This is a genomic window from Desulfatiglans sp. (assembly GCA_012513605.1).
Lineage (GTDB): Bacteria > Desulfobacterota > DSM-4660 > Desulfatiglandales > HGW-15 > JAAZBV01.
Map to the genome: position 1 here is coordinate 1 of JAAZBV010000017.1, position 113,833 is coordinate 113,833.

Annotated in this window: 100 protein-coding genes, 1 other RNA gene and 1 pseudogene; 74 read left to right on the forward strand and 28 right to left on the reverse strand. The window is 41.8% G+C overall.

The features are described from left to right. The 6 genes from GX654_01880 to GX654_01905 all read left to right on the forward strand — a co-directional run. Window positions 1-1,004 (forward strand): nucleotide sugar dehydrogenase (locus tag GX654_01880; protein ID NLD35596.1); only part of this gene is annotated, 1,004 nt, incomplete at its 5' end. Window positions 1,005-1,154: 150 nt separating this feature from the next. Further along, entirely contained in the window at window positions 1,155-1,751 is a 597-nt protein-coding gene (locus GX654_01885) for an acyltransferase (protein ID NLD35597.1), read from the forward strand. Beyond that, window positions 1,744-2,871 (forward strand): glycosyltransferase family 4 protein, encoded by a 1,128-nt coding sequence (locus GX654_01890; GenBank protein ID NLD35598.1) that lies wholly within the window; start codon window positions 1,744-1,746, stop codon window positions 2,869-2,871. Before GX654_01885 ends, GX654_01890 begins: the two co-directional genes overlap by 8 nt. 36 nt (window positions 2,872-2,907) lie before the next feature. Further along, a complete protein-coding gene (locus GX654_01895; GenBank protein NLD35599.1) occupies window positions 2,908-4,731 on the forward strand; it encodes a hypothetical protein in 1,824 nt (607 codons plus the stop codon). A 65-nt stretch (window positions 4,732-4,796) separates the two neighbouring features. Then, a complete protein-coding gene (locus tag GX654_01900) occupies window positions 4,797-7,724 on the forward strand; it encodes a DUF4091 domain-containing protein (protein ID NLD35600.1) in 2,928 nt (975 codons plus the stop codon). A 29-nt stretch (window positions 7,725-7,753) separates the two neighbouring features. After that, the gene (locus tag GX654_01905) at window positions 7,754-8,698 is read left to right on the forward strand and encodes a radical SAM protein (protein ID NLD35601.1); all 945 of its coding nucleotides are present in this window, start codon (window positions 7,754-7,756) and stop codon (window positions 8,696-8,698) included. A 7-nt stretch (window positions 8,699-8,705) separates the two neighbouring features. Here GX654_01905 and GX654_01910 read toward each other — a convergent pair whose 3' ends face one another. Continuing rightward, a complete protein-coding gene (locus tag GX654_01910) occupies window positions 8,706-9,665 on the reverse strand; it encodes a phosphotransferase (protein NLD35602.1) in 960 nt (319 codons plus the stop codon). Window positions 9,666-9,953: 288 nt separating this feature from the next. Here GX654_01910 and GX654_01915 point away from each other — a divergent pair, with 288 nt between their 5' ends. The 27 genes and pseudogenes from GX654_01915 (at window position 9,954) to GX654_02045 (ending at window position 40,604) form a co-directional block, all read left to right on the forward strand. Next, window positions 9,954-11,543, forward strand: coding sequence for a hypothetical protein (locus GX654_01915; GenBank protein ID NLD35603.1), 1,590 nt, complete (start codon window positions 9,954-9,956; stop codon window positions 11,541-11,543). A 155-nt stretch (window positions 11,544-11,698) separates the two neighbouring features. Next, entirely contained in the window at window positions 11,699-12,832 is a 1,134-nt protein-coding gene (gene wecB, locus GX654_01920; protein NLD35604.1) for a UDP-N-acetylglucosamine 2-epimerase (non-hydrolyzing), read from the forward strand. Then, the gene (locus GX654_01925) at window positions 12,822-13,844 is read left to right on the forward strand and encodes a flippase-like domain-containing protein (GenBank protein ID NLD35605.1); all 1,023 of its coding nucleotides are present in this window, start codon (window positions 12,822-12,824) and stop codon (window positions 13,842-13,844) included. Before wecB ends, GX654_01925 begins: the two co-directional genes overlap by 11 nt. A 10-nt stretch (window positions 13,845-13,854) precedes the next feature. Then, on the forward strand, window positions 13,855-14,604 hold the full coding sequence (locus tag GX654_01930; GenBank protein ID NLD35606.1) for a glycosyltransferase: 750 nt from the start codon (window positions 13,855-13,857) through the stop codon (window positions 14,602-14,604). A gap of 398 nt (window positions 14,605-15,002) precedes the next feature. Continuing rightward, window positions 15,003-16,877, forward strand: coding sequence for a hypothetical protein (locus GX654_01935; GenBank protein NLD35607.1), 1,875 nt, complete (start codon window positions 15,003-15,005; stop codon window positions 16,875-16,877). A gap of 37 nt (window positions 16,878-16,914) precedes the next feature. Beyond that, window positions 16,915-17,694, forward strand: coding sequence for a polyprenol monophosphomannose synthase (locus tag GX654_01940; GenBank protein ID NLD35608.1), 780 nt, complete (start codon window positions 16,915-16,917; stop codon window positions 17,692-17,694). 2 nt (window positions 17,695-17,696) lie between these two features. Next, entirely contained in the window at window positions 17,697-18,575 is an 879-nt protein-coding gene (locus GX654_01945) for a glycosyltransferase (protein ID NLD35609.1), read from the forward strand. A 67-nt stretch (window positions 18,576-18,642) separates the two neighbouring features. After that, a complete protein-coding gene (locus GX654_01950; GenBank protein NLD35610.1) occupies window positions 18,643-19,653 on the forward strand; it encodes a radical SAM protein in 1,011 nt (336 codons plus the stop codon). A 1-nt stretch (window position 19,654) separates the two neighbouring features. After that, window positions 19,655-20,638, forward strand: coding sequence for an NAD(P)-dependent oxidoreductase (locus GX654_01955; GenBank protein NLD35611.1), 984 nt, complete (start codon window positions 19,655-19,657; stop codon window positions 20,636-20,638). Further along, window positions 20,635-21,471, forward strand: a complete 837-nt coding sequence (locus GX654_01960; GenBank protein ID NLD35612.1) for a class I SAM-dependent methyltransferase — start codon at window positions 20,635-20,637, stop codon at window positions 21,469-21,471. Before GX654_01955 ends, GX654_01960 begins: the two co-directional genes overlap by 4 nt. Window positions 21,472-21,510: 39 nt before the next feature. Beyond that, window positions 21,511-22,416, forward strand: a complete 906-nt coding sequence (locus tag GX654_01965; GenBank protein ID NLD35613.1) for a glycosyltransferase — start codon at window positions 21,511-21,513, stop codon at window positions 22,414-22,416. A gap of 8 nt (window positions 22,417-22,424) precedes the next feature. Next, on the forward strand, window positions 22,425-23,297 hold the full coding sequence (locus GX654_01970) for a polyprenyl synthetase family protein (GenBank protein NLD35614.1): 873 nt from the start codon (window positions 22,425-22,427) through the stop codon (window positions 23,295-23,297). 25 nt (window positions 23,298-23,322) lie between these two features. Next, window positions 23,323-24,372, forward strand: coding sequence for a UbiA family prenyltransferase (locus GX654_01975; protein NLD35615.1), 1,050 nt, complete (start codon window positions 23,323-23,325; stop codon window positions 24,370-24,372). Window positions 24,373-24,462: 90 nt separating this feature from the next. After that, entirely contained in the window at window positions 24,463-25,515 is a 1,053-nt protein-coding gene (locus tag GX654_01980; GenBank protein ID NLD35616.1) for a hypothetical protein, read from the forward strand. A 150-nt stretch (window positions 25,516-25,665) separates the two neighbouring features. Beyond that, window positions 25,666-26,679, forward strand: a complete 1,014-nt coding sequence (locus GX654_01985) for an NAD(P)-binding protein (GenBank protein NLD35617.1) — start codon at window positions 25,666-25,668, stop codon at window positions 26,677-26,679. Then, window positions 26,679-28,049 (forward strand): NAD(P)-binding protein, encoded by a 1,371-nt coding sequence (locus tag GX654_01990; GenBank protein ID NLD35618.1) that lies wholly within the window; start codon window positions 26,679-26,681, stop codon window positions 28,047-28,049. The genes GX654_01985 and GX654_01990 overlap by 1 nt, the downstream gene beginning before the upstream one ends. 36 nt (window positions 28,050-28,085) lie before the next feature. After that, window positions 28,086-29,309: an NAD(P)/FAD-dependent oxidoreductase gene (locus GX654_01995; GenBank protein ID NLD35619.1), complete on the forward strand. Its 1,224-nt coding sequence runs from the start codon at window positions 28,086-28,088 to the stop codon at window positions 29,307-29,309. 10 nt (window positions 29,310-29,319) lie between these two features. Continuing rightward, window positions 29,320-31,815, forward strand: coding sequence for a hypothetical protein (locus GX654_02000; protein NLD35620.1), 2,496 nt, complete (start codon window positions 29,320-29,322; stop codon window positions 31,813-31,815). A 27-nt stretch (window positions 31,816-31,842) separates the two neighbouring features. After that, window positions 31,843-33,315, forward strand: coding sequence for a B12-binding domain-containing radical SAM protein (locus GX654_02005; GenBank protein ID NLD35621.1), 1,473 nt, complete (start codon window positions 31,843-31,845; stop codon window positions 33,313-33,315). 390 nt (window positions 33,316-33,705) lie between these two features. Beyond that, window positions 33,706-34,671 (forward strand): hypothetical protein, encoded by a 966-nt coding sequence (locus tag GX654_02010; GenBank protein ID NLD35622.1) that lies wholly within the window; start codon window positions 33,706-33,708, stop codon window positions 34,669-34,671. A 55-nt stretch (window positions 34,672-34,726) separates the two neighbouring features. Next, window positions 34,727-36,274 carry a lipopolysaccharide biosynthesis protein gene (locus GX654_02015; protein ID NLD35623.1) on the forward strand — a complete coding sequence of 516 codons (1,548 nt, stop codon included), beginning with the start codon at window positions 34,727-34,729 and terminating at the stop codon, window positions 36,272-36,274. Beyond that, a complete protein-coding gene (idi, locus tag GX654_02020; GenBank protein NLD35624.1) occupies window positions 36,252-36,824 on the forward strand; it encodes an isopentenyl-diphosphate Delta-isomerase in 573 nt (190 codons plus the stop codon). Before GX654_02015 ends, idi begins: the two co-directional genes overlap by 23 nt. A gap of 9 nt (window positions 36,825-36,833) precedes the next feature. Next, window positions 36,834-38,699 carry a 1-deoxy-D-xylulose-5-phosphate synthase gene (locus GX654_02025; protein ID NLD35625.1) on the forward strand — a complete coding sequence of 622 codons (1,866 nt, stop codon included), beginning with the start codon at window positions 36,834-36,836 and terminating at the stop codon, window positions 38,697-38,699. Window positions 38,700-39,068: 369 nt separating this feature from the next. Beyond that, window positions 39,069-39,425 carry a hypothetical protein gene (locus GX654_02030; GenBank protein ID NLD35626.1) on the forward strand — a complete coding sequence of 119 codons (357 nt, stop codon included), beginning with the start codon at window positions 39,069-39,071 and terminating at the stop codon, window positions 39,423-39,425. Then, window positions 39,343-39,906 carry a hypothetical protein gene (locus GX654_02035; protein ID NLD35627.1) on the forward strand — a complete coding sequence of 188 codons (564 nt, stop codon included), beginning with the start codon at window positions 39,343-39,345 and terminating at the stop codon, window positions 39,904-39,906. Before GX654_02030 ends, GX654_02035 begins: the two co-directional genes overlap by 83 nt. 261 nt (window positions 39,907-40,167) lie before the next feature. Further along, on the forward strand, window positions 40,168-40,380 hold the full coding sequence (locus GX654_02040) for a type II toxin-antitoxin system HicB family antitoxin (GenBank protein NLD35628.1): 213 nt from the start codon (window positions 40,168-40,170) through the stop codon (window positions 40,378-40,380). After that, window positions 40,380-40,604 (forward strand): annotated as a pseudogene (locus GX654_02045) (addiction module toxin, HicA family). The gene GX654_02040 and the pseudogene GX654_02045 overlap by 1 nt, the downstream one beginning before the upstream one ends. Window positions 40,605-40,685: 81 nt before the next feature. Here GX654_02045 and GX654_02050 read toward each other — a convergent pair. Next, the gene (locus GX654_02050) at window positions 40,686-41,726 is read right to left on the reverse strand and encodes an aldo/keto reductase (GenBank protein ID NLD35629.1); all 1,041 of its coding nucleotides are present in this window, start codon (window positions 41,724-41,726) and stop codon (window positions 40,686-40,688) included. 337 nt (window positions 41,727-42,063) lie between these two features. Between GX654_02050 and GX654_02055 the strand changes: the two genes are divergently transcribed. Continuing rightward, the gene (locus GX654_02055) at window positions 42,064-42,927 is read left to right on the forward strand and encodes an HDOD domain-containing protein (protein NLD35630.1); all 864 of its coding nucleotides are present in this window, start codon (window positions 42,064-42,066) and stop codon (window positions 42,925-42,927) included. A 10-nt stretch (window positions 42,928-42,937) separates the two neighbouring features. Continuing rightward, window positions 42,938-45,043 (forward strand): response regulator, encoded by a 2,106-nt coding sequence (locus GX654_02060; protein NLD35631.1) that lies wholly within the window; start codon window positions 42,938-42,940, stop codon window positions 45,041-45,043. Between the two features lie 11 nt (window positions 45,044-45,054). Here the strand turns inward: GX654_02060 and GX654_02065 are convergent, their stop codons facing one another. After that, window positions 45,055-45,858: an IclR family transcriptional regulator gene (locus tag GX654_02065; GenBank protein ID NLD35632.1), complete on the reverse strand. Its 804-nt coding sequence runs from the start codon at window positions 45,856-45,858 to the stop codon at window positions 45,055-45,057. A gap of 238 nt (window positions 45,859-46,096) precedes the next feature. Between GX654_02065 and GX654_02070 the strand changes: the two genes are divergently transcribed. Beyond that, on the forward strand, window positions 46,097-47,965 hold the full coding sequence (locus GX654_02070) for an aldehyde ferredoxin oxidoreductase family protein (protein NLD35633.1): 1,869 nt from the start codon (window positions 46,097-46,099) through the stop codon (window positions 47,963-47,965). A gap of 103 nt (window positions 47,966-48,068) precedes the next feature. Here the strand turns inward: GX654_02070 and GX654_02075 are convergent, their stop codons facing one another. The 4 genes from GX654_02075 to smc form a co-directional block, all read right to left on the reverse strand. Next, window positions 48,069-49,100, reverse strand: a complete 1,032-nt coding sequence (locus GX654_02075; protein NLD35634.1) for a hypothetical protein — start codon at window positions 49,098-49,100, stop codon at window positions 48,069-48,071. A 240-nt stretch (window positions 49,101-49,340) separates the two neighbouring features. Then, window positions 49,341-50,315: a signal recognition particle-docking protein FtsY gene (ftsY, locus tag GX654_02080; protein ID NLD35635.1), complete on the reverse strand. Its 975-nt coding sequence runs from the start codon at window positions 50,313-50,315 to the stop codon at window positions 49,341-49,343. A 141-nt stretch (window positions 50,316-50,456) separates the two neighbouring features. Beyond that, complete coding sequence (locus GX654_02085; GenBank protein NLD35636.1) at window positions 50,457-50,933, reverse strand: universal stress protein; 477 nt, start codon at window positions 50,931-50,933, stop codon at window positions 50,457-50,459. A 16-nt stretch (window positions 50,934-50,949) separates the two neighbouring features. Beyond that, window positions 50,950-54,507 carry a chromosome segregation protein SMC gene (gene smc, locus GX654_02090; protein ID NLD35637.1) on the reverse strand — a complete coding sequence of 1,186 codons (3,558 nt, stop codon included), beginning with the start codon at window positions 54,505-54,507 and terminating at the stop codon, window positions 50,950-50,952. Between the two features lie 269 nt (window positions 54,508-54,776). Here smc and GX654_02095 point away from each other — a divergent pair, with 269 nt between their 5' ends. The 5 genes from GX654_02095 (at window position 54,777) to GX654_02115 (ending at window position 62,641) form a co-directional block, all read left to right on the forward strand. Next, on the forward strand, window positions 54,777-56,558 hold the full coding sequence (locus GX654_02095) for a LysM peptidoglycan-binding domain-containing protein (GenBank protein ID NLD35638.1): 1,782 nt from the start codon (window positions 54,777-54,779) through the stop codon (window positions 56,556-56,558). Further along, window positions 56,533-58,263 carry a sigma-54-dependent Fis family transcriptional regulator gene (locus GX654_02100; protein NLD35639.1) on the forward strand — a complete coding sequence of 577 codons (1,731 nt, stop codon included), beginning with the start codon at window positions 56,533-56,535 and terminating at the stop codon, window positions 58,261-58,263. Before GX654_02095 ends, GX654_02100 begins: the two co-directional genes overlap by 26 nt. A gap of 354 nt (window positions 58,264-58,617) precedes the next feature. Next, window positions 58,618-60,720, forward strand: a complete 2,103-nt coding sequence (locus tag GX654_02105; protein NLD35640.1) for a response regulator — start codon at window positions 58,618-58,620, stop codon at window positions 60,718-60,720. A gap of 59 nt (window positions 60,721-60,779) precedes the next feature. Further along, entirely contained in the window at window positions 60,780-62,156 is a 1,377-nt protein-coding gene (locus GX654_02110) for an HDOD domain-containing protein (GenBank protein NLD35641.1), read from the forward strand. Window positions 62,157-62,188: 32 nt separating this feature from the next. Beyond that, window positions 62,189-62,641 carry a ferritin family protein gene (locus GX654_02115; GenBank protein ID NLD35642.1) on the forward strand — a complete coding sequence of 151 codons (453 nt, stop codon included), beginning with the start codon at window positions 62,189-62,191 and terminating at the stop codon, window positions 62,639-62,641. Window positions 62,642-62,888: 247 nt separating this feature from the next. Here GX654_02115 and GX654_02120 read toward each other — a convergent pair whose 3' ends face one another. Both GX654_02120 and GX654_02125 read right to left on the reverse strand, forming a co-directional pair. Further along, a complete protein-coding gene (locus GX654_02120; GenBank protein ID NLD35643.1) occupies window positions 62,889-63,287 on the reverse strand; it encodes a type II toxin-antitoxin system VapC family toxin in 399 nt (132 codons plus the stop codon). After that, entirely contained in the window at window positions 63,287-63,532 is a 246-nt protein-coding gene (locus GX654_02125; GenBank protein NLD35644.1) for a CopG family transcriptional regulator, read from the reverse strand. The genes GX654_02120 and GX654_02125 overlap by 1 nt, the downstream gene beginning before the upstream one ends. 523 nt (window positions 63,533-64,055) lie before the next feature. Between GX654_02125 and GX654_02130 the strand changes: the two genes are divergently transcribed. The 5 genes from GX654_02130 (at window position 64,056) to GX654_02150 (ending at window position 67,346) form a co-directional block, all read left to right on the forward strand. Next, complete coding sequence (locus GX654_02130) at window positions 64,056-65,672, forward strand: ATP-binding cassette domain-containing protein (protein ID NLD35645.1); 1,617 nt, start codon at window positions 64,056-64,058, stop codon at window positions 65,670-65,672. Between the two features lie 94 nt (window positions 65,673-65,766). Beyond that, window positions 65,767-66,009 carry a crotonobetainyl-CoA--carnitine CoA-transferase gene (locus GX654_02135; GenBank protein NLD35646.1) on the forward strand — a complete coding sequence of 81 codons (243 nt, stop codon included), beginning with the start codon at window positions 65,767-65,769 and terminating at the stop codon, window positions 66,007-66,009. Then, on the forward strand, window positions 65,996-66,352 hold the full coding sequence (locus GX654_02140; protein ID NLD35647.1) for a type II toxin-antitoxin system PemK/MazF family toxin: 357 nt from the start codon (window positions 65,996-65,998) through the stop codon (window positions 66,350-66,352). The genes GX654_02135 and GX654_02140 overlap by 14 nt, the downstream gene beginning before the upstream one ends. A 314-nt stretch (window positions 66,353-66,666) precedes the next feature. Then, window positions 66,667-66,945 carry a hypothetical protein gene (locus GX654_02145; GenBank protein NLD35648.1) on the forward strand — a complete coding sequence of 93 codons (279 nt, stop codon included), beginning with the start codon at window positions 66,667-66,669 and terminating at the stop codon, window positions 66,943-66,945. After that, entirely contained in the window at window positions 66,942-67,346 is a 405-nt protein-coding gene (locus GX654_02150) for a putative toxin-antitoxin system toxin component, PIN family (protein NLD35649.1), read from the forward strand. The genes GX654_02145 and GX654_02150 overlap by 4 nt, the downstream gene beginning before the upstream one ends. 37 nt (window positions 67,347-67,383) lie before the next feature. Here GX654_02150 and lepB read toward each other — a convergent pair whose 3' ends face one another. Next, entirely contained in the window at window positions 67,384-68,082 is a 699-nt protein-coding gene (gene lepB, locus GX654_02155) for a signal peptidase I (protein ID NLD35650.1), read from the reverse strand. Window positions 68,083-68,237: 155 nt separating this feature from the next. Between lepB and GX654_02160 the strand changes: the two genes are divergently transcribed. Continuing rightward, window positions 68,238-68,699, forward strand: a complete 462-nt coding sequence (locus GX654_02160) for a metallophosphoesterase family protein (GenBank protein NLD35651.1) — start codon at window positions 68,238-68,240, stop codon at window positions 68,697-68,699. 6 nt (window positions 68,700-68,705) lie between these two features. Here the strand turns inward: GX654_02160 and map are convergent, their stop codons facing one another. Beyond that, complete coding sequence (map, locus tag GX654_02165) at window positions 68,706-69,509, reverse strand: type I methionyl aminopeptidase (protein NLD35652.1); 804 nt, start codon at window positions 69,507-69,509, stop codon at window positions 68,706-68,708. A 264-nt stretch (window positions 69,510-69,773) separates the two neighbouring features. Between map and GX654_02170 the strand changes: the two genes are divergently transcribed. Continuing rightward, window positions 69,774-70,949, forward strand: a complete 1,176-nt coding sequence (locus tag GX654_02170) for a cyclic nucleotide-binding domain-containing protein (protein NLD35653.1) — start codon at window positions 69,774-69,776, stop codon at window positions 70,947-70,949. Here GX654_02170 and GX654_02175 read toward each other — a convergent pair. Continuing rightward, a complete protein-coding gene (locus GX654_02175; protein ID NLD35654.1) occupies window positions 70,946-71,326 on the reverse strand; it encodes a pyridoxamine 5'-phosphate oxidase family protein in 381 nt (126 codons plus the stop codon). The two genes, GX654_02170 and GX654_02175, sit on opposite strands and share 4 nt — an antisense overlap. 202 nt (window positions 71,327-71,528) lie before the next feature. Between GX654_02175 and selB the strand changes: the two genes are divergently transcribed. The 3 genes from selB to GX654_02190 are packed head-to-tail and all read left to right on the forward strand — an operon-like array spanning window position 71,529 to window position 74,758. Then, window positions 71,529-73,436 carry a selenocysteine-specific translation elongation factor gene (gene selB, locus GX654_02180; protein ID NLD35655.1) on the forward strand — a complete coding sequence of 636 codons (1,908 nt, stop codon included), beginning with the start codon at window positions 71,529-71,531 and terminating at the stop codon, window positions 73,434-73,436. Further along, window positions 73,433-74,500, forward strand: coding sequence for an XdhC family protein (locus GX654_02185; protein ID NLD35656.1), 1,068 nt, complete (start codon window positions 73,433-73,435; stop codon window positions 74,498-74,500). The genes selB and GX654_02185 overlap by 4 nt, the downstream gene beginning before the upstream one ends. 12 nt (window positions 74,501-74,512) lie before the next feature. Further along, on the forward strand, window positions 74,513-74,758 hold the full coding sequence (locus tag GX654_02190; protein NLD35657.1) for a cytoplasmic protein: 246 nt from the start codon (window positions 74,513-74,515) through the stop codon (window positions 74,756-74,758). A 12-nt stretch (window positions 74,759-74,770) separates the two neighbouring features. Here the strand turns inward: GX654_02190 and GX654_02195 are convergent, their stop codons facing one another. Next, on the reverse strand, window positions 74,771-75,151 hold the full coding sequence (locus tag GX654_02195; protein NLD35658.1) for a hypothetical protein: 381 nt from the start codon (window positions 75,149-75,151) through the stop codon (window positions 74,771-74,773). 439 nt (window positions 75,152-75,590) lie between these two features. Between GX654_02195 and GX654_02200 the strand changes: the two genes are divergently transcribed. Together GX654_02200 and GX654_02205 are read left to right on the forward strand one after the other, a co-directional pair. Continuing rightward, window positions 75,591-76,604: an HDOD domain-containing protein gene (locus tag GX654_02200; GenBank protein ID NLD35659.1), complete on the forward strand. Its 1,014-nt coding sequence runs from the start codon at window positions 75,591-75,593 to the stop codon at window positions 76,602-76,604. An 88-nt stretch (window positions 76,605-76,692) separates the two neighbouring features. After that, entirely contained in the window at window positions 76,693-78,336 is a 1,644-nt protein-coding gene (locus GX654_02205; protein ID NLD35660.1) for a response regulator, read from the forward strand. Window positions 78,337-78,341: 5 nt separating this feature from the next. On the opposite strand, the gene GX654_02210 is transcribed toward GX654_02205, so the two are convergent. Further along, window positions 78,342-79,304 carry a hypothetical protein gene (locus GX654_02210; protein NLD35661.1) on the reverse strand — a complete coding sequence of 321 codons (963 nt, stop codon included), beginning with the start codon at window positions 79,302-79,304 and terminating at the stop codon, window positions 78,342-78,344. Window positions 79,305-79,518: 214 nt separating this feature from the next. Here GX654_02210 and GX654_02215 point away from each other — a divergent pair, with 214 nt between their 5' ends. From GX654_02215 to GX654_02280, 14 genes are all read left to right on the forward strand, one after another. Then, the gene (locus GX654_02215) at window positions 79,519-81,213 is read left to right on the forward strand and encodes a glutamine--tRNA ligase/YqeY domain fusion protein (GenBank protein ID NLD35662.1); all 1,695 of its coding nucleotides are present in this window, start codon (window positions 79,519-79,521) and stop codon (window positions 81,211-81,213) included. Window positions 81,214-81,231: 18 nt separating this feature from the next. After that, on the forward strand, window positions 81,232-81,666 hold the full coding sequence (locus GX654_02220; protein ID NLD35663.1) for a VanZ family protein: 435 nt from the start codon (window positions 81,232-81,234) through the stop codon (window positions 81,664-81,666). A gap of 12 nt (window positions 81,667-81,678) precedes the next feature. Continuing rightward, window positions 81,679-83,001, forward strand: coding sequence for a YihY/virulence factor BrkB family protein (locus tag GX654_02225; protein NLD35664.1), 1,323 nt, complete (start codon window positions 81,679-81,681; stop codon window positions 82,999-83,001). 188 nt (window positions 83,002-83,189) lie between these two features. Then, window positions 83,190-84,149, forward strand: a complete 960-nt coding sequence (locus GX654_02230) for a hypothetical protein (GenBank protein ID NLD35665.1) — start codon at window positions 83,190-83,192, stop codon at window positions 84,147-84,149. A 69-nt stretch (window positions 84,150-84,218) separates the two neighbouring features. After that, window positions 84,219-85,970, forward strand: coding sequence for a PAS domain S-box protein (locus GX654_02235; GenBank protein NLD35666.1), 1,752 nt, complete (start codon window positions 84,219-84,221; stop codon window positions 85,968-85,970). 205 nt (window positions 85,971-86,175) lie between these two features. Beyond that, window positions 86,176-86,994: an outer membrane beta-barrel protein gene (locus GX654_02240; GenBank protein NLD35667.1), complete on the forward strand. Its 819-nt coding sequence runs from the start codon at window positions 86,176-86,178 to the stop codon at window positions 86,992-86,994. A 138-nt stretch (window positions 86,995-87,132) separates the two neighbouring features. After that, entirely contained in the window at window positions 87,133-88,440 is a 1,308-nt protein-coding gene (locus GX654_02245) for a hypothetical protein (GenBank protein ID NLD35668.1), read from the forward strand. Between the two features lie 212 nt (window positions 88,441-88,652). Next, complete coding sequence (locus GX654_02250) at window positions 88,653-88,946, forward strand: hypothetical protein (protein ID NLD35669.1); 294 nt, start codon at window positions 88,653-88,655, stop codon at window positions 88,944-88,946. Window positions 88,947-89,054: 108 nt separating this feature from the next. Next, on the forward strand, window positions 89,055-90,017 hold the full coding sequence (locus GX654_02255) for an ExsB family transcriptional regulator (GenBank protein NLD35670.1): 963 nt from the start codon (window positions 89,055-89,057) through the stop codon (window positions 90,015-90,017). 214 nt (window positions 90,018-90,231) lie between these two features. Beyond that, the gene (locus GX654_02260) at window positions 90,232-90,510 is read left to right on the forward strand and encodes an integration host factor subunit beta (protein NLD35671.1); all 279 of its coding nucleotides are present in this window, start codon (window positions 90,232-90,234) and stop codon (window positions 90,508-90,510) included. A 94-nt stretch (window positions 90,511-90,604) separates the two neighbouring features. Continuing rightward, window positions 90,605-90,702: signal recognition particle sRNA small type (ffs, locus tag GX654_02265), an RNA gene on the forward strand. A 113-nt stretch (window positions 90,703-90,815) separates the two neighbouring features. Further along, window positions 90,816-91,532, forward strand: coding sequence for a peptidoglycan editing factor PgeF (gene pgeF, locus GX654_02270; protein NLD35672.1), 717 nt, complete (start codon window positions 90,816-90,818; stop codon window positions 91,530-91,532). Window positions 91,533-91,575: 43 nt separating this feature from the next. Next, window positions 91,576-92,160 carry a hypothetical protein gene (locus tag GX654_02275; GenBank protein NLD35673.1) on the forward strand — a complete coding sequence of 195 codons (585 nt, stop codon included), beginning with the start codon at window positions 91,576-91,578 and terminating at the stop codon, window positions 92,158-92,160. Between the two features lie 166 nt (window positions 92,161-92,326). After that, window positions 92,327-93,169, forward strand: coding sequence for a hypothetical protein (locus GX654_02280; protein ID NLD35674.1), 843 nt, complete (start codon window positions 92,327-92,329; stop codon window positions 93,167-93,169). A gap of 54 nt (window positions 93,170-93,223) precedes the next feature. Here the strand turns inward: GX654_02280 and GX654_02285 are convergent, their stop codons facing one another. The 10 genes from GX654_02285 to GX654_02330 all read right to left on the reverse strand — a co-directional run bounded on the left by GX654_02285 (window position 93,224) and on the right by GX654_02330 (window position 101,638). Continuing rightward, window positions 93,224-93,373 (reverse strand): hypothetical protein, encoded by a 150-nt coding sequence (locus GX654_02285; GenBank protein ID NLD35675.1) that lies wholly within the window; start codon window positions 93,371-93,373, stop codon window positions 93,224-93,226. Further along, window positions 93,370-93,645: a hypothetical protein gene (locus tag GX654_02290; protein NLD35676.1), complete on the reverse strand. Its 276-nt coding sequence runs from the start codon at window positions 93,643-93,645 to the stop codon at window positions 93,370-93,372. Before GX654_02290 ends, GX654_02285 begins: the two co-directional genes overlap by 4 nt. 133 nt (window positions 93,646-93,778) lie before the next feature. Next, the gene (locus GX654_02295) at window positions 93,779-95,095 is read right to left on the reverse strand and encodes a PKD domain-containing protein (GenBank protein NLD35677.1); all 1,317 of its coding nucleotides are present in this window, start codon (window positions 95,093-95,095) and stop codon (window positions 93,779-93,781) included. A gap of 129 nt (window positions 95,096-95,224) precedes the next feature. Continuing rightward, window positions 95,225-96,748 carry a uroporphyrinogen-III C-methyltransferase gene (cobA, locus tag GX654_02300; GenBank protein NLD35678.1) on the reverse strand — a complete coding sequence of 508 codons (1,524 nt, stop codon included), beginning with the start codon at window positions 96,746-96,748 and terminating at the stop codon, window positions 95,225-95,227. A 33-nt stretch (window positions 96,749-96,781) separates the two neighbouring features. Next, window positions 96,782-97,714, reverse strand: a complete 933-nt coding sequence (gene hemC / locus GX654_02305; GenBank protein ID NLD35679.1) for a hydroxymethylbilane synthase — start codon at window positions 97,712-97,714, stop codon at window positions 96,782-96,784. Further along, a complete protein-coding gene (gene ispD / locus GX654_02310; GenBank protein NLD35680.1) occupies window positions 97,707-98,399 on the reverse strand; it encodes a 2-C-methyl-D-erythritol 4-phosphate cytidylyltransferase in 693 nt (230 codons plus the stop codon). The genes hemC and ispD overlap by 8 nt, the downstream gene beginning before the upstream one ends. A gap of 101 nt (window positions 98,400-98,500) precedes the next feature. Next, a complete protein-coding gene (locus tag GX654_02315; GenBank protein NLD35681.1) occupies window positions 98,501-98,848 on the reverse strand; it encodes a transcription termination factor Rho in 348 nt (115 codons plus the stop codon). A 122-nt stretch (window positions 98,849-98,970) separates the two neighbouring features. Further along, window positions 98,971-99,699 (reverse strand): uracil-DNA glycosylase, encoded by a 729-nt coding sequence (locus GX654_02320; GenBank protein NLD35682.1) that lies wholly within the window; start codon window positions 99,697-99,699, stop codon window positions 98,971-98,973. After that, window positions 99,683-100,894 (reverse strand): bifunctional phosphopantothenoylcysteine decarboxylase/phosphopantothenate--cysteine ligase CoaBC, encoded by a 1,212-nt coding sequence (gene coaBC / locus GX654_02325; protein ID NLD35683.1) that lies wholly within the window; start codon window positions 100,892-100,894, stop codon window positions 99,683-99,685. The genes GX654_02320 and coaBC overlap by 17 nt, the downstream gene beginning before the upstream one ends. A gap of 6 nt (window positions 100,895-100,900) precedes the next feature. Then, window positions 100,901-101,638, reverse strand: coding sequence for a hypothetical protein (locus tag GX654_02330; protein ID NLD35684.1), 738 nt, complete (start codon window positions 101,636-101,638; stop codon window positions 100,901-100,903). Window positions 101,639-101,839: 201 nt separating this feature from the next. Here GX654_02330 and purD point away from each other — a divergent pair, with 201 nt between their 5' ends. Then, window positions 101,840-103,132 carry a phosphoribosylamine--glycine ligase gene (purD, locus tag GX654_02335; protein NLD35685.1) on the forward strand — a complete coding sequence of 431 codons (1,293 nt, stop codon included), beginning with the start codon at window positions 101,840-101,842 and terminating at the stop codon, window positions 103,130-103,132. Window positions 103,133-103,272: 140 nt separating this feature from the next. Here purD and GX654_02340 read toward each other — a convergent pair whose 3' ends face one another. After that, window positions 103,273-104,592 (reverse strand): radical SAM protein, encoded by a 1,320-nt coding sequence (locus GX654_02340; GenBank protein ID NLD35686.1) that lies wholly within the window; start codon window positions 104,590-104,592, stop codon window positions 103,273-103,275. 217 nt (window positions 104,593-104,809) lie between these two features. Here GX654_02340 and GX654_02345 point away from each other — a divergent pair, with 217 nt between their 5' ends. Further along, on the forward strand, window positions 104,810-106,249 hold the full coding sequence (locus GX654_02345) for a GHKL domain-containing protein (protein NLD35687.1): 1,440 nt from the start codon (window positions 104,810-104,812) through the stop codon (window positions 106,247-106,249). A 21-nt stretch (window positions 106,250-106,270) separates the two neighbouring features. After that, window positions 106,271-107,635, forward strand: a complete 1,365-nt coding sequence (locus GX654_02350; protein ID NLD35688.1) for a sigma-54-dependent Fis family transcriptional regulator — start codon at window positions 106,271-106,273, stop codon at window positions 107,633-107,635. A gap of 301 nt (window positions 107,636-107,936) precedes the next feature. Here GX654_02350 and GX654_02355 read toward each other — a convergent pair whose 3' ends face one another. The 3 genes from GX654_02355 to rnc all read right to left on the reverse strand — a co-directional run bounded on the left by GX654_02355 (window position 107,937) and on the right by rnc (window position 110,686). Beyond that, window positions 107,937-108,830 (reverse strand): GTPase Era, encoded by an 894-nt coding sequence (locus GX654_02355; GenBank protein ID NLD35689.1) that lies wholly within the window; start codon window positions 108,828-108,830, stop codon window positions 107,937-107,939. Window positions 108,831-108,974: 144 nt separating this feature from the next. Beyond that, window positions 108,975-110,012, reverse strand: a complete 1,038-nt coding sequence (locus GX654_02360) for a radical SAM protein (protein ID NLD35690.1) — start codon at window positions 110,010-110,012, stop codon at window positions 108,975-108,977. After that, entirely contained in the window at window positions 109,985-110,686 is a 702-nt protein-coding gene (gene rnc, locus GX654_02365; protein NLD35691.1) for a ribonuclease III, read from the reverse strand. Before rnc ends, GX654_02360 begins: the two co-directional genes overlap by 28 nt. A 151-nt stretch (window positions 110,687-110,837) precedes the next feature. Between rnc and pyrR the strand changes: the two genes are divergently transcribed. The 4 genes from pyrR to GX654_02385 all read left to right on the forward strand — a co-directional run. After that, window positions 110,838-111,407: a bifunctional pyr operon transcriptional regulator/uracil phosphoribosyltransferase PyrR gene (gene pyrR, locus GX654_02370; protein ID NLD35692.1), complete on the forward strand. Its 570-nt coding sequence runs from the start codon at window positions 110,838-110,840 to the stop codon at window positions 111,405-111,407. Next, complete coding sequence (locus GX654_02375; protein NLD35693.1) at window positions 111,407-111,808, forward strand: YjbQ family protein; 402 nt, start codon at window positions 111,407-111,409, stop codon at window positions 111,806-111,808. Before pyrR ends, GX654_02375 begins: the two co-directional genes overlap by 1 nt. 197 nt (window positions 111,809-112,005) lie before the next feature. Continuing rightward, the gene (locus tag GX654_02380; protein ID NLD35694.1) at window positions 112,006-112,566 is read left to right on the forward strand and encodes a MarR family EPS-associated transcriptional regulator; all 561 of its coding nucleotides are present in this window, start codon (window positions 112,006-112,008) and stop codon (window positions 112,564-112,566) included. Between the two features lie 337 nt (window positions 112,567-112,903). Then, window positions 112,904-113,833, forward strand: a 930-nt coding sequence (locus GX654_02385; protein NLD35695.1) for a hypothetical protein, incomplete at its 3' end; no start/stop codon positions are given.

Sequence of the window (113,833 nt, forward strand, 5' to 3'; positions counted from 1 at the left end):
AAATCGGCAAGGCCCTGAAAAACAAACCCGGCTTTCACACGATTGTTATTCGCTCGACAGTTCTCCCCGGCACTGTTGAAAACAAGATAGAACCGGTTATTGAACAGTTCTCAGAAAAAAAATCAGGTATTGATTTCGGATTATGTTTTCAGCCTGAATTTTTGAGGGAAGCATCATCTATAAAAGATTATTACAATCCTCCGTTCACGATAATAGGTGGCAATTCGCAAGCCTCAATTTTGATCCTGGAAGGATTGTTTAAAGAGTTGCCTGCGGAGATAATCATCACAAGTATTCCAAAGGCTGAAATGGTAAAATACTGCTGTAATATTTTCCATGCCCTTAAAATTACATTCGCCAATGAGATTGGTAGAATCTGTCAGTCCCTTGGCGTAGATTCAAGGGATGTGATGCAGATTGTATGCAAAGACACTCAACTGAATATCTCTCCTGTTTATCTAAGACCCGGGTTTGCCTATGGCGGGTCTTGTCTTCCCAAAGACCTGAAGGGTCTAATGTACCATGCGAGAATGAACGATGTGGAAGTGCCTGTATTATCCAATATCTCAACCAGCAATGCTGTACATATTGAACATGCTGTAAATATGGTAACTGAAACAGGTGAAAAAACTATCGGAATGGTTGGGCTCAGTTTTAAACAGGGAACAGATGATCTGCGTGAGAGCCCTCTTGTGACGCTGGCTGAAAAGTTTATTGGAAAAGGCTTTGACCTGAAAATATATGATCCGCATGTCAACCTTTCCCGCCTGATCGGGGCAAATAGAACTTACATTGAACATGCGATTCCGCATATAGCCTCACTTATGACAAATGAACACGAAAAAATAATAGAAGGCTCCAGGATTATTATCATTGCTCAAAATGACAGGATATTTATTGAAGCCCTTTATTCGCTGTGCAAAAAAGATCATATTATCCTGGATTTGACCGGCAGCGTGGACCCTTCAAAAATCAAAGGCACTTATCGTGGGATTTGCTGGTAAAGTACATTTTATCCTGCTTTTACCTTGAAAAATGGGGGTTTTATTAATATTGGAGAGTGAGAAATCAACAAGCCTCTGCAATCATTTTCCCATAGGTTTGAGAAAATGGTTACTGTGATCCCCGACCTTAATCAAAATTAAAAAAAGTAGATGAAAAAAAATCTTAAACAAGTTGCGGATTCTCTGTTTCTGTGCGGAATAATCCCCCTGTTTTTACTACACCGGCTTTGTTCTATTGTCGGAAACCGAGATGCATCGTTCTGGGCATTTTCACAATTCTTAAGCCTTTTTCCCGGGCGTGCGGGAAGCTACATCAGAAAAACCTTTTATCGTCTCTCCATGGCACATTGCGCCAGGGATTGCGCCATCCTGTTTGGTACCATATTTTCTCATGCGGATACTGAGATTGCTTCAGGTGTATATATCGGGCCGCAGTGTAATATAGGAAAATGCATAATCGAGGCCCACTGCACAATCGGCAGCGGTGTTCATATTATGAGCGGTAGAAAACAACACAATTTTAATGATTTGACCACCCCGATTCAGGAACAGGGCGGTGTTTTTGAAAAGGTTACCATCGGGGAGAACACATGGATCGGCAACTGCGCCCTTATTATGGCGGACATCGGCAAACAATGTATAGTGGGGGCCGGTTCTGTTGTAACAAAGGCCATGCCCGACTATTCGATTATTGCCGGTAATCCCGCCAGGGTGGTTAGATCACGACTGGAGTTAACAGATGAATAAAATCAAGGTACTGCAATTTATTGCCCCAAGCGGATTTTACGGCGCGGAGATGTGGGTCTTAGCCCTTGCCAAACATCTTGACAGAGAGCGTGTGGATTGCAGTCTGGCTGTTACAAGTGAATCTGCTGATCAGAGCATGGAATTATACAAACGGTTCTGTGCCCTGAAATTACCAGCATATAAGATACCCATGTCGGGCCGTTTTGACATACGTGCTGTTTTTCGACTTAGAAATCTGATAAAAAAGGAAGGTTTCAGTGTTCTTCATACACACGGTTATAAATCCGATATCCTGGGCCTCATGGCTTCAAGACTGGCCGGTATCAAAATTGTTTCGACACCCCATGGCTTTGAAAATGCGCCGGATTTAAAATTGAAACTGTTTATTAAAATGGGCTGTTATGCCCTTAAAAAGGTGGATAAAGTTGCACCATTGTCTGATGAGCTTTTCAGAGATGTTCAACAACTGGGGATATCTAATAAAAAAATACAGTTGATTATAAATGGTGTTGATCTTGATGAGATTGAGATTGAAAGGGACAAAGAAAACCCCCTTGTATCCACTGATAAAGGTGAAAAGATAATCGGGTATATCGGCCAGGTAGCGCATAGAAAAAATCTTGGTGATATGATTAATGCCTTTGATATTCTTTATAGAAAAAATAAGAATGTCAGACTCCAAATCATAGGGGATGGAGCTAAGAGGAAAGAATTGGAAGGACTGGCAGCAAAACTGGATTCAGCATCAAAGATTGAATTTCTGGGTTACAGGAAAGACCGGTTAAAGTTATTAAAAGAGATGGATATTTTTTCAATGACCTCTTCACTTGAGGGAATCCCCAGGTGTATGATGGAGGCAATGGGCATGGGCATACCTGTGGCTGCTTTTAATATCCAGGGGGTTGATAAGCTGATCATACATGAAAAAACAGGTCTTATGGCAGAATTCGGCAATGCGGAACAATTGTCAAAATGCTGGGAACAATTGCTGTTTGACAGCCAGTTCGCCAAAATGATAGCTCAGAATGGAAGAAGACATATTCTTGAAAATTTTTCTGCAAAAAGAATGGCTGAGGAGTATACAGGTTTATTTCAGGAATTAATCAGCAGTAAACAGTAATTTATACATAGTATTTGAAAATGTATGGAGGGCATAATGGCTGGAATTTTTGGTGTATATAAAAAAGACAAAGGGGTAGATCTGGATGTAACTATTGAGGCCATGATCCGATCTATGGACTCTAAAAATAAACTGAAGGTAGATAAATATAGAGATGATGAGCTGGGTATAGGTATTGGCAGGGTAAGTCTTGGGATTTTTAATCAAGTAGACCAGCCTGTTAAGGAAGAGGAAGAGAATTATTTGCTGATTTTTCACGGGGAGTTATATGGCGATACGACGGCATCTAATACCCCACAATATATATTAAAAAAATATATTAAAGAAGGGGACAGATGTTTTGCTGATTTATGCGGCATATTTCACCTTGCAATATATGATAAAAAACTGGGAAAACTCAAACTGGTTATAGATAAATTCGGGCTTCAGCCCCTTTATTACTCGATAGTATCCGGCAGCCTTATCTTTGGCGGTGAAGTTAAGGCCCTGTTAGAAGATAAAAGGGTTAACCGAACCCCGGACTATCGGGCATTTGCGGATTTTCTCCGTTATGGGCATATACTGGGGGAAAAAACACTTTTTACTAATATCAAAACTCTTGCTTCTGGATCTGTCTTGACATTTGATTTATCAACCGGGGATTCTACAATAAATAAATACTGGGATCTGAGAAATTGCTTTGTTGAGGGTGGTAACTATGATTATAAGGCATCAGTTGACAAGGTTGTCTCGCTGCTTATTAAATCCATCAGAGATCGTTTATCCAATAAGGAATCCATAGGGTTATCGCTTTCAGGAGGGCTTGATTCGAGGGGAATCCTGGCAGGATGTGGAGAGGATGCACATGGCATAAGAACTTATACGCTCGGCCTGGCAGGATGTGGCGATGAGAAGCTTGCTCAGATGATGTCTCAACTTTCCGGTACTAATCATGAGTTTATTGAACTGGGGCAAGAGTATGGTCAGAATTTTGAAAAAATGGCAAAGGATATGATTTTTTTAAGCGACGGGATGTACCATCCTCATGAATCAACCGAAATGGCTGCACTGGAATACTTTAAAAGGGCTGGTTTTAAAATTTTGCTTAGAGGGCATGGCGGTGAAACAGCCAAGGCTGCTTTGGCCTATCCTGTCATGGTTGCACCCGAAGTCTATACATTCACAGGCAAAAAGGATATCCTGAATTTTATTTTCAACAACACAAATCTGGTAATAAGAGATATAGATTCATCAAAGCTTTTTAAAGACACCTTTTATGAAATTATGAAAGAATCTCCTCGAAAATCACTTGAAGAATCCTGTGGTGTTATAAGTGATATTTTGGCACCGGCAGATGTATGTATCTATTATTACATAAACGAATATATAAGACGCCAGGTGATTGCCTCCCTTGAAATCTTCAGGACTCAGGTAGAAATCAGGCTGCCATATATTGATGAAACCTACATGCATGCACTTCTGAAGCTTCCAGTAAAATTAAGAAACAGTGGTGAAATTCATTTTGAGCTTATTAAAAGGTGCATGCCTGGACTCATAAAGATCCCTAACTCCAATACAGGGGCTCCACTTGATGCCGGGCGAATTAGGCTGTATTTTACAGATAAATTTCATTCAATAATGAAAAAGTTAAGTATAACAGGATTCCGGCACTATACCGAATTTCAAAAATGGCACAGAGAAGGGTTCAGGAAGAGCAGTCATGAAATTATTTTCAGTGATAAGACGGCTGCCAGGGGATTATATAATATGGACTATTTAGAGTTTGTCTTTAACCAGCATGTCAAAGGTGAGAAAAACTACGGGCATATACTTGGCACGATTGTAGGGATTGAATTATGGTACAGAACCTTTGTAGATTAATACCTGTAAAGTAATTGCCATACCTTAAAAAAATAAGTGTACTGTTAATTATATTGCTGCCGGTAATGATAATTAATTACACAGGTGAAAAAAACGTAACAGACGCAGTTTGCCAGGCATCTCAGAGTAATGGAGGCGCAAACTGGCCGCCGGCAGGTAATGCAGTCAGGTGTTCCATAAATAGGGATACCTGGATTTCATCTATTAATAATGAAAAAGATGGCAGCAATGGTGGTGCAGAAAGACTTAAACTTAAAGGTCAGCAGGAATACACAATAATTGATATTGATCCTTCTCCTCTAATGGGTAAAATAGTAACAGGCGCGTTACTCCATTTCCGATCAGCTACCCCTGTGAAGGCGCCTGTCTCAAGACTGGGTGTGTCCACTCTGGCCAGTAAATGGATTGAAGGGGCATCAGAAAATTATAAAACTGAAAAAGGCAGCTCCTGTTTCAATTACAGCGAGTACAATACTGATTACTGGGCCTATTCAGGCAGTTCATTTATGGACGTTGTTTTTGGAAGAGGCAATACTATCTGGAAATTTGCCGATTGTACTTCTCCTGACAGTAATGGCTGGCAAGCCTGTGCGGTTGATCCCGATGTCATTGCTGCACGTTTATCAGGTATAAGTTATGGTTTCGGCCTGTATGATGAAGTTGGCAGCACATGGTCTCAAAATAAAGGTGAGTTCAGGTTTAATTTTTTCCCGAACCGGTTTATTTACAGCAGAGAATCCGGGAAGAGTGCTCCATGGATGAAAATATGGATTAATGGTGAAGATATAGTACCGCCCGAAGAGATTACCTTTATAGAAGTTGATATAAATGATTTTCCGGCCGGACAGGCCCTTGTCAGATGGCAAACTCCTGAAGACCATGGCGGGGGCAAAACAATGGGATTTCATATCAGTTATATAGCGGATGGAGACGAAAGACATGTCCCCCGCTATTTGATCCCGGTGGCTGGAAAACCCAATGAAATCGTTCAAATGCATATTCAGGATATTCCATTTAAACCGGGTGAAATTATAGATCTAATAATAAAACCGGTTGATAGCGCCGGTAATGTTGGGAAAGCATTTAGAAAGAAAATACAATTGTCTCAGGGGCAGCAGATGCCTGAAATTGAGGCATCGGATATTCTTCCATTTTCCCCAAACAGGGTATTGCCTGTTGCAGGGGGTCTGAAAATTTCTGTCGTGGATCTTCTGGATAAAATAGACCCGGTAAGAGGTGAAATGATCCCTTCTCAGTATGATGGCTACAAGGGAGGCAATCATCTTTATTCAGCGAAAGAAAAACTGATAAGATTACATGCTGCGAAAAATGAAACTGTACACTTTCAGCTGAATCTTGAGGGCAGATCAAGTAATGTAAGCATAAGTTATAACTTTAATAATAATCCGGAATTCAGGCCTAAAATATTTCAATTCGCATATGTGGAAACCGGCAAGGGAAAAAAAACCGGTTTTCTGCCAGATCCCCTGGTTCCGCTGGATGGGAGTTTCTCCATCCCATCAAACACTGGTAATACAAGAATAAGTAATCAGACAAATCATTCGCTAATCTGCGAAGTATATGTACCTCATGAAGTAATGCCAGGGAAAAAACAGGGAGAGCTTGTTATTGTTTCAGGACATGAAAAAATAAAAATTAGTGTAGATTTAACAGTATGGAATTTTACACTACCTGACAAACTCTCATTTGTTCCGGAAATGAATGCTTATGGAACCAGGCCGCTCTATAATGACTTGAATTATTATCGTCTTGCACATGAGCACAGGACATGCCTTAACTGGCTCCCATATGGGTGGGATGGGAAACCATCTTTTGCACCGGAATGGAGTGGCGGAGATTTTATCTGGGAATTATGGGATAAAAAGGTCGCGCCACTTCTGGACGGCTCCGCTTTCGCTGATATGCCACGAAAAGGCGAACCTGTTGATGTATTCTATCTGCCGCTAAGTGAAAATTGGCCGGTTAATATCTTTGATCATTATAAACCATCCTATTGGGCTGATGAGGCATTCTCTGATGAATACAAAAAAAAATTGGGCAGGGCATTTAATAAATTTGCATTGCATTGTAATGCAAAGGGGTGGAACAGCACTGCATTCCAATTTTATCTTAACAATAAGATATATCATAGAAAAAATTTCCCCAGGAGTTCAGCCCCATGGATTTTTGATGAACCAGTGAATACACAGGATTTTTGGGCGCTCAGGTGGTATGGGCTTATCTGGAGGGATGCTGTAGTGCCTGTTATGGGAGAAACCATGATGTGGTACAGAGCAGATGTGTCATATACCCAATACGGACGCGATATTTTAAGAGGTATTACAGATATTGAATATATCGGCAATAATAATTACCAGAAAACACGCATGAAGGATGATGAAAGAGTTTTGTGGGGTATATCCGGATTCTCTGAATACGGGACCTCAAACATGATCGATGCTTCTAATATTCAGTCCGTAATGTGGTGCATATCTGCCTGGTCCAGGGGTGCTAAAGGAGTCCTTCCATGGCAGACTCTTGGGAGCAGGGATTCATGGAAAACCGCAGAACAGACGGCCCTGTTTTATCCTTCAAATCAGGGGCCGGTTCCATCAGTGCGTTTAAAGGCCTTCAGCCGTGGACAGCAGGATGTTGAATATCTTGCTCTCTTAAGTAGAGCTATTGAATTGCCCAGGTATGCGGTTGCCGGATGGCTGGCAAATACAATCGACCTGACCGAGGTTGTAGAAAAACAGCATGAAGGTGATGCAGGTACTGCCATGTTCAATAAAGTTACCCCTGTTGAATTATGGGAATTAAGGTACAGGACAGGGAAAATGTTATCGGGTAAAAATTTGCCCTATAAAAAATCGATATCAGAGCGGAATAATAAAATTAGTAAAGATACTGCTTTGCCTGAAATAGGGTATGTAACAGTTGCCCCCACAGTTGAAAGCCACAAGCCGAGTTGTGATAATTTTAAACATAACTAATTTTTGTATTTCTGGAAAGGGAGAAGCATATGTCACTATATAAGACACTGAATAAAAGAATGATCCAGATTCAGGAAAGATTTTTCAGGAATAGCCGGGTTATAGGTTCACCGTTTCATCTGGTCCTGGAACCAGGTAATTTTTGCAACCTGAAATGTCCTCTTTGTCCAACTCCTGTAAGAGAAAAGGCTATCCCAAAAGGCATGCTGACCTTTGAAAATGCAAAAAAAATAATTGATCAGTTTCCCGCACTCCTGCATCTGAATTTATCATTATGGGGAGAGCCCCTGTTAAACAGGGAGGTGTTTAAGATTATAGGCTATGCTCACTCAAAAAATATTGAGGTGCTTATGCAGTCTAATCTAAATATACTGGATAAAGAAATGGCACAAAGCCTAATTGATTCAGGGCTGGATATATTGCAGATCTCTCTTGATGGCGCTTCCCAGGAAGGATATGAAAAATACAGGGTTGGGGGGGACTTTAATAGAGTAATAGAGAATATTAAATTGATAAGGGATCTGCAGAAGGCCCAGAGCAATTTCAATACAAAGATAACGTGGAAAATGGTTGTACATAAATATAATGAACATGAAAAGGAGAAAGCAAAAGAACTCGCGGAGAATCTGGGAGTAGACTTTATGATTGTAGAAATATATACCCCTCCCCAATTGCAGGGTGAGTGGAAACCAGTCAATGAGTTAGACAATAACTTTAAAACCCATACCGATATTGTAAATAAATGTTACTCACTCTGGCAGGTTGCAACTGTTAACTTTAATGGTGATGTATTTCCCTGCTGCAGCGAGTTCTCGACCAGGGATGTTATTGGTAATGTGCTGAATGAGCCATTTAAATCCATATGGAATAATGGCAAGTTCAGGGAATTAAGAAAGGCAAACAAAGGGAATACAAATTGTAATGCATGTCATCTTGATAAAGAGACCAACTGGTATAAGCTCTGGATGAGTTAGCATAATATTATTTTAACGGTGAAAACAGAATTTTATAGGGTGTGGAGATTTCCCTTGAAATCCTCATAAGTGAGTTATTTGTTATTCTGCGCAACTCTAATTTTGTAATTATTGAACCATAAAGGAATTGCCGGTTATGATATTCGGAAATTAAATGGATGATTGCCATAAGCGCCCGTATAGATCTGAAAAAAGGCATGTCAAGCGTTTCCTGTTCGATGCCATAGGCCTTGAGGAAAACACTAAGTGCCTCTGTAAATATTTTTTTTCGTCTTTTACCGGTTTGAGACATTGCCCAGATGTGCTCATAAAATCTGCCGACATCCTCCAGTGAAATGCCTATACGTGTATCACCAAAATCAACTATATGAATTGTCATGTCTTCATTGACAAGCATATTGTAAATATTAAAATCACCATGTATGCGACAGATTTTAATGCACGTATTATTTGCAGACTGAAATGCTGTAAGTTCTTTACTGAAATGTTCATCGAGCCGTGAAAGAAAATCTTCATCAAGAATTTTATTCTGTCTAACGAAATTGATTTTTTCTTTAAACATATTCAGCAGATTATATCCGGCATCTTGAGCATGATCCGGGTAATCTGTGGAATCATGATACATCTTAAGCCACTGTCCCAGTTCTTCCACTCGTGATATTAAAAGATCAGGGTCTTGTTTTTTACCACGCAAGAGCCCAATAAGGGAAGTGCCATTGCTTAATTTGTTATACAGGGTTTGGGCATTTGGGATATACCTTGTAACTAACTGATTTAAGGCGGCATCAAATTTGATAAATTCAAGGGGTTTTACATGCTCTGTCTGTATGCCCATTCTCTTGCATCGTTCTATCTCCATAGCCTCTTTGTTTAAGTTAAGTTCGCTGGAAGTTTTAGTAAGATAATTACCTTCCACCATTGTTGTGCTGCGTGGATTCTGAACAATTTTATTTATTTGTCTACTCATGGGATCTCAGAATAAAAATATTTATAAAAAAAGAAAATGTATTCTCAATTTTGTTATTTACTATTGGATTATGTAATACACCATTTATTAATAACATTACATATATTAATATTAAAAAGAATATAAAAATAATAATAATGATTCTCAATTTTGCCATTTATTTATTGTCTAAAATTATATTTATTAATAACATTACATAATTTAATATCAAAGAAATTTTTTGAATAATAAATTTGCTGATTAGGTAAGTTACTAAATATTTAATGTAAAAAATTTAAAGGATCCACAATGATCAGATCAAAGCGCAGCATGTATATGATCCTCCTGATAATATTATTGATAGGAGTATCATCAAGGTTTATCAATATTGGCACCCAGGGAATTCATGTTGACGAAACATGGGTTGCGCCTACTTTAAATTTTCATTTTAATGAAGACAGTATTTATCCGAAACTTTTTACCTATCCTCAATATTTAGAACTGGATCATTCAAAACAGGAGCTTATTAGAAAGGTATATGAGTTGCATCCATTAGTCCAGGTTGCGATTATCAGGGCTGTATCTGATGCTCATCCACCTTTATTTTTCTTTTTAAATTATTACTGGAGTGAATGGTTTGGATATGAACTCGAAACAATAAGAACACCTGCGTCAATCTATTTTATACTTACTGTTGTATTATTGTTTTATATTTTTAGAAAACAGGAAATAGAATATGACAAAACCATTCTATCTATAGCCATGGTTGTATTGTCGCCTATATATCTGTTTTTTTCAAATTTTGCCCGCCCATACACCCTGTTATATTTTTTGGTATTATTGTCATGTTATCTTTGCTACCTGATAATAATTAGTGATTTTAGCAGGAAATATATTGTCTATTATATTATTGCTGCAACAGCCTGTTTATACACTCATTATTATGCCACTTTGATAATCGCATCTCAGATTGTTTACCTGTTTTGGGAAGCCATTTTAATTCATAAACAGAACAAAAAGATATTGAAAATATTTATGATCGGTTCAGTTATTTTTATGCTTTTTTTGCCATGGGCAATCATTATGGTAATGCAGATAAAGTTAAGGTCTTCCGGAATGGAGGATGCACAGGCCCTTCCCTATATTAATTTAACAACATTGACACATTTATTCCTCTCATTTGGTCTGGGATACTCCAATTCCACATTATATTCTTCTGTAAATATAATTGTAACTGTCTTTCAGGTTGGACTATTTTGCATAGGGATCTCCTATCTGTGGCATAATAGAAAAGTTGCTGTAATGAGATTCTGGCTGTTTTTTATGGTTTGCCCGCTGATATTTATCGTTTTATTGAACATGTGGAAGCCAATTTTTGCGCCAAGATACTGCGCAATTATCCTGGTCCCATATCTTGTTATAACCGCATTTGGCTTGTGTAATTTAAGGGGTAAAATATTGAAGTATATAATATCGTTTACATTTAGCTGTGTGGGCCTCTTCTTTATCTATCACGGCCTTTCATACGGAAATACCAGGGGGCCAGGGGCATCTGAAGACTGGAAACAACCAGCAGTACTTATAAAAAATATTCAAAATTTTCCAACTACATATGTCTATCCTGTACCCTACCTTGATGCCCTTTATTATCATATACCTGACAAAAACAGGATTAAAGGCCTGACAGATGACTTGTGCCTTAAAGGGCCTCAAAATGATGACTTTCTTTTAGTTGTAATGAAACACTCTGACAAAATGGAAAAAACAGATACAAGAGATATTATTCCATTTCTGCAGAGAGAAGATTCCTATAACTCAACCCTGATAGGCCATTTTGCCCGGATCTATATATACAGAGTGGAGAGGCGTTCAATAAATGAAGGTGTTGGAGAGAGATAACTAATAAGATTCACTGGCTTTTGGATAATCTTTTTCCTCCTGTTATTCGATACAGCAGGCTTTTCATGGAGCCATTATACTGGGTACTATTCATATAATGGGTACGCCAGCTAGGGTAATACACCAGTTTTTTTGCGAGATTAAAGGATTTTATTATGGATATTGAAAAGAAAAAATTATTATTCATTATAGGAACTCGACCGGAAGCAATTAAGCAGATACCAATATTAAAAAGATTTGCGAAAGATGTGTCTCGTTTTGAGTGTATCCCTCTTATTACAGCACAACATAGAGAAATGCTGGATCAGGTTTTAAGGATTTTCAATGTAAAGCCAAAGTATGATCTTGATCTCATGAAGGCTGATCAGACACTGTCGCACATAACTGTTGAGGCCTTGAGCGGGATAGAAAAAATAATAAAAAAAGAGTTACCAGATATGATTTTTGTTCAGGGTGATACAACTTCAACCTTTGTTGGTGCTCTAGCAGGTTTTTATCATAAGGTACCAGTAGCACATGTAGAAGCCGGACTTAGGACACATGATAAAACCCAGCCCTATCCTGAGGAAATGAACCGTGTACTCACTTCCCATCTGGTTGATCTCCATTTTGCTCCAACCGAAGAGGCTATGAATAATCTCTTGAATGAAGCTGTTCCCAGTAATCGGATATGGGTAACCGGTAATAGTGTTATTGATGCTTTACTGTCAATCGCAAATAGACCTTTTCATTTCAAGAATGAACTCCTAAGCTCAATGGCAGATACCAATAAACGATTCATACTGGTAACAGCCCATCGAAGAGAAAATCATGGGGAACCAATGAAGAGGATTTGCTATTCACTCATAGATATAGTTGAATCATTTCCTGATGTTGAAGTTATATATCCTGTGCATTTAAGTCCTCAAGTACAAAAGGTTGTGAATGAAATCATGCACCATGAGAGAATCCATCTCATTCCTCCACTTGATTATGAAGCTTTCATTCAAGTTATGAAAATGTCCTACATGATTCTCTCAGACTCAGGTGGAGTCCAGGAAGAAGCCCCTTCTTTAGGTAAGCCGGTGCTAGTACTAAGAGAAACAACCGAGCGACCAGAAGCAGTGACTGCCGGAACGGTAGAACTGGTGGGGACAAGCATGGAAAAAATAATTAGCAGAACCTCAGAATTACTTAAAAATAAAGCCTCTTACGATAAGATGTCAAAGGCTATCAATCCTTATGGCGACGGCGAAACAAGCAATAGAATATATAATTTAGTTTGCGAATATTTTGAAAATGGACTCTAAAAAACATAATATTTGGTTGAAATCCCTTTTAGGTGTGCTGCTAAGTGTCTTCTTTTTATATATCGCTCTTCGAAAGGTAGATTGGGGGGAGGTATGGGTAGTTTTGCAGGAAGTTTCTATTTTATGGGTACTCCCTGCCTTTTTTATTACAATTATTGTTTGTCTTGTAAGGGCCTTAAGGTGGTTTTATCTGTTTAGCCCTGTCCAGCGAATGAGATATTCAAATTTATTCTCTGTTATTATGATTGGGTTTCTTGCTAACAATGTTTTGCCTGCAAGACTGGGGGATCTTGCAATGGCCCACTATATAGGGGAAAAGGAGGGAGTCAGCAAAAGCCTAGCTTTTGGTACCATATTACTAGATAGGATTATGGATGTAACCACACTGTTATTTTTACTGATTGTTGCCCTTGTGTTTCAACCTTTTCCAGGTTGGGTTAACCGTATTGCATACCTGGGGGCTTTATTTTTATTATTAATCCTTGTTATGATTTTTGCGCTTATTTTTTATACTGATCAGGCAACCCATGCTATCAATTTTATTCTCAAACCGATTCCCCGTGTAATAAGCTTACGATTCATAGATATCCTTTCGAGGTTAGTAATAGGCTTCAGTTCCTTAAAAGATATCAGAATTGTGATTAAGGTATTTCTGATTTCCATTTTAATATGGATACTGCTCGGAGTTGGTGTGTACTTTCTATTTAAGGGCTTCCATTTTAATATATCTTTCTGGGCCTGTTTTTTTGTACTTGCGGTTGTTAATCTTGGACTCATTATTCCGTCTTCTCCTGGTTTTTTAGGAACATTTCAGTTTTTTTGTATTTCTGCACTTATGCTTTTTGGTATTTCGAAAACAAATTCATTGGGATTTTCAATTATTTATCATTTAAGTCAGTATGTACCTACAACTATCTTGGGTTTTGTCTATCTAGCGAGACTACAGGTTCAGTTGGGTAATCTTTTCATGATTATTAAAAAAGAACATTCCAAAACCAACACAGATATGTAAGGAGGCAACCATGCTTTATGTATTACTTCCAGCCTATAACGAAGAAAAATCAATGCAAAGTCTTCTGGAAAGGTTTAAGAAACTGTTTGCTGAAAACAAAATTCATTACTTAATAGTGGTTGTTGATGATGGGAGTACAGATCGGACCGCAGAAACAGTAAATGGGTTTAATAATGAGATAAACATATCACTTGTTCCTCATCCATATAATATGGGATTAGGTGCCGCTATGAGAACTGGTTTTGATTATATTGCTGGGCTATCGAAACCAGGTGATCTTATATTGACAATGGACGCAGATGATACCCACAATCCATCAATCGTTGGAGATATGATACAAAAGATTCAAAAAGGTAAAGATATCATTATAGCTTCACGATATGAGCATGGAGGAGAAGAGATAGGACTGGCACTTCATCGTAAAATATTAAGTCTTGGCGCCAGCTTCCTGTTAAAAATATTTTTTCCGATCGAGGGCGTAAAGGATTACACATGTGGTTTTAGGCTCTACAGTGCGGATATAATAAAAAAGGCAGTTGATAAGTATAAGGAAAATTTTATTACCCACAACAGCTTTGTTTGTATGGCTGAAATATTAATTAAACTCTCCTATTTGGGTGTTAAGGTTGATGAAGTCCCTCTGATACTCCGTTATGATTTAAAACAGGGTCAAAGCAAAATGAAGAAGATACGCACTATTTTCAGATATATTCATTTTATCTTTCGAGAAAAATTTAAAAGTGACAAAAATAATCAATAAATTTCGTATAGAGAATTGCCGGTAAAAAAGTATATGATGATTAAATAAAAAAGAGGCAGCATGTTGATTTTGCTTGACATATCAATAAGTTGGCAAGTCGCAGTTTGTAACTGCATGATATTACAAGGAAATCTCAACAGGTGGCGTGTCAATAAATATCGTGAATTTGCAGAGAGTGCAGGTCTCAGGATAAAGAGTCTCACCCCGACCGGCCATCTTGACAGTACTAAAGTTGAAATAATATATCCTGAAATCGCTAAAGAATTTAGAGAGATTTCCCCCTGCGAACTGTCATGGCTTGGTTTTCGGATAAACATGGAACATACCTGGTTGGCTCAAAACCCTGTCCTTTTTGAGTCCTTACCATAAATTTATTAGAGCTTCTTTAAGGGAAATAAATGATAGGAGGATATATACATAACAGTTTTGACTCTGAATATGGGAATGCTATAAATAAATTCCTTTTACTGAAGTCCTTTAACAAAATTCCTGTATGGGGTAATGGATTTTTTTTCTTTGATGAACCATTTAAAAACTTTCCGACAGAATCTTTATACACGGATGAATTAGCTATTATAACCCAGGATCTCCTGGTTAAGAAGAATGTGAATGGGGAATATGATTATTTTGATCTGGAAAGGGAATTCAAAAAGGCCTTTATAAACAAAGGTCCGGGAGCCCTGAATGATGTGGAGTCCGATTTCCGTATGGCCATTGCAGAGAGGACAGATAATATAAAGTCATTATTCCTTGTATCACACAGGGCCGGTGCAGGAAGAATCTATTATCACAGGATGAAATACGGTATTCTTTTTTGTTCTGATCTGCGGGTCTTATTAAAATTAATTGGATTTGACGTGAATACGATGGGTATCTATTCCATATTAAAATATGGAGCGATACCAGAGCCCGTTTCAATAAGCAACAATATCTCAGTTGTCCCTCCTGGACATTATTTAAAATACAACATAGGTACTGGCAGTTGTTCAACCTTTCCTTTCTTTCAATTTGAATTTCTTGAAGATCATAGCGTTATTTCTGAAAAAGGCCAGGATGAGGTTCTTCTAAGGCCTGTAAAAGATACTCTGATGAGATCATGCAGGTTTCTTGAGAGGCTTAGCCCATCCATATTATTAAGTGGAGGAGTGGATTCCAGCCTGTACGCCTTTTATCTTGATGAAGTTGGTGAAAAATCTCTGCCCGCATTTTACTGCTCCTTTGAGAATCATGATCCTGAATTGAAGTATTCAAAGGTTGTATCCGAACGCCTTGAAACGAATCTTCAGATCGCAGTAATGGAGGATAAAGAAGCCTTAAATACAGTTGAAGATGTTGTGAGGCTTACGGATCACCCTTTTACAGACTTTTCAAGCCTGCCGGTAACCTTTCTTTTAAAATATATCAGGGAAAGTAAAGGAGCGACTGATTGTATTATAGAATGTAATGGCGGTGATGATTGTTTCGGTTTTCCTGCCCTTGGTCTGGAGCAGAAATATCTAGTCAAACATTATTTGCCCGGGTTCATGAAAAAATTGATAGTAGGTTTAACGAAGGAATATCCCTACTGGAAATGGGAAGGCATGGAAGGTTTAATGGCCAGGGTTTCTGCAGTTGCAGATGTTCATGAATTAAGCCGTTTTAATTATTTTCTGGTACAGTCGCCTGTGAATTATCTTGAGTTTAAGGATCCGGGTGGCTGGAATAAAAAGCTGTCTGAGGCAATGGAACAGGTCTTTGCAGGGATAGCAAAAGGTCCTGGTTGTATGAGTTATGAGGCCAAAACGACTGTAAGGCAACTGATTCACATAAACAGCAGACTGTGGTCGGCAAAGGCATTATCTGTGGGTGAAGTCCTTGGGCTGAAAATAATCTACCCATATATCTGGCTGGATATTCTGAAGGAGCAGGGTAAACTGCCATGGAAAGCCAAGATAAAAAACGGTATAGTCAAATGGCCTTTGAAAAAGCTGCTTGAAGAATATATGCCTTCGGATTTTATATACAGGGGGAAAAGCGGGTTTGTTCCTCCATTTGTAAAATGGTTAACAAGAAAAGAATTCAACGCCATGGCCCATGATATCCTGACAGCCCATGACAGCCATGTAAAAGAGATTGTATCCGCTGAGACACTTACCCAGCTGTTATTAGATGCTAAAAACATGAAGAAGCTGAGATATCCGGTTTTAAATTTTCTCTGGGGCGCCATATTCACTGAGGCATGGATAAGATACTATAAAAACATTATACCGTTTTTTAAAAATGATATTGGATAAGACAACGCAATGACCAACTATTCCGGAGGTGTTTATTATGCATAAATGTATTGTAATGCCCACCTATAATGAAGCAAAAAATATTATGCAAATTATAAATGATATTTTAAGGCTCCATCCTGATTTCAACATAGTAATTGTTGATGACAATTCGCCTGACGGGACCGGGGTGATAGCGGATGAACTGGCGGCTAATGATAAGCGTATTTATGTACATCACAGGCCAGCAAAGGAAGGTCTGGGCAGGGCATATATTGACGGGTTCAAGGTAGCACTTGAAAGGGGCGCAGACCTCATATTTGAGATGGATGCCGATTTTTCACATAACCCGAAATATCTCCAGGCCTTTTTAGATGCGTCAGACAACATGGACCTGGTTATTGGCAGCAGGTATCTGAATGGAGTGAGGGTTGAAGGTTGGAGATTCCGCAGGTTGCTGCTTAGTAAACTTGCTAATATTTTTGTTTCATATATCATGGTCCGGCCTGTCTGGGATTTCACAGCCGGGTTCAGATGCTATAGAAGAAAGGTGCTTGAGACAATACCTCTAGATAATGTTAAATCAGACGGTTATGCCTTTCAGATAGAGATGACCTACCTCACCTTCAAGTATGGTTTCAGAGTCGGTGAGATACCTATTCTATTCAAGGAGAGGGAGCATGGATATTCAAAGATATCCAGGAATGTTGTATGGGAGGCCTTCTGGCTGACATTCAGGTGCCGTGCTTCAGTACGAGAAATATTGTCACACCTCACTTATCTGTGTAAGGATTATCGCGAGTTTGTGAAATCTGACAAACAATATATTAAGGAATGACCATGAATATCTCTGTCGGCATTATGGCCTATAATGAAGAGGCAAACATCGGGAGACTTCTGAAAGCGGTTATGACCCAGGAAGTCAAGGATGGCAACATCAATGAGATCTTTGTGGTGTCATCCGGAAGCATGGACAGGACAGATGATATTGTTCGCGAGTATGAAAGTATGGACAACAGGATAAAACTGATTGTCCAGAAAAAAAGAGAGGGAAAGGCGTCGGCAATAAACCTTTTTCTTGAAAAAGCAACCGGAGATATAATAATTCTTGAGAGCGGCGATACCCTGCCGGTGGAGGGGACCTTCCGGAACATGGTTGAACCTTTTCGTGATTTATCTGTTGGAATGACAGGAGCGCACCCTGTGCCTGTTAACAGTAAGGAAACATTTGTAGGGTATGTTGTCAATCTTATGTGGTCGCTTCATCACAGGATAGCCCTGGAGACACCCAAACTTGGTGAACTGGTTGCCTTCAGAAACATTGTAAGAAGTATACCAAATGACACAGCAGTGGATGAGGCCAGCATAGAGGCAATAGTAACCCAGGCCGGTTACAGGCTTCATTATGCTGGAGATGCCATTGTAAGGAACAAAGGACCTGAAAACATAAGGGATTTTATAAAACAGAGAAGACGCATTGCTGCCGGGCACAAACACCTTGCAATGGAAACCCGGCATGAAGTAAGCACATCCAGTCCGGTCAAGATATTAAGGTACCTTTTTAAGGGGCACTCTCATAATCCCGGAGAAATCCTGTGGACGTTAGGTGCTGTCTCTCTTGAAGCAATCGGGCGTCTTCTGGGATACTATGATTTTTACGTAAAGAAAAAAAATCCCTTTGTATGGGATATTGCCGAATCAACAAAAAGGCTGGATTGACATGTTCAAGGTTATTAAAAAGATCCCCTCTTATTTCATGTTCAGATACATGGGATGGCCCAGGCCTCTGCCAATGAACCTGACCTTCAGCCTGAGTTATAGGTGCAATTCACGCTGTAAAACATGTAACGTATATAAGAAGGACTCCTATGAGCTTACCCCGGATGAGTGGAAGAAAGTATTTAAAAGTCTTGGAAAGGCCCCATTCTGGGTTACTATAAGCGGTGGAGAGCCTTTTCTCAGGGATGATCTCCTGGAGATTGTTCGGGCACTTTACGATAATTGCCGACCCGCCATAATAAATATTCCCACAAACGGTATTTTACATAACCGTATCCCTGACAGGGTAAAAGAAATAGCGTCATACTGCAAGGGCTCTCAGATTATAATAAACCTTTCTCTTGATGACATCGAAGAGAGGCACGATGCAATACGAGGAGTACCCGGAAATTTTGAAAAAGCTTTGAAGTCATTTAACGGCCTTAAGAAGATACATCTTGATAATCTTGCACTGGGTATTCATACCGTAATATCTCAATTCAATGTCTCAAGAATTCCTGAGATATATGATTATCTCATAAAATTAAATCCGGATTCATACATAACAGAGATCGCCGAAGAGCGTGTGGAGCTGGGTACAATAGGCTGCGCCATAACTCCGACTCTGGAAGATTATTCCGTTGCAGTTGAGTTTCTGAGATCCCGATTAAAAAAAGGTTCTTTCAGCAGTGTGGGAAGGCTTACTCGATCATTCAGGTTGGAATATTATTCGATGGTTCAGAGGATCATGAAAGAGAAAAGGCAGATAATCCCATGTTTCAGCGGTTTTGCTTCTGCTCAGGTTGCGCCTGATGGGGATGTATGGCCATGCTGTATTAAGGCAGAACCCATGGGGAACCTGCGGGAGCATGACTTTGATTTTAAAAAGATATGGCTATCAGAAAAGGCCAACAACCTGAGAAAGTCAATAAAAAATGGAGAATGCTTTTGTCCTCTGGCCAATGCGAGTTACACAAATATGCTCCATGACCCTAAAACCCTTGTAAAAGCCAGCTGGAATTTCATAACTCTGAAATAAAATGGCTGAAAAATATATTCTTATAACTGGAGCCACTGGCTTCATAGGATCATATGTTGCAAACAACCTTCTGGCTGATAAAAGATATCAGATAGTGGCTGTTGTTCGTGGGCATGGGGATTATAAAAACGCGAAAGAACTTGAGAAAAAGGGTGCCATACTGGCTGAAGGAAGTTTTTGTGACAGGGCTTTTATAGAACATGTCTTTGAGAAATATTCTTTTGATTATGTGATTCATCTGGCAGCTTTGAGGGGAGCAGGTACAGCAACGAAACAGGATTTTTATGATGTTAATGTTAAGGGAACAGAGATACTTCTTGAGGCATCTCTTCAGCACAAAGTAAAAAAATTTATTTTTTGTAGTTCTGTAGGAGTCTTTGGCACTATCCCTGAGAAGGTACCGGCAAACCTCGGAAACCCCCTTAACGGAGATAATGAATACCATTATTCAAAGATAATTGCGGAAAAGGCAGTTCTGCGATACATAGATATGGGTCTCAATGCCTTTATTGTAAGACCGACAATAACCTACGGACAGGGTGATAATGGTTTCCCCTCCACTCTGGTACACCTGGTCAGAAGAAAATTAATTTGTCTAACTTATAAAGATGTAATGATTCATCTGCTGGATGTTGAAAGTTTTGCTGGAATTTTAAAAAAACTAATCGAATCGGAGGATATCGTTAAAAGGATTTTCATTATAGCTGACAAAGATCCTGTATCATTGAGGGAGCTGGCAAATCAGATATACCTTCATTATAATAATAGACCTTATCCTTTCTATTTGAAGCTTCCTGATGTAGTTTTTAGGGTAATGATAAATATTTTTCGGATAATTAAAAGTGAAAAGTGGGTCACAAGACTGCTGCTGATTTCAAAAAACTGGCATTATGATATATCACAAACTGTTGACGAACTCGGATATGTCCCGGTTAAAACGGAAGATTCATTTATCAGACATATGTGCGGTGAACATAAAGAATGATTTCTATTGAACAAAACTGGAAGCGTTATTTTATTGATCACAATGAAGGCATGGGTACAACCTATGAGCGTTTCATCCTTCACAGATATTTTCAAATGCTGAGCGAACGGTTTGATATAAAGAGTATTCTTGAGGTGCCTTCATTCGGAATGACAGGAGTATCCGGTATTAACAGCATGTGGTGGGCGGCAAAAGGCGTTCAGGTAACTGTAATGGATGATGATGAGGTGAGGGCAGGACTGATCTCCGAGGTATGGAGGGGGCTTGATCTTCCGTTCCGGATGCTGTGTCAGAAAGGTTTTTCATCCCTGCCATTTGATGACAACAGCTTTGACATGGCCTGGAATTTTGCAGCCCTTCGGTTTCAATCCGGCGTGCCTGCCATGTTAAGAGAAATGGCAAGGGTTTCAAAAAAAGCAGTCTTTATCTGTATACCGAACAGGTGGAATATCTTCAACCTGTTCCGGAAATCGGATAAGACAGGTCAATCGCGTAGTAAACAACCTGATGACAGCGCTCAGGGAATCAGAGAGGTTATGGAACAACAGAACTGGCAACTGGCGGAAGAGGGTTATCTGGATGTGCCTCCCTGGCCCGACATAGCAATGGCCAAGGAAGATATGCTCAGAAAAATGGGTATGGGTTTTATTGCCGACAGGATGCAGAAGAGAGATAATCCCGGAATATGCATACTTGATTGGTTAAATGGTAAAGATCCGCAAATGGAGGAGAGGGTTTTAAAATATGACCTCCTGGAGAACCTGCCCGACCCAATAAAAAAATTCTGGGCGCATCATCAATATTTTCTTTTTATACCTGGAAATGAAAACTAAAACGGGTTCACTGGGATTAATACACTTGGATAATAATATATGATATCTGTAATTATTCCTTCCTACAATTCTGAAAGCACTATTTCAAAATGCCTTGATGCCCTTAAAAATCAGGAATACAGGGGGGAATATGAAATTATCCTGGTTGACAGTTCAAGGGACAGGACACCTGAGATCGTGAACTCCAAATATCCTGACATTCAGTTTATTCATCTGGATAAAAAGACTGATCCGGGGACGGCCAGGAATATCGGAATAGAAAAATCAAAGGGAGATCTGATTGCATTTATAGATTCAGACTGTGTGGCTGCTCCTGACTGGCTTAACCGGATTGCTGCTGCTCATACCTCTGAGTACAAGGTGGTTGGTGGATCTGTTAGAAATGGCAACCGAGAAAACGATATGGTGGCGTGGGCCGGATACCTGGCAGAGTTCCGGGAGTTTCTGCCTGGTAAACCCAAAATGGAGGTTAGTCATATACCCACATGTAATATATCTTACAAGAAAGAAATATTTGATAAATACGGGTTGTTTGAAGGTGAATATTATCCCCAGGAAGATTTAATTTTTAATTACAAAATTTGTAAAAACGGTGAGAAAATACTCTTAGACAGCTCAATTACGGTATACCATAATCACAGGTCAGTCATGAAAAGTTTTTTAGATCATCAAATGAAGATCGGAAAAATCACGTCAAGAGTATTAAAAGAGGTTGATCTGGAAGGATCATTTATTGTTAGAACTCCATTGATTGCAGCAGCATTTATTCCTGTTTTACCATTTATTAAGTTTTTTAGAACTATAATGATCTTTCTTAAATATGAGCCGAAGGTTATAACCAGAAGACCTGTTGCTGTTATAGTATTCGCAGTTGGTCTTTTCTTCTGGATAATTGGATTTGCCAGTGGTGTCATGTACAATAAATCAATATCAACAGGAAAGTGAGGTGCGATATGAATGATCTTCAGGAGCAAATTGTTGGTGCAAAAAAAATCATCGATTCAAAGCTTGCCGAGTTTATGGAAAACAATGAACCATTGCTTAATGTATTGCAGGAGTCAGTAAACTACAGTCTTTTTTCTGGAGGGAAGAGGGTCAGGCCTTTGTTCTGTTTCCTTGTGGGGGAACTGTTTGGAGTGCCAAAAGAAAAGTTGATAACCACAGCATGCGCCCTTGAAATGATTCACACATCATCTCTTATTATGGATGACCTGCCGCATATGGATGATGGAAAGGTGAGAAGGGGTAAACCTGCAAATCATATGGTTTTTGGCCAGGATGTATCCGCCCTTGCGAGTATAGGATTACTTACAAGAGCTTATGAGATTGTCCTTAATGATCCGGAGTTGCCAGATGATAAAAAAACAAAAGTAGTCAGTAGACTGGCTCGCACAGTAGGGATCAATGGCCTTGTAGGAGGTCAGTTTGTTGATTTGAAGTTCTCCAATGAAGAGACTGATGCTGCTACACTTGATTATATACATACTTATAAAACAGCATCACTGTTTGCCTCCTCAGGTGTTACAGCGGCGATTATAGGTGATGCGAATGATGCAGAGATTTCCGCACTGGAGACCTATGCGAAAAATCTTGGTTTTGCATTCCAGATTCTCGATGATCTTCTGGATGTAGAAGGTAACTCGGAGGATGTGGGTAAATCGCTTAATAACGATAAAGGTGGGTTTGTTACAGTTTATGGGGTGGAAAAATCCAAGCATTTAGTTCAGGAATATACTGACAAGGCTCTAACTGCTATAGAGATATTTAAAGGGAAAAATGAAAAGTTGATTGTTCTTGCTCATATGCTGTTAAAACGTAAAGCTTGATATTCATGGAACGTGGATAATGAATATGTTGATATCATTCATTGTAAAATATCTCGGCTGGAGGAACTGGGCTGTCCTTCTATATAATTCGGCGATAGAAAATGTGTTTCTTATAATGTATGTCGCCCTTTATTTCAGGTTTTCCTCTCCATGGTTTTTATTTGAATTTTTTTTCTTTTTTCTGTTCAGTATGTGTTCCACAACCTATGGATACCTTATAAATGATCTCTCTGATAGAGAGATAGATTCCCAACAGGGAAAACAGAATACATTTCGGCATGATTCAACGGGCAGGGCAGTTCAAATAGTTGCGCTATTTTTTATCCTGAGCGTAATTTTTGCGATCCCATTTTTTAAGAAAAGCCTTTTTCTGTTACTATGGGCTAGCTGGTTTCTTGTCACGACTTTTTATTCCTTGAAGCCTATACGATTAAAAGAAAGGGGTAAGGTCGGCCTGATCTTTACAGTGTTAGGTCAAAGGGTCCTTCCGGCCCTGATAGTTTTTTCTGCATTCGGTTATTGGGATTTAATAACGGTTCCAATCCTTACCCTTTATATACTTTTTAGAGGTCTTTCTTCTGATCTGAATCATCAATATCAGGACTTTTATAATGACATCAGAACGGGAACAACAACCTTTGCAGTACAGGCAGGAATTGATAAAGTCAGGAGACTTCTACGGATTTCTCTTGAAATTGAAAAGGGAATGCTGTTGATCTGCCTGCTAACGATGATGTTGAAAATTAATAAAATAGTGCCGAAAAGTATTTTATTCGCTCTACCTGTTTTGTTAATTTATATTGCTCTTTATGCTAGTTCTTTTTTTCTAGTTCATAAAAGCACATTCGAACAATTGAATCCATTTACCTGTAACCGTAAAAGCATATTTCATTTACTCCATCATACCTTCCCTTCGGTTGGGCTTCCGGTATATCTGGGTATCCTGGTGGCTTTTCAGAATCCATTTTATATATTGATAACCTTGTTTTTTATTGTCTACAGAAGGCTCTATTCATTGGAGCTTATTCTTAATACTTTTCCTTTTACTGTTATTAAAAAGATACTTGTTAAATAATACCTTGATGAGCTGTCAACAACATGAAAAGACATTGAAAATGTATTTTGAGTTTCTATGAAACACATGTTTATTAAATTGGCTTTATGCATGATTACTCTATTTTATCTAACATCAGGTTATGCCACAGAAAAATATGAGCCGCCGGATGGAAGAGTTCTTCATGGCCTTGGGCAGTATATTCCTCAATACTATGCTGATGCTGAAAACTGGCAATATGTTACCGAGTATCAGGTGACAGTCGGGCATATCCCGGTTATATATTCAGCATATGCTATGCTTGATCCTGAAAGCGCTGAGATGGATACCACAAATTTTCATAACATAGCAAACAATCACGGGCAACCTTATCTTCTGAATATAGGCGTTGCATTGCAAAGCGCCCAGGCATGGCTTTCAGGCTCCGTATCAATTCCTGCCTCTACTATCTTAAACGGCAGTTGGGATAATAGAATTAAAAATCTAGCTCAACAGATCAAAAACCTTGATAAACCGACATATCTGAGGCCTGGCTTTGAATTCGGCACCGGAAACAGTGGAGCTCATTCTGATCCTTCACTCACTCCCGCTCAATTTATTGCAATATGGAAACACATTTATAATATTTTCCAGAAGGAAAAGGTAACGAATATTGCCTGGGTATGGAATACAGTAAATCCGTGGATGTTCAATTATATGGAATGGTATCCTGGGGATAAATATGTTGACTGGTGGGGGATAAACTTTTTTACCTCTGAACAGATCACATTATCGGACCCTTTCATAAAAAATGCTTCACTTCATGAGAAACCCGTTATGATATGTGAATCATCTCCCATTCATAACAATGGTGCGACAAATTCAAACAATTGGAATCTATGGTATGCCCCATTTTTTAGCAAGATTGCATCTTATCCGAATATCAAGGCTTTTATTTACATAAGCGATCCATGGGACAGAAAGGGATGGTGGGAAGACTGGGCTGACAGCAGGATTAATTCCTATTCAACCAATTCGATCATAAGAAGAAATTATAAACTGGAGATGGATAAGTCTAAATACATTCATATGGAGGAATACCAAAAAAATCCTTCTATCATTCCAGATGTAAAAAAAAGTAGTAATACAAATCTAACATCAATCGTTCCTCTACTGCTGGAATAAAAAAGAGCGCTGAGGCGTTAACAAACCGATAGCTGTAATGGGATATTAACGTTGGCTTGATATACAGACAGGTCTTAAAGTAAACAGTAATAATAACACTTTTCATCGAAGCAGAGACATTTATGTAAGATAAAATATAGGCTAAGTTACATGAATAAAAAAATAACTGTATTTGGGGCTGGTATCTCAGGTCTTGTTGCAGCGATTAATTTAGGCAGGGCAGGATTTGAAGTAACAGTAATTGATAAAAGAGATAATATTGGTGGTTCTACGAAGTGGCATCCATCTGTTCACCAACAGAATTTCAACTTGGATGCAACTTCAAAGTATATTAATGTTGACCTTTCCAAATGTTTTCAACCAGTAAAAAAACACACCTTTTACTTCTATGGAAGAAAAATAAACGTAGAAGATCCTGGGAACAGCTACGTTTGTGAGAAGGGATCACGAGCTACTTCTATAGAAAATTATCTTTATCAGGAAGCTAAAAAGAATAGGGTTGAATTTAATTTTGGTGAGGACTTTGACTTGAAAAAAATTTCGTACTCAAGGGATTCAGTAATTAAACCATGTATTGTGGCGACTGGACTGGAGATAGACGCATATAGGTTATTAAATATTAAACATAGCCTTGTGCAGGGATTCAGAGCTGTCGAACAATCAAGTGATGGTGATGACGGTCGTGCTGTTTCCTTTTTTGGTAATTATACAAACCATGATTTTGCATATGTAGCTTCCTATGGAGACCTTATTTTCTCTCTGCTGTTTTCAAGAAAGGGAATGAGCAGGGAATATATTGATATTTACAAAAAACATTTATTAAAGAGTGAGGGTATTTCTTTTAAAGAATGGGAGTTTTCAAGCGGTTGCATACCATTGGAGGTTAATCTTGTGAAAAATGGTCTGGTGTTTGCAGGGACGATAAGTGGGATGATGGATCCCTTTTTTTTAAATGGCATATCTGGTGCACTTATTTCAGGAAAACTTGCGGCTGAGGTTTTTATAAATCGCAAACATGCTTATATGGAGTTTAATCGATTTACTAAAAATTTTCGCATCAGACGGTTGATGAAACTGAGTTCGACTAAGCTTCCTTTTAAAATATTATCCTTTCCAGTGATTGTCCGACTAAGCAATTTTTTTCAATGGGTTGGAGTACTATAATGAACGAATTCCCCGTTATAATAATAGGAGGAGGTATAGGAGGTATAACAACCGCAGCATATTTAAGTCAATCCGGTATATCATTCATTTTACTGGAACAGAATAATACTCTGGGAGGAAGATGTTCAACAAGAACAATAAATGGTAATAGTTATGAAATTGGCGCATTATATGTAGGTGGCCGGGTTTTCGATCATCTTCGGAATACTTTTAATGTCGATTGCAAAACAATTTTAATTCGAGGTGCAATAAAGATTGGTAACCGATTTATTTGTTTTCCTTTTGGTGTGAGGACGGTGTTTGATATTATAAAATGTGGAGTCCCTTTTTACAGTCTTGTAAAATTTCTCTCTCGAACCAAGATACTAAAATCACCTTCAACTTTCCTGAACCTCTCATCTATAGGGGAAGTTATTGATAGCCTGACTGACGAGTCTAGAATGCGTACATTTCTTTTTTCTCTTTTTGGTGTTTCAGGTGTAAGCCCTTATAGGATTTCTTCTCAAAGTCTGGCGAAGAATAGTATAATCGGAAGTTACAAAGGTCTTAATCCCGAATATCTGCTGGGTGGAAATGGGGATATTACATCTCTTCTCGCAAAAATAGCAGAGAAAAATGGACAAATTATTCATAATGTCAAAGTTAATAAAATACTGTTAAAGAATGGAGCAGTTTTTGGTGTGCAGACCGAAAATGAAATATACAAAAGCCAGATTGTTGTAAGCAATTCGGGAATTCGTAATACGGTTCTAGAACTAACGGAGCGAAGTGATTGGCCTGAGTCTTTCTATTCTCAAATCTGTGATCTGAAATCAAGCTTGATGGTTGTCAACATTTTCCTTACTTTTTCACGAAAGATAGAGTTGCCAATAGGTGTGAGTATATTTTTAATGCCTTATAATTCAGTTAAAGAATTTGAATTACTTGAGAATGGGCAATTCCCCGAGAAATCCATGTTTATACTTCATGTTCCATCAAACCTTAATAGAGATAATGTTAATAAAAATAATGACCATAGGGCTACACTGCAATTTTACTATCCTAGAGGTAACGTAGAGAAAGATGTTTTGAAAAAACAGGTAGACAAGATATTAAATGAAGGTTTGGATGATTTATTTTATGGACTTTCAAAGGCTATAAAAGAATATTATGTTTATGATCCGCTGCTATATAAAGAGAAATTTGGTTTTTTTCCATATGTTTTTGGAGTAACTCCAGACTTACATTCTGATCGAATATCCATCAAAACTCCCATTAAAAATCTATATTGCGTTGGTGATTCGGTTGAGCCTGAAGGGCCTTGCGTTCCACAGGCTTTTGAATCAGGTTTGCGAACTGCCCATGATATCTTAAATCAAATTGAGTCCTGATGATGGCAAAAAAGTAAAATTGTTTATAGGAAAAAAATGAGTGCAGAAAATCAATATGATGTAATAATTGTAGGAGCTGGGATATCAGGGCTGTCGGCAGGGTGTGCTTTTAATAGGCGTAAAAATATTAAAATAGCATGTATTGAAAAAAAGGGTATAGGATCTAACAATCCATCTCCTCTTACATTTTTTGATGTAATAAAAGAGCATAATTTATTGGACTGCATTAAAGGCGGTTATCTGAGCTTTGGTTTTCATAATCATAAGGGAAGTTCTATACGTTTCCTTTTTGAAGATCAACGGTTAGTTGTTCTTGATTATCAAAAGGCATGCATTAAATTGTATAATAAAATTAAGACATGCCATCCTGATTTTTCAGTCATCAATAATGAAGTAATAGACGTCTGGAATGAAGAAAAAGGTGTCTGTATTAAGTTGAAGGATGAAGAAGTTTTTCATGCTAAAATATTGATAGATTGCTCAGGAAAAGAAAAGCTAATAAACAGGTTGTTCGCCAGTGAGAAGTCTGAATTATATAGCCATGTGTACGGAGCAATATTTTCTGGTTTAGAGGGCTTTGAGGATAACTCAGCCTATTACTTATGGCCGGTAAAAGATTTCGGCACAGGTGGAGGCTGGTTTTATCCATTAAATGAAGGGAGAGCAAGTTTTGGATATGCTGCAATTGCTGACACTCCTAATATTGATTATGAATCTCTCAAGGAGGGGTTTAATAATGCGTTACAGGAATTTCGACCATATAATGATTACCTGAGAAAAGGAATAATTGAGAATGTAGAGAGTGGAAGTATCCCGGTTTTGTATGCTGAAAGACTTGTGTATCCCAATATACTGATTTCGGGAGACGCAGGTGGAATGGCTACAAATTGGACATGTATGGGTATTGAGCCCTCACTCCAATACGGTCGTTTAGCAGGGGAATTTGCTCTGAAAGCCTTGATAGATGGTGACTCTCAAATTATACAAGAATACCAAACTATATGGGAAAAAGAGAATAAAGCTACCTATGATTCCTTTGCAAAGTTAGCATCAACGTTCTGGAATGCAGACTATAACGTTTGGGAGTGGATAATAAAGAACGATCTTGCTTATCTTACTCCTGATCAAATGCTTAGGCGGATGAGGAAAAATGACAATATAATTAAAAAACATCAGATTTTATTCAGAGCCTTACATAATAAAATAAAAAACTTATTTAATAAAAAATCAACCCTTCCAGAGCAGATTACTATCCAATAAAGTATTTTTGATGTCAGGTAAATATATAATAAATCTTCCATTGATTTCCGAATGTTCAATAGGAAGTAAAGCCGAAAACCTGAATTTTTTACTGAGCCAGGGTTTCAGAGTTCCATTGACTTTTAGCATAACAGAGGGGGCTTATGAGCTTTTTCTTGATATGAATAATCTCCGAAATGAATTAAACAAAATAATTCAAAGCGAAAAATCAACCCCTGCTGAGAAAAGCAATTATATTATTCTGTCTTTCCAAAAGGCAGCTATTCCTTCTGAATTAACTGATGAGATTCTAAAGGAAAATATTTTTAATAATAGAGATTATAAATGGGCCGTACGTTCATCATCAAATTTGGAAGATCTTGCAGGATCTTCTTTTGCTGGACTTTATGACAGTTATCTCAATGTGTCTGGATTGGACAATGTCCTAATATCTATAAAAAAATGCTGGGCTTCATTATGGAATGAGCGGGCCATTATCTATCGAGAGAAAAATAAACTTGACCATAAAAAAGGTAAGATGGCAGTGATACTTCAGGAGATGGTCAAATCAGAGTATTCAGGGGTGATATTTACAAGGCATCCTACCAGTGAAAACAAGGATGAACTCCTCATAGAGTATTGTGAAGGTCTTGGAGAAGATCTTGTCTCCGGAAAGGTGACTCCCTATTCATGTGATTTTTCCAGGTCAACTCAAAGTATCAGGCATATTAATGAGCCGGAAACAAAGATTTTAAGTGATGAAGATATTAAAAAATTATCTGGTATAGCGCTGGAAGTTGAAACCTGCTCCGGTGGTCCTCAGGATATAGAGTGGGCTTTTAACGGCGATGAATATTTTTTGCTGCAGGCAAGACCCATAACTCAGCCTGTATTTGGCGGTAAAAATGAAATTGATAATCTCTGGACTCGAGCGAATATCGGGGAAGTGCTTCCTGATGTAATTACACCATTAACATGGGATATATTTAGATGTACTTTATTTAATAACCCTTCGTCAGTTATCAAGCCATCTGCAGATAATTATTCGTTATTTAACAATGTAATACGGCTGATTAATGGAAGAGGTTATCTTAAACTTAAATTCTTTCTGGATTCATTTTGTTACCTTCCTTATGTAACACCTGAGGTTATGAAACATGTATTGGGAGTGGATGTTGTTTCTCAGACATCGTCCTATAAACGGCCCAATGGTATTGCAGTAAAACTCGCACAACTATTATTTTTTTTGGACATATTCAAAATAGTTCCCAGAATTTCAATCTTACTTAAGAGGTTACCTGATGTTCCATCCAGTGAAACAGGAAATCTTGAAAAAATTATCCAGTGGAATGCCAAATGTTTTTATCTGCATATTAAGTGCACAGCCTATTCCATAGGCGCATTTGCCATGCTGTCTCATTATCTTTACAAGTGGATACCATCTGAGGCCCAGGCCATGATCACTCTGATCCTCACTGGAAATGAAAGCCTGCAAACAGCAGAACAGGGAATGACTATCTGGGAAATATGCAACTTTATAAGAAACAGACCCGCACTTCTGGATATCATTAATAAGGAATCTGATTGGATAAGGTTGTCCGATGAGGTTGTTAAAGTCGATGGCGGGGCTGAGTGCCTTGGCATGCTTTATGAGTTTTTACAGAAAAATGGAGCCCGGGCAGCCGAAGAATTTGAACTTGCTGTTCCGAGATGGAAAGAGGCTCCGGGCTTTATTCTAGATGTAATGAGGTCATATCTTGCCATCCCTGTCAGGGAGTCTAATGCTGAAGATATTTTTGCCAGAAGGAGAAACAGAGATAAAGCGGTGAATAATATCAGCCGGTCTTTATCAAGAATTCAGAGAATCATATTTAAAAAATTGTTGTCTTCATACGCTGACTTCTGCACCTTGCGTGAAAACATCAAATATCAGCTTATGGAAGGCTATTTCATAATAAGAATGAATATTCTCGATATTGGAGCTCAAATGGTATTAGGGAATATACTCGATAATAAAAATGATATTTTTTTTATGAGATTATCTGAAATAAAAGGCATTTTAAAAAATGAGAAATTTTATTGCAATCCAAAGGATCTGATTTCAGAAAGGAAAGCTCAGCATAAAATATGGAAAAGTCAGCATACCCCTGATTTGATTTTGCAGGATGGTATGCCTCTTCAAACTATAAACGACAGCAATTCTTTACTGAAAGGTATTGGATGCAGTCCGGGAATAGTTGAAGGTTATGCAAGAGTATTAAAAAATATCTCCGAAATGAGAGACCTGAAGCATGGAGAGATACTTGTCACGTCTCACACAGACCCAGGATGGACTCCTCTTTTTCTGAGCTGCAAAGGTTTGGTTACAGAAACAGGCGGATTTCTTTCTCATGGTGCGACAGTTGCGCGTGAGTATGGACTTCCCGCTGTTGTTAGTGTCCCATCAGCCACTGAAAAAATACAAACGGGCCATTATTTAATTGTTGATGGAAATAGAGGCCTTGTGACCATCACTAGTATGAAATAAATTATGTTAATAATGGAGGAAACTTAAATGAAGATCACTCTGATATCACTTGAACCTGAACTCTTTTCGTATGGTTTACGCATCCTGTCATCATGCCTTCGTGAAAAAGGACATGAAACACGAATGGTCTTTATGCTGCCCCCCAAATTTCAGACACAAAAAGAAAAATATAAAACTGAATATGACAGGATGGCTATCAGCCATTTGTCAGGTTTGTGTTCCGATTCAGGGCTTATTGGTATTTCTCTTATGACTAATCAGTTTACTCGGGCAATTCAGCTTACCAGAGCTTTAAAGGAAAGCGGAATAAAGGTGCCCATTATATGGGGAGGGGTACAGCCAACTGTCGAGCCTGAAGAATGTATAAAATTCGCCGATATTGTATGTCTGGGTGAGGGTGAAGGCGCTTTGACTGAACTAGTGGACTGCATGGATCGCGGTGAACCTTATCTTGATATAAAAAATCTCTGGATCAACTCCGGGGATCTGATTATACGTAACCAGTTGAGGCCCTTAATTAAAGATCTTGATGCAGTGCCTTTCCCTGATTATAGCTGTAAAGATCATTTTATTATCGAGGGCCATGATATGAAAGAGCTGACAGCGGAATATATGCTGTCATTTCAGGGTGAGCGTTTCAAAGGTGATGGTAAATCCATACCATATATGTTTATGACCAGCAGAGGCTGTCCCTTTTCATGCACCTACTGTTGTAACAGTGCATATAAACGGCTTTATCCGGGGCAGAGTCTTTTGCGCTGGAGAGGCAATCAGAATATAATAGATGAACTTAAAATGATACAAAAAGAGCTAGCCCCTATTTCTTATCTCTATATGGTTGATGATAATTTTACGGCACGATCTGAAGATAAACTAATGTCGTTCTGTGAATTGTATAAAAAAGAGATTGGTGTGCCTTTTTTCGCTCAGGTGAGTCCTCTTGAAATTAATGAGGAAAAGATGGAAATTCTTTTTGCTGCCGGTTGCGCCCATGTGACTATGGGTGTAGAGACCGCCAATCCACGGATTGCCGAGATATATAACCGTTCAAGGGAACACAAGGTTTTACCAAAAGCCATTGACCTGCTTGAAAAATATCGGCACAGAATGAACCCCCCGCCGACTTATCAGTTTATAATTGATAATCCATACGAAACAGTTGATGAGATGGCAGAGACTTTAAGACTCGCGGCCAGTTTTCCAAGGCCGTGGTATAATCCGATATATTCACTTATGCTATTTCCTGGTGTCCCTCTTTATGATATGGCCTTAAATGACGGTATTATAAAAGATAAACAGAATCAGATTTATACCAGAAACTGGCTTTCTCAGAGCAGTCCTTTTTTCCAGATCTGGATAAGATTGTACCATGCGAACTTTTCCCCTTTTATATTGAGAGTCCTGTTGATGCCCTGGATTGTGAAGCTGATGAATAGTAACATTATCTCTGCTGTCCTGAAAACCCCGGTTTTCCGATGGGTATGGGACAAGCGTGCCTGATTTTTACTTTGCAGCTATTAATTATTTTTCAGGTCCTGTATAAAATTGAAAATACTGTTTTTCCCAAGTGACATTGGTGGGGGCTTTGGCCATATCAGCAGATGCCTGGCGCTTGCCCATGAGGCTGTAAGAAGAGGGAACACTTGTGCTTTTGTCCTGAATACATATAAGTATGAAAAAATCATAAAACGGCAATTTCTTACTTTTTCTCCTCGGAACAGGTTATACACTGCTCAAATAAAGGCTTTTCTTGGCAGGATTATTTCCGGCTATTACCGTCAAACTCCTCCTCTTTTTACGGAGATATCAGGTCTTTCCTACCAGGTAGTACGGGATGGTTTCTCCAGTGAAGTGTATATAACAAAAAATATTTCTCGCTATCTGGGAATTGTGAAGACATTTAAACCAGATGTTATTATTGGTGATTTAAATCTGTTAGCCGGAATGCTGGCTGAAAAAGCCGGTATTCCTTTATTTCAGATCATTAGGTACGCATTTCATCCGAAAACCGCAAACCTGCTGTGGTGGAAAAATAAACCTGAAGGGATGGTCTCTCCCGATGTACTTACCATATTCAATCCTTTAATGTCGAAAATGGGTCTTAATTCTATATCCAGGGCAGAAGATCTGCTGCGGGGAAATTATTATATTATCCCAAGCATACCAGAGATCGAGCCCATACCGGAAGATTCGAATACGAAATTTGTGGGTGAACTGACTGTTTCAAAAAAAAATATAGAAACACCATCGTGGTTTCATGAGTTGAAAGATGACCTGCCTCTTGTCTACATCACAGTGGGCGGCGGGGCTGGCCCTGTGGGGAATAATAAATTTTTTCAGACGGTCGCGGATGCCTTTTCAGGCAAACCTGTCCAGGTTGTGGTTTCAACCAGCACTAAATTCAACCTGAAAGAGCTTCCCGGATCAACAGGAAATGTAAGGTTTTTCAACTGGGTTCCGGGTAAACTCTTAATATCCAAAGCCGATCTTGTAATCTTTCACGGCGGATATGGAACAATGATGGAGATTGTTTCCTGCGGTAAACCGTCAATTACAATTCCATTCCAGACCGAGCAGGAGGGAAATGGCAGAAGGCTTGAGTATTTGGAAGTTGGCCGTGTAATCAAGTTAAGTAAGGAAAAACCAAGGCGAATAGATTTTAACCGGGCGCATGGGGCGTATAATTTATTTATTCAGGAGAGCTATGATCTTACTCCGGAAGAACTGTATGCGGAGGCGGAAAAAATGCTAGGTGATGATAAATACGGAAATAACGCGAAGGCATTACAATCTAAAATAGCCATGTATGACGGCAGAAGACAGGCTATGGATTTAATAGAAGATAAGCTGCTCTGAGTAATGTTATGTCGGAAATAATAATGTTAAAATCATTCTATTCTCACAAGGGTTAATGAAAAATACAGTTTTTTCAATAAAAAATACCGGTGCAAATGACTCCTTGGCAAGACAGGCTATAGCTGGAAGTTTTTGGGTTATTGGCCTCAGAGTAGGGGTTCAAATCATGTATTTTGCCCGCCTGGTTATTTTAGGAAGACTGCTTTCACCTGTTGATTTTGGGCTGATGGGAATCGCTTTAATGATAATCATCATTTCCGATGCTATTTCTCAGCCAGGGTTTCAACACGCATTGATACAGAGCAAGGAAGATGTGTATAAATATCTGGATACGGCATGGTCATTGATGATAATAAGGGGTGCTTTTCTGCTTGCAGTGTTAACAGCATCTTCAACCTGGGCTGCTTCTTTTTTTAACACTGAGCAGATAAAGATTATACTTCCTGTAATGGCGATCGCGCTGTTCATGTCTTCCATTTCAAATTCATCTGTTTTTTTATTCCTGAAAAAGATGGACTATAAAAAACAGGTTTTTTATGAAAGCAGCGGCACGATCATTGAGTTTATCGTTGCAGTTACATATGCGATAATTAATCCAAGTGTATGGGCTTTGGTTTTTGGTTATTTTGCCGGATCGCTCACCCGTTTGATAACAAGTTTTGTATTGGATAACTACAGACCGCGATTCTCAATACAATGGGAAAAGGCGAAAAAGTTAATGGGGTTTGGAAGGTGGATTACAGGCTCCAGCATATTGATACTTATAAGTGGATTTTTAGATAATTTTTTTGTGGCCAAGCTGCTTGGAGATGCAAGCCTCGGATATTACCGTATGGCTTTTCAGATATCAAACCTTCCCGCTACTGAAATTAACTATGTGGCCAATCGTGTTGCCCTCCCGACCTATGCCAAAATACAGGACGACAACATATTGTTAAAGAAAACGTTTATGAGTTTATTGCGGATAATTACCCTGATTACCTTTCCATTTTCTGTGTTTATTATTTTTCTCGGGCATGATTTTGTAATGCTTCTTCTAGGTGAAAAATGGCTCCCAATGGTTTTTCCTATGCAGATTCTTGGTATGGCTGGTTTGGTGAAGTCATTGACATCAACAGGAACACCGTTATTCACCGGTACCGCGTATCCCAAGTATGAAATGATCACGCAGGGTATACGGTGTTTAATTTTTTTGATAACTATATACGTTTTTACCTTTCATTACAATATGACAGGCACAGCTGTTTCAGTTTTAATAAGTGTGATCGCTATGGTTTTTCCCTGGTTGTTTTTTTCCGGGAAGATAATAAAGGCAGGTCTGTTTGATTATCTAAGACAACTGGCCGCTCCTTTAATCGGGGCACTGGCAATGGCAGCTTTTTTCTATTTTCTGCCTTTGAATATTTTTAGAACAGAGACAGTTACTTTATTATCCTATTTAGTCTTTATTGTGGCTTTGATCACCGGTTCAGCGGTGTATCTGGCTATTGTCTGGGTTATGAACAAGACCTTCTCTATGTGCAACAATATAGATGATGTAAAGCTGTTATACAGTTTTTTCCGGGGGCGGGTGGAGAGCCCTGACAGTTCCTTTGAAAAATAAATTAATAATCGTTGACCAGACTGATCAGATTATCGGTTATGAATCAAAAGAGGATTGCCATAAAGGTGAAGGTATATTGCACAGGGCATTCTCCATTTTTATCTTTAACGACTGTAAGGAACTGCTTGTTCAGAGGCGGAGCTTCTTAAAGCCTCTATGGCCGCTTTACTGGTCCAACAGCGTTTGCAGTCATCCGTGTAAGGGTGAAGACTGTGAGGCAGCAGCTCACAGGCGCCTGACTGAAGAGTTGGGGATTTCAACCACGCTGAATTTTCTTTATAAATTTCAATACCAAGCCAGGTACGATGAAACCGGTTCTGAAAATGAACTCTGTTCGGTCTTTATTGGAAAGGCCAATGGGGTCGTTCGTAATGATATCAGTGAAATTGCAGATTGGAAGTACATCAATCCTGATGACCTTGACAGGGAAATAAATTCTAACTCTGAAAATTTCACTCCATGGTTCAGGATGGAATGGGCTCGAATCAGAAAAGACTTTAAAGAGGAAATCAACAGCCTGCTTAAGACAAAAATATTTAATGGGCAATGAGGGGATAGCATGGAAGTTAACAAAAACCTTGCACTGCTGGACAAAATCAGCGGCGTGGAAGATCTGAAGAAATTAAGAATAAAAGAGCTTCCATTATTGGCCGGGGAGATTCGGCAGTTCATGCTTGATAATGTTTGTAAGACAGGCGGTCATCTCGGGGCCTCTCTCGGCGCAGTAGAATTGACCGTTGCCCTGCATTATTTTTTTAGGAGCCCCACAGATAAGATAATCTGGGATGTGGGGCATCAATGTTACGCCCACAAGATTCTTACAGGAAGAAAGGATGCATTTGTTACGCTGAGGCAGTTTAAGGGATTGAGCGGGTTCCCGAATATCCATGAAAGTAAACATGATGCGTATGGTACTGGGCACGCCTCTACATCACTTTCCGCCGCGTTGGGTATTGCCAAGGCCAGGGACCTGAAAAATGAAGACTTTAATGTTATTGCCGTTATCGGAGATGGGGCTCTGACAGGCGGCAATGCCCTGGAGGCATTGAATCAGGCAGGTTATTTAAACACAAGGGTCATCATCATCCTGAATGACAACCGTATGTCCATATCAAAAAATGTGGGGGCCTTTTCAGAATACACTCACAGGATTGAAAAGACGGAAGTTTACCAGAATGTCAAGAATACACTTGGGAAATTGATTAAACAGGGAGATGCTTTAAGAGATGAACTGATTGATCTGAAATCACATATAAAGGAGGTGGGTGCACCAGGTCTTCTTTTTGAGAAACTCGGTCTTAATTATATTGGTCCTGTGGACGGACATAAAATAGACGAAATTTTGGAATCTTTTCAGAAGGCAAAGGAATATGACGGGCCCTCCCTGATTCATCTCAGGACGATAAAAGGCAAAGGTTATTCTTTCGCAGAACAGGATGTGTCCAAGTTCCACGGAATATCTCCATTCAATTTATGTAATGGAGAAAAGTTGGGCTCTCCCAGAAACCCTTCTTTTACAAATGTCTTTGCAGACTCGTTAATAGAGTTCGCGATGGAGGATAATTCCATAGTCGGTATAACAGCTGCCATGGCTGATGGAACGGGCCTGTCACGATTTCAGAAGTTCTTTCTAGACAGGTTCTTTGACGTTGGGATAGCTGAGCAGCATGCTGTTGTTTTTGCGGCAGGGCTTGCCAGTCAGGGCTTTAAGCCTGTATGCGCTATTTATTCCACTTTTCTTCAGAGGGCGTATGACGCGATAGTGCATGATGTCTGCCTACAGGACCTGCCGGTTGTATTTGCTATTGATCGGGCCGGCTTGGTTGGCGATGACGGCCCGACTCATCATGGATGTTTTGATCTTTCTTATCTGAGGCATATCCCGAATCTTATTGTAATGGCCCCGAAAGATGAGGAGGAATTAAGACATATGCTTTTCACCGCCATAAAAATAGGTAAACCTGTAGCCATTAGATATCCAAGGGGGGATGGCTATGGCGCGGAAAAACGAGAGTTGAGAGTGCTGGAAATTGGTAAAAGTGAAGTGGTTAAAATGGGAGATATGCTGACTATTGTAGCAATAGGGACAATTTATCAGGAAGCCTTGCAGGCATCTAAAATGCTGGAAAAAAAAGGTGTCAGCACAACACTTATAAATGCCAGGTTTGTTAAGCCTATTGATGATGTGATCTTGGAATGCATAGCGAAAACAGGAAAAGCCATCATTGTTGAAGAAAATGCTGTAAAAGGTGGATTTGGCAGCGCTGTTAATGAATTATGCATGGAAGAAAAAATAAATGCTGATATCAGGTTTGTGGGAATTCCTGACAGATTTATTGAGCATGGTCCGCAAAAATTGCTTAGAAAAATATGTGGACTTGATTCTGATACCATTGTGAATATTGGATCAGATATGTTTAATTAACATAGAAATCCATAGCCAGGTTATGTTATTAATGATGGAAATAGGGAAGGGGGCACTGTTAGATTGTAAGGTTGCCTGAGGCTGGGAGAGGAGGAATGAAGACAGGCTGTAGACTATAGACCATAGGCTTGTAGGGAAAGAAAAAAGCTGAAAGCTGAAAGCTTTTTTTATGAGGTAAAAAATGTGTTTTCTTTTAAATCAAAAAATATTTTATCTATTACTGTTATTTTTTTGTCTCTTTTTCGGATGCTCGGATAATATCTCTCCTGAGCAAAAGGCCCTTAACCTTGTTATAAATTCTCATATCGTAAGCAAAGATTTTCCTGTCGACCGTGTATTAAGGATTTTATCAGAGAAAAGGGTGATGATGTGAAACCTATCGGCTGGCGTGTAGAAAAGATAGCAGACAATAGATACCTTGTAAGTTACAAATACAATCTTCACAGTTTTAAAGAAGGCGTGGGTGAGAGGGGATTCTTTTTTGAGGTTGATCTTGCTGACAACTCTGTAATAGACAAAACTATTGAATACACTGAAAAGATGCCCCCCTTAACAAAGGCATACTCGAATGAAAAAAATATTCAAAGACATTACAGGGCAAACCTACTTCCCTGGCACTGGTCAGCCGTAAAGTCCTACGAAAATGAAACACAGGATTATCAGGTATATTCTTGCTTTAAACTTTGCCTTTTCAAGTATGCTGTTTTTATGCTGCAACCCCGGTAAGCCTGCAAAAGAGCATATCCTTTTTGATTTTGAATCTGATCAGCAGCTTGATGAGGTAAACTGGCAATGTCATACACTCATGAGTATCAGCAACAGTCATGTAACTCATGGCAAGTCATCGCTCATGCTTGAGATGTACCCATCACCTTATCCGGGTTTTAAACCAAGGCTTAAGGCCAAAAACTGGAGTAAATATAAGGCAATCTGTTTTGATGTGTATAACCCTGACGAAACAGGAAGAAGTATTATTGTAAGGATAGATGACACAATAGATAACACGGAATATAAGGACAGATATAATCAGAGGTTTATATTAAAAAAGGGTATGAATCATATCAGGATAGATATGGAATCCCTGATTACATCAGGGACAGGGCGCAGGATGAATACCTCAATAATAGACAAGTTTTTGATTTTTACAGTGAGCCCTGTTAAAAAGATAGTGCTTTTTATTGATTATATAAGGCTGTCAGCCGAGTAGCAGCCTCAAAGATTTAGCTGAATGCTGAAAGCTCAAAGAAGAATACAGAAGACAGAAGAATAAGAAGACTGTAGCAATTTAGGCTTTAGGCTGTTAGGGGAAAGCAATATTTAAGCTCAAGGCTCAAAGCTCGAAGCTGGAAGATAGTGCATACGGCATGCCGCTTAGCGGACCCATCCAAAATAGTTCAAAATAATATCATTGTTGCTAAGTAATATTTTTTGTTTTAAGATTAATTTACTTAACAATGTGAGGTGAGGAATGAAAAGACATTATCCCATTATAATTGAACAGGATAAAGATGGCGTATTTATTGTTGAATGCCCTTTATTTAAAGGTTGCAGAAGCTATGGGTATAATATTGATGAGGCGATTGAAAATATTAAAGAGGCAATTGATGCCTGTATTGAAGATGAAGGTTTTGTCGATCAATCAACTTTTATTGGAATACGCGATATCGAGTTGGCAATCTGATGACCAAGTACCCGGCAATATCTTTTTAAGAGCTTATTCAAAAGGTGAATAAACTTGGTTTAAAAAAAATCAGGCAAAAGGGATCTCATATCAGATTTGAACACCAGGATGGGCGGAAAGTTACGATTCCTGATCACGGTAATAAAGATGTCCCCAATGGGTTGCTTCTGAAAATAATTCGATACGATCTGGAAATGGGACTCGATGATTTTTTCCAAAAGTAATGATTCATTTGGAATATTGTCGCTCCAGGAAAGTCAATTGTCGCGGCCTTCGTGGTCAAGGTTGCGGGGGATGGTCGCTAATTAATACATCCCATCACCAAGTTTGTTTCTCTCATAATCTGCCCATTTTACAAGCTCCTTCATCATAAAGGGTATGGGCAGGTTATATGGGCACCTTATGAGGCAGTCATTGCACTGTATGCAGTTCTTTGCCCTTTCAAGGGTATCTTCAAAATCAGGACTGTTAAGTATCTTATTCCCGTGTATCTTTACCATGTTTTTGATGCTGAGTATCTTGTATATGGGGATGTCAACAGTACATGGCTCGCAGTACAGGCACCTGTGGCAGAACCTGCCTGTAAACTCCCTGTTCTGGGTTATTATGCGCTGCTTATCCTCATCGGTAAAACTATAGCCCCCCAGTAAAATCTCCCAATTTTTATCCACCTCTTCTTTGCTTTCCATGCCTGTTATCACAATCAACCCCGGAAATGAGAACGCCCACCTCAGTGCCAGTTCAGGTATTCCTGTAACCCCACCCGCAAGGGGCTTCATGATAAATATACCTCTCTTTTTCTCCATTGCCTTTGGTATGACTGATTTATAGGCTATAGGCTCCACTATATTAAACCCCGCCATTATCGTCTCAAACAGGTTATCATCGATAATCCTATCCATTACCTCCACATTGTAGCTCGATATCCCTGTATGCCCTATTACCCCCTCTTCTTTTGCTTTTAAAAGCCCGTTAAGGGCACCATCCTTTGCTGTAACGCGCCTGTAATCCTCGTTGCTTCCAACAGAGTGGCAGTGATAAAAATCTATATGGCTGACCTTAAGCTCCATCATGCTTTTTTCTATATCTTTTCTGATACCGTCGGCTGTGCGGTTAACAGACTTGCTGGATAGAATCACCCTTTTACCGGCCTGTTCTATGGCCTTGCCTATCCTTGATTCGCTTACTGTATAATTTCTGGCGGTATCAATGAAATCTATACCCTTTTCGATTGCATAAGATACAACCTCAATAGCCTCATTTTCAGTTATGCGCTGAAGTGGAATACCCCCAAGGCCGAGCCGTGAGACCTCAATACCGGTGTCGCTGATTAACATCCTGTGCATAGTCTTTCCTTTCAGTTTTAAGCAGCCTTATATCTCTTATATGACATTAATAAAGACAATATAATAAGGGTAGCCTAATTTGTCACCTTACATCTTTGAATCTAAAAAATACAATGCTTGACACAATATCCTTTGCTTTTATTTTGACGATAATCCCCTGTCAGGCCAAAAAAATGACACATGTTTTTCCCCTCCATTTAAAAAAGGAGGCAATACAACGATATAGAAGAGGCAATTATCTTCTTTAGAAACAATATTGTGGCATGCTTCATGCAAAATGGCTTTGAGGATCATATTGATAGACTCGGAAAATATATCTTTTAGAGGTGGATCTATAATGAAGGTTGATCAAAAAATACAGGATCTTATTCGGGACAGAAACACGCAGGTGCCGACACTGCCTGTGATTGTGGAAAAAATCCTCTCAATGGCCAAAGAGGAAAACACCTCAGCAAGAATACTCGCGGAGTTAATAAGCAAAGACCCTGCAATCGCTAACAAGATTTTGAGGCTCTCCAATTCCGCATATTATGGGATGATGAAGGAGATAGATTCCATTCCAAGGGCAATCACCATTATAGGGTTTAATGAGGTGGTAAGCCTTACAATAGGGATGAGTGTTATTTCAACATTCAGCAATAAAGATGCCGGTAAAAATTTCAACATGAAGGGCCTGTGGATCCATTCACTCGGGTGTGGATTTGCCTCCCGCAATATTGCCAAAAAACTGGGTATTTTACAGTCCGAGCAGATATTCATAAGCGGGCTGCTGCATGATATGGGTAAGATTGTTTTTGCCATTTATTTCCCGGATGAATATGCCGCCGCGGTCTCCCATGCAAAGGAGAATGAGATAGATCTGTACAGGGCAGAAAGTCTTATCCTGGGTATCAATCATGCCACCCTTACCGGCATGCTGATGGAGCAGTGGAATTTTCCGGAAATGATCCATGTGCCTGCAAGGGACCATCATTCAGTAGAGGATTCCCCTTCAAAATATCAAAGGCTAGCCCTGGTTGTGGCCTTTTCTGATTATCTGAGCCAGCGGGCAGAGTTTGGTGATAACTGGACAACAAAGGCGCCTGCAATTACTCGAATAAGGGAAGAGCTTGGCATATCAAGAGATGAAGCAGACGAAATGGTTAAAAGTTTAAAGGAACAGAGAGACGAAATTGAGGCCTTTTTTGAGGTTATGAAATAGAAGGATGGAAATGGTGGAAGCGGAGCAGGAAGGTAAGAGTCTCAGTATTTTAAGGGAGCAGGTTAAAGCCATTCAGGAGAGGTACGAAAACAGAATCTCAGACCTCTCGGTTATTCATGAATTGGGCAGGGTAATAATAAATGTGCACGACTTTAAGAGGCTCTGTGAAGAGCTTCTTACGATAATTATCCGGAACACGGTTGCAGAGAACTGCTCAGTAATGTTTCAGGATAGAAAACGTGAGGGGCTGTACCTCATATGCGCCTCAGACCATAACAGGCAGAAATATGTTATTGATCCAAGAATGGTCTTTTCAAAGGAAAGGGTAATATATTCGCCTGATGCTGACAGGGGCGCAGCCGGAAAGGCATTAATGGATAACAACCCGGTGTTGATAGAAAATGCGGAAGGTTCAGGGCTGTTTTCATCTGGCCCTGAAACACAGGTGAAGATCAAAAGCCTTTTATCAGTGCCATTTTCGATTGAAGACAGGATCAGGGGGGTAATCAACCTGAGCCATTCAGAGCCAGGCATCTTTTCACAGGATCATGTAAACCTCTTCAGGGTTATTGCAGATTTTGTCGGGGTATCACTCTATTCTTCACTCAATTATCATAAACTTAAAAACAGTGAGGAGAACTTCAGGTCATTAATCGAGCATTCAAATAATGGCATCGCAATATTGCAGAATGATCTCCATGTCTATGCAAACCCGAAATACAAGGACTTGACCGGGTATTCCTCTGCTGAACTGAGCGGGCTTTCAATTGATAAACTTATGGATTTTTCATATCAGCAGGCAGATCTCAGGATGCTGTTGAATCACCTCAGGGTAAATACAGGCAATGAGCTGTTCAATGCACGCCTAATCAAGCAAAACGGGGAGTTACTTGATGTAGAGATAAGCGCATCCTCCGTGCTCTATTACGGGAGAATGACCCTTGTCGTTTCCGTGCTCGATATCTCAGACAGGAAGATACTTGAAAGACAGCTTATACATGCCCAGAAGATGCAGTCAATGGGCACCCTTGCCGGGGGTATTGCCCATAACTTCAATAATCTCCTCATGGGTATACAGGGGAATGCATCCATTGCACTCCTTGATGTGAAGGAGGAGAGCCCCACACATAAGAATCTTCTCAATATAGAGAAGCTTGTAAAAAACGGGGCCAACCTCACGAGCCAGCTTTTAGGTTATGCAAGGGAAGGCAAATTTGAGATAAAACCCATAAACCTGAACCTTGTTGTAAAGGAGACCTCTGAAACCTTTGGTGCCACCAGAAAGGATATACAGATCATACTTGACCTTGAACCAAAAATCGCAGGTGTAAAGGCGGATCAGGGGCAGATAGAGCAGACGCTCTTGAATCTCTTTATAAATGCCTCTGATGCAATGCCTCACGGCGGGACACTTACCATCAGGAGCTCAAATGTTACTGACAGGGATATAGGTGATAAGCCCTACAAGGCAAAAAAGGGCAAATATATTCTTTTATCAGTCAGGGATACAGGCATCGGTATTGCCCCAGGGGTAATAGACAGGGTTTTTGAACCCTTTTTTACTACAAAGGGGCTGGCAAAAGGGACAGGCTTAGGGCTTGCTTCTGCCTATGGCATAATTAAGGGGCACGGCGGGTACATAGATGTATCATCCGTACAGGGCAGGGAGACCACCTTCAGCATCTATCTGCCATCAACCGGGGAATATTTTATAAATGAAGATGCAACATCTGATCAGCTCTTTACCGGGGCCGGTACAATATTACTGGTTGATGATGAGGAGATCATTACCTATACTGGTGAGCAGATGCTTAAGAAACTTGGGTACAATGTGATTGTTGCTGAAAACGGTAAAAAGGCCATAGATATCTTTAGTAAAGAACATAAGAATATCAGCCTTGTTCTGCTTGATATGATTATGCCCGGGATGGGAGGCATGGAAACCTTTGACAGGCTTAAAGAGGTAGACAGTAATGTAAGGGTGCTCCTCTCAAGCGGTTACAGCCTTGACGGCCAGGCAAGGGAGATCATGGACAGGGGCTGTAACGGCTTTATACAGAAACCTTTTACACTTAATAATATCTCGCAGAAGGTAAGAGAGATAATCGGTGATTAAGAGTGTTAAGGCTAACCTTTCGTATCCTTGAGGTAATCATCAATATTTGCCCCGAGCTGTTTTGAGAGGTCCTGGGCTGCTTTAGCCACCAGCGGGCCGTATTCCTTTATCTCTTCGGTTGAAAACAGACCCAGCACCAGAAGATAACCGATCGGTTTTTTGCTGATGTCAATAACAGGTGCAGCAGCAGCATTAAGCCCCGGTGTTATCTCACCTATATCGGTTGCATAACCTGTTTCCCTGGCCAGCGCAAGCTCCTTCATCAACCGCTCTCTATCAAAATTTTCCGGGGCACCATGGAAATAGAGTTTCTCCTTTTTCAGGAGTTCATTCAGCTCATCCTCTGGTAAAAAAGCCGCTATGGCCTTTCCATGTGCGCCAAATGAGAGAGGGACATGTTTGCCCACACGGGTTGTTACAATTATCTTTTTGTCACTTTCATAGCGTGATACAACAACTACCGTATCACCATCTATAATTCCAAGCGCTGCGGTGCCGTTTACCTTGTCAGAGAGGTCTTTTATTATCGGGTCTGCAAATGCAATCACATTTATGCCATCAAGCACCTTCCTTGAAAGGGCAATAAGGCCTGTACCAAGGGAATAGCCCTTTTTCCGGCCCCTGCTCTGCACGAGGTTGAACCTCTGAAGTGTGTGGAGAATGCCAAATGCCTTGCTCTTATGAATCCCCACCTCTTCGCATATCTCGGTTAAACCCATGTGGGATGATTTTGAACCTGCAAGGCACAAAAGTACGCGTATAGCCTGGTCAACTGCAGGTACTATATATTTATTATCACTATCCTTATTTTCCATAATTGTTTCACATCCAGAACTATTGTTTTTGCGCTTTATTTAGATTAAATCAGGAGGGATGTCAAGGTATAATATCCCTGCACACAAAAATCGTTTCTGATCTCCTGCCCCCTTAATAGGATTGACAGATGAACCATGTTCCATTAGAATTTCCGATATGTTATTTTTAATAAATGGGCATATATAGATTTCAAATTTGAGATTTGAAATCTCAAATTTATTCATGAGGAGGTATTGGATGGGTGGAGCTTATACAGGCAGGATCTTATTTGTTGATCTTTTATCAGGAAAACAACGGGTTGAGGAGTTATCAGAGGAGTATGTAAAAACATATATCGGAGGGTATGGGATCGGTGCAAAGATATTATATGAACTGGTCAGGCCTGACGCCGACCCCCTTGGCCCTGATAATGCCATAGGCTTTATGTCAGGGCTTCTGAATGGAACAGGCGCACTTTTCGGTGGCCGTTATACTGTAGTATGCAAGTCACCGGTTACAAATGGGTGGAACGATGCCAACTCCGGCGGTTTTTTCGGGCCTGAGCTGAAAAAGGCTGGTTATGACGGGTTAATAGTAACAGGCGCCTCGCAAAAACCGGTATATATCTATATTAATGACGGTAAGGCGGAGATACGTGATGCATCGAATCTCTGGGGAAAAGACACTGTTCAAACCCTTGAAGGGCTCATAGAGGAGACTGGTGAAAAGAAACTCAGGGCAGCAATAATAGGTCAGGCAGGTGAGATGCTTTCGCTCATGTCATGCGTTATTAATGAAAAACACCGTGCAGCAGGCAGGGGCGGATGCGGGGCTGTTATGGGCTCAAAAAGGCTTAAGGCTATTGCTGTAAAAGGGACTGGGAAATTCAGTGTGGCAAAACCTGATGAATTTAAAGCCATATCTTCCGAAATATTACAGTCTATGAAGGATGGCCCGATGGCCGGCATGATCCAGGGGTTTGGGGCCTTTGGTACAGGGGGCGGAACAGGCGGAAACATCCTTAAGGGCGATACCCCTGTTAAGAACTGGGGCGGGGCAGGTGAAACAGATATGGGGCCATCTGAAGCGGAAAAACTCGCTACGCTGGCCTATGACGACAGGTATAATACTGGTAAATATGCCTGCGCAAACTGCCCGTTAGGTTGTGGCGCGCATTACAGCGTAAAGGATGGTAAATGGCCTGTACCGGATACAGACAGGCCTGAGTATGAGACCCTCGGGGCCTTTGGCGCCATGATGCTTAACAGCAATGCCGAATCTGTAATCAAATGCAATGATATCTGCAATAAATATGGCCTTGATACCATCTCTGCCGGGGCAACCATTGCCTGGGCAATGGAGTGTTATGAAAATGGCATTATCACAAAAGCTGAAACAGGGGATATTGCCCTCACCTGGGGCAATGCAGATGCCATTGTTGAAATGACCCAGGCCATTGCAGACCAGAAAGGTTTTGGCAGGATACTTGCTCTTGGTTCAGAGGCGGCTGCAAAAAAACTGGGAAAAGGGTTTGAGTATCTCCAGAATGCAAGGGGCATAGAGCTCCCCATGCATGACCCAAGGTTTGCACCCGGTTTTGCAAGGACATACAGGTATGACCCTACACCAGGTCGTCATGTGAAGGGTGGGTCAGGGATCATAGAGATGAATATGCCGCCTGATCTCAGGTACAATGTAAAAGATAAAGGCCAGATGGATGCCGGGAATACCTTTGAGACAGAGGTACAGAATTCTGCCGGTCTCTGTGCATTTAGCAATTTTGCTGCGCCACCCGGTGCTATGGCAAGATATATAGCTGCTGCAACAGGCTGGGATTTTAATGAAAAGGATCTTCTTGATACAGGAAAGAGGATATTCAATCTGAGGCATGCCTTTAATCTCAAGGCCGGTCAGGACCCGACAGAGGATATACTTACAAAAAGGGCAACAGGTGAACCTCCTTTAACCGAAGGTCCGCTAAAGGGCATCACAATTGACATCAAAAAACAGATAAGTCAGTTTTGCGATGTAATAGGATGGGATAAGGAGACACTTAAGCCTACAAGGGAATCCCTTGAAGAAATCGGAGGGCTTGAAAAGGTGATAGAGGATCTTTACGGCAAGTAAGCAACCTGCATGGGCTGCAAAAAATATAGAGGCCACGGGTTAAGCGCGGCCTCTATATTTTTATTCATCTGAAAACCAAAAAAAGCTGATTTTGATACCTTTATTAATCCCATCTATAGGTGGCAGTAAATGATACCTGCTCAGGGTTGCTGTTTATTCCCTTCCCATTAATGTTATTACTGTTGTTGTAGAAGTTTGCCCTTATCCCGTATGACCACCTGAGGCTCGGGGAAAAGGAGGCACTAAAAGTGGCCATGCCCCCATTTGACTGGCTGTCATAACGATACATGAACATGGTATATAATTTCAGGTTATGCCAGTAGGAACCTGCAAAAATATTCCCTGAATGGTAATTATGGCTTTTATAATCATTTTCCAGAGCATCATAATTATCTGAGCCTGTCATGTAGTTGTATCCTATACCCCAGTTTATTCCAACAGGCGAGGCAGGCAGATTAATCAGGTTTTTACCTTTGTAGGAAATCCCTGTCTGCCAACTGTAATCAGTGGCTTTATGTGACCCGGATACTTCATATGACGGCTGGCTGTCAAACCTGTAGGATGATTCTATGTTAACTGAAGGTGCCATACCCTGATGTAAAATGCTCAGGAAGGGCAGGTGATAGGATAATCTCGCTGCTACATTGCCATTCCTGGTATTGTACCTATACATATCCTGTTCAAGGGCAGAGAGTGTCAACGGGCCAAGATTATCATCTGTAGTTGCCGAAGGATAAATAGCATCCCCATACCATGCATAAAGATCAATGCTGGTATTATTAAAAGGGCCCCTGACCCTTATGCCATAATCAGGAATTTCATCACTGAAATTGATGGTCTCCAGATTATAAAGGTAAGCGCCTGTTTGTTGATGCTGCTCCCTGGCATTTAATATTGTAACTGTTTGTTCTTTATTAGCTGGTGTCTCTGATGCCTTTTCAACTACAGTTGCCGTGGTGTTTGCAGGCCCGTTTTCATCTTTGTCATCATATCCGAACCACTGGGCAACATGTTTGGCCCATTGTACCGGTTTTGAGGCCCATTTTGGCAGGTCATAGGCGCTGCTTGTCCCTGAAAAAGAAAACAGGGCTATAATAACAAGCAGTTTCATGAAAAATAAATTTGTCTTTTTCATGCCTTCCTCCAGAAAAGCCTTTTAGATCCATTAACTGTAAATCATAGAAAATGCCTCTTTTCCCCTTACTGTCTGACTGTACATCTATGATTCTCCGGCATCAAAAGATAGACCGGATATGTCTTTAGTAACTTAATAGAAGCATCTCTTATTTTATGAGTTGATACCCCCTTGCAAAACAGTATAAAGATAGATCTTTTTTAAGGTAAATACAAGAAATTTTTATGTAAATTCTACAGTCTATTCTGAAAAAATTGCCTCGGCAAAATCCTTTGCATTAAATGGCCTTAAATCATCCATTTTTTCACCAACACCAATATATTTTATTGGTATGCCAAGCTGTCTGGAAATGCCCACTACAATCCCCCCCTTGGCTGTGCCATCCAGTTTTGTCAGGATTATTCCGTTAAGGCCAAGGGTCTTGTGGAATATCTCTGCCTGTGAGATGGCATTCTGCCCGGTTGTGGCATCCAAAACAAGCCAGACCTGGTGGGGCGCACCGGGAAGCTTTTTACCTGCCACCCTGTAGATCTTGCCCAGCTCCTCCATCAGGTTTACCTTTGTATGCAGCCTTCCGGCCGTATCTATCAGCAGGATATCGATCTGCCTGCTTACAGCAGCGCTCACCGCATCATAAACCACTGCAGATGGGTCTGCCCCTTCATTCTGCCTTATTACATCCGCTCCAACCCTTTCACCCCAGATGGCGAGTTGTTCAGCCGCAGCAGCCCTGAAGGTGTCTCCTGCTGCAAGCATCACCTTTTTACCCTCATTTGTATAAAGCGCTGCCACCTTGCCGATTGTGGTGGTTTTACCCACACCGTTCACGCCAATCATCATGATAACCAGGGGTTCACCCTGTTTTGGCTCTTTTTCCTCCGGTTCAGCTATGGTAAGGAACTCTATTATCTTTTCTTTAAGTGCGGCCTTTAGCTGTGATGGGTTATCAAGGTTCTTCCTCTCCACCCCTTCTCTTATAAGCTCAATAAGCTCCTTTGATGCCTCTACCCCGAGGTCAGAAGTGAAAAGTATCTCTTCAAGCTCGTCAAGGAGTTCTGCATCTATCTCTTTTTTACCGAGAAAAAGCCGGTCAAGCCTGCCTGTAAACCCATCCCTTGTCTTTTTAAGCCCCTGTTTCAGGCGACTGAAAAAGCCCGTTTTTTCTTCAACAGGCTCTATAACTGTTTCAACCTTTTTTTTTCCGAATCCGAACATCCCTATTTCTCTTTCTGTATTGTAATAATTCTGACTGGTCATTTATATGACCCTGTGCGCTTTTATTGCACAGGGTAAGCAAATAGCATACTTTCTGTAGATGTGTACAGGTAAAACAGTTGCAGGGTATAGATGGAGATTTCAGGGTTCCGGTATTGTGAGAACCGGAATGGTTGAAAGCCTGACCACCTTTTCAGCGACTGAACCGAAAATAAACCTTCGCCACCCTGTCCAGCCATGTGTTGCCATAACTATGAGGTCAACATCTTCTTTTTCAGCGGTCTTTACTATTTGATCAGGGGCATTCCCCTCCTTTATCAATATCTTTACCTTTATCTCTTTGGGTATCTGCTTTTTTATATGTTCTTCCAGATTATTTTTTGCGATCTCCTTCATCTCCTCATAGTATTCCCTTGCATCAAACCCGGCAGGAGCAAGTGTGGAACCTCCATGGAAAACAGGGGGCACAACATGTATCAAGATAAGCTCTGCCGGGAGGGTCTCTGCTATTATAGCAGCAGCAGAAATCCCTTCATATGACGGTTCGCTAAGATCGGTGGTGCAGAGGATTTTTTTAGCCGGGAATAGAATCTTTTTAGGTCTCTTATTTTTTGTCAAAATAATCCCTCCCTTGTTAATTGTTTATGTTCCCGTTAAGGTTAACCGCAACCATCTTTGAAACGCCTGCGTTTTCCATGGTGACACCGAAAAGGCTGTCCACGATTTCCATGGAGCGGCGGTTATGGGTTATCATGAGCACCTGGGAGTACTTTCTTATCTCCTTTAAAAGGTCATTGAACCTGTCAACATTGGCCTCATCAAGGGGTGCATCCACCTCATCCAGGAGGCAGAACGGGCTTGGTTTGATGAGATAAATTGCAAAGAGCAGCGCCATTGCTACCAGTGCCTTTTCACCGCCTGAAAGCAGACCCATGTGGCTTACCTTTTTCCCGGGAGGCCGTACCTCTACCAGGACGCCGCTCTCAAGCGGGTTGGCCTCATCGGTCAGGGTCATCCATGCCTGTCCGCCGTTAAAGAGGATGGGAAATACATTTTTAAGCTGCTCGTTGATCTCTGCAAATGTGGTGGTAAACCTTTCAAGGCAGGTCCTGTTGATCTTTCTGATGGCCTGCATGATAGATTCAATAGAGGTAACGAGGTCCTCTTTCTGCTTCAGGATAAATTCGTAACGTTCACTCTGTGCCTCATGTTCCTGTATGGCCATAAGGTTTACCTCGCCTAGCTTCTCACGCTGCTCCTTCTGGTGGTCAAGCAGTTCCCTGACTGTCTGCTCATTATAGTCTTCATCAAGGTAGTCCATGTAGATTTCGGAAAGGTTAAGATTTGCCTTTTCCCTTGCCTGCTCCACCAGGTTTTCCATCCTTACATCTATCTTTGACTGCTCCATTCTTGTGATGCTTATTTTTTCTTTAAGGAGATCCAGCTCTTCCCTGATGCCTTCAAGCCTCTTTTCATTCTCGCGCATGTCAACATGAAATAGGTTTCTCTCCTGCTGGGCATTATCCACCATTTCTTTGGCATCCCTGAGCTTTTCATAGTATTTACTGATATTCTCCCTTAATACATCTTCCCTTTCAATAAATGACCTCTGTTTTGCCTGGCACTCCTTTATATCCTCTGCGATCTTGTCCAGCCTGTTCTGCGCCTCTTCATGGTAATTGTCGATCCTTTCGATCTCCCGGTTAAGCCCTTTTCCCTCTTCCACAGAGACTCTGAATTTCATCTTTGCCGCTTCGAGCTCTTCGCGGATCTCATCAAACTCCCGTTCGCATTCATCAAGCTCCCTCTTCTTCTGTAAAAGGAACTCCTCTTCCCTCTGTCTTTTCTCCCCGCACTGGATCAGTTCATTTTTATTCCTGTCGATGGCCTCGGTATGCTTTGCCTCTTCATGAAGCCTCTCTTCCAGCTCCTTGGCAAGCCTTTCTGAAAGACGTTCAAACTGATCAAGTTTATTGCTGAGCTGAAAAATCACCTTGTCCAGTTCATTGAGCTGATCCTGGCATTTGGATTTTTCTTCCCTGAGCCTTGAAAGGGCTACCTTAAGCTCTTCCTGCTGAAGCTGTATACCTTCAAGGCGCTCCTTTGCCTCTGAAACCTTTTTAGCGAGCTCCGTCACCTTTTCCTCAAGCTCGGTGATCTCCCTTTTCCTGGCCAGGAGCCCATGCGCACCGAGCTTGCCGCCGCTTATTATCCCGTGCCGGTCTACAAGGTCTCCATCCGGTGTAACAAGGGTGGTATTTCTGCCATTGCTTCTCCATGCGTCAACCGCCTGATCAAGGTTTTCTGCAAGGGCGATATCCCCCATGAGCATGTTTACAACAGGTTTGTATTTATCAGTGACATTTACCACATCCTTTAAAAGAGGGTACCCGTTGTGGCCATGCCCGTTTCCGTTTCCATTTATATCACTCACAGAGATGAAACTGCCGCGACCCCTTGCTTTATCCTTGAGGTACCTTACCGCCTCTTTGCCATCCTCCTGGTTCTCCACCAGTATGTACTGGAGCCTGTCAGAGAGAACCGCCTCTACTGCCTGTTCATATCTTGAATCAACCTTTATAACATCCGCAACAAGACCTAATACACGGCCCTCATTTTTGGCTGAAAGGTCATTTGCCTTCATGATGGTCCTGACGCCCACCTGATAACCTTCATAATTTTCATTCAGGGACTTAAGGCCGGCCAGCCTCGTCTTTACTGTGTTATATTCGTTTTCTATGGTCTTGAGTTCATTCTCTGATGACTTTCTAATGGCATCAAGCTCGTTAGTGCGCTCTTCCCTTTCACGTATGTCATTACCTATGTCGTTCAGCTTCCGGGATAGTTCTTCTCTTAATTCTCCCTTTTTTGTGGAGGTCTCCATTAGGGTCTGGATATTGGCATCCAGTTCATTTTTCTCGCCTTCAATCCTTGCCTTTCTGTCGGTAATCTCAAGTATTCTTTTGTTCAGGTAGTCAAGCTCCTTGCTTAAGCCCGCCTCTTTTGAGACGCCGGTATTAACCCTTGTGCGTGTTACCTCATACTCTTCCTTGATCTCTGTCAAAAGCTCTTTGCGGCCCTTCATCCTTCCTTCAATAACGCTGATCTCCTCCTGACATGTGCGCGCATCCTCTCTCAGCCTTATAATCTTTTCCTGGAGCAGCGCTTTTTCTTCACCAAGGGTGACAAGCCTTCTTCTGATATCCTCGATCTCCCTGTTATGGCGCTCTTCAAGCCCTGCCTGCATCTCCTTTTCTTTTGACATGGATTCAAGGGCAGATTCCTTTTTCGCAAATTCTTCCTTAAGGGAGAGGTATGTATTGTTGAGCCCTGAAATGACCTGGTCTTTGTCATCCAGCTCAAGGTTCATGCTCTCTATTCTGCCCTGCAAAACAGAGATGGTGGTCGTTAAAGTAACCTCATTTTCAATGAGGCTGTCCGCAGATTTCCTGTTTTCGCCAGAGGCATTTATAAGGTCATTGTACATATTTGCATTAAGCACAAGTTCAAGCCTGCGTATTTCAGAGCCTATCTCCTTGTACCTGATCGCCTTTCCGGCCTGCCTCTTTAATGACCTCATCTGGGTCTGGACCTCGGAAAGTATGTCCTCAACCCTGTTAAGGTTTTCCCTTGTAAGCTCAAGCTTTCTGCGGGCCTCTGCCTCCTTCTTTTTGAACCTTGTAATACCGGCTGCCTCTTCAATCATGAGCCTTGTTTCTTCCGGTTTCTGTTCAACTATAGAGCCTATGCGGCCCTGGCTGATTATAGAGTAGCTTTTGTTTCCGAGACCGGTGTCCATGAATATCTCCTGGACATCCTTGAGTCTGCACGGGACATTATTGAGCATGTATTCGCTTTCACCGGAGCGGTACAGGCGCCTTGTAACGGAGACCTCTTCCTCACCGGCAAATTCTCCTGGCAGCGACCCGTTCCCGTTTTCAAAGACAAGAGAGACCTCTGCCATTCCCAGGGGTTTGAACTCACCTGCACCGCTGAAGATAACATCCTCCATGCTGCGGCCACGCAGCTGCCTGGCGCTCTGTTCACCCATTGCCCACCTGATTGCATCGGCAATATTGCTTTTCCCGCAGCCGTTCGGCCCGACAACCGCACTTATACCAGCCGGAAAGGGTATATCAACCTTATCCTTGAATGACTTAAAACCCATGATAGAGAGCCTTTTTATTCTCATCAGGACCTCCTTAAAATTTTTTAGAGATATGGCTTGAAAATGAGGATGAAATTAGCATCTGGAATCAGGATTGTAAAGGGGAAAATACAATATAATGTGATGGGTCTGAATTTTCTGCCAACATATAGTATAATTTACACCCTAAATGAGAAAAACATTGACATACTTCAAATGAACTAAATAGAATGAAATAGTCGAAATAAATTTCTGTTTTGACTATATTATTTAAGTATGTAAACTGCCAGAAAAATCCCCTGGAGATCAAATTGATGAATAGAAAATCTGGAAAATGCCCTCTGATATCTTTTTTTGCGGTAACACTCTTTTTTGTTTTTTTCCCTTTTACCCTTGTTTCTGCTGAGGGTGAAAACGAGGAGACATATTCCATTGATCTGGTGCAAACCGCTGAGGTATCAAAGGAAATCGTTGATCTGGATGATAAAAAGGTGCTTACTGAGACCTATGTGGCAAAGGATGGAGACCATATCTGGCAGATACTGAGGAGCAGAGAGGTCTTTAATAAAAACAAGCTTGGAGATATCCTCTATGCCCTTAAAAAGCTTAATAAATCCCTAGATAATATGGATATGATCCACCCTGGCCAGAAGATAGTTATACCCCTGATCATCACACCTGTCGCAGGTAGAAAACCGCCTGTAAACAGCGAAGGTATAGAAACTATCTCAATTACTGATCTGGAAAACCCGGACCTTTATACTGTTATGCCTGGTGACAGCATTATCAGGATACTGGATAAAAAATACTCCATGCCTGAAAGCGAGTTTTATAATGAATACCTTGATCAGCTTAAAAAGCTCAACCCCAGTCTGACAGATCTGAATACCATATATCCGGGCCAGAAGGTCAGGCTGCCAATATATTCACCAAAGATCGTCAGGGGAAAGATCAGGGAAGGTGCCCCAAAAAAGGAGGAAGATAAAGAGGGCATAAATATGCAGAATAAAGAAATGGGGTATCACCTGGGCAGGATCTTCACCCTTATTGGGGAGGAGTGGCTTAATCAGGGAAAACACTATATCCCGATTAGAACAGGCGGCCAGATAGATCTGAACACAGAGACCTATCCGATAATCAGCCTCAGGAATGGGGATAAGATTATTGTGGATATATATTCGACACTCCCTGAAAAGATGGCCGAACTCATAACATCAAACTGGGAAAGCTATCGGATAATCCATATAGCCGACACAGATGATCTGGGAAAGGCATTGGATAAGGCAATAGCGGCAAGCAATTTTTCAAAGGTATATGGAAAGGATGAGAGCCTGGTGTTTGAGGATGGCTTCAGGCTTGAAATAACTGCGGACTGGATAATAAGGACTGTGCCAGAGGCCTCAGATGAAAAAATCAGTATAATATGCCTGAACCTTGGTGATAAAGGTCAAAAAAATATACCTGCCTCCCTTAACAGGTATCTTGAGGGGCATGGCATAAGGATTATCAACTACCCGGAGAAAGAGGCAGGCGAAGAAGAGACTCTCCCTGAAAAAAGTCCGGTTAGCCTTGGTAACAGCCTAAACAGGGTTATTGAAAAGATACTTGAACTGGCTGAACAACCCTTTTCAGGAAAGAGGGATATCCCTATCTATAGTGAAGAAGGGTCTGATTTTAACCTGACTATAAAGGCTGACTATATTTTTAACAGAAAGGGTAGAGAGCATATTATAGATATGAACGGCCTTGAAGAGGATGTTATTAAACTTTTAAAAGAGGGCGGTTTTTCTGTTCTCTCCCTTGCAGGTGAGACAGAGCTGTTAAAGGTCACAGGCAGGGTGCTTGGTTTTCTTGGTGAAGAATGGAGTGATACAGAACAGGGTTTTTATGCCCTGCCAAAAGAGGGGCAGGGTAATGTTAGGCTTATTATCCCGGGGGTCATCTACAGGGATATAAAGGGCAGAGTGAACCTGTTTACCTTTATCAGGCCGATTCGGGAGATTTCAGGGCTTCTGGCCGGAAATGTTGACAGCATCTTTATTTTTAGCAGGCCTGAAGAGGCGGGGGAAAATGAGCGCAAAGATACTGGTAATTGATGACGAAGAGAGCATAAGATTCACATTCAGGGCACACCTTACCCAGGAGGGTCATGAGGTGTTTACCTCGAATGATTATGCATCTGCCATTGAGGTCATAGAAAAAAACAACCTTGACCTGATCTTTGCAGATCTTATTCTGAAAGGTCATACTGGTATTGAGATCCTTGGAAAGGTAAAGGAGCTGGGGCTAACCTGCCCTGTGATCATGATGACAGGCAACCCCAGTATTGAGACAACAACAGAGGCGGTCAGGCTTGGGGCCTTTGATTATCTGTTAAAACCCATACACAAAGAGCCCCTTCTGCGTGCTACAAAGATAGCCCTGAGCCACAAGAACCTCTCTGACATGAAAAGGTCTGTAGAGGAGGAAAACGAGAGGATCAGAAACAACCTTGAGGCCATATTCAGGAGCGTCAATGACGGTATAATAACATTCACAAGTGACATGAAGGTGATTGATGCAAATGATGCGGTAGAAAAGATCTGCAAAATGGAACCAAAGGGGCTTATGGGGAAGAATATCTCACGGATGGAGACCCATTGCAGCAAGGCCTGCCAGAATATCCTTTCAGGGACCATAAAAAACCAGTCTACGATCCGTGAATCGCGCATAGAGTGCAGGCAGGCGGAACAGATCCATCAGGTGGTCTCCATAACCAGCTCGCCACTTATCAGCAGGAATGGTGAATCGATCGGCGCTGTAATGGTTATAAGGGATGAGACCAGGCTTAATGACCTTGAAAATGAACTGAGGGTACGGCACCAGTTTCATAATATAATAGGCAAAAGCAGCAGGATGCAGGAGATATACAGGCTCTTAATGGACCTTTCCCTTACAGATACCACGGTGCTAATTACAGGTGAAAGCGGCACAGGAAAGGAGCTTATTGCAAAGGCCCTCCATTACAGCGGGCCAAGGGCCTTTAAGCCCATGATCACTGTAAACTGCTCTGCCCTGGCAGAAACCTTGCTTGAAAGCGAGCTGTTCGGCCATGTAAAGGGGGCATTTACAGGCGCACTAAAGCACAAGGTGGGGAGGTTTCAGGCTGCTGATCATGGTACCATATTCCTGGATGAAATAGGCGATATCGCCCCAACTGTACAATTAAAGCTCCTGAGGGTAATTCAGGAAAAGGAGCTTGAACGGGTGGGTGATTCGCAGTCCATAAAGGTGGATGTAAGGATAATAACCAGCACCAATCAGCCACTTAAACAGAAGGTGGAAAGGGGTGAATTCAGGGAAGACCTCTATTACAGGCTCAAGGTTGTTGAGATAGTCCTTCCGCCTTTAAGGGAAAGACCAGAGGATATAGAGCTGCTGGTGATACACTTCTGCGGTCTCTTTAACACAAAATTCGGCAAAGGGATCGATGGTGTTACAGATGATGTCCTGGATGCCTTCATGCAATATGGATGGCCCGGAAACATCAGGGAGCTTGAACATGCAGTAGAACACGCTTTTGTGCTGTGTCACGGCAATACAATCACCATAGACCATATACCCCCTGAAATCAGAGAGCCTTATGGTTCAACAAAAGGCAGGGCAGTCAGTTACAACAAGGGAAGTTACAATTCCGGTAACCACCATAATATTATGGATGCCCTGAAAAAGGCAGAAGGGAACAGGGCAAAAGCAGCGAGGCTATTAGGCATAAGCAGGCAGACCCTCTATAGAAAAATGAGGGAAAAGGATATCCATTGACTTCTGTAACATGTAACAGTGTCATGTTACATATGTAACATAAATGATACATATGTTACATATTTTTACCTGAATTCTACATGATCTTTTCATGCTTATCCGGTTGTTTTCAATCCATGAGTTATCTGTTTTAAATAAATCTCTCAATATTACAGGCACTTTCCGTGATACACCTTTTTGAGACCCAAATATCCTGTCTAATCCATAAGATATCTTCATAGCTGGCACAGGAATTGAAGTTAACAGGAAAGATATTTTTATATTCTGATTTTATGGTGGGTGCTGTATCTCTTTTGAAGATCCACCTCATAGACCGTTGTTCTTATTGATTTTGATTTTATTTCTGAGGTTGAGATGGTTTCGGGAGGCGTTTTAACTAAGGAGTGGTTAAAGGATCATTTAGCAATTGAAGAGGCTGTATCAAAGATATCAAGGATCTTTCTCTCGTCGGACAGTGTTGAGCTTAAAGATGTCCTTACTGTTATCGGTAATGCATGTTCAGTAAGCAGGACAGGTATTTTCTGCTTCAGTGATAATTCAGACGAAATCGATGAGATTCATGAATGGTGCAGCGCATCCTTACCCTCTGGACATGAAAAGGAAGCGGATCAGCGCTTCTACAGGTGGCTCGTTGGCAGGTTAAGGCACGATAACATAGTAATGGTGCCTGATACAGCGATACTCATGGATGGAATGGAGTCCGAGGGTAGTATACTGAGCTCAAGAGGTACCAGGGCCATTCTCGCTATACCTGTTGATTCGCCAACTGACTCCTTTTTAGGTGTAATCTATTTTGAAGAGCTGGAAAAGCCGAGGGAATGGCTGGGTGAAGAGGTCCAGACCTTCCGCGTAATATCCGGCATGATCAGTAACTACTGGGAGAGGAGAAATGTCCTTGAGGCTCTGGCAAAGAGTGAGAAGAGGTATAAGGAGCTGTATGAGGAATCAAAAAAGGCGGAAGAGCTCTACAGGTCCCTTATTAACTCGTCTGCGGATGCAATTGTCATATCAGATCTAACAGGTAAAATAAACTATGTCAGCCCCTCATTTACCCACCTATTCGGCTGGGACCTTTATGAAATAAACAGTGGGGATATTCGATTTATTCCGGTGGATGAAAAACCTGACTATGACCGGATGATATCAGGCATAATAGATTCAGGCATTCCATGCCAGGACATGGAGACAAGGAGATATACAAAAGATAAGCGCATGCTCAATGTAAGCCTGAGCGCTTCAAGATATGATGACCACGAGGGAAAGCCTGCTGGGATCCTGTATCTATTGCGTGATATAAGCGAGCGAAAGCATCTGGAGGCACAGCTTATCCAGGCACAGAAGATGGAGGCCATAGGCACACTTGCGGGTGGCATTGCCCATGATTTCAATAACAGCCTCCAGGCAATATTTGCATGTACCGAGATCCTTTTACTGGGGAAAAAGGCGGGGGACCCTGATCATTCAAAACTTGTCACCATTGAAAAGGCGATACAGAGGGCAAGTAAGCTTACCAAGAGGCTTTTAATATTTGGTCGCAAGATGGATAACGAGACAATGCCCATCAACCTCAATAACGAGATAGATCAGATATCCCAGATACTCAAACGCACCATACCCAAAATGATCAGTATAAAGTTTGATCTTAATGATAAAATCGGCATGATAAACGCTGACCCGAATCAGCTTGAGCAGGTTATGATGAACCTGAGCATAAATGCCCGTGATGCCATGCCAGAAGGGGGCGAACTTACCTTCAGGACAGAGATCGCTGTCATAGAAGATGGGACAGCAGCAAAGTGCACAGGGCTGCCTGAAGGGGACTATGTGCTGCTCACCATATCAGATACCGGCACAGGCATGGAAAGCTCCACCATTGAACACATATTTGAGCCTTTTTTTACCACAAAAAAGGTGGGGGAGGGTACTGGTCTTGGGCTTTCGATGGTATATGGCATAGTTAAAAGCCATGGCGGCCATATCTCATGTAAAAGCGCCCCGGGCAAGGGTACCTCCTTTATGATTTACCTTCCTGTTATAAAGAAGAGCATGGATCTGGACAGGGTTGTAGAGGTAGAACCAATACAAAGGGGGGCAAATGAGAATATCCTCTTTGTAGATGATGATGAGACAACAAGAGAGGCTGTTGGGGAGCTTCTGAAGCAGTCAGGTTACAGTGTGTTTACCGCATCCGGCTGTGAAGAGGCAATAAAGATATATTCGGAGAACATGGAGAAGATCGATCTTGTCATATCAGACCTCATCATGCCCGGTATGGGAGGCAAAAAAATGGTTGAAACCATACTTGCAATAAACCCGCTCGCAAAAATTATTATTGCAAGCGGTTATAATGTGCAGGAGTCTGCGGTGTGTGCAAGGGAATGGGGCGCAAAGGATTTTCTAAGCAAGCCCTATGAGATAAACAGGATGTTGAAGACACTTAAGAATGTGCTTAATTAGATTTTTATATAGAGGTTTGTCTGAATGCAATAAAAAAGGCAGCATGGAGTAAGGGACATATGTCAAACGTTAGCAGATACCCTGCCTACCCGGTACCAGCCGGTGAATACAGGGTAAGTTTGAAAAAGAATGAGATACTGAATGCATACCTGGGCACCTGTGTCGGGCTTTCCCTGTGCGACAGAAAGAGAGGCGTTGGAGGGTTGATACATATCCTTTTGCCTGAGCCTGGCGGAAGCGACTACCTGGGAAGGCCGGTAAGCTATGCAGTCACAGGGCTCCCTATCTTTATCAAGGAGTTGCACAGGCTTGGCTCTGAAGTTTCAATGCTTGAGGCAACAATCGCAGGCGGCGCCCTTGTGGGAGAAATTTCACAGGCAGATGTGGAGCTTGATATAGGGGGAAGGACAGTAGAGATAACAGAAATGATCCTGCGTAATGCAGGGATAAGTGTAATAAAGAGGGAAACCGGCGGCTTTTTCAGCTGTCGTTTAAGCCTTAACCTGGATACCATGGAAAGCGCTATCCATCCTATTCATAACAGACCTGAAACAGGAGAATCAGAGATAATAAGGCCTGATATGAAGATGATCCGTGATTCAATAGAAAAAATACACTCTATCCCCCAGGTGATATTCAAGATATTAAGAATGGTGCGTGAGGGGAGATACAGCTTTAAGGAACTTGCCTCTGAGGTGAAACAGGATCAGGTAATTTCTGCAAAATTATTAAAGCTCTGTAATTCTGCTTTTTTTGGCAGGAGGATAATTGCTGACTCCATAGACAGGGTGCTGGTGATGCTTGGTGAAAAGCAGCTTATACAGACAATAATGTCAGCTGCATTTGAAGACTTTTTTTCCGGGAATATACGCGGATATTCCCAGTGCAAGGGGGGGCTCTTTAATCATGCCATTGGTACAGCCATGATCTGTGAAAACCTTGCAAAAAAGAGTGAGTGTGTTGCCCCTGATATCGCATACACCGCGGGCCTTTTGCATGATATAGGGAAGGTGGTGCTTGACCAGCATATGGGCAGGGCCTATCCCTTTTTCTACAGCAAGACCCAGCTTGAAAATGAAGAGCTTATTATGGCGGAAAGGGAGATATTCGGTATTACCCACGATGAGGCCGGGGCAATGCTTGCCCAAAAGTGGTCCCTGCCTGAAAACCTTATTGATGCAATAAAAAATCATCATAACCCTGATAAATCCGAAAAAGACAGGGTGCTTTCAAGTGTTGTATACCTTGCTGATCTCATCATGTCCAGGTTCCTTGTGGGTCAGGAGCTGGAAAGGCTTGATGCCGAACATGTTAAAAAGAGCCTCTGTAATATTGGCCTAAAAAGGATAAAGTTCCCCAGCATAATAGAGACCATTCCCCCGCATATCTTTCAGATGCCCTTTGAAAGAGAGGCACAGAGCCGGTATGTGAATTAGAAAGGGCGTATTTTCATATCAAGGAGAAAATCATGTTCAGTCTGGGTGAAATAATTGATCTTGCCATTCAGGTGGAAAAGAACGGCGAAAAGACATATCGCAAGGCGCAGAAAGAGGTGAAGGACAGAAATCTCGCATCTGTATTGGAGTGGCTTGCGGATGATGAAAAGGCCCATGAAAAGTGGTTCCATGACCTTAAAAAAGGGATTAATGAAAAGATCGAAGACGTTAGACTGGAAGAGATGGGTAAAAAGATACTCGCGAGCGTCTTAGGTGAACAGTCCTTCTCCATGGCTGATGCAGACTTTTCCAGGATCAAAGATGTGAACGCCCTCCTTGAACTCTCCCTTGAATTTGAAAAGGATACCATACTTTTTTATGAGATGATAAAGGCCTTTGTTGATGATGAAAAGGTCTCCGCAGGTCTTGATAAGATCATCCGTGAAGAAAATGCCCATGTCAAAAAGCTTGAAGAGATGATTTGATTTATTTTCCGGAGGTTGAATAATCTTAACCCATCATAATGACAAGGGGCTGAAAAAAGGGGATGGGGGATGACAAGGGGATGTCCATAAAAAAGTAAATAACTCCTGGGATGTAGTAATATTAAAGCTGTTGAATGTGAAACAAGTATTAAATTTAATAATGGTCATCATTTTTTAGGGAAGAAGTAGCAGAGCGTCAAATCAAAATGTTCCCACGGTGACTGTGGGAACAATAGAAACACAGTGCTTATATCCAGTTCTCAATGTTCAAACCTTTTACCCTTTTGAACTCTTTAACATTATTGGTAACAAGTGTAAGATTATGAGTAAGGGAAATGGATGCTATCAACATATCCATAGGCCCAATGGGGGTACCTTTCTTTTGTAGGGTAGCCCTTATCTCTGCATAGTTTCTGCAGCATCTCTCATCAAACGGTATCTGTTCAAAATGTCGGGTAAAGGCCTCTACGATTGCCAGGTTTTTATTTTTTGTTTTACTTTTTTCTGCACCGAAAAAGAGTTCAGCGACGGTTATTGAGCTTAGTTTGATATCTGTCGGAGAAAGGCTTTTCATTCTGGTAATAATATTTTCTGATGATCGATTGAGAAAGTAGATACATATGTTTGTATCAAGAAGATATGCCATTACCCTATCTCCTCTCTTTCTTCAAAGGTATCATAACCTTCTCGGATCTCTTTTATTATTTCATCCGGACCTCTGTCATCCTGCCAGCTACCTGCAAGATCAAAAAAATCTTCAGGCCACTGATCTTTAAGGGCTGTTTGAATGACGTCTGAAATCCACTTTGATTTGGATTTTCCAGATGCCTTTACAGCCTTCTCAAGCCTTTCGGATAACTTATTTTCTATATAAACAGCTAGCTGTGTCATTTTAAATACCTCCCCCAAAATAATGACACATATACTTGCACATATATATATTATTGTCAATTACAGATAGGTATAAATATCTTGTAAAAAATGGAGATGGTATGATTGTTAAGGTGACAATCGCGAGTGTGCCACCATGACTTTTGAAGGGAAACAGCTATCAAATTTAAAAATGGTCATCATTTTTAGAAGAAGACGCAGAGCGTCAAATCAAAATGTTTCCACGGTGACCATGGGAACAAGTTTTCGCTTTGAAATTGCGATAATATGAGTTGACTCGCTCATCTTATCGCGATTATTTGAGCGGATCATCGACAAGAAAGAGATAGATTTTATAGGCACTTTAGACCGGAAGCCTGTAATGACAGTAGAGGTAAAAACCGGTGACACAAAGCTTTTACCAGCCATTAATACATAAAATAGGTTGCAGCAGGCGTTAAAATCCTGTATATACCCGTTTCCTTTTGCACCCCGTGGGCATACTCCGGGGTGTTTTTTTATTTTTATTTGGGAGTAGTTAAGAATGATAAATGTAACAAACATCAGCCTTTCTTATGGGAAGAGGGTGCTGTTCAAGGAAGTAAATATTAAATTTGCGCCGGGTAACTGTTATGGCCTGATCGGCGCCAATGGTGCTGGGAAATCCACCTTTTTAAAGATCCTTTCCGGAGAGATTGAGCAGGATAAGGGAGAGGTAACAATCGGGCCAAATGAGAGGATTTCAGTGTTAAACCAGGACCAGTTTGCATTTGATAATGAGACCGTCATCAACACAGTAATAATGGGGCATAAAAGGCTTTTTACTGTAATGGCAGAGCGTGAAAGGTTGTACGCAAAACCGGAGCTGACAGATGAGGAGGGCATCCTCTGCGGTGAGCTTGAATGTGAATTTGCTGAGATGAACGGCTATGAGGCAGAGGCAGAGGCGGCAGTGCTCTTAAAGGGCTTAGGCATACCGGAAGTATTTCTTGATAAAAAAATGAAGGAGCTTATGGGTGGCGACAAGGTGCGTGTGCTGCTCGCACAGGCACTCTATGGTAATCCGGATGTGCTGCTCCTGGATGAGCCTACGAACCACCTGGACCTCAAGTCCATTGCCTGGCTTGAGGAGTTCCTGTGCCGGTTCCAGAATACTGTTATTGTTATATCCCATGACCGCCATTTTTTAAACCAGGTCTGCACACACATTGCGGATATAGACTTCGGGGCAATCAAGGTATACACAGGAAATTACGATTTCTGGTATGAGTCAAGCCAGCTTCTGCTTAAACAAAAACAGAACGAGAATAAAAAGGCCATTGAAAAGGCAGAGGACTTAAAGGAGTTTATCCGAAGGTTCAGCGCCAATGCCTCCAAGTCAAAGCAGGCCACTGCCAGGAAGAAGATCCTTGATTCGCTCACAATAGAAAATCTGCCTGTCTCATCAAGAAAATATCCCTACATCAATTTTAAACCCGAACGCCCATGTGGCAATATTATCCTTGAGATAAAGGGGCTTTCAAAGGAGATAGACGGGGAGCTGGTTTTAAACAATCTTAATCTAACTGTTAACAGAGGGGATAAGATTGCCTTTGTGGGTGCCAATAACCATGTCAAGACAACCCTTTTCCGAATACTTGCGGGTGAAATAAAACCGGACAGCGGCAGCTTTAGCTGGGGGGTTACTATCAAGACAGAATATTTTCCAATGGAAAACAGCGCCTACTTTGATAATGATTTGAACCTTGTTGACTGGCTCTGCCAGTTTCCACCATGTGACTGTGAAAGTTTTGCAAGGGGCTTTTTGGGAAGGATGCTCTTTTCCGGGGATGAACCGCTAAAGAAGACAAAGGTACTCTCAGGGGGTGAGAAGGTGCGCTGCATGCTTTCAAAGGTTATGCTCGGCGGGGCTAATGTGCTTATCCTGGATGAACCTACAAACCACCTTGATCTTGAATCACTTACAGCTCTTAACAATGGTCTCTCTGCCTTTCCGGAGGTGCTTTTGTTTTCATCGCGTGACCGACAGCTTGTCTCCACAGTTGCAAACAGGATCGTTGAGATCACCCCTGACGGGATTATTGATAACACAATGGGGTTTGAGGAATACCTTGAAAATAAGAGGGCTCTGGGAATGGATGTTCAACTGGCCGCAGCATGATGCAGATTTTTCATTTTATGACCCAGGAATACAGGTCTTGATATTAGGGGTAAATATTGGTATAAATATTTACCCTAATAACAGGAGGTAAAAAATGCCTACTCAAACAAAGCTGCAAATTGACAGTGAAGATTATGAATTCATAAAGGGGACTCATAAACAACTTAATTATAAAAGTCTTAGTGAATATATCCGGCAGGCTGTTAAAGAAAAAATAAAGGCAGATCAAAAAAGACTCAGGGAAATCAAAAGGGAAAAGGCAATGGAAGCAATAGGTGAAGGTGCCTATGAGAATCTTTTCGATTCGCTTGATGGAGAAGACTTTGAAAACAGGTGAAATATACTGGGTTAATCTTGATCCCGCATTGGGGGATGAGATAAAGAAAAGAAGGCCTGTAGTTGTCTTGAATCCGGGTCATAGTAAAAATCTCAAACTCGCTATAGTTGTCCCCATCACCGGATGGAATCGTTCATGGGATAATAATCCATTCTTTGCAGCCCTTGAACCAACCCCTGTTAATGGTTTGCAAAAGAGGTCAGCGATAGATTGTTTTCAGATAAGGGCCATAAGCCACAACCGATTTTCAGAGAGGATTGGTGAAATATCGGTTGATGATATCGGGCGGATAAAAAAGGCTGTTGCCCTTATTCTTGACATTGATCCTGAAGATTGTATTTAGAGACATAGAAAACCAAAAATACCATTCACCACGGAGAGCACAGAGGACACGGAGTGGTTTTTATATTATTTCCAGTGATCTTCATGTTCATAGTGGTTAAGCCTTTTCGTTTTAAACGATGTATTGGTATGTTCCAAGTCCCCTGGTAAACAGTGTAATTAACCCGGCCTTTGCAGGCCTTAACCTGAAGTAAAAACGGGTGTTCCTCAGATCGTTAGAATCACGATAATATGAACATCATAATAAACAGGTTTACATGATCTCCTTATTTAGATATTATAAGGCCATTATAAAATGAATTACAGGAGATTATTATGAACTATATAGCAGTTAAAGATCTCAAGAACTCCAAGTCTCTTAGGGAAAAACTTGAAAAGGAGAGGGAATTAATCCTGACAAAAGATGGTCAGCCATTTGCCCTTATGGTAGGCATAACAGCCGACAGCCTGGAGGATTCTCTAAGAGAAATTAGAAGGGCAATGTTTTCAAAGGCCATTACGAGCGGAAGAAAAAAGGCTATGAAGACAAAAATTGGGGATGAAGAAATAAATGCCCTTATCGCTGAAAGCAGAAAAAACCGAGTGAAAAGATGAAAATTGCTCTTGACACTAATGTACTTATATCTGGAATGCTTAACCCCTTCGGCCCACCAGGCAAGATAGTTGATTTTCTAAAGACGGATATATTACAGCTTGTTGTCGATGACAGAATTATTGCAGAATATATTGATGTTTTAAATAGGGATTATTTTTTAAAATACTTCAGTGAGTCTGATAGAGAAGATATAATAGATTATCTCTCAAAAAATTCATATTATTCCTCAAGTAATGTGGTTATAAAGGATATGCCTGATGAAGGTGATATGCCATTTATTGAAATGGCAATTACTGAAGGTGTGCCGCTTATAACAGGAAATATAAAACATTTTCCAGTACAGTTAAGAAAGGGGTGTATTGTTATTTCCCCTGCACAATTTCTGGAAAAGTACTTTTAAGCTATAAATACAGATCGTTTAATAACCCGAACTGCGTTTAAGGCAGACGTTCAAAAAACCTTTCAAACCTTGGTTTGTACATGTTGTTTATATCCAGGGATATGACTATTGCTGTTGCCCTGCCCACTATCAGCTTTCTGTCTACAAACCCGAAATAGCGTGAGTCTGCGCTGTTGTATCTGTTATCACCCATCATGAAATATTTTCCTTCAGGCACGGTCTTAGTCTCAAAGGAGCTCAGCACCTCCGGGTGAGACAGTATCAGCACTGGGTGTATCCTGTTATTCAGATCTTCAATTATTGTAGCTTCTTTGTATTGGTCTTTCACAAGGAAATTATAAAAATCTGTCTCTTCAGGGTATCTATAGCTAAGGGGTTTCCCGTTTATGTAAAGCTTTGAATCCTGCATGGAGATGGTGTCACCAGGTACTCCTACCACCCTTTTTACAAGTCTCTTACCATCTTCAGGTGAATAAAAGACAACAATCTCTCCTCGCTCAGGGTTCCCCCATTCTGCCAGGTGAGTGGTGGTATATGGCACCTTAAGGTCATATGCAAGTTTGTTTACAAAAATCCTGTCACCCTCAATGATTGTGGGCTTCATTGACCCGGTCGGTACCGTGTTCCAGTCTGCAAGGGAGGATTTTATAGATGTGGCAATCAGGATTGCAACCAGCAGTGAAAATATCCATCCATTTAAAAAGGTAACAACAGCCGCAGGCAGTTTGAATTTCATTGTCAAGTTCCTCTTTTTTTTAAATTTAAAGCGGGATAATAACATTTTGCCCCATCAGGTCAAGAGAACAATGTTCTATTTTATTGCATTGACTGTATTCCCCTGTAATGCTTGAATGCCGCTTTTAAAAATAAAACATGTGTAAGGTGTATTAAATGTCTTTAATAATAGGTGTCATCTCAGATACCCACGGGCTGTTAAGAGCGGAGGCTCTTAGGATACTCAATGGATGCAATGCGATCATACATGCAGGTGATGTGGGCTCGCAGGAGGTGCTTTTAGCCCTTAAAAAAATTGCACCCATCCATGTGGTAAGGGGAAATGTTGATCATGGCTCATGGGCAGAAACAATGCCGGTCACGGATATTGCGGTTATAGGGGAGAGATATTTCTACCTTGCTCATAACCGTGACAGCATAGACATTGACCCTGCTGCAGCATGTGTTGATGCGGTTATCTTTGGCCACACTCATACGCCGGAGCTTTATAAAAGGGGTAATGTAATATACATGAACCCAGGGAGCACTGGCCCGAGAAGATTCACAAAACCTGTTTCAATGGGCAGGATTATTATAAATGACAGGGGTATCTACCCTGAATTGATAAACCTTGACTAGCTGTTTTTATATCTTAAATACAGCATTATCAGGCATGGCCCATCCTTCACCAGCCGGACCGCATGTGAGCACAAAAGGGCCATTTTCAGTTACAGCCACTGTATGTTCAAAATGGGCGCTTGGCTTTCCATCCTTTGCGATGATGGTCCAGTGGTCCTTTAATACCTTTATCTCCTTTTTACCCATATTCACCATGGGTTCAATCGCAAGGGTTGCCCCTTTCTTTAATGTAAATGAGCGCTCTTTTCTGACTAAATAATTGGGTATCTGTGGATCTTCCCACATCTCACGGCCTATGCCATGCCCCACAAGCTCCCTTACAATAGAATAACCTTCTGACTCAATCTTTTTCTGTATCACATCAGCAATGGTATTCCAGTTCACACACGGTTTTATCATGGATATTGCCATGCGAAGAGAATCCTCAGTCACCTTAAGCAGTGCCATTTTTGAATCGGGTACATCTCCCACAGGTATCGTAACGGCAGAATCAGCGCAAAAACCATTGTATTTTACCCCTATGTCGATGCTCACAATATCGCCTGACCTGATTTTCCGGCCTGATGGTATGCCGTGAACCACCTCTTCATTTACTGATATGCATGCGCAGGCGGGAAAAGGCACCTTACCTGGCACACCCTTGAAAAGGGGCAGGGCGCCAAGCTCTGAGATCCTTTTTTCCACGGCTTTATCTATCTCTCCTGTGGTAACGCCATCTCTGACAACAATTTTTGCTGTCTGATGCACATCCCATAAGATCAACCCTGCATCACGCATCTTCATGATCTCATTTGATGTCTTGATAATCATCTCTGCCTTTCCCCTGCCGGTTTAATATATGGGTCGTGTCAAATTTCCGGCCCTCAAATGCAGCCTTTTAAATACAGAAATATGGGAATTATGGCAATAACATATATCCCTGACGCTCTTTTGTCTGTTGAGGGTAAAATTTAAAATAATAAGCAATCGTAATATCAATTACTTAGGATAACTTTTATAATCCAGGGTACAGGGCACCCTTTTTGCATAAAATTATATACACTCAAAACTATTATAAAAAAGAGGGATATACATATGAATAACAGGATAGCTCTATCAGGCAGCCTGAACTTTGTCACACTACCTGAGATATTCCAGATCCTTGGCAGCAATAATTCCACAGGGGTATTGAAACTTACTTCAAAATATACCCCTCATCCGGGTATCATCCATTTTTCAAAGGGTAACCCCATAAATGCGGTATATGGCTCATTAAAGGGGCCAAAGGCACTGTACGGCATGTTCGGATGGCAGGAGGGTGAGTATCTATTTTATGAAGAGGATGTCAGCCCTCTTGAGGTCACCATAACAAAGGGCAGGATGGACATAGTCCTTGAGGCATTAAAGCTGCTTGATAATGAAAAGATTAAAAAGGTTGGCCACAGCAGCAGCCTTGCCATACATGCTGGAGACAAACCTGACAGCTCCGGCATGCCGGTACTTAAAGGCCCCCTTACCGATTACCTCTATGTTGAGAGGGAGGATTTTTATAAAAAGGGCCAGCCCATTGTCAGAGAAGGAAAGCATGGTAAATGGATATGGACAGTATATGAAGGTGTTGTAAGGGTGACAAGGGATACCCCTAAAGGCCCGCTTTTGCTTGCCAGGCTTGGCGAAGGCTGTTTTATCGGCACTATCAGGGCATTACTTTATGGCGATTACGAAAGGAATGCCTCTGTTACTGCTGAGGCTGATCTCAGACTCTGCCTGCTTGATGTTGAACCCTTTTACAACGAATATTCAAAGCTATCGCCGGAATTCAGGCGTCTTCTCTTAAGCCTTGATCAGAGGCTGCGTAAACTGAACATCAGGGCAATAGAGATTTTTTCAGAAGAAAAAGATGATAAAGAGATGCTTAAGCTGGTATCAACCGGCAAGGTCTTTGAGGCAGGTGACGGGCTGTACAGGATAACAGAAGGCACGGCAGTTGTAGATATTAAGAACCCGGAAGGCAGGGATATCATGTTCAGTCTTGAGGCAAACGATGTAATCGGCAATATCCCCTTTGTTGATTTCGGGCATGAACCCAATTCCGCCATAATAATACCATCAAAGGGGCTTAAAACAGAAAAGATGGACCCCATTGAGATACAAAAGGAATATGATAAGCTTTCAAGGACATTTAAAAACCTGATCTATAATATCTGCAATTATATCAGGAACACCACAGGATATGTGGCCAGGCTCCAGGTGAAAAATCAGGGTTCTTAATTACCCTCTCCAATCAGCGGCAGCTCCTTATCCACCCTGAAAAATACAATAAACCTTGATTTATCATCATCAGTGCCTGAGTGGTGTTTCCTGCTCCTGATAGCGTTAATGAGTTGGCTGTCCTTTTCCTCCCTCAGTTTTGTGAGGTAGAGTCTTTTCCCCTTATGCCCCTCACCCTCTTCCTTAAACAGATAGGCAGCGCTGGCATTTTGCTCAATATTGTAATGGGTAAGTTTGTCTGTCATGATAAAGGCAATTTCACCATTATCCATAAAATGGGGTTTTGAATATATTGCCATGTTAACCTTACCCTTGCTGTCAGCAGTCGCAATAACCCCGGTGCCCTTTACCCCCTCAAAATATGCCTTTAATTCCATATCATACTCCTTTTTTGTTTTAGTTATTATTCTCTCTATTCAGACTGTTTTAATATTTTACAATTATAGGCACTTTTTATTATTGTGCAAATCTACCTTAATACTGTTTGAGATTGACAGGATCGTTAAAAACAGTTTATCAATGAAGGCAGGCAATGAACGGGCCTGATATCTGAATGCTTTTATCCTGAAAGGTAATTAAATGAAGCAGGTAATACTTGGAACTGCCGGCCATATTGATCACGGAAAGACCTCCCTTATCAGGGCCATTACAAATATTGATACAGACCGCCTCAAGGAGGAGAAGGCCAGGGGGATAACAATAGAGCTGGGGTTTGCCCATCTCATGCTTCCCAGCGGGCAGCTCCTGGGCATTGTTGATGTGCCGGGGCATGAAAGGTTTGTAAAACACATGGTGGCAGGCGCCACAGGGGTTGATCTTGTTGCAATGGTAATAGCCGCTGACGAGGGTATAATGCCCCAGACAAAGGAACACCTTGAGATATGCCAGCTCCTTTCTGTTAAGCACGGTCTTGTAGTCCTTACAAAGCGCGACATGGTTGATGATGAGTGGGCAGGGCTAGTAAGGGAGGATGTTACACAGTATCTGAAGGGCACCTTTCTTGAAAATGCCCCCATACTGGAGGTCTCCTCAGTTACAGGTCTTGGTATAGAGTCGCTTATTCAGACGATCGACAGGATGGTCGCCGGGATACCTGAGAGAAACAGCGGCAATTTTTTCAGGCTCCCAGTTGACCGTGTCTTTACCATGAAGGGTTTCGGCACGGTTGTAACCGGCACCACAGCATCAGGGAGTATCAGTGTGGGTGATGAGGTGACCATCTATCCACAGGAGCTAACCAGCAGGATACGCGGCATACAGGTGCACAATAAAGATGCAGAAAATGTGAGTGCAGGATTAAGGACCGCCATTAATATACAGGGCATGGAAAAGGCGCAGATAGAGAGGGGCAATATCCTTGCTGCAAAGGATACCCTGAAGCCCACATTTATGATCGATGTGGAGCTCGATCTTTTGGCATCATCACCCAGGCCACTCAAAAACAGGGCAAAGGCGCGCTTTCATGCGGGCACAGCGGAGATTATCTCAACGGTCATACTGCTTGACAGGGATGTATTAAACCAGGGTGAGAGATGTTTTGCCCAGATCAGGCTTGATGAACCTGTTACTGTTCTGAGGGGTGACAGGTATATTATAAGGAGCTATTCGCCTGTAAGGACAATAGGCGGAGGCAGGGTCCTTAACCCTCTTCCCCTTAAAAAGAAGCGGTTTTCAGAGGGGGTGCTTGCTGATCTTGAACTCTTAAACAGCGGCGATCCCCTTGTTCAGATAGAGCAGTTTGTGAAAATGGGCCGCTATACAGGCAAGGATGCAAAGGAGATCCAGTTCCTGGCAAATCTCGGGAAAAAAAAGGTGGATGAGGCGCTAAAGGTATTATCTGCCCAGAAAAGGATCATCCAGTATAGTAAAGAAAGCGGTCTTTTTATACATGAAGAGTTTCTCGGGGATGCGACAAAGGATTTTCTGACCATACTGTCTGAATACCATGAGCGTAACCCACTCAAGGCAGGCATATTAAAAGAGGAGTTGAGGTCAAGGACAGAAGGTACAACCAATCCCAGGCTTTTTAATTTTATTGTTGCCCAGCAGAGCGGGCTTGGCGCTGTTGTTATAGAGAATGAGCTTCTTCGCCTGAATGATCACAGGGTGACACTGGCAAACGACCAGAAGGAGATCAGGGAACGCATAGAGGGTATCTATCTCAGGGCAAAATTGCAGCCTCCATACTTCAAGGAGGTCAACAGCGAATTCCCGGGTGCAAAGGGCTCTGACATACTCGGGATACTCCTGAAGGAAGGTATCCTTATAAAGGTTAAGGAAGATCTCTATTTTCACAAAAAGGCTATTGATGAGCTTAAGGAAAGGCTTATCGCATTCTTAAAGAAAAACAACGAGATAAACCCCACCCAGTTTAAGGATATGACCGGTACATCAAGGAAGTACAGCATACCGCTGATAGAATATTTTGACCATGAACAGTTGACCGTACGTGTTGGCGATAACAGGATTTTAAGAAAGAAGATATGAGAGATATATATAATAAATTATCGGAACTGATTGAAAAAAACACCCTTTGCGTGCTTGCAACAATAGTGACACAGTCAGGCTCTTCACCAAGGGGGCCGGGTACAAAGATGCTCATGCTCAAGGACGGCTCATTTGTGGGCACCATCGGAGGAGGCAAGCTGGAGAAAGCGGTGCTTGACGCAGGTGAAGGGGTCTTTGCATCCCTTACCCCTGTCATGCTGCTTTACAGGATGCAGGGAGAGGATGTGGATGCAAATGAGATGATATGTGGCGGCAATGCAAGGATTTTTGTTGAGCCGGTATTCCCTGGGAGCCCGGATTATCAAAATATTATCAGGGAGATCCATGAACTAAACAAAAGGGGCGGTTCAGCCCTGACAGCCACTGTCCTTGATCCGGGCATGTGGAAAAAAGGCCTTGCACCCAGGATGTTTATGAAGGCTGATGGTAAAAAGGCAGGCTCTTTAAACAGCATAGATGGGGCAGAAGAGATTATACAGTTAAATATGAAGGAGATGATAGCAAAGAGGGTTCCTCAGGTGATGGGTTTTAAGGGCAATGATGGCAGCACTATAGATGTGCTGATTGAACCTGTTATTTCTGAACCAGTTCTCTATATCTTTGGCGGTGGGCATGTATCAAAACAGATAGGCCCGATAGCAGATCTTGTGGGGTTTTCCGTGGTGGTAATAGATGACCGTGAAGAGTTTTCAATGGCTCAAAACTTCCCATATGCAAAGGAGGTTATCACCTGCCCGTTTGAAAATGTAATGGAGAGGCTGCCGATAAACGAATCATCCTATCTTGTTATTGTAACCCGCGGCCATTCCCATGATAAGACTGTTCTTGAACAGGCCCTTTCAACCCCGGCAAAATATATTGGCATGATAGGGAGCAAAAGAAAGGTGAAAATCACATTTGATAATCTTTTTGCTGAAGGCTTTACACGTGAAGAAATTGACAGGGTATATTCTCCAATAGGTGAAGAGATAGGGGCTGAGACCCCTGAAGAGATAGCGGTAAGCGTAGTGGCTCAGCTTATCAAGGTAAGGGCTGCAGGGTAGAAGGATACCATGATGAAGATGCACAGCCATGATTTTATTGAATCATACGACGGGTTGGTGGGGTACGGCTATGACCGCAAAACCAATGAGAATACCCTTGCCTGTTACATGCAGAAATTTTCAGATGATGAGCTTATCGGGCTTGTTACTTGCAGGATGACAGATGATGAAATGGAGGCCCTTTTTGACCTTGTCTCAGGGCTTCTTGCAAAACACTTAAGCAAAGAAGAATACCACAGGCTATTTTTGAAGGAATAAACTCACCCTGTTTTAATCCATTGCAAGACCCCTGATCTTTGCCTCTTCCGCCTCCTCGACTATCTCAAATTCTACAAGAGAGTGACCCCTTAAAAAGCGACCCTCCTGTGGTGTGATGCCCTTTATCACTGTTACAAGTTCCTGGTATGGATATAGATCATCTGTTGAGTAGTATTTCATATTGTATTTATTGTTGATCTTTATGTAGGAGAGAAACCTTGATCTTCCCCTGACCAGGATAGACATTGAGTTCCTGTTTACCTGCCATATCCTGAATTGATATATCAGCCCCACCCTTACCGGGACCTCTACACAATAGTACTGATCAAGCTCCCTGTTAAAATCCAGGATAGATATTTCAAAAGGATTGTTTTTCAGTGCATGTTCGTACATATTGCCCCCCTTTTGACTTTATAACAAATTGAAGATATTGGTATTAAATTAGATATAATTATATATAAATAATAATATTAGTCAAATATTTTTTAGCTTATAAAAAATAAAATATATAATTAAATCTAAATATTAATAACTTTTTATATATGTTCATATTTATCCAAAAACGGTTTGCGCAGCCACATGGTGAAGAGCTGTCTGGGGTTGGTTGCAAGGTCCAGGGCTCAAGGCGCAAGGAGGAAAATTTACCGCCATTTTTATGACATCAGGCCATTTTATTGGACTTAAAAACAGCCCGGTTTTATTGGGAATCCTGTAATACAGGCATGTTAAAGCCCATTATACCTTTGGCACAATTCCTGCTAAGTATTTGTATGATGTATTGTTTATCAAGACCTTTTTTGATCTAACAGAAAGGGTACAGTCGGAGAAAGATATGAAGGTTGAATGTTCATCATGCAAGGTGCAGTTTAATTTACCTGATGAAAGACTGCCAAAGGGGAAAAAGATTGCCTTTCCCTGTCCGAGATGCAAGGGGATTATTGAACTGGATCTGAGTGCCCCGGATGAATCAGGCTCCGCCGGAACAGATGCCAGTCAGCAGGACTTTCTGAAGGGTGAGGCACTTAAGAAGAAGATATTGCGAAGTGTGAAAGATCTTCCCCCAATGCCCCAGACTGTTATCAAGGCAAGGGAGATCATGGCAGACCCCAACTCTGACTTTAAGTCACTGGCCAGGATATTTGAGACTGACCAGGCAATTGCTACAAAGGTGCTTAAACTTGCCAATTCACCCTATTACGGGCTTGGCGGCAGGGTATCCTCTATCCAGCATGCCTCTGTTGTCCTTGGCCAAAAGACCCTCGGGGAGTTGATTACCATGGGCGGCACCGCAAGTCTTTTATCTAAAAGCCTGGAGGGGTACGGCCTTGATGCAGGGGCCTTATGGAAGCATTCACTTGCAGTTGCCTTTGGCGCCAAGATGCTAGCTGAGCTTAAACAGCCCGCGCTCGCAAATGATGCATTTACCGCAGGCCTGATACATGATGCAGGCAAGCTTATACTGGATAAATATATTGCCGAGCGGTGGCAGCTTATTGAGGCCTTTATGGGGGAAGAGGGGGCTACATTTCTTGATGCGGAAAAATCCATACTTGAACTGGATCACTCAGAGGCAGCCTTTGAGGTATGCGGGGCATGGAACATCCCAAAGGCACTCACGATTGCAATAAGATATCATCACAATCCGACAAAATCACATGATAATATGCTCGCCTATATCATTCATGTTGCAGATGCAATAGCAATGATGACAGGCCTGGGTATTGGCATTGACAGCACCTTTTATGTTATGGATGAAAAGGCCCTTGGATTTGTAGGCATTAACGAAGCTGATATTAACAGGATAATGGCGCAGATTATTGAATCGGTTAAAAAGATATCGGAATAAACCTTAATTGTGTTTTGTTACACACATGGATATGAGCAAATGAGAGATGCACTGCAAATGGCTTTAATCAGGTTACAGGGATATTTTTATGGGTAAGATTAACGAACAGCATCTTCTTGATGAAATCCGATATGATATAGAGCATAAGGATATTATAAAGGCCAGACTTGTTCTTGCTGAGCTTGACAGTGTCGGGCTGGAAACACAGAAAAAGGCTCTATTTGAGGTCAGCCGCGCAGAAGATCAATTATGCATACCCCTGCTTGCCGGTGTTATTGGCAATAATATGGCCATTGTGGATACCTTTCCCCAGATAAAGGAGACAATGGTCTCAAAGATACTGGACAACCCTGATGTGCTTCTGGAGCTACTGTCCGGCAGGGGAGACACTATATCCAGGATGATACTTATTGAGACAGCCGGCGAGATCCAGCTTAATAATGCAGCCGAGATTCTCCTCAATATACTTCAACAGGAGAATGATCCGATTCTAATAAGCGCTGCTGTTACATCCTTAGGCATGCTCGGGGAACCTTTGGCAGTGGAGGCCATAAGCGAGTTTCTTTACTCTAACTCAAGGGATCTTGTTATCTGTTCCGTAAATGCATTGGGGCAGATCGGAAACGGGGCCGCAGTAAACAAGCTTTATGACAGGCTTGGCGGGGAGACCGATCTTGACATGCTTATACTTGATACGATAGCAGGGCTGCAGATCAATGAGGCGTATGAAAGGCTTAATGATATATTGAGCTCGGAGTTTGTCCACCTGAGAACCGCTGCAAAGAAAAAGCTCGTTGAGATAGGCTCCATGAGCGTAAGGTATATGATTAAAAACCTTTCCCAGAAGGATAAGGACATTATAATCCATTCACTTAATGTGCTTGGAGACCTTGGGGACAGTTCAGCCATACCACCGATCAGGAAGCTTCTTTTTTCTCATCCTGATGACCCTAATGTTCGGTTTGCCGCTTACGAGGCGCTGGGCAGGCTTCCGCTTGATAAGGGTGCCTTTACTCTTGCTTCAGGCCTTGAGGACAAGGTGGATAATGTAAGGTCAGCAGCAGCAAGGGCCATAGAACGTAACTACAATACCGTACTCTCGGGCGGTATTAAAAATATGATCAGGTCAGGTGATGTGCATGCGCTCAATATCATAACGACGATAATTGATGCACAGTGTGAAAATATCTTCATAGACCTCATAGAGGACGATGCCTTTAAAAACCCTGCAATACAGTATCTGATAAAAAAGGCACACCCTGATGTAAAGGCCGGTTTCTACAGGCTTCTAAAGGATTCAGGGTATGATGAGCTGGCAGAGAAGATCGCCTCTGAAAAGGAAAAGAGGGCCAAGGGCAAGCTCAAGGTGTTTGCTGTGGATGATTCAAGAATGGTCCTTAATATATACAGATCTGTGCTCCATAACCTGGGGTGCGATTCGCTCCTGTTTGAGTTCCCGGCAAGGGCAATAGAATCAGTGAAAAAGGAAAAACCGGATATCATCCTGACAGACCTTAATATGCCTGATATATCGGGTGTTGAGCTCACTAAAGAGATACGAAAAATCTTCAGCAGGGAGCGTATGCCTATAGTAATGGTTACAACCCAGGATGAAAGCAAGGATTATGAAGAGGCATACAAGGCTGGTATAAATGATATATTGAGAAAGCCCTTCACTGAAACCATGGTCAAAGATATCCTTAAAAAGATGACAGGGTACGTGAAGCAGTAATCTTCTCAACTTACCGGCCTTACCGGGACATACTGGATCTTGAACTGAACAGGGGTAACCTTTTTAAGTCCGATCCTTGTCAGGTAGGTATAGGAACCCTTCAGGTCAAGGGTTATTTTTGATTCTTGCGCCTCATTGTGATATTCAAAATCCTTGAAAACGCGGTGTGTGCGATACCCCCTTACTGCCCTTTTTTTTACCATTTTAGGGTAGATCATGGCAACCTTGATCTCTGTCCCTGGTTTGGGCTCAATAGGCAGGTGTATGCTGAAATTGCCAAATCCTGCCATCTCCTGCATCTTTAAGGTCTTGTATATTGTATGCCACTTTTCTTCGGACATGGGCGTTAAAAAGGCCTCTGATATCCTCACATAATCCTCAAGGTAAAAGATGCCAAAGGGCTTATCCTCTGAAATGCTGCGTATGTAGACATCCGTTTTTTTAAACGATGGCCTTAGTTCCTCGGGGATTATCTCATTCATGAAGTTCCCGTCTATAACAATACCGCTTGGCCTTGCCATATCCATGAGGCGAGATGCCAGGTTTAAAAGATGCCCGGAGTAATCTATGATCTCATCACCAGCGTATAGGCAGCAGGCAGTGCCCCTTGCAATTCCGAATCCTATATTTTCAGGGGTTTTGAAATTGATCATGGGGTCACCTGCGCATATCTCGGGGAACTCTACCAGGCACTGGAGACAGCTGTTTATAACATAATTGGCCCTTTCCTTTAAGTTTGCCTCTGAATAAGGAAAGGTCATTAAAACACCGTCACCCTTTGTCTTGAAAAATCCGGCATCCTTAAAGTAGTCATCTATGAGCCTCATATAAAATCTTTTGATGAACATGCCGATATCGGTGGATTCATGGTGTTTGCTGAAGGAGGAAAAACCGCGCACATCCGCTACAACAGTGATTACGAATTCGGATCTTCCCTGTGCCTCTGCCAGCAGGTCTCTTAAGGCCATCTATGCCCCCCTGGTTGATCTATAGATTAATATCTTTCTGTCATTTTTATTTGAACAGGTCAAACTTTTTCATAATGATTCTTTTTATCGGGCCAGGGTCAAGTTGAGGCTTGATTTAAATCAGCCTATTGTGTCATTATTAGATTTCAATCAGAAATAAAACCTTTTTTGATGGGCGCTGATTAAAATAATAATTTGCAATTAGGAGTAAATCATGTCTGAAGAAATATTAAAGACGCCTACAAATTTTATAAGGGAGGCGATAAAGGAAGATACTGAGAGTAACAGGTTTAATGGACGCGTCCACACACGCTTTCCTCCTGAGCCGAACGGGTTTCTTCATATAGGGCACGCAAAGGGCATATGTATCAGCTACGGCCTGGCAGAGGAATTCGGTGGCAAGTACAACCTAAGGTTTGACGATACCAACCCTGTTAAGGAAGAGGAGAGATATGTTGAGAGCCAGATGACAGACATACACTGGCTTGGTTTTGACTGGGGCGATAACCTCTTTTATGCATCCAATTATTTTGATCAGCTTTACGAATGGGCCGTAAAACTTATTAAAGAGGGCAAGGCATATGTTGATGATCTCTCACCTGAAGAGATACGCAAATACAGGGGTACACTTACTGAGCCCGGTAAAAACAGCCCTTATAGAGACCGCACGGTTGAAGAAAACCTTGATCTTTTTACACGAATGAGAAACGGGGAGTTCAAGGAGGGTGAACGGGTGCTCAGGGCAAAGATAGATATGGCATCAGGCAATATCAATCTCCGTGACCCTGTAATGTACAGGATACTCTATTCAACCCATCACCGCACAGGCGACAAGTGGTGCATATACCCCATGTATGACTGGACACATGGCCAGTCCGATTCAATAGAGGGGATTACCCACTCCATATGCGACCTTAATTACGAAGATCACAGGCCTCTTTATGACTGGTTCCTTGACCAGCTATCGATTTACCACCCGCGTCAGATCGAATATGCCAGGCTTAATCTGACTTATACGGTTCTGAGTAAACGGTGGCTATTACAGCTAGTTAATGAGGGCTATGTAAGCGGGTGGGATGATCCCAGGATGCCAACCCTTTCGGGTTTGAGGCGAAGGGGTTACACAGCGCAGTCCATAAAGAATTTCTGCGAGCGGATAGGTGTGGCCAAGAGGGAGAGCATGATAGATATTGCCCTTCTTGAACACTGCATAAGGGAAGAACTTAATAAAAAGGCCCCCAGGGTGATGGGTGTTTTGCGTCCGTTAAAGGTTATAATTGATAATTATCCTGAAGATAAAACAGAGGAACTTGAGGCGGTCAATAACCCTGAAGATCCATCAATGGGTACAAGGAAGGTACCCTTTTCAAAGGTGCTCTATATTGAAAAAGAGGATTTTATGGAAGAACCTCCGAAAAAATATTTCAGGCTTGCTCCTGGACGGGAGGTAAGGCTGCGTTATGCCTATTTTATAACCTGCACCGGTGTTGTAAAAGACCCTGATACAGGGGAGGTCATTGAACTTCACTGCACCTATGACCCTGCTACAAAGGGAGGGGATGCCCCTGATGGAAGAAAGGTAAAGGCCACAATCCACTGGGTCTCTGCTGCACATGCTATAGAGGCAAGAGTAAGGCTCTATGACCACCTTTTTTCAAAAGAAAACCCAATGGATGTCCCTGAAGGTCATGATTTCAAGGAGTTTCTGAATCCGGCCAGCCTTGAGGAGCTTGCTCCGTGCAGGCTTGAACCCAGTCTTAAGGATGCTGAGGCAGGCGCAGGCTTTCAGTTTGAGAGGCTCGGCTATTTCTGTGTTGATAAGGATTCCACACCTGAAAGGGTACTCTTTAACCGGACAGTCACCCTCAAGGATACCTGGGAAAAGGTTCAGAAGTCACAGAACATATGATCGGATATTGATAATAACATGGGAAATAATAAAAGAGATAGAAGTACAGGTACATATGAGGCTATATCAGAAGAGAGGGTGTTGAGATACAGTAATCTGTGGCGTGCAATAGCATATCTCATTATCATCTCTATTATAGTCCTTTCACTTATCCCGAACCCGGATGAGGTTACCCCCTTTTCCGCATCTGATAAGGTGCTGCATACAATAGCATATGCAGTATGCATGTTTTGGTTCGGGCTCTGTTACGGGCGTGACAAGCTTTATATTATAGGCTTAATCCTTATCGTACTCGGGATTGTGATCGAGATTATACAGGGGCAGACAGGTTACAGGGATATGAGCCTTTATGATATATTCGCCAATATTGCAGGGGTATTAATCGGGTTTTTGCTCTCTTTTTCAAGGCTTTCATGGACGCTTCATTATTTTGAAAAACTGCTTTTTCGATAAGGAGCAATGAATATGGGGTTTGCAGCTGTTATCAGGTTTTTGAAGGAGGATCTCTGGAGTTTACGGCCAAAGGATATCTCTTCCACAAAATTTTTTATTATCAGAACCTTAAAAATCATAGTGCTTGCCTATAAAGGGTTTAATGAGGACAGGTGCAGCTTAAGGGCAAAGGCCCTCACCTTTTATTCCATGATGTCTGTTGTCCCGCTACTTGCCCTTGCATTCGGTATCTCCAAGGGGTTTGGTATGCAGGAGGTGCTTGAAAAAGAGATCATTGAAAAAATGAAGGGGCAGGAGGAGGTTCTTAAATTCATCATAGGGTTTGCAGACAGGATGCTTGAGCAGGTAAAGGGTGGCATTATCGCTGGCATAGGTATTTTGTTTTTGTTGTATACTGTATTCAATCTCTTAAAAAACATAGAGGAATCATTCAATGATATATGGGGGGTGCCCCATTCAAGGTCATTCAGCCGCAGGCTCAGTGATTATCTCTCTGTCCTTTTTATAGCTCCAATCCTCTTTATCGTGAGCAGCAGCACTACAGTATTTATCAAGACTCAGGTAACTCTCATTACTGAAAAGATCACCCTGCTGGGGTCTATAAGCCCCCTGATCTTTTTTTCATTTAAAATAGTGCCCTTTTTTGTAATATGGCTCCTCCTTACATTTCTCTATAGCTATATGCCCAATACAAGGGTGAGGTATAAATCAGGGGTGATTGGCGGGGTTGCAGCAGGTACCATGTATGGATTCTGGCAGGTTATTTATATTTCTATGCAGATAGGGGCTGCAAAGTACGGGGCGATCTATGGCAGTTTTGCTGTTATACCACTCTTCATGATATGGCTCCAGGTAAGCTGGCTTATCGTGCTTTTTGGCGCGGAGATTGCCTTTGCTCACCAGAATGTAGATAAATATGAGATGGAGGCCATATCTGAGAATGTGAGCATTGCATTAAAAATGGTGCTGGCTATACGAATCGCCGGGATGTGTGTCCAGAATTTTGTAAAAGGTGAGAGCCCCTTATCAGGAAAACAGATATCCGATGCACTTGAGCTCCCTGTAAGGCTTACAAACAGGCTGCTGTCCGATCTGGTAGAGTGTAATGTGCTTTCCGAAACAAAGGGTAAGGATGAAAAGCTGACCTATTATCAGCCTGCAAGGGACGTAGGGGGGCTTACAATCCATGATGTAATTGCGGCACTTGAAAGGCTTGGGGATAACAGCATCATCTATGCTGATTCTGATGAGCTGGAAAAGATTAAGGAGTATTACGCTGAGCTTGACAGTATCACCGCAAAGTCCGGAGCAAACATATTGCTTAAGGATATATGATATTTTTCAGGGTGCCCTGCTGTTAGATGGTGTTATGGCGGAAGCAGTCCACAATAAAATACTACTGCATAATCCCGGACAATTATGTTGACACAGAATGCTATCCTTAATAAATTAAGTTATCATTAAGCTAAACCATTTAAAATAATCTTTTTATGTGCAGCCATTATTAATAAGAGATAAAACCAATGTTCAAAAAAATAATTGTACTTTGTCTTTTTATAGTTTTTTGCATCCCTGCCCATTCAAAATCCGATGAAACCTGTGATCGCGCCTGTCTTGAAAAATGGGTGGACAGATACCTTGTTGCCATGCGGGATCAGGATACAAATCCTGATATGTTCGCGCCTGATCTGAAATTTACAGAAGACGGGGTGCGGTTGCCATTTGGAAATGAAGGGCTCTGGTACAGCATGAGCGGTATCGGCAATTATAAATTCTATGTGCCTGATGTGGAGGCTCAGCAGGTGGCTTTCTTGGGTACTGTGCGTGAAAAGGGTGTGCGAGGAGGCGACGAATCTTTATCAGCCATTGCCCTGCGTCTTAAGATAAGCAATAACCGCATCACTGAAATAGAGCAGATCGTGGTCAGGCCGGACAGCGTTAATAGCAGTAATAATGACTTTCCGCCAACAGGCCCGGCTGTTGAGGCAATGGGGGCGCCACACCCGATTTTTAAAGAAACCATACCGGAAGATAAACGCATGAGCAGGAAAGAGCTTATAAAAACCGCAAACTATTATTTTACCGGGCTCGAAAATAACGATGGAAAGGGTTATTACCCATTTACAGATGACTGTGTCCGGTTTGAGAATGGGGTGGATGTACTCTTAAATACAAACAAGGAGACAGGTGAGAAGAGCCGCACTGCCTGTAAAAAGCAGTTTGAAGAGGGGGTAAAGGGTATAGTTACACGCATTCGCGACCGCCGTTTTGTGGCAGTGGACAGGGAAAAGGGTATAGTCTTTGCCTTTGGATTCTTTGATCATGATTTCATCCACTGGACGTGGCAGCTTGCAGAATTGTTCAAGATAGAAAACGGCCAGATCCGCCGCATTGAGGCCATATTCCACAGGGCGCCATACGGAATGAATTCGGGCTGGAGCACCTTTGAGAAGGGCATTTCAAGTGAGATACAGGATAATTAAACTTCATTTATTCAAGATTGGTATTACTGTGTTGATTTGAAAAACTGAGAACTCTAATTTGGAGATACCATGACAGAAAAACCAACCTGTGAAGAATTGGAAAAGAGGGTCAGGGATTTAGAAGAGGAAGTTTTAAGGTGCAGACAAACGATTGAGGCCCTGACCGAGAAAGAGGCCAGGCTCAGCAAAATGGCCAACCAGGTCCCTGAGATGTTATTCCAGTTTGTGGCACACAGTGATGGTTCATTTTCAGTCCCCTACTTTAATGATCAGTTATACCAATATACCGGTTATAAACCTGAAGAGCTCATGAAAAGCCCGGCTATTATGGGTAAGAGTATCCATTCGGACGACATCGAACTTGTAAGATCAAAAATTGAGGAGTCCCTGAAAACCCTGAATGAATTGTCATTGGATTGGAGGCTTATAGGCCCTGATAACGGGGTAAGATGGATTCAGTCAAAAGCAATACCTCAATTGATGGAAAATGGGGATGTACACTGGGACGGGATATCAGTTGATATCACCGAGCGAAAACTGGCAGAGGAGGCGGTTCGGGAGAGCCAGCGCAAGTACCATGCATTATTTGATAAGATGCTTGATGGATGTTCACTTCATGAGATTATTTGTGATGAAAATGGCAAGCCTGTCAATTATCGTTTTATTGATGTAAACCCTGCCTTTAATAAATTAACAGGGTACAGGGACAAAGATATCATTGGTAAAACAGTACTGGAACTAATCCCAAACACAGACCCCTTTTTGATCGAGACCTTTGGCAAGGTTGCCCTGACAGGGGAGCCTGTCTCTTTCGAATATTATGCCAAAGATACAGGTCAACACCATGTGATTTCAGCTTATCAGCCGGAAGAAAGGCAATTTGCCACTATATTTCAGGATGTCACTGAACGAAAAAAGGTGCAGGAGGAGCTTGAACAGTCTCAGGAATATTTAAAAGCCATCATGAAAAATACAAGTGACTATATAGTTATCAGGGATAAGGATGGCTTTCCGGCGCTGTTTAATTCATCCGCTGAAAGGATAGCAAAAAAAGCACTTGGGATAGATTTAAATGCGACCATGAAACCTCATAAATTTTTAGCAGATAAAAAAGAGGTTGCCCTGTTGGATAACCTTCATAAAAGGGCATTAAATGGTGAAGAATTTAAAATAGAATATTCATATCCTATTACCGACGATGATCTCAGACATTTTGAAATCACTTATAATCCTATACTGCAGGATGGCAAAGTCAACGGATTTATACAGGTTGCAAGGGACATAACCGAACGCAGAAAAATGGAAGAGATACTTAAAAAATCACATGACGAATTAGAAAAGCGTGTAAAAGAGCGGACTAAAGAGCTGCGAAAATCCAATGAGGCCCTTCAGGAAAAAACCCTTGATCTGCAGGAGGTAAACACAGCGCTCAAGGTGCTCCTTGAAAGAAGGGATAAGGATAAAGAGGATATTGGGCAGAATGTTATTCTCAATGTTAAGGAGTTGATGGTTCCCTATATCACTAAGCTTAAAAAAGGGACCCTTACCGAACGTCAGCAAAGTTATCTGGAACTTTTAGAGACCGGCCTGCAGCAGATTATTTCTCCTTTTTCTCAGAGACTTTCCTCGAGATATTTGAGTATCACCCCTGGAGAAATGCAGGTGGCCAATCTTCTAAAGGAAGGGAAAACCTCCAAGGAGATAGCTGAAATCCTTAACTCAACAGAGAGGGCGGTTGTTGCGCACCGGTCGAATCTCAGAAAAAAACTGGGCCTTAAGAAAAAAAATAATCTTAGGACCTACCTGTTATCGCTTCAGTAATCCCTATATTTTAAGTACAGTTTTTTACTGTAAATAATCTGTAAAAAAATTGATGTGTACAGATGCGGTTTTCTGCATTAAAATAGCAGTAAATTCTGGCGCCTGATACAGCGATATATGTAATGGAGGCCGGTCGAGTTCTTCGGATGGGGTTTTTAAAGTGATTTGGTAAAATCAAACCTGTTTGAAAAGGAGGAATATCAAAATGACATACAAGACAAAAGAATCAGAAAATAAAAGTAATATCGTGTTCCACAGCATTTTTCGTGTTTCTATTTTTGTATTTTCATTTCTATTTCTCTATCCCCTGTTACCAGGGTCATTGGATTTAAGAGCACAGGAGGGTACCGATCAAACTAAAGCTGATTTTCTTTTCCAGAAACCAAGGGCCTTTTTTGGATTGCGGCTGGGCGCATTTTTCCCTGGTACGGATAGCGGTGTTTTTGATATGATTACAAAGGAGCTTACACTTGAAAAGGGTGATTTTGATACCTGGGATTTTGGTGTTGACCTGGGTTTCAGTATTCATGAAAGGTTCGATCTGGTTTTTAGCCTTGATATATCAGAGCAGACAAAAAGTTCTGAATTCAGAGACTATGTTGATGATCATGGGTTTCCTATTACTCAGAGCACAAAATTTTCTCAAACACCCATAACAGCAGGCATCAGGTATTTACTTGTCCCCAGGGGACGCCAGATTGGACAGTATACCTGGATTCCATCCCGTATTGTTCCATACTTAAGTGCCGGAGCAGGCATCCTGAATTATAAATTTGAGCAGGCCGGTGATTTTATTGATTACTCAACAATGGAGATATTTCCTGCTGTCCTGAAATCTTCCGATAATGTGTGGGTCATGTACCTGGGCTGCGGTGTGGATTACAATATCTATAAGTCTCTCTACTTGACACTGGATTTCAGGTATTCATGGGCGGATGACACAATGAGTGGAGATTTTACAGGATTTGATCCTATTGACCTGGACGGGATTCGTTTTACAACCGGCATTCAGTGGCATTTTTAATGGAGGTATATTATGTACTCGATAAAAAACCATTTAATAAAAGGGTGCCAAACAGAAAATTCCATACAATGGAAAAATCCTGCAAGGTCAATTGTGAATACCATCTTATACTGCCTGTTTTTGTTTGGAGTTGTTCTAATGCTATTGATATCTGCACCGGTTGCGATCAGTGCATCAGAACAGCTTGATCCTGCAGGCTACGAAAAACTCGATACACGGCTTTTGCCCTGGATCGGGTCATGGGGTCTGCTTTCCAGCGGGGCCAGCACAGACCAGAACGAACTGGTACAGGAATTTTTATTGACTATAGGCCCTGGTGACAGTGAAAACTCCCTGACCATGAAAGGGTACAGGGATGGAAAGCTCTCAGCAGAGGAAAAAATAATAGTTGATGGGCTTCGTCATCAAATTACAGAGGACCAATGTACGGGCTGGTATCAGTACTCATGGTCTGAAAACGGAAGACGTCTGCTGTTTAACAGTGAATCGAACTGCCAGAATGACCCGACCCGCAAGATATCAGGGATGTCAATTTTTGATGAAAAGGGACAGTGGCTGGACATCCAGTTGTTGCATAATGGAGAGGATTTAGTTACCAATACAAGAAAATACCGCAATGTTGACAGCGATTCTGTAATCCCGGGTGCAAATGCGCTGAACCGCATCAGCTCTGCCAGGAGCGCTGCAGGAAAAAGCTTTTCTATCGAAGAGATTATCGAACTCAGCCGCAAGGTTGAATCCGAGGTGCTGGAGGCTGCGCTGTTAGAGACCGGTAAACCCTTTCCCATCAATTCAAAAAAAATTGCAGAGTTGGCAGATCTAAAGGTACCATCACGGGTGATTGATATTATGGTGGCCCTTTCATTCCCAGATAAATTCAATTTGCAGGGTAAGGCAATGTCACAGGCTCAGGGAACAGAGGTTAAACCATATTATTATTTCCCCGGACCCTATAATTACTGCACCCATAACTACAGGTACTTTCCCTGGCATTGGGCTCCATATGACTGTTACCCTTATGGGTATTCATACCTGGGCTGGTATTCCGGCTATGGATGGTACTATCCGCTTTGGACATGGCCCCCCTATTACTATGACGGCGGGGGTGGTGGCGGCGGAGGTGGAGGGGTAGAACATGGAAGGTTAATAAACGGGCAGGGATATACCAGGGGCAATTTAGGGTCAACACCCCGCTATGCCGTTCCTAGAAATGCGCCAACAGGGCAAAACTATCAGCCGATCACTGTGAATCCCTCATCCGGCTCCTCAGGCAGCTATGCCGTTCCTAAAAATGCACCAGTAAGGCAAAACTATCAGCCGAGTCCTGCATATCGCTCATCCGCGCCTTCAAACGTCTCAAGCAGCTCTTCAAGCAGTTCGCGAATTGAGACTTACAGTCCAGGCCCAAGTGCTTCTCCGAGCGGGTACAGCAGGGGTAACAGGTAAAGAAGATAGTTGATTTTCTAATCACAACAGGATGTTCATGCGGAGGGCGCATGAACATCCACGATTCTTGTGAAAACCATTCTTCCAGAATAGTTAGGCCAACCACAGAGGTTTTTGTTAAATAGGAGTAATGAAAAAAGATATAAGTTAATATTCTGCCACAAACGTAACAACCCTTAAGAAATAAACTTTATGAAAGGAGAAAAAAGATTATGAAGAGATTATATTTGCTGGTGATGGTGTGTATGTTTCTGATGGTATTTATTGTAGGCAACGCTGGGGCCAAGGAGGCACAAAAACCGAAGGAAACATCTAAAGAAAGCATCATAAATAAACCAAAAAAGGCAAAGCCTGTTGAAATGCCGCAAGCAGCCAGCAAACGCGATCAGGTTTCAGCTACCGGTTATCACGATAAAGAGGTGGGAGAGGAAACACAAGAGATGCCTAACCCGCTGGACAATACTTCGCCACAAATCACCGATCCTCTAAAGGATCCGGTTCGGTAATGGGTACTTAAAAGGGTGTTAGTAAACTTGTTTATTAGTCGATTTCTTATTGGATTTATGTTAAGAAAAGCCGACATAATCGCAATAGTTACAAATGGAGGATAGAGCATGATCAGCGAGATAAAAGTCCAGGACCTTGATGCTGAAAAATTCATTAATGAAAAGATAAAAGAAATCAAGGATACTGTAGGAGAGGGGATGGCAATAAACGCCCTTTCAGGCGGGGTTGATTCATCTACAGTGACAATGTTGGGCCATCGTGCCCTGGGTGATAAACTCAGGACTGTATTTATAGAAAACGGCCTCATGCGCCAGGGAGAACCGGAAGAGGTGGTGGCCTTTTTCAAGGCACTTGGTGTAAAGGTGGAGGTAGTTGATGCGAGGGATGTATTTTTTTCTGAGCTTAAAGGTGTGACTGACCCTGAAGAAAAGAGAGAGGCAATCAGGGATGCCTTTTATAAAAAGGTGTTTGGCAGGATTGTAAAGGAAAGCAGGGCAAAATTTCTCCTTCAGGGTACCATCCTTACAGACGTGGATGAGACTGTTGCAGGCATTAAACGTCAGCACAATGTCTTTGAACAGCTGGGGATTGATCCTGAGAAGACATTCGGTTACCGCATTATTGAACCTATGATACAGCTGCGTAAAGACGGAGTCAGGATGATAGGGAAGTCGCTGGGCCTGCCTTCGGCTCTTTTTGATCGTATTCCCTTTCCAGGGCCAGCACTGGCCGCGCGGGTAATAGGAGAGGCAACCCCTGAAAGGGTAGAAATGGCTCGCAGGGCAACGGTTGTAGTTGAAAAATGGCTTAAGAACTCCGGCGCTTTTCAGTATATGGGGATACTCCATGAGGACAGAGTTACTGGCATGCGCGATGGCAAACGTGATTTCGGCCAGCAGATTGAGGTGAGATGCTGGGACAGCGTGGATGCCCGTACTGCAACACCCACGAGGTTATCTTTTGACCTTCTTGAAAAGCTTGCCAACGAAATAATAAACGAGGTGCCAGGTATTGTAAGCGTTACATACAATATTGCAACCAAACCGCCATCCACTATTGAGGCTGTTTAATGGTGTTTTATTTATCGTCAAGTTACTTGATTTTATGTGAAACATACAGTATTTTCATTTTATTATTTTTAGGCTTTTGGGTTATTAAATATTCGGTCAAGTAAAATCTTGACTTAGGTGGCCCGATTAATTATCTTTGGTCTTTTCAAAACATATCCGTTTAAAGCGGTTAGATTTTTTTATATAAATTGTTGAAACTGGAGACAGGAGATTTATGAACAAGTCACAACTCATTGAGGCCTTGGCTAAAGAAGAAGACCTCGCCCTGAAAAAGGCTGAGGAGGTCGTCAATACCGTTTTTGGTGATATGGAAAAGGCACTCGCCAATGGAGAACGGGTTGAAATCAGAGGTTTTGGCAGCTTTAAGATCAAACACTATGAAGGGTATCAGGGAAGAAACCCCAAGACAGGTGAGATCATCAATGTGGCGCCCAAAAAACTCCCGTTTTTTAAAGTAGGTAAAGAGCTCAAGGAAAGGGTTGATATTTCCTAAGCTAAGGAACTTGATATATCCTCTGGCTAAATGTCCTTGAGGTTACTATCAACCGGGATAAAGAAAATATAAACCCTTGAATATTTGCGAGTCCGGGTGGACCACTCGTGACAGACGCTTATGAACCCCGTCAGGTCCGGAAGGAAGCAGCGGTAAATAAGGCAGGCTGTGTCGTAATGGTATCTACCCGGACCCTCAAGTATTTATACCTCTCCTGTATGATTATCCAATTTGACAAAAATAACAGAGATATTAATGAAGCTTCACAGGGCGATTGTTTTTATTTTTGTTACCAAGGCTTATCCTTGTATAAAGAGTTGACCCACAGGGTATTTACACGGAATAGTGGTGTAAGCAGGCCACCATACAATAACCTTAATGTGAGCTATGAAGTAGGTGATGACCCTGTATCTGTTGACCAAAATATTTTATCAATCAGGGATAATACTGGCGCTGACAGGGTAATATATATGAATCAGCAGCATGGTGATACGATCATATCATTTAAAGAAGGATTATCAGAGGTGCCTGAACAGGTGTATGAGGCGGATGCCCTTATTACAGATATTCCTGGTATGGCGATTATGGTGAAACAGGCGGACTGCCAGGGTCTTATCCTGTTTGATCCATTAAAAAAGGTGGTGGCTGTAGTGCATTCGGGCTGGAAAGGTAGTGTGAAAAACATACCGGGTAAGACAGTCGAAAAGATGTGCATTTGTTTTGGTTCCAATCCAAAAAATATACATGCAGCAATCGGCCCTTCGCTTGGACCATGCTGTAGTGAATTCATCACCTATGAAGAGATATTTCCGCCTCATTTCAAGGATTTTATGCATGGTAATGCCCACTTTGATTTCTGGGCCATAACTGAGAAACAGCTCATGGATTCGGGCATTAAGAAGGAGAACATAGAAAAGGCCGGTATATGCACAAGATGCAATACCGGTTTGTTCTACTCATACAGGGGCGAGGGTATAACAGGGAGATTTGCTACTGTTGCAATGATAAAAAAACACCCATGACAGGTTTATATCTGTCTGTTTACAGGTTTAAACAGGATTGAAAATGAAAGATTCCATCTGGACAACACATGCCTTTAACGGTAATGAATATTACCTTCTTGATTTTGATCACCCGCAGATAGAAAAGGACATAATAGGAGAAATGGATTCGGGCGTGGAGGTCTATTATGACCGCAGATGGGGGCTTACACAGGAGTTCTGCGGGTTTGTCCATGAAGTCCCTGAGCTGTTCAAAGACAAAGATATATTTGTTGCAGGGGCAGGGATCGGCGCTGAGGCGGTGGTGGTAGGAAACCTTGCAAAGAAGCTCTATATTAATGATCTTGCCCCTGTTGCCCTTGATTACTGCGCACGGCAGCTTTTACAAAACGGTATCAGCAATTTTGAAAAAATAGAGGGTAGTTATGGTGAAATAGGTATACCTGATGTTGATCTCACGGTGGCCTGTTTTTGCGTTTATAACAGCCCCACCATGAAGGCAATGAAGAGCCTTATAGAAAAATGCAAGTGCCCGATACTGATAGTTAATGACCCGCTCCCCGCATTTGTGCGTTTATTAAAGGCGGTTAAGAGGGCGAGAAGGCCGGTTGTATCAGAAGAGAGGTTTCCCTGTTATCTGTTTGAGTAATGGTGTTGTCGCTGATTTTACACATGAAGGTGGTGAGGTGTAATACAGGATGGTCAGAAGCGGTGAGGCATATCTATAATACTTTTCCGCGGGTTTTTGCAGGTGCTGTTATTGTTTATTTATTAAGGCAACACATAACACAACCTGTATACTATAAGGAGATATCATGAAAAAGATTTTAGTAGGTTTGATTATATTAGCATTTTCAAGTTATTTATATGCTGATGGAGGTGAGATACGTCCTGCAACAAAGGCTGAAAAGGTTTTTACCAGGGCTGTTATTGAGACTATTTCAGGCGCGGTACCGGAATCATTCGCCGGTTTTGACAGAAGAGATGCAACCGAGCCCTATGAGCCTGAAGATATGGGTGTTGGCATTGAGAAATGGCCGTTAAATGTCGGCTTTTACGGGAGCTGGGTGAATGATGAACTGGAGCTTGAGGCTAATGAAAAGATGCAGCAGATTGCCGATACAGTAACCGGTGATATCAGCACATCCCCTAAGATGCAGACATTGATGAAAAAGAAGGATGAAATTGCCGCTAAAATGGAGCAGGCTGCAAAAAAGAATGACCTGGATGCGATAGGCAGGCTTGCTCAGGAGCTTGAGGCTGTAGCAAAGGAGATAAATAAGGGGTATGCGCCTGCTGTAAATGCTACACCATCTGAAGACTATTATAAAGTTCACGCAGGCATTCAAGTTAATGCCCTGACTGATGAATATAGTGAAAGCCTTGTAAAAGAGATATCACCTGTCAAGGGTTATAAGACCTTTTATTATCATGATACTGAAGAGGGTGAAAATAAAAGAACAGACAGGGTCATTATCTTTATGGGCGACTGGAGCAGTTCTATAGATAATGGTGCATATATATTCAAGCTCAATAAAAAGAACCTGCCCCACACTACTGTCCAGAGTTATGTTATCACTGTTGAAGGAAAGAAAGAGTATACACAAAAGCTTATAGCTAGCCTGAACTGGGAGAAGCTAAAAAGTATCCTTAAATAAAAATGCAGCGATATTATATGCCACGGAGGACACAGAGGGCACGGAGGTTTGCTTTTATTCACCATCCAAATAATTGCTGATTTTCATTGAAGATTCCATCATCTCTGTTCTTTTATAGAGATATGCTTTGTACTGCTCAAGCTGTTCGGGGGAGAGGATGCCGAGAGCAGCCTCCAGGTACTTTTCATTAGTCAGTTTAGTCATTTGGAGTGACCTTTGCATGGTCTCTTTTTGATTATTTGAGGTTGATGAGTTGTCAAAAAGATTTTCACTGTAAATACCCTGTCTCCCTTTATACATGGAATCGATAAGCCCTGGTTTAGACTCTTCACTGCCTTCCTGTACTCCTCTTTTTGGGTCAACTCTTCAGATAATTGTTTATTTGCTATATCAGCCTCTTCTTCAGCCGCGCCAAGGTGATATTCGAGTTCATTAATTTTTTCAGTAATCGTTTTGTCTTCAGTTAATTTGAGCACATTGCCTTTATTATCTCTTTTGTCGCCTGTTTTATAAGTAATAGGAGCGGTATCGTCTGGAGGATTTATTTACTCTTCCCCTGAGTGGCAGAGGGGACAAGAGTAAATATTTTTGAAAGAAAACTATGAAAGCCTATTCTTCAAGTAAAATAGAAAGCCATTCAAGCCCGTTCCGCGCCTTTACATTTATATAGTCTGTCCTTGATGAGAAGTCACTTCCACCTACTCCTGTTACAGTGAGACTCACAGTATATTTCCCGGGGACGGAATAGGTATGGACAGGGTTTTGCTCTGTACTTGTTGAGCCGTCACCGAAATCCCATAACCAACCGGATATATCACCTGAGGAGGAATCTGTAAATGTAACTGGCAGAGGTCTTTTACCTGTTTCGGGATTTGCTGAAAAGGTGGCGGAAAGAGCCGGTGCAGTGCTTTTTACAAGTACTGTTAAGACATAGTTATTTGACCCTTCTGTTTCTGTGACTACAATAATATCCTTGTCTAGATTCATTGACCCGCGAAGAGATGAACTTGCAGGTGTTGTTATAATTCCATCTGCTGTAATCGAGAGAGTGATAGAACCGGAATCTGAACCCCCTTCAGAGTCAGTCGACTGGACAACTGCAACTCCCTGATCATTAATTGAAAGGTTTGATAAGCTCCACCCATTTGATGCTCCTGAGCTAAGACTATAACTTTTCCAGTAACCCTGAAGGTCAGATAAAGCAAAAGTGCCTCCGCCTTTTGCCATTACTGTCATAGCATATGAAGAATCATCCCAGGTGTCTGTGAATACTAATATATTTTTATCCGGGGTCATTACACCATGCAGATTCTCATCTCCTGAAACAGAAAACAGACCATTACCAGCTATACTGATTACCGCAACATTGTACTCCGTTTTTGTTTCACCGTCAGAATTGGTAAATGTTACCGAGGTAATGTTGCCCTGGCTGTTAATTGTGTAAGTGCCGTATTCCCATCCTTTTCCAGCACCCGTTATAATTGCATGCCCGTACCATGTCCCGGCAAGGTCAGATTGAGAGTATGATGCTCCACTTTTTGTTAATACCGTAAGGGCGTAGGCATTGCTATCCCAGGTTTCTGTGAACACCACAATACTTTTATCAGGGCTCATTACACCATTGAGGCTCTCGCTTGTTGCCTCTGTGATAATACCGCTGCCGGAAATGGATAGCGTTGCAACATCATATTCTGTTTCTGTTTCACCGCCTGAATTGGTATGAGTAGCCGATGTTACATTGCCCTGACTGTTAATCGTCAGGGCCATATGTTCCCAAATTTCTTCATTTCCGACTGTAAGTGAATGACCGTACCAGGTTCCGGTAAGGTCCTCCAGGGAAAATGAGGCAAATGCCGGTGTAAGATTGAAGATGGTTAAATATAAAGCAGCTATGGTAAAAAGGAATGCGGATTTGATAGTCTTCATATTTTCTCCTTTTTTGTATTTGAAATATCATATTGATTTGTCAGGGATGAACAGATTTATAACATTATTAATAGCCATATTCAACATATTAGCCAAATATCCATTGTTTTTTATACGGTGGAGGCTGTATCATGAATATTGTTTTAAAATAGCTTCTGTAAGGTCATCTATTGTATAACTCTCCGGCTCTACTGTAACCTTTAACCCAAGCCTTTTTGCTGTTTCGGATGTTATCGGGCCTATGGATGCTATATCAATATCCTTAAGCCACTCTTTTACCTGATCCGCATTTTTTTCAAACATACCCATGAAGTTGGTTACAGTGGAGGAGCTTGTAAATGTAATCATGCTTATTTCGCCTGCCTCAAGCATCTTTGAAATATCAGCCACCCTGTTTTCAGGCATGATGGTAACATATGCATTCACAACGTCCACCTCTGCACCCATTTTTCTGAGTTCATCAGGTAGTATTTCTCTCGCCTCTTTTGCCCTTGGCAAAAGTATCTTAAGGTTATCCCTCTTTATTCTCCTGAACTCTTCTATCACCGCCTCTGCCCTGTATTCAGGGGGCACCATGTCAGGCATGATGCCATACCCTTTTACTGCATCAGCGGTTTTTGGCCCGATAGCGCATACCTTGATCTCTCCTAATGCCCTCACATCCTTTTTATTTTCAAGGAGCCTTTTAAAAAAGAATTTTACGCCATTCACGCTGGTAAAGATGAGCCAGTTATAATCCCTGATCTTGTTAATGGCGTCATCAAGGGGCGCCCAGTCATCAGGTGGTCTTATCTCGATGGTCGGAAACTCTATGCAGTTCGCACCAAGTTCCCTTAAACCCGCCATAAAGCTGCTCGCCTGCTCCCTTGCCCTTGTTACCGCTATGCTTTTACCGAACAGGGGTTTGTTCTCATACCAGTTAAGCTCCTTTCTCAAACCCACAACATCACCAACAACTATGATCCCTGGCGGTTTGATATTTGCCTTTTGGGATATCTCATAAATGGTTTCAAGAGTGCCGGTTATTGTCTTCTGCTCAGGGTGTGTGCCCCTGTAAATTACTGCAACAGGGGTGTGAGATGGCCTGCCGTTTTTAATCAGTTCAAGAGATATATTTTTAAGGTTGCCTATGCCCATGAGAAAGACCAATGTGCCTATCCCTGTGGCAAGTTTATCCCAGGCAATATTGGACTCCCCCTTTGAAGGGTCTTCATGACCTGTGATAAATGCAACAGTGGCGGTGTGATCCCTGTGTGTTAAAGGTATGCCTGCATACGCTGGCACCGCTATAGCAGAGGTTATACCAGGGACAATCTCAAATGAAACCCCTGCCTTTAAAAGCTCCTGTGCCTCTTCGCCACCCCTGCCGAATATGAATGGATCACCCCCCTTGAGCCTTACAACGGTCTTACCATTAAGGGCCTTTTCACATATGATATTGTTTATCTCATCCTGTGTCTTTGTATGGTCACCGGCCTTTTTGCCTACATAAATATGTTCCGCTTCAGGATGTGCATATTCAAGAAATAAAAAATTTGCAAGATAGTCATACACCAGCACATCGGCCTTTTCTATGCATTCCCTTGCCTTTATAGTAAGAAGGCCAGGGTCACCAGGCCCTGCGCCCACCAGGTAAACCATTCCCTTTTTTATTTTTTCAGCCATATACTGTTCCTATTATCACTATTAACTGCCATAAATTTCGGCAAGTATCTTATCTGCACCCATTGCAAGAAGCCTTGCTGCAAGGGTTTCACCAACCTGCTCAGGTTGTTCAATACTACCAGTCAGAGAATCTCTGATAACCATACATCCGTCAAGCTCTGAAACCATGCCGTGGATCACAATCCTATCTTTATCAATAAATGCATATGCGCCAAGGGGCACCTGGCACCCACCCTCAAGCCTGTGTAAAAACGCCCTTTCTGCCCTCACTGCAAGTGCTGTTTCATTATGATTTAAAAATTCCAGTAGACTGTTTACTTCTCTGTCATCTGTTCTAACCTCTATTCCAAGGGCGCCCTGACCCACTGCCGGGATATATTTCGGCGGAGAAAGAAGTTCTGTTATCTTTGATGATAGCCCCAGCCTGTTCAGCCCTGCTGCTGCAAGGATTATCGCATCAAACTCCCCTGATTCAAGCCTTTTAATGCGGGTATCCACATTACCCCTTATAGCTACAATCTCAAGATCAGGTCTCTTATTCAGGAGCTGGGATGATCTCCTTAAGCTCCCTGTCCCCACCCTTGCGCTTTTAGGCAGATCATGAAACCTTTTGTATTTTATTGAGAGTAATGCATCCGCAGGGTTTTCCCTCTCAGGATAAAATGGTATGGAGAGACCATAAGGCAATTCAGCAGGTACATCCTTTATGCTGTGAACAGCAATATCCACACTCTTATCAAGTAGCGCCTCCTCTATCTCCTTTACAAAAAGACCTTTACCGCCGATCTTGCTCAATGGGGAATCGATTATCTTATCGCCCTTTGTCTTGATAATAACGAGTTCAACTTTTATTTCAGGGTGCTGCCTCATGATCATCTCCCTGATCATGCTGCTCTGGGTGAGTGCGAGTTTGCTTCCCCTTGTGCCTATCTTTATAGAATTATTTTTACTCATCTTTACCCAACAAAAACTCTGCATACTCAAGGTCTTGCGGTGTGGTTATCTTTATATTCTCATCCGAACCATGCACCACCTTTACCGGTATGCCCATCCTCTCCATGAGCATTGCATCGTCAGTAACCTCATCCCATCCCTCGGCCTCTGCCTTTTTATGGGCATTACAGATATCATCATACCTGAATACCTGTGGTGTCTGCACCTGCCATATAAATTTCCTGTCATAGGTATCAACCACAAAACCCTCAGCGTTTACCTTTTTAACTGTGTCCTTTGCAGGAACCGCCACAATAACCGCCCTTTCATCCCTGATAGCCTCTATTGCATTCGTTATGATGTCAGGAGAGACAAATGGCCTGACGCCATCATGGATGATTACTGCATCGCATTCCCGGTCTATTGCCTGTAATCCCAGCCTTACCGAGTCCTGTCTCCTCGCGCTACCAGGGGTTACCCTGATCACCTTGCTGATATTATATTTCATGACGATTTCAGTTTTGCAGAAATTTATTTCATTGGCAGGCACAACAAGGATAATGCCATTTATAAGAGGACAGCTATTAAACTTTTCAAGGGTGATAGCGAGAAGAGGTTTACCCTCAAGCTCAATAAACTGCTTGGGCACCTTTGCATTCATCCTTACGCCCATTCCTGCGGCGGGTATTATGGCAATAGTGATCATATTTCCTCAATTTTAAATTAAAGAAGCAGGCACAGGGCTAAGCCTTCCTGATAACCTGCTTCTATGATCCATCTCTTTTTCAGGCCGGGTGCTATATAAAATTATCCCGCCTTTCTGGTCTTCTTTTTCAGCCTGTTTATCCTGCGTCTCAGGATATCCACCTCTTTTTTATTCTTTTCTTCCCTTGCAGTTATCTTTAATGCCCTGAGGTCGATTAGCTTGCTTTTCAAGCTCTTTTTGGCCGCCTCTGCCTTTTGTGCGTGCGTCTCATCCTCTATGCCCCTGTGCTTCTTGATAAGCGCAAGCAGTTCCTCCTTTTTCATGGCAGTAACTCCGGTTGCTCCGGGGATCGTGGCTGCGATCTCTTTGAGTTCCGGGGCTGTCATCTTATCAAGGGGTTTTTCTTCTGCTTCCGGGTGTGCTCCTTCATTTTTTATCTCTTCTGCCATTTCTTAATACTCCTTTTTATTTATTTTATGGTGCCAATGCCCTGTTAAATATAAATCCCAGGAATAATTAGATACTGCACATTATAATAATAGGACTTCTATTGCAATCCCTCAGGCCTGAATCAGCCGCTTTTTTTAACCTTGATCCCGAGCAGGGACATTACCTTTTGTATATCCTGCCACACCTCCCCCTTTAGTTTTTTTTCACTGCCGGGGTTATGAAGGATGTAGGCCGGGTGGTATGTCGGCATAAGCTGGATGTTGCCATATGTCTGCCACCTGCCCCTTTCCATGGTTATCTTGAAATCACGTTTTAAAAGCTCCCTTGCTGCTATCCTGCCGAGGGTGCATATGACCTTTGGTCTTATAATCTCTATCTGTTTTTTAAGAAAGGGGATACATGCCTCTATCTCATCCTTTTCAGGGTCCCTGTTTTCAGGCGGTCGGCATTTTACTACAGTGGCAATGTAGACCTGATCCCTTTTTATACCGATCCCCTTTTCTATGATCCTTGTGAGGAGCTGCCCTGCCTCCCCAACAAAGGGCCTCCCCTCCCTGTCTTCATCCATGCCCGGGCCTTCGCCTATAAACATGATTGAGGCATTCTCTGCCCCTTCACCAAATACTATTGTTTTTCTCCCGTTGCAGAGTTTACATAGCCTGCAATCGCCTATGGAGCTTCTTAAGTCATTCAGTGTCTCAATAACCGGTGTGGAAGGCGCTGGAATCAGTGCCTCTTTGATTATGGCAGGCGCCTTAAGCTCAGGCAGTTCCAGGCCTGAGTCTATTTCACCCTGTAGAATGGTTTTAGTCTGTTTTATGATCTGACACAGCTCAGCAGTGTAACTCATTATCTTTTCCCCTGATCATCCTGACCCTGTCAAGAAGCTCATCAGCTACCTCATCTTTTGTTAAAAGGGGCAGTTCGTGAACCGCGCCATCCCTGAAAATAAGGGTGACCCTGTTTGTATTCACATCAAAACCGGCATCCTTCGCTGTTACATCATTCACAACAATCATATCCAGATTTTTCCTTGCCAGTTTTTCCTTTGCGTTTGCCATGATATTCTCTGTTTCAGCGGCAAATCCTACAAGTATCTGGCCGGGCTTTGATTTTGATATCCCAAGTTCAGAGAGGATATCAGGGTTTTTAACAAGTTTTATAGAGATATCCTCCTCACTCTTTTTGATTTTCTGGTTGCTACTTAAGGCCGGGCGAAAATCAGCAACAGCCGCTGCCTTTATAATAGCATCCATCTCTGCGCGATGCGCAAAAACCGCATCCATCATCTCCTCTGCTGTATTTACCCTGATAAGGTTTACGCCCAGTGGAGGTTTTATATTTGTGGGGCCGCTTATGAGTGTTACATCTGCGCCCCTCATGGCAGCCTTATGCGCAATGGCATAACCCATTTTACCGGAAGACCTGTTTGTTATGTATCTGACCGGGTCAATGGGTTCAATGGTTGGCCCAGCAGTGACCATTATCTTAAGCCCTTTTAAGTCCTTATTTTCAAGGATATGAAATGCCTGCTCTGCAATATCAACGGGGTCAGGAAGCCTTCCCTGGCCTTCTGTATTGCATGCCAGCTCTCCTTCCCCGGGCTTCATTATAACATAACCCTTGTTGTTAAGCTTTTTAATGTTCTCCTGTGTGATGGGGTTTAAATACATCTTGCTGTTCATTGCAGGGCATATAAGCATAGGGGCAGTTGCTGCTACTACCATTGAGCTTAAGAAATCATCCGCAATACCATGGGCTGCCTTCGCAATAAAATTAGCAGTGGCTGGTGCTATGATTACAAGGTCAGACTCCTGACCCCAGGAAATGTGTGCAAGCGGGTCTATATTGCCCTCAAACATCCCGGTGATAACCCTGTTTTTTGAAAGCGCTTCAAAGGTGAGTGGCGCAATAAACCATGTTGCATTTTTTGTCATCGCCACCCTTACATCATGCCCCGCTTTGGTGAATATCCTTACAAGCTCTGGTATTTTATAGGCAGCAATACCGCCGGTGATACCTAAAATGATTTTTTTCTTTTCCATATTTTTTTAGTATCCTCCGAATTCAGAGAATTCCGCATCATCTATTTTTGCTGTCCAGATATCGGTTATATTTAATATCTTTTTAATCTTTTCGCCTTCAATACCCGTTTCCGAGCGGGTTTTATAAAACCCGGCCCTTAGCCTGTAATAGGCCTTTTCACGGACTATTACGTTGGCTATATATACATAATAACCGGCCTCTATCAGTTTTACAGCATGCGGTCCGACCTCTTCAAGGCTCGGAGAAGAGAGTGCATTGACCGTATAATATGCCTTTTGCATTGCATCAAGGTTTTTATTTTTTTCTTCAGGGGATGTTATCTTTAATCTGATACCCGCAGGGAGGGGTCTTTCATAGAGATTCCCCTTGCCCTTTATTGAGGATAAAGCTTCAACATTATTTCTGTACAGAAAGGTCCATTTCAAGGGGTTATTGTTGATATTGGCCCTCCCTGATATGCCTGAAAGGGTATCCCCCTCTTCAGTCACATATTCACCTGTTTCTGTGGCAGGAAGGACATCCACTTGAACAGTTTCCTGGTTGATTCTCTGATCAATGTCCTTTTGGACAATATCGGCTATCCCTATATTTACATCTTTTTCAGTTTTTATATCTTTGGTCGGTTTTGTTATCTTCATCCTTACGACATTTTTACCCTGATTATTGTCAGGTTCCTCTTGTGAACACCCTGAAAAAAATAATAGCGTTCCCAGAATTAAAGGCATGGTATACGCGAATTTCATTTTAGACACCGCCATAGTTTTACTAACCGATAATGAAGATAGTGTAATAAATGATTCGATCCAGTAGAAAATCAAAACAAATTTGGGGTATTAAAGCCTAAAATCCCCATATTTACAATAAAAATTTCAGGCATCCCTTATTGTTGACATGAAAGCCCCTGTTACTTATACTCCATCCTCATAAATTTCTGAGGTGATTATATGAAGATATTGATCGTAGGTAGTGGCGGAAGAGAACATGCCCTTGCATGGAAGGCTATTAAGTCTAAAGGGATTGAGAAGGTATATGTCGCTCCGGGTAATGCAGGCACTGCCCTTGAACAGGGGGTTTTAAATATTGATATCAAGGTGGATGCAATAGAGGCGCTTGTTGAGTTTTCCAAAAAAGAGGGGATTGACCTCACTATTATCGGCCCTGAGGCGCCCCTTGTGGATGGTATTGTTGATGCCTTTAAAAAGGTAAATCTAAAATGTTTCGGCCCTGTAAAAGCAGCAGCCCAGCTTGAGGGGTCAAAGGTCTTTACAAAGGATTTCCTTAAAAGGCACGGGATACCGACTGCTGAATATAGGGTTTTTACCGATATTGAAGCTGCAAGGGCCTATATCCTTTCACATAAACTCCCTGTGGTTATCAAGGCGGATGGCCTTGCAGCCGGAAAGGGTGTTATCATCGCAAAGACGCATGATGATGCTATAATTGCCGCAAAGGATATGCTTTCAGGCACTGCATTCGGTGAGGCAGGTAAAAGGGTTATTGTTGAGGAGTGTATCAGGGGTGAAGAGGTAAGCTTTATTGTAATGGTGGATGGTAAGAATGTTCTGCCCCTTGCAACATCACAGGATCACAAGGCGGTTTATGATGAAGACCAGGGCCCCAATACAGGCGGTATGGGCGCCTATTCACCTGCACCTGTCCTGACCGATGACCTGTATAAAAGGGTAATGAAGGAGGTTATTGAACCCACTGTAAAAGGAATGGCAGATGAAGGCACTCCATATACAGGGTTTTTATATGCAGGGCTTATGGTGCTTTCCGATGGCACACCGAGTGTGCTGGAGTATAACTGCCGCTTAGGTGACCCCGAAACACAGCCCATACTTTTAAGGCTTAAGTCCGATCTGGTTGAGCTTTGCATGGCAACCATCGAGGGGAGCCTCGATAAGGTTAAGGCAGAATGGGATCAGCGTGCAGCGCTCGGGGTGGTAATGACAGCGGGCGGATACCCTGAAAAGTATAATAAAGGGGATGTCATCTCCGGTCTTCCTGAAAAGGAGGAGGTAGATATCAAGGTATTTCATGCAGGCACTGCCATGAAAGATGGAAATGTTGTAACCTCAGGAGGACGTGTCCTTTGTGTGACAGCCCTCGGAAATACAGTAGGTGAAGCCCAGAAAAAGGCCTATTTGGTTGTTAATAAAATAAAATGGACGAATGTATACTACAGGACTGATATAGGTTACAGGGCAGTGAAGAGGGAAGAAAACAGGAAATAGAGAAGAGAAAATAGAAAAGAGGAAAGAGGAGAAGGCAGGAGACAGGAGTCAGAAGAAAAAGTTCACCGCAAAGGCGCTAAGGACGCAAAGGTTATTATTTTTAAATCAAAAAAACTTTGCGCTCTTTGCGTCTTTGCGGTTCATATATTGCCTTGAATCTTGCGCCCTGCGCCTTGCGCCTCTTTTTTCGTCTGATTAAAATAGCCAAGCTTAATTTCCGGGAAATCTTTAATCAAATCTTCCGCCATCCTTTTCATGCCCTTTGCAGGTGAATCTGTGAGGGGCATGCTTTTCAGGTAGAAATCAGGATCAATATTTAGGTTTTTAAAATGGATAAAATTCAAACCGGTATTTTTTATCAGCTCACCCAGGGCGCTGATCTCATCCTCCTGATCAGTAACACCGGGGAAGATAAGGTAGTTGATCATGGTATAGAGCCCCATATCCCTGGAGAGCTTTATTGATGAGAGCACATCCTCAAAGGTATATCCCCTTGGCCTGTAATAGGCATTGTAAAATGGCTTTCTGGCGCTGTTAAGGCTTATCCTTATGGAATCAAGCCCTGCCTCGATAACCTCCCTGACCCTTTCAGGCCAGCTCCCGTTTGTGTTCAGGTTTATTGTCCCCTTTTTTGTCTGTCTCCTTATCTCCTTTATGCTGTCTCTTATAAGCCTGTATTCTGTGAGCGGTTCGCCTTCGCACCCCTGGCCGAAACTCACAATAGCCTCCTCTGACTTTTCAAGGTGGTTGACAGCAACTGTTACTATCTCTTCTACCTTTGGTGTAAATGATATCCTGAAGTGGGATGACCTTGTGATATCATCCTCCTGAAGGCTCAGGCAGCCAAGGCAGCTTGCATTACAGCTGCGACTTACAGGTAAAGGGGCCTCCCATCTGCCAAAAAAGAGATTTTTTGCGGCAAAACAGTGGTTATTGGCAGCGCAGTCTGTAAGGTGTTCTACGAGCGGGGTGTCAGTACAATTTTTTTTGTATCTCTCTATTGCCTTAGGGAGGAGCCGGTCATCATAATTAAACGGGTCCCACTTGTGGTTGTACTCTACCCTGAACCCTGTCACATGGTATTCTTCACTCTTGAAACCAACAGCCGTGTATCCCCACATGGGGAGGATATAATCCTTTGTGCTGTAATCAACAGCCGGGAGATGGCTCCTCACAAAGCCGGGTTCAAGAAATGCTGCAACAGCAAGGCATTTGTGGCTCTTCCTGCCGATCTTTATCACTTCCACCGCCTCTGCCACACCTGTTTCAGGGTCGATCCCTATTGGGGCGCAATTCGGGAAATAAAAAAGCTTGCTGAATGAGGGCATCCTGATCAGGTCTCTTTTTGATATACCTGAAAGGGTATCCCCTGAAAACCCGGCCATGCGTAAATAGGGGTGATCATAGATGTTCCCGCATTCATCAGCATAAAGCATATATGGCAGATCTTTATATTTCATAGTGAATCCTTTTACCTGTAGAGGTTTGACAAGTCAATGGGGGAAAAGGCGCAGGAAAGAGAAAACAGGAAGGAGAATACAGAAAAGAGAACTCGGAGGTTCCCTTTTCCTCTTACCTATTTCCAAATTTCTATTTCCTGTTTTCCCTTTCCCATTTCCTCTATTCTCTTTTCCTTATATTAGTGTTATATGAACAGAAAAAATACCGGATAAAAATATGTCTCCAAACCGTTTCATGAAAAGCACTCCAGAGATAAAGCCCTTCCGCCTGGCTAAATATTTTGCGATTACGAGCTTTATTGTCTTTTTATTAAGCAGTATTCCATTTGCTGCATTTATCTCAAAGAAGGCAAATGATGATCTCATACTCAATTATCAGAATTATGCACAGGAGGTGAGTGGAAATATTAATCATCAGCTTTTGATTAATTTTTATACCCCTGTATGGTATGAATACAAGGCAATCAGGCTCAGCATTAAACCCCAGATGGAACTCCTGGACAAGGTTGTAAGGGAGGCAACCGAAAGTCTAAATGTCGATATTGTAACCATATACTCCCCTGAAGAGGGGATTATAGTATACAGCACAGACCCTTCTCTCATTCGAAAGAGGACTGAAAAAACAGAGGGGTATCTTAAGGCACTGAAAGGAGAGATGTCCGTTCAACTGATTTCAGATGGAAATAATCTTTGGGGATTAGGTACAGGGATATTAGGAGGACAGAAAAAGGTTAAAACATATATTCCTCTTACCGGTGAAGAATATATTCCTCTTACCGGTGAAGAGATGATCCTGGGTATTATTGAACTGGTGCTTGATCTGACCGAACAGTATAACTCGATAATAAAGAGGCAATATACTACCTTCGGTGTTTTCGCCATAATAATGGTGATTATTTTTATCTCCATGCTTCTGATTGTGAGAAAGGCGGAAAAGATAATAGAGAACAGGGCTGTTGAACAGCGAAAACTGGTGGAGCAGCTTAATCTTGCAGAACGTCTTGCAGCCCTTGGCGAGATGGTGGCAGGTGTCTCCCATGAGATAAAAAACCCTCTTGGTATTATTCAGAGCACCTCTGAACTCCTTAACAATATGCCTGATGCCACTGAAACCCACAAAAGGCTGTCAGGTGTTATAACTGAAGAGTCTATAAGACTAAACCGGATTGTAACTGAATTTTTAGATTTTGCACGGCCCCATGCGCTAAATTTAAGGGAGTGTGATCTGAAAGAGATCATCAATAAAAATATAGAATTTCTTGAGCCGGAGCTGGAAAAAAAGGGCATCTCTGTTGAGAACAACCTTGAGAACAGGAGATATATGATCGAGGCGGATCAGGATCTTTTACACAGGGTCTTCATGAACCTGATTATTAATGCCATACAGGCTATCCAAGGGATGGGGAAAATTATTATCAGTATAGCAGAGGAGCGGGGAGCCTATAATTTTGAAATCAAGGATACTGGAAGCGGCATAAGTGAAGAAAGCATGAAGAAGGTTTTTAACCCCTTTTTTACCACCAAGCAAAAGGGGAGCGGCCTTGGGTTGCCAATTGTGCGGAAGATAATTGAGGGGCATGGCGGGCAAATAGATATAGAAAGCACTGAAGGTAATGGAACTAGTGTAATGGTACGCCTTTTAAAGAGGATCAGATAACAGGTGTAAGAAGGGGTTTGCATGGATACAGTTCTTATTGTAGATGATGAAAAAAACTATTTGATAGTTCTTGAGGCGCTTCTTGCACCTGAAGGATATGAGATAATAACTGCTGATAATCCTGGAAAGGCGCTTCAACTGATAAGGGAAACAGACCTTGATCTTGTCATTACAGATATGAAGATGCCTGGTATTAGCGGTATGACCATCCTTGAGGAGGCAAAAAAGATAAATGCCGACATCCCTATAATAATCATGACCGCATTTGGTACAATCGAGATGGCTGTGGAGGCCATGAAAAAACAAGCCTATGACTATATAGAAAAGCCATTCAAAAACGAGGCCCTGAAACTTACTGTAAAAAAGGCCCTGGATAACTACAGGCTTATCAAGGAAAACAGGCTTTTAAGCGAGGCCCTATCCGACAGGTACAGGTTCGGAAATATTATTGGCAAGAGTCGGCCCATGCAGGAGATATATGACCTGATAAAAAAGGTCTCTCAGTCAAAGACCTCTGTGCTGATTACAGGGGAATCAGGCACTGGAAAGGAGCTTATAGCCAATGCCATCCACTACAACAGCCCCAGAAAGGAGAGGCCATTTATCTCCATAAACTGCGGGGCACTCACAGAAACACTGCTTGAAACCGAGCTCTTCGGTCATGAAAGGGGGGCCTTTACAGGGGCTGTCTCCATGAAAAAGGGGAGGTTTGAGCTTGCTGACGGGGGTACGCTCTTTCTTGATGAGATAAGCGAGACCTCTCCTGCCCTTCAGGTGAAACTGCTTCGCGTGTTGCAGGAGATGGAGTTTGAAAGGGTGGGCGGGACAAAGACCATTGATGTGGATGTGAGGATACTCTCAGCGTCCAACAGGAACTTGAAGGATGATGTATCAAAGGGACGTTTTCGCGAAGACCTATTTTACAGGCTGAATGTAATACATATAGAGGTGCCTTCATTAAGGGAGAGGAGCGAGGATATCAGACTTCTAGCAAACCATTTTATAGATAAGTATCACTCAGAAAAAAATGGCCCAAAGCCGGAATTGAGCGTTGATGCATGGAAGATACTGTTTAATCATAACTGGCCCGGTAACATAAGAGAGCTTGAAAATGTAATAGAGCGGGCGGTTGTCCTTAACAGCGGCGAGATTATTACCACTGAAAGCCTGCCAGGCTACCTCCTGAAGGGAGAAGATGAGATCAGCATAGAAAAATTTATCCCTGCCGGAGCACCCTTACAGAAGACACTTGAACAGATAGAAGAGCAGCTGATAAGGCGTGCATTAAAAAACTGTAATAACGTCCAGTCACATGCAGCAGATATGATAGGCATAACAAAAAGCCTGTTCCAGCATAAGATGAAAAAGTACAATATCTCTGTTTAAGGGTCCAATATATTTTACCGCAAAAATTGCTATTAAAACAAGTAGTTAACAATGTTTTGAACAGTCAGGGTGTGGATTAGGTACAAAGTATTGTACCTGATAAATAGTTTTATTTTTTTTATTTTAAATTATTGATTAAAAAATTACAGTTAAAACAAAGGGATAAACTATAAATGTAAAACAGTTAATTAATGGCAGGGATATTGCAATATTAATATTAAACAAAAAGCTTTTTCGAGCTTTTTCCTCCTAGAAGAAGGTCAGCCTATTCCCCGGGCTGGCCTTCTTTTTTTTATCATGTCTAATAACCAAGTTTTTTTAATGCCTTTGTGTCTTTTGTCCAGTTTTTATCAACCTTTGCCTGAAGCTCAAGAAATATGTGTATTCCGAACAGTCTTTCCAGCTCGTGCCTTGCTGCCTCCCCGATCTTTTTTATCATGGCCCCGCCTTTACCGACAATTATCCCTTTTTGTGACTCGGTTTCAACATGTATCCTCGCATGGATGGAGAACACTCTTTTTTCAGGGTTTTCTGACATGGAGGTTATGGTTACTGCTGATGAATAAGGTATCTCTCGTTTTGTATTTAAAAATATCTTCTCTCTGATAATTTCGGCAGCCAGAAAGGTATCAGGCTGATCAGATATCATATCCTTTGGGAAATACTCAGGTCCCTTAGGGAGGTTTTTCCTGATCTCTTCTATCAGGCTGCCAACCCCTTCACCTGCCAGGGCAGAAACAGGGATTATGGACACAAATGGAAAAAGCCCTGAATATTTTTCAATAACAGGGAGTATCTTTTCAGGGAGAGTCCTGTCGATCTTATTGATCACAAGTAATGCGGGTACCTCCCTTTTTTTGATCTCTTTCAGGATGATCTCGGCCCCTTCATCAAATGGGTATGTAATATCAATTACAAAGAGAAGTATATCGACCTCGCTGACTGCCTCCAGAGCAGAGGAAACCATGCTTTTATGGAGTACGGTTCTTGTGCTGTGAATACCCGGGGTGTCCATAAAGCATATCTGAAAATTGTCGCCGTGATATACCCCCAGGATACGGTTTCTTGTGGTCTGGGGCTTTGGGCTTACAATAGCCAGTTTCTCGCCAAGCACCCTGTTAAGGAGGGTGGATTTACCAACATTGGGGGCGCCTATAATTGCGGCAAACCCGGATTTAAAGCTGTTATCTTTCATAGTATTCATCTCTGGTTGGAATTATTAATAAGTTTATCATTCAATGCCCGACATCGGAAAACAGGATATAGGAAATAGGATATGGAAAATAGGAAATAGGAAATTGAAACTGGCAAAAACTCTCTTTTCTCTATCCTCTTTACTCTATCCTAAAATATCTACCTCAATTCTTCCTGGCAGTATATGGTTATCCGGCCTGATATATCGTATCTCTGCCGCGCATGTTTCTTCTATTTTTTTTACCCCGCTGTTTTCATAACCCCTTAAAAGAGGTATCTCCCTTTCAGGCATCCTGATGCCTATTTCTGAAGCACTTCCCTGAACAGGCAGATATGATATCACCTTTTTCAGATAAATATCTGCCCTTACCAGAAAACCAAAGGCATCATGCCACGGGCCGGCCAGTATCTCACCCTCCTCAAGGAGCGATGGCGTGGACATAAGCCCAATGCGTATCACGTTTATGCCGTTTGCCTCTAGACGCATACAGCTGACGGAGCATATCCTGACCGCCTCATCAAGGGAGAGGGGGTTGTACCTGCCTCTGATGTACAATTCTGCAAGGCCAGTGTCTTTTATAACAATGGCAGGGTATATCCTTGCCATGTCAGGGGCAAGCGCTATTACGCTTTCTATTGTTGCCTGGAAGATATCATATGAATCACCGGGAAGCCCGGGCAGTAGCTGTACCCCGGTCTTAAAACCATGCCTTTTTAAGAGTGATATAGCATTAACAGTATGTTCAGATGTATGACCTCTGCCGGATTTTCGCAGAACCTCATCATTCATTGACTGCACACCCAGTTCAACAGTAGTAACGCCATATGATCTGATAAGTTCAAGCCGTCTTTCATCTATCTCATCAGGTCTTGTGGAGATGCGGATAGAATCAATCTCATTATGTTTGATGTAGTGTTGAACTGCACCGAGAAGCTCTGACATATACTCCATTCCCAGACTGGTGAATGTGCCTCCATAAAAGGCCACCTCTCTTGATCCCGCAGTTGTATACTTTGGTGACCTTATGGCCTGTTCAATCAGCACGGTTACACCCTCTGCCCGGATATGGCTGTTAGTCTGCCCTGTTATCCTGTCCTGCCGACAGAAAATACATTTATGCGGGCAGCCCAAAAAGGGTATAAAAACAGGTATGATCAGATCTCTTCTTTTTTTGCCAGACAATAAAAAGCTTCCCTCGCGGCGTTCTGTTCCGCCTCTTTTTTGCTTTTGCCAATGCCTTCAGCAAAAGCCGCTTCACCTATTTTTACCGCAACCCTGAAGGTCTTATTGTGCGGCAGGCCGTTTTCATCAGTAAGTATATATTCAGGCAGGGTTTTTAGTTGTTCCTGTGTATATTCCTGAAGCATGCTCTTATAATCGTTATCTGATTTCTTTGATTTGATATTGTCAATAACAGGCATAAAAAGCACAGTAATTATTGCAAGGGTTTTTTCAAATCCTGCATCCATGTAAAGCGCCCCGAGCACAGACTCCATGGTATTGGCAAGGATTGAAGGCTTTTCACGGCCGTTGGTAATCTCCTCACCCTTACCGAGAAAGATGTATTTCCCAAGTTCCAGAAACCTGGCTACCCTGCATAGCCCGCTTTCATTAACAATTGCTGCCCTGTATTTGGAGAGGTCCCCTTCTCTGAGATCGGAAAACTTTTCCATTAATATATGGCTTATTGCCAGATCAAGCACCGCGTCACCCAAGAATTCAAGCCTTTCATTGTCTTTTAGCCGGAGTTCCCTGTATTCATTGACATATGATGAGTGCCTGAGCGCCTCAGAAATGAGGTCAGTTCTTGTGAAGTAGTAATCCAGTTTTCTATAGAGGTTCTCAATATTTTTCATGATGGGTGAATATTAGCCGATAGTACAATGGATATCAAGGCTTGATTACCCAAAATACTTTGCTTTTTAGTTTGTTACATGATAAATTCTTTACCTTTATTAGGTTTGAGTTATGAAGACCGGATTAATCTAACTTAAAACGGATATCACTATGGAAATAAAAGCCACTGGTAAAAAGATCATTTTTCAGAAAAGGGATATAGAAGCGGCACTTAAACGTATTGCCTCTGAGATCTTAGATAATGACAGGGAAAATGCTGATGAGATTGTACTTGTTGGCATCAGGACAGGAGGGGCATTTTTAGCAAAAAGGCTGCAATCAATTCTAAATGATCTGACCGGAAAGAAATTTCCAACAGGGATACTCGATATTTCGCTCTACAGGGATGACTGGACCAGGATTGGCCCTTCACCAAAGATAGGTAAGACAGAGATAAATTTTTCTATTGATAAAAAAATCCTGATCCTAATAGATGATGTCCTATTTACCGGGAGAACCATAAGAGCTGCAATGGATGCCCTCATAGACCTTGGCAGACCCAGGAGGATAGAGCTTGTTGCCCTTGTTGACAGGGGAAAAAGATACAGGGAGCTGCCCATTCAGGCCAATTATGTGGGCGGGGTCTGGAACATAGAACCAGATGAAACCATTAATGTATACCTTGAAGAGGCAGGGTTTGATGATCATGTGGCCATAGAGGCAAAAGGGGGCGCCGTGTAGTGCCTGTAAAGATTGTGATAAAAAGCAGATCAAGGTCAGAGATGATCGATATTACCCATTATGTACAGGATGAAATATCACGATCCGGCATTAAAGAGGGTGCATGCATTATATATGTACCCCACACAACCGCAGGAATAACGATTAATGAGGGAGCAGACCCTTCGGTATGCGATGATATCATCAGTAAACTTACAAGGCTTGTCCCGAAAAATGAAAACTATATGCACAGTGAGGGAAACTCGGACAGCCATATAAAAGCATCGCTGATAGGCAGTTCAGTTACAGTAATCATCGAACATAACAGCCTTGTTCTGGGTACATGGCAGAAGATATTTTTCTGTGAGTTTGATGGGCCAAGGTCGAGGAGTGTTTATATAAAAATCCTGAAAGATGATTAATGTATCAACTCTATGTATTTTTTAACCACGGAACAAGGTATAAAAGCAAAAGATAAAAGACTCCGTGGTGAACTATTGTTTATCCTAAAAAATACCAAAAAATAAAAATTACTATTGACAAAAACAGGTGTTCTAAATAGGATTCCGTTCAAAAATGAACATGCCTTAATTTTTCTAAATGAGGGTGGAAATCCGGCATGAAGCATTCCGAAAAGACATTTCAGATTCTTGATGCACTGGACAGAGAGGAGATATCCACACAGCGACAGCTGGCGGATAATTCAGGTATAAGTCTTGGGCAGGTGAATTATATATTGAAGAGCCTTTTAGATAAAGGTTTTGTTAAAATTAGTAATTTCAGGCATAGTCAACATAAAATAGGCTATGTTTATTTTCTTACACCAAAGGGAATCGAAGAGAAATCAAAGCTTGCAGTAAAATTCGTTTTAAGAAAGCTTAAGGAATATGAATTCTTAAGGGGGAGGCTTACAGAGAGGCTTATCAAGATAGAAAAAGAGGGTTATAAAAGGATCCTCTTTATCGGCCCCATTATGGTCAGAGAATTCATAGAGGATATAATAGAAGAAAAGGGGATCGGCCTGGTCCTGGCGAGCCATTGTGAAGATACAGTGTCAGCCGGTTCACTGGAAAAAGATACATTTGATATTGCCCTTTTGTTTGATGAAAAATCGAATGCTGAAAAAAGGGTAAGAAGGGATCTGGAGATACCTGAAGCGCAGGTCATGAACCTGCTTTAGGGAGCTCTTTTTGAACATGGGAATAGGAAAGAGTAATTAGAAAACAGGAGTCAGAAGACGGAAGTCAGAAGGCATCCGCCTCCACCAAGGTTACGGTGGACAGGGAGGTCAGAAGTCAGAGGTCAGTTAAAATCCATATCTGACATTACAACCTGGTTGTCCAGTTAACCAGTTAACCGGTTAACTAGTCAACCTGTTCCCTTAAACCCTGAACCTTAAACCTCTGCCCTCCCATGTAACTCAAAGGCCGGAGGTGTATTCAGGCCAGTTAACCAGTTAACAGGTAAACCAGTTAACCAGTTAACGAACCAACATTAACCTTTTACAGAAAAACACTATGAAAAATGAAAGACTCTTAAACACCCTGTTTTTTCTTTTATCCGCATTTTTCCTCATATTGTCTTCCTGCGGACGATCTGAAATCGTTTATCAGGAGAACAATATAACCTGCTATGCGGCTGCATATGGCCAAGGTATCTATAAGAGCGACAATGGCGGCAGGAGCTGGTACCCCATGAAGATGAATCAGGAGGATATTCACCTCTTTTTCAAGAGGCTTTTCCTCGATTCTGAAAAAGAGACACTCTATGTGGCGACAACAGGGGCAGGGCTCTTTTCCATTGACCTGAACATGGAGACACTTACTAGAATAGAGCCGTACAAGGGGCAGAATGTAAGGTCTGTAGCAATAGTAAAAAACATTGATAATGAAAAAGACGCCACGATCGCCGGTGCACTTGATAAAGGTATAACAATAGTCAGCCCCGAAGAGGATATCTATATTAATGATGGTCTCATCTACAGGGATGTTAATACAATCATTTCCAGCGGTAATGATATCTACGCCGGCACTGTAAAGGATTTATTCAGGCGGGATGCCGCAAACAGGAGGTGGGTATCTTCATCAGAGGGGATCAAAAACAGGAACATTATATCTATGGCCGCTACACCGGATGGTGATATGCTCTTTGCTGGGGCAGGTGGTTATCTTGATAAAAAGGGTCGGTTTCAATCCATCCCCTCTATTTATATGAGTAAAGATAAAGGAAAAAGCTGGAAAGGATGGGATGACGGTATACCCGGAGATACACTTATCTACATAATTGCAGTAAACCCTGAAAAGCCAAACAGGATTTATGCGGGGACATCCAGAGGGGTTTATATCTCTAGTGACAGCGGTGATGACTGGGGTAAAACAGATGACGGCCTGCCGGATGATTTCAGGGTCTTTGACATTAAGATAAAAAATCTGGATGATGAAAATGCC

Bases quoted from the DNA above. Each gene is read 5' to 3' on its own strand.
- GX654_01960 (NLD35612.1), top strand. From the start codon at position 20,635: ATGATTTCTATTGAACAAAACTGGAAGCGTTATTTTATTGATCACAAT.
- GX654_02050 (NLD35629.1), bottom strand. From the start codon at position 41,726: ATGCACAGGATGTTAATCAGCGACACCGGTATTGAGGTCTCACGGCTC.
- GX654_02345 (NLD35687.1), top strand. From the start codon at position 104,810: ATGTCTCCAAACCGTTTCATGAAAAGCACTCCAGAGATAAAGCCCTTC.
- GX654_01930 (NLD35606.1), top strand. From the start codon at position 13,855: ATGCTTTATGTATTACTTCCAGCCTATAACGAAGAAAAATCAATGCAA.
- GX654_02075 (NLD35634.1), bottom strand. From the start codon at position 49,100: ATGAAAAAGACAAATTTATTTTTCATGAAACTGCTTGTTATTATAGCC.
- GX654_02115 (NLD35642.1), top strand. From the start codon at position 62,189: ATGTTCAGTCTGGGTGAAATAATTGATCTTGCCATTCAGGTGGAAAAG.
- GX654_01900 (NLD35600.1), top strand. From the start codon at position 4,797: ATGATAATTAATTACACAGGTGAAAAAAACGTAACAGACGCAGTTTGC.
- GX654_01910 (NLD35602.1), bottom strand. From the start codon at position 9,665: ATGAGTAGACAAATAAATAAAATTGTTCAGAATCCACGCAGCACAACA.
- GX654_02025 (NLD35625.1), top strand. From the start codon at position 36,834: ATGGAAGTTAACAAAAACCTTGCACTGCTGGACAAAATCAGCGGCGTG.
- GX654_01995 (NLD35619.1), top strand. From the start codon at position 28,086: ATGAGTGCAGAAAATCAATATGATGTAATAATTGTAGGAGCTGGGATA.
- GX654_02285 (NLD35675.1), bottom strand. From the start codon at position 93,373: ATGACTAAACTGACTAATGAAAAGTACCTGGAGGCTGCTCTCGGCATC.
- selB (NLD35655.1), top strand. From the start codon at position 71,529: ATGAAGCAGGTAATACTTGGAACTGCCGGCCATATTGATCACGGAAAG.
- GX654_02220 (NLD35663.1), top strand. From the start codon at position 81,232: ATGGGAAATAATAAAAGAGATAGAAGTACAGGTACATATGAGGCTATA.
- smc (NLD35637.1), bottom strand. From the start codon at position 54,507: ATGAGAATAAAAAGGCTCTCTATCATGGGTTTTAAGTCATTCAAGGAT.
- GX654_02275 (NLD35673.1), top strand. From the start codon at position 91,576: ATGAAAGATTCCATCTGGACAACACATGCCTTTAACGGTAATGAATAT.
- GX654_02295 (NLD35677.1), bottom strand. From the start codon at position 95,095: ATGAAGACTATCAAATCCGCATTCCTTTTTACCATAGCTGCTTTATAT.
- GX654_02230 (NLD35665.1), top strand. From the start codon at position 83,190: ATGTTCAAAAAAATAATTGTACTTTGTCTTTTTATAGTTTTTTGCATC.
- GX654_01955 (NLD35611.1), top strand. From the start codon at position 19,655: ATGGCTGAAAAATATATTCTTATAACTGGAGCCACTGGCTTCATAGGA.
- GX654_01915 (NLD35603.1), top strand. From the start codon at position 9,954: ATGATCAGATCAAAGCGCAGCATGTATATGATCCTCCTGATAATATTA.
- wecB (NLD35604.1), top strand. From the start codon at position 11,699: ATGGATATTGAAAAGAAAAAATTATTATTCATTATAGGAACTCGACCG.
- GX654_01940 (NLD35608.1), top strand. From the start codon at position 16,915: ATGCATAAATGTATTGTAATGCCCACCTATAATGAAGCAAAAAATATT.
- coaBC (NLD35683.1), bottom strand. From the start codon at position 100,894: ATGGAAAAGAAAAAAATCATTTTAGGTATCACCGGCGGTATTGCTGCC.
- GX654_02100 (NLD35639.1), top strand. From the start codon at position 56,533: ATGAGCGCAAAGATACTGGTAATTGATGACGAAGAGAGCATAAGATTC.
- GX654_02070 (NLD35633.1), top strand. From the start codon at position 46,097: ATGGGTGGAGCTTATACAGGCAGGATCTTATTTGTTGATCTTTTATCA.
- GX654_02240 (NLD35667.1), top strand. From the start codon at position 86,176: ATGACATACAAGACAAAAGAATCAGAAAATAAAAGTAATATCGTGTTC.
- GX654_01980 (NLD35616.1), top strand. From the start codon at position 24,463: ATGATTACTCTATTTTATCTAACATCAGGTTATGCCACAGAAAAATAT.
- GX654_02225 (NLD35664.1), top strand. From the start codon at position 81,679: ATGGGGTTTGCAGCTGTTATCAGGTTTTTGAAGGAGGATCTCTGGAGT.
- rnc (NLD35691.1), bottom strand. From the start codon at position 110,686: ATGAAAAATATTGAGAACCTCTATAGAAAACTGGATTACTACTTCACA.
- ispD (NLD35680.1), bottom strand. From the start codon at position 98,399: ATGATCACTATTGCCATAATACCCGCCGCAGGAATGGGCGTAAGGATG.
- GX654_01990 (NLD35618.1), top strand. From the start codon at position 26,679: ATGAACGAATTCCCCGTTATAATAATAGGAGGAGGTATAGGAGGTATA.
- GX654_02125 (NLD35644.1), bottom strand. From the start codon at position 63,532: ATGACACAGCTAGCTGTTTATATAGAAAATAAGTTATCCGAAAGGCTT.
- GX654_01970 (NLD35614.1), top strand. From the start codon at position 22,425: ATGAATGATCTTCAGGAGCAAATTGTTGGTGCAAAAAAAATCATCGAT.
- GX654_02235 (NLD35666.1), top strand. From the start codon at position 84,219: ATGACAGAAAAACCAACCTGTGAAGAATTGGAAAAGAGGGTCAGGGAT.
- GX654_02250 (NLD35669.1), top strand. From the start codon at position 88,653: ATGAAGAGATTATATTTGCTGGTGATGGTGTGTATGTTTCTGATGGTA.
- GX654_01890 (NLD35598.1), top strand. From the start codon at position 1,744: ATGAATAAAATCAAGGTACTGCAATTTATTGCCCCAAGCGGATTTTAC.
- GX654_02170 (NLD35653.1), top strand. From the start codon at position 69,774: ATGAATAACAGGATAGCTCTATCAGGCAGCCTGAACTTTGTCACACTA.
- GX654_02320 (NLD35682.1), bottom strand. From the start codon at position 99,699: ATGAGTTACACTGCTGAGCTGTGTCAGATCATAAAACAGACTAAAACC.
- GX654_02280 (NLD35674.1), top strand. From the start codon at position 92,327: ATGAAAAAGATTTTAGTAGGTTTGATTATATTAGCATTTTCAAGTTAT.
- GX654_02215 (NLD35662.1), top strand. From the start codon at position 79,519: ATGTCTGAAGAAATATTAAAGACGCCTACAAATTTTATAAGGGAGGCG.
- GX654_01945 (NLD35609.1), top strand. From the start codon at position 17,697: ATGAATATCTCTGTCGGCATTATGGCCTATAATGAAGAGGCAAACATC.
- GX654_02150 (NLD35649.1), top strand. From the start codon at position 66,942: ATGAAAATTGCTCTTGACACTAATGTACTTATATCTGGAATGCTTAAC.
- GX654_02065 (NLD35632.1), bottom strand. From the start codon at position 45,858: ATGGAAAATAAGGATAGTGATAATAAATATATAGTACCTGCAGTTGAC.
- GX654_02260 (NLD35671.1), top strand. From the start codon at position 90,232: ATGAACAAGTCACAACTCATTGAGGCCTTGGCTAAAGAAGAAGACCTC.
- GX654_02055 (NLD35630.1), top strand. From the start codon at position 42,064: ATGAAGGTTGATCAAAAAATACAGGATCTTATTCGGGACAGAAACACG.
- ftsY (NLD35635.1), bottom strand. From the start codon at position 50,315: ATGTTCGGATTCGGAAAAAAAAAGGTTGAAACAGTTATAGAGCCTGTT.
- GX654_01975 (NLD35615.1), top strand. From the start codon at position 23,323: ATGTTGATATCATTCATTGTAAAATATCTCGGCTGGAGGAACTGGGCT.
- GX654_02340 (NLD35686.1), bottom strand. From the start codon at position 104,592: ATGAAATATAAAGATCTGCCATATATGCTTTATGCTGATGAATGCGGG.
- GX654_02380 (NLD35694.1), top strand. From the start codon at position 112,006: ATGAAGCATTCCGAAAAGACATTTCAGATTCTTGATGCACTGGACAGA.
- GX654_02130 (NLD35645.1), top strand. From the start codon at position 64,056: ATGATAAATGTAACAAACATCAGCCTTTCTTATGGGAAGAGGGTGCTG.
- GX654_02135 (NLD35646.1), top strand. From the start codon at position 65,767: ATGCCTACTCAAACAAAGCTGCAAATTGACAGTGAAGATTATGAATTC.
- GX654_02175 (NLD35654.1), bottom strand. From the start codon at position 71,326: ATGGAATTAAAGGCATATTTTGAGGGGGTAAAGGGCACCGGGGTTATT.
- GX654_02095 (NLD35638.1), top strand. From the start codon at position 54,777: ATGAATAGAAAATCTGGAAAATGCCCTCTGATATCTTTTTTTGCGGTA.
- GX654_01935 (NLD35607.1), top strand. From the start codon at position 15,003: ATGATAGGAGGATATATACATAACAGTTTTGACTCTGAATATGGGAAT.
- map (NLD35652.1), bottom strand. From the start codon at position 69,509: ATGATTATCAAGACATCAAATGAGATCATGAAGATGCGTGATGCAGGG.
- GX654_02315 (NLD35681.1), bottom strand. From the start codon at position 98,848: ATGGCAGAAGAGATAAAAAATGAAGGAGCACACCCGGAAGCAGAAGAA.
- GX654_02160 (NLD35651.1), top strand. From the start codon at position 68,238: ATGTCTTTAATAATAGGTGTCATCTCAGATACCCACGGGCTGTTAAGA.
- GX654_02350 (NLD35688.1), top strand. From the start codon at position 106,271: ATGGATACAGTTCTTATTGTAGATGATGAAAAAAACTATTTGATAGTT.
- GX654_01925 (NLD35605.1), top strand. From the start codon at position 12,822: ATGGACTCTAAAAAACATAATATTTGGTTGAAATCCCTTTTAGGTGTG.
- GX654_02060 (NLD35631.1), top strand. From the start codon at position 42,938: ATGGTGGAAGCGGAGCAGGAAGGTAAGAGTCTCAGTATTTTAAGGGAG.
- GX654_01985 (NLD35617.1), top strand. From the start codon at position 25,666: ATGAATAAAAAAATAACTGTATTTGGGGCTGGTATCTCAGGTCTTGTT.
- GX654_02355 (NLD35689.1), bottom strand. From the start codon at position 108,830: ATGAAAGATAACAGCTTTAAATCCGGGTTTGCCGCAATTATAGGCGCC.
- GX654_02000 (NLD35620.1), top strand. From the start codon at position 29,320: ATGTCAGGTAAATATATAATAAATCTTCCATTGATTTCCGAATGTTCA.
- GX654_02005 (NLD35621.1), top strand. From the start codon at position 31,843: ATGAAGATCACTCTGATATCACTTGAACCTGAACTCTTTTCGTATGGT.
- GX654_02105 (NLD35640.1), top strand. From the start codon at position 58,618: ATGGTTTCGGGAGGCGTTTTAACTAAGGAGTGGTTAAAGGATCATTTA.
- GX654_02190 (NLD35657.1), top strand. From the start codon at position 74,513: ATGAAGATGCACAGCCATGATTTTATTGAATCATACGACGGGTTGGTG.
- lepB (NLD35650.1), bottom strand. From the start codon at position 68,082: ATGAAATTCAAACTGCCTGCGGCTGTTGTTACCTTTTTAAATGGATGG.
- hemC (NLD35679.1), bottom strand. From the start codon at position 97,714: ATGAGTAAAAATAATTCTATAAAGATAGGCACAAGGGGAAGCAAACTC.
- GX654_02200 (NLD35659.1), top strand. From the start codon at position 75,591: ATGAAGGTTGAATGTTCATCATGCAAGGTGCAGTTTAATTTACCTGAT.
- GX654_02015 (NLD35623.1), top strand. From the start codon at position 34,727: ATGAAAAATACAGTTTTTTCAATAAAAAATACCGGTGCAAATGACTCC.
- GX654_02120 (NLD35643.1), bottom strand. From the start codon at position 63,287: ATGGCATATCTTCTTGATACAAACATATGTATCTACTTTCTCAATCGA.
- GX654_02210 (NLD35661.1), bottom strand. From the start codon at position 79,304: ATGGCCTTAAGAGACCTGCTGGCAGAGGCACAGGGAAGATCCGAATTC.
- GX654_02110 (NLD35641.1), top strand. From the start codon at position 60,780: ATGTCAAACGTTAGCAGATACCCTGCCTACCCGGTACCAGCCGGTGAA.
- GX654_02035 (NLD35627.1), top strand. From the start codon at position 39,343: ATGAAACACAGGATTATCAGGTATATTCTTGCTTTAAACTTTGCCTTT.
- GX654_02145 (NLD35648.1), top strand. From the start codon at position 66,667: ATGAACTATATAGCAGTTAAAGATCTCAAGAACTCCAAGTCTCTTAGG.
- GX654_01905 (NLD35601.1), top strand. From the start codon at position 7,754: ATGTCACTATATAAGACACTGAATAAAAGAATGATCCAGATTCAGGAA.
- GX654_01895 (NLD35599.1), top strand. From the start codon at position 2,908: ATGGCTGGAATTTTTGGTGTATATAAAAAAGACAAAGGGGTAGATCTG.
- purD (NLD35685.1), top strand. From the start codon at position 101,840: ATGAAGATATTGATCGTAGGTAGTGGCGGAAGAGAACATGCCCTTGCA.
- GX654_02245 (NLD35668.1), top strand. From the start codon at position 87,133: ATGCTATTGATATCTGCACCGGTTGCGATCAGTGCATCAGAACAGCTT.
- GX654_01885 (NLD35597.1), top strand. From the start codon at position 1,155: ATGAAAAAAAATCTTAAACAAGTTGCGGATTCTCTGTTTCTGTGCGGA.
- GX654_02205 (NLD35660.1), top strand. From the start codon at position 76,693: ATGGGTAAGATTAACGAACAGCATCTTCTTGATGAAATCCGATATGAT.
- GX654_02195 (NLD35658.1), bottom strand. From the start codon at position 75,151: ATGTACGAACATGCACTGAAAAACAATCCTTTTGAAATATCTATCCTG.
- GX654_02330 (NLD35684.1), bottom strand. From the start codon at position 101,638: ATGAAATTCGCGTATACCATGCCTTTAATTCTGGGAACGCTATTATTT.
- GX654_01965 (NLD35613.1), top strand. From the start codon at position 21,511: ATGATATCTGTAATTATTCCTTCCTACAATTCTGAAAGCACTATTTCA.
- GX654_02185 (NLD35656.1), top strand. From the start codon at position 73,433: ATGAGAGATATATATAATAAATTATCGGAACTGATTGAAAAAAACACC.
- GX654_02255 (NLD35670.1), top strand. From the start codon at position 89,055: ATGATCAGCGAGATAAAAGTCCAGGACCTTGATGCTGAAAAATTCATT.
- GX654_02040 (NLD35628.1), top strand. From the start codon at position 40,168: ATGAAAAGACATTATCCCATTATAATTGAACAGGATAAAGATGGCGTA.
- pyrR (NLD35692.1), top strand. From the start codon at position 110,838: ATGGAAATAAAAGCCACTGGTAAAAAGATCATTTTTCAGAAAAGGGAT.